Annotated in this window: 106 protein-coding genes (2 of these 106 cut by a window edge); 53 read left to right on the forward strand and 53 right to left on the reverse strand. The window is 67.0% G+C overall.

Translation table 11 applies throughout. From position 1 onward, the window contains the following. On the reverse strand, nt 1–652 hold the 5' portion of the coding sequence (locus tag IBX18_RS28425) for a YafY family protein (RefSeq protein WP_194836575.1). The gene continues 308 nt to the left of window position 1, outside the view; the window shows 652 of its 960 coding nt (coding positions 1–652); it begins with the start codon at nt 650–652; the stop codon falls past the left edge of the window. Nucleotides 653–856: 204 nt separating this feature from the next. Between IBX18_RS28425 and IBX18_RS28430 the strand changes: the two genes are divergently transcribed. The 3 genes from IBX18_RS28430 to IBX18_RS28440 are packed head-to-tail and all read left to right on the forward strand — an operon-like array spanning nt 857 to nt 4472. Then, a complete protein-coding gene (locus tag IBX18_RS28430) occupies nt 857–1378 on the forward strand; it encodes a 2Fe-2S iron-sulfur cluster-binding protein (RefSeq protein ID WP_194836576.1) in 522 nt (173 codons plus the stop codon). Then, complete coding sequence (locus IBX18_RS28435) at nt 1375–2382, forward strand: xanthine dehydrogenase family protein subunit M (protein ID WP_194836577.1); 1008 nt, start codon at nt 1375–1377, stop codon at nt 2380–2382. Before IBX18_RS28430 ends, IBX18_RS28435 begins: the two co-directional genes overlap by 4 nt. Further along, nucleotides 2382–4472, forward strand: a complete 2091-nt coding sequence (locus IBX18_RS28440) for a xanthine dehydrogenase family protein molybdopterin-binding subunit (RefSeq protein WP_194836578.1) — start codon at nt 2382–2384, stop codon at nt 4470–4472. Before IBX18_RS28435 ends, IBX18_RS28440 begins: the two co-directional genes overlap by 1 nt. A gap of 61 nt (nt 4473–4533) precedes the next feature. Here the strand turns inward: IBX18_RS28440 and IBX18_RS28445 are convergent, their stop codons facing one another. The 6 genes from IBX18_RS28445 to IBX18_RS28470 all read right to left on the reverse strand — a co-directional run bounded on the left by IBX18_RS28445 (nt 4534) and on the right by IBX18_RS28470 (nt 9121). Then, nucleotides 4534–4680: a hypothetical protein gene (locus tag IBX18_RS28445; protein WP_194836579.1), complete on the reverse strand. Its 147-nt coding sequence runs from the start codon at nt 4678–4680 to the stop codon at nt 4534–4536. Next, nucleotides 4677–5504, reverse strand: coding sequence for a hypothetical protein (locus IBX18_RS28450; protein ID WP_194836580.1), 828 nt, complete (start codon nt 5502–5504; stop codon nt 4677–4679). The genes IBX18_RS28445 and IBX18_RS28450 overlap by 4 nt, the downstream gene beginning before the upstream one ends. 65 nt (nt 5505–5569) lie before the next feature. Further along, nucleotides 5570–6184 (reverse strand): DNA-binding response regulator, encoded by a 615-nt coding sequence (locus tag IBX18_RS28455; RefSeq protein ID WP_194836581.1) that lies wholly within the window; start codon nt 6182–6184, stop codon nt 5570–5572. Continuing rightward, nucleotides 6181–7383 carry a sensor histidine kinase gene (locus IBX18_RS28460; protein ID WP_194836582.1) on the reverse strand — a complete coding sequence of 401 codons (1203 nt, stop codon included), beginning with the start codon at nt 7381–7383 and terminating at the stop codon, nt 6181–6183. The genes IBX18_RS28455 and IBX18_RS28460 overlap by 4 nt, the downstream gene beginning before the upstream one ends. Beyond that, a complete protein-coding gene (locus IBX18_RS28465; protein ID WP_194836583.1) occupies nt 7323–8138 on the reverse strand; it encodes an ABC transporter permease in 816 nt (271 codons plus the stop codon). The genes IBX18_RS28460 and IBX18_RS28465 overlap by 61 nt, the downstream gene beginning before the upstream one ends. Further along, on the reverse strand, nt 8135–9121 hold the full coding sequence (locus IBX18_RS28470; protein ID WP_194836584.1) for an ABC transporter ATP-binding protein: 987 nt from the start codon (nt 9119–9121) through the stop codon (nt 8135–8137). The genes IBX18_RS28465 and IBX18_RS28470 overlap by 4 nt, the downstream gene beginning before the upstream one ends. A gap of 259 nt (nt 9122–9380) precedes the next feature. On the opposite strand from IBX18_RS28470, the gene IBX18_RS28475 reads away from it, so the two are divergent. Continuing rightward, the gene (locus tag IBX18_RS28475) at nt 9381–9629 is read left to right on the forward strand and encodes a hypothetical protein (protein WP_194836585.1); all 249 of its coding nucleotides are present in this window, start codon (nt 9381–9383) and stop codon (nt 9627–9629) included. A gap of 153 nt (nt 9630–9782) precedes the next feature. Further along, on the forward strand, nt 9783–10967 hold the full coding sequence (locus IBX18_RS28480) for a serine hydrolase (RefSeq protein WP_194836586.1): 1185 nt from the start codon (nt 9783–9785) through the stop codon (nt 10965–10967). Nucleotides 10968–10989: 22 nt separating this feature from the next. On the opposite strand, the gene IBX18_RS28485 is transcribed toward IBX18_RS28480, so the two are convergent. From IBX18_RS28485 to IBX18_RS28500, 4 genes are all read right to left on the reverse strand, one after another. Beyond that, the gene (locus IBX18_RS28485; RefSeq protein WP_194836587.1) at nt 10990–11913 is read right to left on the reverse strand and encodes a helix-turn-helix transcriptional regulator; all 924 of its coding nucleotides are present in this window, start codon (nt 11911–11913) and stop codon (nt 10990–10992) included. 234 nt (nt 11914–12147) lie between these two features. Further along, complete coding sequence (locus IBX18_RS28490; protein ID WP_107655771.1) at nt 12148–12651, reverse strand: hypothetical protein; 504 nt, start codon at nt 12649–12651, stop codon at nt 12148–12150. Nucleotides 12652–12777: 126 nt separating this feature from the next. Then, nucleotides 12778–13158 (reverse strand): PLDc N-terminal domain-containing protein, encoded by a 381-nt coding sequence (locus IBX18_RS28495; protein ID WP_194836588.1) that lies wholly within the window; start codon nt 13156–13158, stop codon nt 12778–12780. A gap of 209 nt (nt 13159–13367) precedes the next feature. Beyond that, nucleotides 13368–14276 (reverse strand): hypothetical protein, encoded by a 909-nt coding sequence (locus tag IBX18_RS28500; RefSeq protein WP_194836589.1) that lies wholly within the window; start codon nt 14274–14276, stop codon nt 13368–13370. Nucleotides 14277–14449: 173 nt separating this feature from the next. On the opposite strand from IBX18_RS28500, the gene IBX18_RS28505 reads away from it, so the two are divergent. After that, a complete protein-coding gene (locus IBX18_RS28505) occupies nt 14450–16813 on the forward strand; it encodes a hypothetical protein (protein WP_194836590.1) in 2364 nt (787 codons plus the stop codon). A gap of 53 nt (nt 16814–16866) precedes the next feature. On the opposite strand, the gene IBX18_RS28510 is transcribed toward IBX18_RS28505, so the two are convergent. Further along, a complete protein-coding gene (locus IBX18_RS28510; protein WP_194836591.1) occupies nt 16867–17628 on the reverse strand; it encodes an SDR family NAD(P)-dependent oxidoreductase in 762 nt (253 codons plus the stop codon). A 370-nt stretch (nt 17629–17998) separates the two neighbouring features. On the opposite strand from IBX18_RS28510, the gene IBX18_RS28515 reads away from it, so the two are divergent. Continuing rightward, the gene (locus tag IBX18_RS28515) at nt 17999–18550 is read left to right on the forward strand and encodes a hypothetical protein (RefSeq protein ID WP_194836592.1); all 552 of its coding nucleotides are present in this window, start codon (nt 17999–18001) and stop codon (nt 18548–18550) included. A gap of 152 nt (nt 18551–18702) precedes the next feature. Further along, the gene (locus IBX18_RS28520) at nt 18703–18900 is read left to right on the forward strand and encodes a hypothetical protein (RefSeq protein WP_194836593.1); all 198 of its coding nucleotides are present in this window, start codon (nt 18703–18705) and stop codon (nt 18898–18900) included. Between the two features lie 22 nt (nt 18901–18922). Here the strand turns inward: IBX18_RS28520 and IBX18_RS28525 are convergent, their stop codons facing one another. Together IBX18_RS28525 and IBX18_RS28530 are read right to left on the reverse strand one after the other, a co-directional pair. Further along, nucleotides 18923–19633 (reverse strand): hypothetical protein, encoded by a 711-nt coding sequence (locus tag IBX18_RS28525; protein WP_194836594.1) that lies wholly within the window; start codon nt 19631–19633, stop codon nt 18923–18925. A gap of 183 nt (nt 19634–19816) precedes the next feature. After that, complete coding sequence (locus tag IBX18_RS28530; RefSeq protein WP_194836595.1) at nt 19817–20215, reverse strand: nuclear transport factor 2 family protein; 399 nt, start codon at nt 20213–20215, stop codon at nt 19817–19819. Nucleotides 20216–20305: 90 nt separating this feature from the next. On the opposite strand from IBX18_RS28530, the gene IBX18_RS28535 reads away from it, so the two are divergent. Next, entirely contained in the window at nt 20306–20752 is a 447-nt protein-coding gene (locus IBX18_RS28535) for a MarR family winged helix-turn-helix transcriptional regulator (RefSeq protein ID WP_194836596.1), read from the forward strand. A 138-nt stretch (nt 20753–20890) separates the two neighbouring features. Here IBX18_RS28535 and IBX18_RS28540 read toward each other — a convergent pair whose 3' ends face one another. Genes IBX18_RS28540 through IBX18_RS28550 form a run of 3 tightly spaced genes read right to left on the reverse strand, consistent with a single transcriptional unit; the run spans nt 20891 to nt 22813 of the window. After that, complete coding sequence (locus tag IBX18_RS28540) at nt 20891–21685, reverse strand: hypothetical protein (RefSeq protein ID WP_194836597.1); 795 nt, start codon at nt 21683–21685, stop codon at nt 20891–20893. A gap of 22 nt (nt 21686–21707) precedes the next feature. Then, nucleotides 21708–21908, reverse strand: a complete 201-nt coding sequence (locus IBX18_RS28545) for a hypothetical protein (protein WP_194836598.1) — start codon at nt 21906–21908, stop codon at nt 21708–21710. Beyond that, the gene (locus IBX18_RS28550; RefSeq protein WP_194836599.1) at nt 21905–22813 is read right to left on the reverse strand and encodes a helix-turn-helix transcriptional regulator; all 909 of its coding nucleotides are present in this window, start codon (nt 22811–22813) and stop codon (nt 21905–21907) included. Before IBX18_RS28550 ends, IBX18_RS28545 begins: the two co-directional genes overlap by 4 nt. Before the next feature lie 166 nt (nt 22814–22979). Here IBX18_RS28550 and IBX18_RS28555 point away from each other — a divergent pair, with 166 nt between their 5' ends. Further along, a complete protein-coding gene (locus IBX18_RS28555) occupies nt 22980–23204 on the forward strand; it encodes a hypothetical protein (protein WP_194836600.1) in 225 nt (74 codons plus the stop codon). A 20-nt stretch (nt 23205–23224) separates the two neighbouring features. Here IBX18_RS28555 and IBX18_RS28560 read toward each other — a convergent pair whose 3' ends face one another. The 3 genes from IBX18_RS28560 to IBX18_RS28570 all read right to left on the reverse strand — a co-directional run bounded on the left by IBX18_RS28560 (nt 23225) and on the right by IBX18_RS28570 (nt 24930). Further along, nucleotides 23225–23869, reverse strand: coding sequence for a TMEM175 family protein (locus tag IBX18_RS28560; protein ID WP_194836601.1), 645 nt, complete (start codon nt 23867–23869; stop codon nt 23225–23227). Between the two features lie 34 nt (nt 23870–23903). Continuing rightward, a complete protein-coding gene (locus tag IBX18_RS28565; protein ID WP_228542001.1) occupies nt 23904–24416 on the reverse strand; it encodes a DUF6790 family protein in 513 nt (170 codons plus the stop codon). A 91-nt stretch (nt 24417–24507) separates the two neighbouring features. Beyond that, the gene (locus IBX18_RS28570) at nt 24508–24930 is read right to left on the reverse strand and encodes a MarR family winged helix-turn-helix transcriptional regulator (protein ID WP_194836603.1); all 423 of its coding nucleotides are present in this window, start codon (nt 24928–24930) and stop codon (nt 24508–24510) included. Between the two features lie 60 nt (nt 24931–24990). Between IBX18_RS28570 and IBX18_RS28575 the strand changes: the two genes are divergently transcribed. After that, complete coding sequence (locus tag IBX18_RS28575) at nt 24991–26112, forward strand: epoxide hydrolase family protein (RefSeq protein ID WP_194836604.1); 1122 nt, start codon at nt 24991–24993, stop codon at nt 26110–26112. A 135-nt stretch (nt 26113–26247) separates the two neighbouring features. Continuing rightward, the gene (locus tag IBX18_RS28580) at nt 26248–26676 is read left to right on the forward strand and encodes a VOC family protein (RefSeq protein ID WP_194836605.1); all 429 of its coding nucleotides are present in this window, start codon (nt 26248–26250) and stop codon (nt 26674–26676) included. Nucleotides 26677–26707: 31 nt separating this feature from the next. Here IBX18_RS28580 and IBX18_RS28585 read toward each other — a convergent pair whose 3' ends face one another. Then, on the reverse strand, nt 26708–27235 hold the full coding sequence (locus IBX18_RS28585; RefSeq protein WP_228541960.1) for a GNAT family N-acetyltransferase: 528 nt from the start codon (nt 27233–27235) through the stop codon (nt 26708–26710). Nucleotides 27236–27767: 532 nt separating this feature from the next. Here IBX18_RS28585 and IBX18_RS42335 point away from each other — a divergent pair. Then, nucleotides 27768–28871, forward strand: a complete 1104-nt coding sequence (locus tag IBX18_RS42335) for a hypothetical protein (protein ID WP_228541961.1) — start codon at nt 27768–27770, stop codon at nt 28869–28871. Here the strand turns inward: IBX18_RS42335 and IBX18_RS28595 are convergent. Further along, on the reverse strand, nt 28864–29325 hold the full coding sequence (locus IBX18_RS28595; RefSeq protein ID WP_194836607.1) for a cystatin family protein: 462 nt from the start codon (nt 29323–29325) through the stop codon (nt 28864–28866). The genes IBX18_RS42335 and IBX18_RS28595 overlap by 8 nt on opposite strands. Before the next feature lie 285 nt (nt 29326–29610). Between IBX18_RS28595 and IBX18_RS28600 the strand changes: the two genes are divergently transcribed. From IBX18_RS28600 to IBX18_RS28630, 7 genes are all read left to right on the forward strand, one after another. Then, entirely contained in the window at nt 29611–29853 is a 243-nt protein-coding gene (locus IBX18_RS28600) for a hypothetical protein (RefSeq protein ID WP_194836608.1), read from the forward strand. Between the two features lie 31 nt (nt 29854–29884). Next, nucleotides 29885–30208, forward strand: a complete 324-nt coding sequence (locus IBX18_RS28605) for a hypothetical protein (protein WP_228541962.1) — start codon at nt 29885–29887, stop codon at nt 30206–30208. 130 nt (nt 30209–30338) lie between these two features. Continuing rightward, the gene (locus IBX18_RS28610) at nt 30339–31268 is read left to right on the forward strand and encodes a TauD/TfdA family dioxygenase (RefSeq protein ID WP_194836610.1); all 930 of its coding nucleotides are present in this window, start codon (nt 30339–30341) and stop codon (nt 31266–31268) included. 193 nt (nt 31269–31461) lie between these two features. Next, entirely contained in the window at nt 31462–32106 is a 645-nt protein-coding gene (locus IBX18_RS28615; RefSeq protein WP_107655737.1) for an ABC transporter permease, read from the forward strand. Then, the gene (locus IBX18_RS28620) at nt 32103–33368 is read left to right on the forward strand and encodes an ATP-binding cassette domain-containing protein (protein ID WP_194836611.1); all 1266 of its coding nucleotides are present in this window, start codon (nt 32103–32105) and stop codon (nt 33366–33368) included. Before IBX18_RS28615 ends, IBX18_RS28620 begins: the two co-directional genes overlap by 4 nt. After that, on the forward strand, nt 33365–34102 hold the full coding sequence (locus IBX18_RS28625; protein ID WP_194836612.1) for an ABC transporter permease: 738 nt from the start codon (nt 33365–33367) through the stop codon (nt 34100–34102). Before IBX18_RS28620 ends, IBX18_RS28625 begins: the two co-directional genes overlap by 4 nt. Next, nucleotides 34099–35085, forward strand: a complete 987-nt coding sequence (locus IBX18_RS28630; protein ID WP_194836613.1) for a glycine betaine ABC transporter substrate-binding protein — start codon at nt 34099–34101, stop codon at nt 35083–35085. Before IBX18_RS28625 ends, IBX18_RS28630 begins: the two co-directional genes overlap by 4 nt. 7 nt (nt 35086–35092) lie before the next feature. Here the strand turns inward: IBX18_RS28630 and rox (IBX18_RS28635) are convergent, their stop codons facing one another. Continuing rightward, nucleotides 35093–36517: a rifampin monooxygenase gene (gene rox, locus IBX18_RS28635; protein WP_194836614.1), complete on the reverse strand. Its 1425-nt coding sequence runs from the start codon at nt 36515–36517 to the stop codon at nt 35093–35095. Nucleotides 36518–36870: 353 nt separating this feature from the next. Here rox (IBX18_RS28635) and IBX18_RS28640 point away from each other — a divergent pair, with 353 nt between their 5' ends. From IBX18_RS28640 to IBX18_RS28650, 3 genes are all read left to right on the forward strand, one after another. Continuing rightward, nucleotides 36871–37311 carry a hypothetical protein gene (locus tag IBX18_RS28640; RefSeq protein ID WP_194836615.1) on the forward strand — a complete coding sequence of 147 codons (441 nt, stop codon included), beginning with the start codon at nt 36871–36873 and terminating at the stop codon, nt 37309–37311. A gap of 737 nt (nt 37312–38048) precedes the next feature. Next, nucleotides 38049–39485 (forward strand): NAD(P)/FAD-dependent oxidoreductase, encoded by a 1437-nt coding sequence (locus tag IBX18_RS28645; RefSeq protein WP_194836616.1) that lies wholly within the window; start codon nt 38049–38051, stop codon nt 39483–39485. A gap of 102 nt (nt 39486–39587) precedes the next feature. Then, nucleotides 39588–40322 (forward strand): response regulator transcription factor, encoded by a 735-nt coding sequence (locus IBX18_RS28650; RefSeq protein ID WP_228541963.1) that lies wholly within the window; start codon nt 39588–39590, stop codon nt 40320–40322. Between the two features lie 10 nt (nt 40323–40332). Here the strand turns inward: IBX18_RS28650 and IBX18_RS28655 are convergent, their stop codons facing one another. From IBX18_RS28655 to IBX18_RS28715, 13 genes are all read right to left on the reverse strand, one after another. After that, complete coding sequence (locus IBX18_RS28655) at nt 40333–41742, reverse strand: NAD(P)/FAD-dependent oxidoreductase (protein WP_194836617.1); 1410 nt, start codon at nt 41740–41742, stop codon at nt 40333–40335. Beyond that, nucleotides 41739–46076 (reverse strand): non-ribosomal peptide synthetase, encoded by a 4338-nt coding sequence (locus tag IBX18_RS28660; RefSeq protein WP_194836618.1) that lies wholly within the window; start codon nt 46074–46076, stop codon nt 41739–41741. The genes IBX18_RS28655 and IBX18_RS28660 overlap by 4 nt, the downstream gene beginning before the upstream one ends. 1 nt (nt 46077) lies before the next feature. Further along, nucleotides 46078–47898 (reverse strand): non-ribosomal peptide synthetase, encoded by a 1821-nt coding sequence (locus IBX18_RS28665; RefSeq protein ID WP_194836619.1) that lies wholly within the window; start codon nt 47896–47898, stop codon nt 46078–46080. After that, nucleotides 47895–48785, reverse strand: coding sequence for an alpha/beta hydrolase (locus IBX18_RS28670; RefSeq protein WP_194836620.1), 891 nt, complete (start codon nt 48783–48785; stop codon nt 47895–47897). The genes IBX18_RS28665 and IBX18_RS28670 overlap by 4 nt, the downstream gene beginning before the upstream one ends. Next, nucleotides 48778–49842 carry a methyltransferase gene (locus IBX18_RS28675; protein ID WP_194836621.1) on the reverse strand — a complete coding sequence of 355 codons (1065 nt, stop codon included), beginning with the start codon at nt 49840–49842 and terminating at the stop codon, nt 48778–48780. Before IBX18_RS28675 ends, IBX18_RS28670 begins: the two co-directional genes overlap by 8 nt. Nucleotides 49843–49888: 46 nt before the next feature. Continuing rightward, nucleotides 49889–50689 carry a tryptophan 2,3-dioxygenase gene (locus tag IBX18_RS28680; RefSeq protein ID WP_194836622.1) on the reverse strand — a complete coding sequence of 267 codons (801 nt, stop codon included), beginning with the start codon at nt 50687–50689 and terminating at the stop codon, nt 49889–49891. After that, complete coding sequence (locus IBX18_RS28685) at nt 50686–51921, reverse strand: aminotransferase class V-fold PLP-dependent enzyme (protein WP_228541964.1); 1236 nt, start codon at nt 51919–51921, stop codon at nt 50686–50688. The genes IBX18_RS28680 and IBX18_RS28685 overlap by 4 nt, the downstream gene beginning before the upstream one ends. Further along, nucleotides 51918–52742, reverse strand: coding sequence for a phenazine biosynthesis protein PhzF (locus tag IBX18_RS28690; RefSeq protein ID WP_228541965.1), 825 nt, complete (start codon nt 52740–52742; stop codon nt 51918–51920). Before IBX18_RS28690 ends, IBX18_RS28685 begins: the two co-directional genes overlap by 4 nt. Continuing rightward, a complete protein-coding gene (locus IBX18_RS28695) occupies nt 52742–53626 on the reverse strand; it encodes an LLM class flavin-dependent oxidoreductase (protein ID WP_194836624.1) in 885 nt (294 codons plus the stop codon). Before IBX18_RS28695 ends, IBX18_RS28690 begins: the two co-directional genes overlap by 1 nt. Next, nucleotides 53623–54531, reverse strand: a complete 909-nt coding sequence (locus IBX18_RS28700) for an L-tyrosine 3-hydroxylase (RefSeq protein WP_306796456.1) — start codon at nt 54529–54531, stop codon at nt 53623–53625. The genes IBX18_RS28695 and IBX18_RS28700 overlap by 4 nt, the downstream gene beginning before the upstream one ends. Further along, the gene (locus IBX18_RS28705; RefSeq protein WP_194836625.1) at nt 54528–54998 is read right to left on the reverse strand and encodes a VOC family protein; all 471 of its coding nucleotides are present in this window, start codon (nt 54996–54998) and stop codon (nt 54528–54530) included. Before IBX18_RS28705 ends, IBX18_RS28700 begins: the two co-directional genes overlap by 4 nt. 323 nt (nt 54999–55321) lie before the next feature. Beyond that, a complete protein-coding gene (locus IBX18_RS28710) occupies nt 55322–56518 on the reverse strand; it encodes an MFS transporter (RefSeq protein WP_194836626.1) in 1197 nt (398 codons plus the stop codon). Between the two features lie 30 nt (nt 56519–56548). Continuing rightward, on the reverse strand, nt 56549–57316 hold the full coding sequence (locus IBX18_RS28715; RefSeq protein ID WP_194836627.1) for a VOC family protein: 768 nt from the start codon (nt 57314–57316) through the stop codon (nt 56549–56551). A 123-nt stretch (nt 57317–57439) separates the two neighbouring features. Here IBX18_RS28715 and IBX18_RS28720 point away from each other — a divergent pair, with 123 nt between their 5' ends. The 10 genes from IBX18_RS28720 to IBX18_RS28765 all read left to right on the forward strand — a co-directional run bounded on the left by IBX18_RS28720 (nt 57440) and on the right by IBX18_RS28765 (nt 70548). Further along, a complete protein-coding gene (locus IBX18_RS28720) occupies nt 57440–57919 on the forward strand; it encodes a MarR family winged helix-turn-helix transcriptional regulator (protein ID WP_194836628.1) in 480 nt (159 codons plus the stop codon). 82 nt (nt 57920–58001) lie between these two features. Beyond that, nucleotides 58002–58175, forward strand: coding sequence for a hypothetical protein (locus tag IBX18_RS28725; protein ID WP_194836629.1), 174 nt, complete (start codon nt 58002–58004; stop codon nt 58173–58175). After that, entirely contained in the window at nt 58172–59632 is a 1461-nt protein-coding gene (locus IBX18_RS28730) for an FAD-binding protein (protein ID WP_194836630.1), read from the forward strand. The genes IBX18_RS28725 and IBX18_RS28730 overlap by 4 nt, the downstream gene beginning before the upstream one ends. 45 nt (nt 59633–59677) lie before the next feature. Continuing rightward, the gene (locus tag IBX18_RS28735; RefSeq protein WP_194836631.1) at nt 59678–61477 is read left to right on the forward strand and encodes a gamma-glutamyltransferase family protein; all 1800 of its coding nucleotides are present in this window, start codon (nt 59678–59680) and stop codon (nt 61475–61477) included. Between the two features lie 33 nt (nt 61478–61510). Next, complete coding sequence (locus IBX18_RS28740; RefSeq protein WP_194836632.1) at nt 61511–62572, forward strand: class I SAM-dependent methyltransferase; 1062 nt, start codon at nt 61511–61513, stop codon at nt 62570–62572. Beyond that, nucleotides 62569–63756 carry a cytochrome P450 gene (locus IBX18_RS28745; RefSeq protein ID WP_194836633.1) on the forward strand — a complete coding sequence of 396 codons (1188 nt, stop codon included), beginning with the start codon at nt 62569–62571 and terminating at the stop codon, nt 63754–63756. The genes IBX18_RS28740 and IBX18_RS28745 overlap by 4 nt, the downstream gene beginning before the upstream one ends. A gap of 12 nt (nt 63757–63768) precedes the next feature. After that, nucleotides 63769–64824: a zinc-dependent alcohol dehydrogenase family protein gene (locus tag IBX18_RS28750; RefSeq protein WP_194836634.1), complete on the forward strand. Its 1056-nt coding sequence runs from the start codon at nt 63769–63771 to the stop codon at nt 64822–64824. A gap of 18 nt (nt 64825–64842) precedes the next feature. Beyond that, nucleotides 64843–66330: an aldehyde dehydrogenase family protein gene (locus IBX18_RS28755; protein ID WP_194836635.1), complete on the forward strand. Its 1488-nt coding sequence runs from the start codon at nt 64843–64845 to the stop codon at nt 66328–66330. A 21-nt stretch (nt 66331–66351) separates the two neighbouring features. Then, nucleotides 66352–68214, forward strand: coding sequence for an asparagine synthase (glutamine-hydrolyzing) (gene asnB, locus IBX18_RS28760; protein WP_194836636.1), 1863 nt, complete (start codon nt 66352–66354; stop codon nt 68212–68214). A 42-nt stretch (nt 68215–68256) separates the two neighbouring features. Next, entirely contained in the window at nt 68257–70548 is a 2292-nt protein-coding gene (locus IBX18_RS28765; RefSeq protein ID WP_194836637.1) for an excinuclease ABC subunit UvrA, read from the forward strand. A 4-nt stretch (nt 70549–70552) separates the two neighbouring features. On the opposite strand, the gene IBX18_RS28770 is transcribed toward IBX18_RS28765, so the two are convergent. The 5 genes from IBX18_RS28770 to IBX18_RS28790 all read right to left on the reverse strand — a co-directional run bounded on the left by IBX18_RS28770 (nt 70553) and on the right by IBX18_RS28790 (nt 77244). Continuing rightward, nucleotides 70553–71542, reverse strand: coding sequence for an SCO2521 family protein (locus IBX18_RS28770; RefSeq protein WP_194836638.1), 990 nt, complete (start codon nt 71540–71542; stop codon nt 70553–70555). 1 nt (nt 71543) lies between these two features. Continuing rightward, nucleotides 71544–72515, reverse strand: coding sequence for an SCO2522 family protein (locus tag IBX18_RS28775; RefSeq protein ID WP_194836639.1), 972 nt, complete (start codon nt 72513–72515; stop codon nt 71544–71546). 40 nt (nt 72516–72555) lie between these two features. Beyond that, nucleotides 72556–73473 (reverse strand): SCO2523 family variant P-loop protein, encoded by a 918-nt coding sequence (locus IBX18_RS28780; RefSeq protein ID WP_194836640.1) that lies wholly within the window; start codon nt 73471–73473, stop codon nt 72556–72558. Nucleotides 73474–73476: 3 nt separating this feature from the next. Beyond that, on the reverse strand, nt 73477–74886 hold the full coding sequence (locus IBX18_RS28785; RefSeq protein ID WP_306796457.1) for an SCO2524 family protein: 1410 nt from the start codon (nt 74884–74886) through the stop codon (nt 73477–73479). A gap of 195 nt (nt 74887–75081) precedes the next feature. Then, nucleotides 75082–77244, reverse strand: coding sequence for an acyltransferase family protein (locus IBX18_RS28790; protein WP_194836641.1), 2163 nt, complete (start codon nt 77242–77244; stop codon nt 75082–75084). 165 nt (nt 77245–77409) lie between these two features. On the opposite strand from IBX18_RS28790, the gene IBX18_RS28795 reads away from it, so the two are divergent. Further along, a complete protein-coding gene (locus tag IBX18_RS28795) occupies nt 77410–78552 on the forward strand; it encodes a Fic family protein (RefSeq protein ID WP_194836642.1) in 1143 nt (380 codons plus the stop codon). A gap of 159 nt (nt 78553–78711) precedes the next feature. On the opposite strand, the gene IBX18_RS28800 is transcribed toward IBX18_RS28795, so the two are convergent. Beyond that, complete coding sequence (locus tag IBX18_RS28800) at nt 78712–80172, reverse strand: MDR family MFS transporter (RefSeq protein ID WP_194836643.1); 1461 nt, start codon at nt 80170–80172, stop codon at nt 78712–78714. Nucleotides 80173–80477: 305 nt separating this feature from the next. Here IBX18_RS28800 and IBX18_RS28805 point away from each other — a divergent pair, with 305 nt between their 5' ends. The 3 genes from IBX18_RS28805 (at nt 80478) to IBX18_RS28815 (ending at nt 86041) form a co-directional block, all read left to right on the forward strand. Beyond that, nucleotides 80478–81332, forward strand: coding sequence for an arylamine N-acetyltransferase (locus IBX18_RS28805; RefSeq protein WP_194836644.1), 855 nt, complete (start codon nt 80478–80480; stop codon nt 81330–81332). A gap of 87 nt (nt 81333–81419) precedes the next feature. After that, the gene (locus IBX18_RS28810; protein ID WP_194836645.1) at nt 81420–83216 is read left to right on the forward strand and encodes an HSP90 family protein; all 1797 of its coding nucleotides are present in this window, start codon (nt 81420–81422) and stop codon (nt 83214–83216) included. Then, nucleotides 83216–86041 carry a tetratricopeptide repeat protein gene (locus IBX18_RS28815; RefSeq protein WP_194836646.1) on the forward strand — a complete coding sequence of 942 codons (2826 nt, stop codon included), beginning with the start codon at nt 83216–83218 and terminating at the stop codon, nt 86039–86041. Before IBX18_RS28810 ends, IBX18_RS28815 begins: the two co-directional genes overlap by 1 nt. 41 nt (nt 86042–86082) lie before the next feature. On the opposite strand, the gene IBX18_RS28820 is transcribed toward IBX18_RS28815, so the two are convergent. From IBX18_RS28820 to IBX18_RS28840, 5 genes are all read right to left on the reverse strand, one after another. Continuing rightward, nucleotides 86083–87060 (reverse strand): hypothetical protein, encoded by a 978-nt coding sequence (locus IBX18_RS28820; RefSeq protein WP_228541967.1) that lies wholly within the window; start codon nt 87058–87060, stop codon nt 86083–86085. 284 nt (nt 87061–87344) lie between these two features. Next, nucleotides 87345–89957 (reverse strand): hypothetical protein, encoded by a 2613-nt coding sequence (locus IBX18_RS42340; protein WP_228541968.1) that lies wholly within the window; start codon nt 89955–89957, stop codon nt 87345–87347. Nucleotides 89958–89960: 3 nt separating this feature from the next. Then, nucleotides 89961–90275 (reverse strand): WXG100 family type VII secretion target, encoded by a 315-nt coding sequence (locus IBX18_RS28830; protein WP_194836648.1) that lies wholly within the window; start codon nt 90273–90275, stop codon nt 89961–89963. Nucleotides 90276–90496: 221 nt separating this feature from the next. Further along, entirely contained in the window at nt 90497–91288 is a 792-nt protein-coding gene (locus tag IBX18_RS28835) for a DUF6585 family protein (RefSeq protein ID WP_194836649.1), read from the reverse strand. Between the two features lie 76 nt (nt 91289–91364). Continuing rightward, on the reverse strand, nt 91365–92303 hold the full coding sequence (locus IBX18_RS28840; RefSeq protein WP_194836650.1) for an RNA polymerase sigma-70 factor: 939 nt from the start codon (nt 92301–92303) through the stop codon (nt 91365–91367). A 168-nt stretch (nt 92304–92471) separates the two neighbouring features. Between IBX18_RS28840 and IBX18_RS28845 the strand changes: the two genes are divergently transcribed. The 14 genes from IBX18_RS28845 to IBX18_RS28910 all read left to right on the forward strand — a co-directional run bounded on the left by IBX18_RS28845 (nt 92472) and on the right by IBX18_RS28910 (nt 107245). After that, on the forward strand, nt 92472–92957 hold the full coding sequence (locus IBX18_RS28845) for a carboxymuconolactone decarboxylase family protein (RefSeq protein ID WP_194836651.1): 486 nt from the start codon (nt 92472–92474) through the stop codon (nt 92955–92957). Nucleotides 92958–93137: 180 nt separating this feature from the next. Continuing rightward, nucleotides 93138–93770, forward strand: a complete 633-nt coding sequence (locus tag IBX18_RS28850; RefSeq protein ID WP_194836652.1) for a tetratricopeptide repeat protein — start codon at nt 93138–93140, stop codon at nt 93768–93770. A 25-nt stretch (nt 93771–93795) separates the two neighbouring features. Then, a complete protein-coding gene (locus IBX18_RS28855) occupies nt 93796–95322 on the forward strand; it encodes a phospholipid carrier-dependent glycosyltransferase (protein ID WP_194836653.1) in 1527 nt (508 codons plus the stop codon). Between the two features lie 166 nt (nt 95323–95488). After that, nucleotides 95489–96505: an ABC transporter substrate-binding protein gene (locus IBX18_RS28860; RefSeq protein ID WP_228541969.1), complete on the forward strand. Its 1017-nt coding sequence runs from the start codon at nt 95489–95491 to the stop codon at nt 96503–96505. Nucleotides 96506–96516: 11 nt separating this feature from the next. After that, nucleotides 96517–97329, forward strand: coding sequence for a siderophore-interacting protein (locus IBX18_RS28865; RefSeq protein WP_194836655.1), 813 nt, complete (start codon nt 96517–96519; stop codon nt 97327–97329). A 60-nt stretch (nt 97330–97389) separates the two neighbouring features. Next, nucleotides 97390–97752 (forward strand): DUF6221 family protein, encoded by a 363-nt coding sequence (locus IBX18_RS28870; RefSeq protein WP_194836656.1) that lies wholly within the window; start codon nt 97390–97392, stop codon nt 97750–97752. A gap of 120 nt (nt 97753–97872) precedes the next feature. Next, nucleotides 97873–100215, forward strand: a complete 2343-nt coding sequence (locus IBX18_RS28875; RefSeq protein ID WP_194836657.1) for a bifunctional salicylyl-CoA 5-hydroxylase/oxidoreductase — start codon at nt 97873–97875, stop codon at nt 100213–100215. A 5-nt stretch (nt 100216–100220) separates the two neighbouring features. Next, nucleotides 100221–101000 carry an SDR family NAD(P)-dependent oxidoreductase gene (locus IBX18_RS28880; RefSeq protein ID WP_194836658.1) on the forward strand — a complete coding sequence of 260 codons (780 nt, stop codon included), beginning with the start codon at nt 100221–100223 and terminating at the stop codon, nt 100998–101000. A 1-nt stretch (nt 101001) separates the two neighbouring features. Beyond that, nucleotides 101002–101544, forward strand: coding sequence for a MarR family transcriptional regulator (locus IBX18_RS28885; protein WP_306796458.1), 543 nt, complete (start codon nt 101002–101004; stop codon nt 101542–101544). Next, nucleotides 101544–102395, forward strand: a complete 852-nt coding sequence (locus IBX18_RS28890) for an enoyl-CoA hydratase family protein (protein ID WP_194836659.1) — start codon at nt 101544–101546, stop codon at nt 102393–102395. The genes IBX18_RS28885 and IBX18_RS28890 overlap by 1 nt, the downstream gene beginning before the upstream one ends. A 2-nt stretch (nt 102396–102397) precedes the next feature. After that, nucleotides 102398–103564 (forward strand): acyl-CoA dehydrogenase family protein, encoded by a 1167-nt coding sequence (locus IBX18_RS28895; RefSeq protein WP_194836660.1) that lies wholly within the window; start codon nt 102398–102400, stop codon nt 103562–103564. Between the two features lie 35 nt (nt 103565–103599). Further along, the gene (locus IBX18_RS28900) at nt 103600–105237 is read left to right on the forward strand and encodes an AMP-binding protein (RefSeq protein WP_194836661.1); all 1638 of its coding nucleotides are present in this window, start codon (nt 103600–103602) and stop codon (nt 105235–105237) included. Then, entirely contained in the window at nt 105234–105662 is a 429-nt protein-coding gene (locus tag IBX18_RS28905) for a RidA family protein (RefSeq protein ID WP_194836662.1), read from the forward strand. The genes IBX18_RS28900 and IBX18_RS28905 overlap by 4 nt, the downstream gene beginning before the upstream one ends. A gap of 5 nt (nt 105663–105667) precedes the next feature. Beyond that, nucleotides 105668–107245, forward strand: coding sequence for a carboxylesterase/lipase family protein (locus IBX18_RS28910; RefSeq protein ID WP_194836663.1), 1578 nt, complete (start codon nt 105668–105670; stop codon nt 107243–107245). A gap of 6 nt (nt 107246–107251) precedes the next feature. On the opposite strand, the gene IBX18_RS28915 is transcribed toward IBX18_RS28910, so the two are convergent. Both IBX18_RS28915 and rox (IBX18_RS28920) read right to left on the reverse strand, forming a co-directional pair. Then, entirely contained in the window at nt 107252–108238 is a 987-nt protein-coding gene (locus IBX18_RS28915) for an ABC transporter ATP-binding protein (protein ID WP_194836664.1), read from the reverse strand. Between the two features lie 190 nt (nt 108239–108428). Further along, nucleotides 108429–109853, reverse strand: a complete 1425-nt coding sequence (rox, locus tag IBX18_RS28920; RefSeq protein ID WP_228541970.1) for a rifampin monooxygenase — start codon at nt 109851–109853, stop codon at nt 108429–108431. Nucleotides 109854–110126: 273 nt separating this feature from the next. Here rox (IBX18_RS28920) and IBX18_RS28925 point away from each other — a divergent pair, with 273 nt between their 5' ends. Further along, the gene (locus tag IBX18_RS28925) at nt 110127–111134 is read left to right on the forward strand and encodes an alpha/beta hydrolase (protein WP_194836666.1); all 1008 of its coding nucleotides are present in this window, start codon (nt 110127–110129) and stop codon (nt 111132–111134) included. A 9-nt stretch (nt 111135–111143) separates the two neighbouring features. On the opposite strand, the gene IBX18_RS28930 is transcribed toward IBX18_RS28925, so the two are convergent. The 3 genes from IBX18_RS28930 to IBX18_RS28940 all read right to left on the reverse strand — a co-directional run bounded on the left by IBX18_RS28930 (nt 111144) and on the right by IBX18_RS28940 (nt 113793). Next, on the reverse strand, nt 111144–111470 hold the full coding sequence (locus IBX18_RS28930) for a hypothetical protein (RefSeq protein WP_373889238.1): 327 nt from the start codon (nt 111468–111470) through the stop codon (nt 111144–111146). Nucleotides 111471–111474: 4 nt separating this feature from the next. After that, nucleotides 111475–113142 (reverse strand): bifunctional 3'-5' exonuclease/DNA polymerase, encoded by a 1668-nt coding sequence (locus IBX18_RS28935; protein WP_194836667.1) that lies wholly within the window; start codon nt 113140–113142, stop codon nt 111475–111477. A 72-nt stretch (nt 113143–113214) separates the two neighbouring features. Then, a complete protein-coding gene (locus IBX18_RS28940) occupies nt 113215–113793 on the reverse strand; it encodes a TetR/AcrR family transcriptional regulator (RefSeq protein WP_194836668.1) in 579 nt (192 codons plus the stop codon). 45 nt (nt 113794–113838) lie between these two features. On the opposite strand from IBX18_RS28940, the gene IBX18_RS28945 reads away from it, so the two are divergent. Then, nucleotides 113839–114687, forward strand: coding sequence for a phytanoyl-CoA dioxygenase family protein (locus tag IBX18_RS28945; protein ID WP_194836669.1), 849 nt, complete (start codon nt 113839–113841; stop codon nt 114685–114687). A gap of 3 nt (nt 114688–114690) precedes the next feature. Here the strand turns inward: IBX18_RS28945 and hrpB are convergent, their stop codons facing one another. Next, nucleotides 114691–115343, reverse strand: the 3' end of a protein-coding gene (hrpB, locus tag IBX18_RS28950) for an ATP-dependent helicase HrpB (protein WP_194836670.1). 1789 nt of this gene lie beyond the right edge of the window; the window shows 653 of its 2442 coding nt (coding positions 1790–2442); its start codon lies beyond the right edge, outside the window; the stop codon is at nt 114691–114693.

Below are 115343 nucleotides of genomic sequence, written 5' to 3' on the forward strand. Positions count from 1 at the left end.
CCCGCTGCGGAACTCGCACGCCGGTCCGATGGATGTCGGCCAAGCGGTCGACGCGGAAGGTGCGCCAGTCGGCACGATCGTTGTCGAAGGCGATCAGGTACCAGCGACGACCGGCCGCGACGACCTGATGCGGTTCGACCAGACGTTTACTGGTCGCGCCCTCAGCTCGGCGGTACGCGAATCGGATCTTCTCCTGTGCGGCACAGCAACTCGCGAGCACCGCGAGAATCTCCGGGTCCGCCCACGGACCGTCCGCCGCCGACGCCACCACCGCGGTCTGCGACAGTGCGGTCAACCGCGCCCGCAACCGGGACGGCAGCACCTGCTCGAGTTTGGCGATGGCCCGCAGCGAGGCATCCTCGATACCGACGATCCCCGCCGTGGCGGCGGTGCGCAGTCCGATCGCGATGGCCAGGGCTTCCTCGTCGTCGAGGACCAGCGGCGGCATCGCCGTCCCCGCCGCGAGCCGGTAACCACCGACATTCCCCTGCGTAGCGTCCACCGGATAGCCCAGCTCACGCAGCCGTTCGATATCACGACGAATCGTGCGCGGACTCACCCCGAGGCGCTGCCCCAGCTCGACCCCGGTCCAGTCGCGCGGCGACTGGAGCAACGACAGCAGTCGCAACAACCGGCCAGAGGGATCGCGCATGAGCTTATCCTCCTCGATCAATAGGTCACGGGCTGTCCTATTACGGTACGACGTTCCCATCCGCCGTTGATCGACGCAGATCAGCGGGTCGCCGGGCCAGCCGCGGCGACGCACGACCGGCCTGCCCCGATGCAGGCCGGTGGGCAACCGAGTCCGACGCCCACCGAACTGATTAAGCGGTTCCCGCGGGGATATCCCGCGATCATGGAACCTGCCAGGAGCCATTCGGAGATCCACCTAGAAGTCGACGGTGTGCGCCACGCATTGGGGGTCGACAACCGCACCACCCTGCTGGATGCGTTGCGCGAGAATCTCGGCGTGACCGCACCGAAGAAGGGTTGTGATCACGGTCAGTGCGGGTCGTGCACGGTGCTGCTGGACGGTCGCCGCGCCACTACCTGCTTGACCTTCGCGGTCGCCCAGGACGGTGCTTCCGTCGTCACGGCGGCCGGACTCGCGACCGATGACGATCTGCACCCCGTCCAGCAGGCCTTCGTCGAGCAGGACGGCTTCCAGTGCGGGTATTGCACGCCCGGCCAAGTGTGTTCGGCGGTCGGCATGCTCGACGAGGTGGCGGCCGGGCAACCCAGTTTCGTCACCGAGGACCTCGACGCGGAGCCGGCCCTGACCGACACCGAGATCCGGGAACGGATGAGCGGGAATCTGTGCCGATGCGCCGCCTATCCGAACATTCTTGCGGCGATCCGGCAGGCGGCGTCCGCATGATCCCCTTCGAATATCGGCGGGCCGGCACCGTCGAGGACGCGGTCGCGGCGGTCGCGGACCGGCCCGAGGCGGTGTTTCTCGCGGGTGGCACGAATCTGGTCGACCACATGAAGCTCGGTGTGGCCGCGCCGTCGCTGCTGGTCGACATCGGGCACCTGCCGCTGAGCGAGATCACCGAACTGCCGGACGGCGGCCTGCGGATCGGGGCGGGTGTGCGCAACACCGATCTGGCGGTGCACCCGCTGGTTCGTTCTCGGTTCCCCGCGCTGTCGCGCGCCTTACTGTCGGGTGCGTCGGGGCAGCTGCGGAACCTGGCGACCACTGGCGGAAATCTGTTGCAGCGGACCAGATGCGTGTATTTCCAAGACGTCACTACGCCGTGCAACAAACGCGAACCGGGTTCCGGTTGCGCCGCGATCGGCGGCTATGTCCGCTACCACGCGATCCTGGGTGCGTCGGAACACTGTGTGGCCGTTCATCCTTCGGACATGGCGGTGGCGATGTCCGCGCTGGACGCGAAGGTGGTGGTGACGGGCGGCAACGGCGAATCACGGATACCGCTCACCGAATTCCATCGCCTGCCCGGCGATCGCCCCGAACTCGACACAGTCCTCACTCACGGCCAGCTCATCACCGCCGTCGAGTTACCCGCCCCACCCACCGGCGCACGTTCGACCTACCGGAAGGTACGCGACCGGGCCTCGTACGCCTTCGCCCTTGTATCGGTCGCCGCCGAGCTGACCCGCACCGATAACGGGGAAATCGCCTCTGCCCGTGTCGCATTCGGCGGTATCGCGCACAAGCCGTGGCGAGCCCGCGAGGCCGAGGCGGTTCTCCAGGGCTCCCCCGCGACCGAGGAAACCTTCGAGGCGGCCGCCGAGTCCGAACTAGCCCAGGCAAAACCATTGGAAGGCAACGAATTCAAGGTCGAGCTGGCCCGCCGCGCACTGGTCGCGACGCTGCGGTCACTCACCGAACCCACCACCGCAGAGCAGGTGCGCTGATGACTCTCATCGAAGCCGCCGCGATGGGCACCTCGCCCACTCGCCTCGACGGCCCCGCGAAAGTCACCGGCACCGCTCCGTATGCGTTCGAACATCAGGTGGACCAGCCGACGTATCTCCATCCGGTGCAAGCGACCATCGCGCGCGGGCAAGTGAGCGCCATGGATATCACCGCGGCCACCCGGCTCGACGGAGTCGTCGCCGTGCTCACCGTCTTCGACGCGCCGAAACTGGCGGACACCTCCGATGGCGAACTGACCATCCTGCAGGACAACGACGTTCACTTCCGCGGGCAGCTGATCGGCGCGGTGATCGCCGAGACGCCCGAAATCGCCAGGCACGCCGCAGCTTTGGTCGAGGTGACCTATCAGCGCCAGCAAGCCGAGGTCGAATTCCGCGGCGACCGCAAGGATCTGTACGCACCGGAGGAAGTCAGCTCGTCGTTTCCGACGGACACCGACGTCGGCGACCTCGATGCGGCACTGGCCGCCGCCGAGGTGACCATCGACCAGACCTACACCACCCCGATCGAACACAACAACCCGTTGGAACCGCATGCGTGCATCGCCATCTGGCAGGAAGGCGACGACGGACCTCAGGTCACCCTCTACGACTCCACCCAGGGCGTGCATACCGTCCGCACCACCCTCGCACCGCTGTTCGGACTGGAGCCGCAGCAACTGCGCGTGATCGCGCCACACGTCGGCGGTGGCTTCGGCTCCAAGGGCGCCCCGCATGCCCACAACGTCCTCGCACTGCTCGCCGCGCAACGCAGCGGCGGACGACCGGTCAAACTGGCGCTCACCCGCCAGCAGATGTTCGCGCTGGTCGGTTACCGAACCCCGACGATCCAGCGCATCCGGCTCGGCGCGGACAAGAACGGAAAACTGACCGCACTCGCGCACGACGTCATCGAACAGACCTCGCGCGTCAAGGAATTCGCCGAGCAAACCGCGGTGTCGTCGCGAATGATGTACCGAGTCTCGAACCGCCGCACCTCCCACCGGCTCGCCCCCCTCGACGTGGCCGTGCCGTTCTGGATGCGCGCGCCCGGTGAGGCGCCCGGCATGTTCGCCGCCGAGGTCGCGATGGACGAACTCGCCGTCGCCTGCGCGATCGACCCGATCGAACTGCGGATTCGCAACGAGCCCGATACCGACCCGGAGTCGGGCAAACCGTGGTCCGGCCGCCACCTGATCGAATGCCTGCGTCGCGGTGCCGCCGAGTTCGATTGGGCCGCACGCGATCCCGCACCGGGCGTCCGCCGCAGCGGCGAGTGGCTCATCGGCACCGGCGTCGCCGCGTCGACCTATCCCGCGACCGAATCACCGGGCAACGCGGCCCGCATCGAGTTCACCGCGGACGAGAGCTACCTCGTCCAGATCGGCGCCGCCGACATCGGCACCGGCACCTGGACCTCGCTCACCCAGATCGCCGCCGACGCCCTCGGCTGTGCCACCGACTCGATCCGGCTACAGATCGGCGACACCGACCTGCCCGCCGCGTCGGTCGCAGGCGGCTCCTCCGGCATCACCTCGTGGGGCACCGCGATCGTCACCGCCGCACGAGCTTTCCGCGCCAAACACGGCACCACCCCCGCCCCGGGTGCTGACGTCACCGTCGAGGCCGCCGAGAACCCCGACACCGACCGCTTCGCCACGCACTCCTTCGGCGCCCAATTCGCCGAAACCTGGGTGAACCGGGACACCGGCGAAATCCGCGTACCCAGAATGCTCGGCGTCTTCTCGATCGGCCGCGCCATCAACCCCCGCATGCTGCGCTCCCAACTCATCGGCGGCATGACCTGGGGCCTCTCCATGGCCCTGCACGAGGAAAGCGTCCGCGACCCCCGCTACGGCCACATAGTCACCCAAGACCTCGCCACCTACCACGTCAGCTCCCACGCCGACATTGGCAACATCGAAGCCCGCTGGCTCGACGAACCCGACCCCCACACCAACCCCATGGGCTCCCGCGGCGCAGGCGAAATCGGCATAGTAGGCGCCGCCGCCGCAATAGCCAACGCCATCCACCACGCCACCGGCACCCGCCCCCGCACCCTCCCCATCACCCCCGACCACCTGCTGTAGGAGTTCTGATAGCAGCCCAAACGAACCGGCACTACCCGACGGCGTCGCGGAAAACGCTGCGCTAGCGGTCTTTCTTGCTGGTCTTCGGCTGACTGGGAGTGACCTTCGGGCGGGCCGGCATCTGCTTGGTCTGCCCACCCGACTGAAAGACCGACTGCCGTCCCTCGGTGGCGGCGGCCTGCTCCTCGCCTCGCTTCAGACGGATCATGACGGCTCTCCTTGGTTGAGCTCAGCGGTGAAGTAGTGCTTGCGAGCGATCCACCGAAAACCTTCGTGCAAGTTGATGGAGGCTACCTCGACCGGTCCTCCCACTGTATCGGGCCCGAGCTTGAAACGACTGAAGCCGGCCGTGATTTGCACCATGAAACGCGCCAGCGCGATCGCGTCCGGCAACGGCATCCCCGCCGGCACCGGATCCATCGCCTGCGCGGACAGAATCTTGGCGATCTCGGGGTGCGAGGCCACGTCGATCTTGCTCTTCAGCGCAGCTTCGAGACGAGCGTCGTAACCGTTGAACAACCGCTCGACCGCGGCTGGTTTGGCATAGGCGCGGAACCCGGTCTCGTTCGTATCCAACTCGAGTACCGGTATCGGATGCATCGTCGTGTCGTGGAATTTCAGCAGCCACGCTTCGGCCTGGTCCGAGCCTGCGGAGTACCCGGCGATCAGGTATCCCATCTCTCCCGGTATCCGCGACAACGCAGCCTCACGAGCTGCGGTGGCGAACATTTCCGCTGCCCGGAGCGCGATCTGTTCGACCGTGTAACTGTCGACGTCGACCTGCCAATTGAGGTAGCCAGGGTCTCGCCCCATCAGCCGCAGCCGACGCGTTTTGGACAACGTCGAGATACTCGCCGGGCCGATATGACCCAGGCCCCACGTCATCGCTGCGACGGGTAGCGCCCGATGCAGATTGAAGATCTTGTCGGCGTTGTTGTAGACCTGCTCACCCACGGGGTGCGCCAAAGTGGTCGCCGAGTCGGTGGAGAGGACGATGCCATCGAAGACTTTGACCCACACTGCCACTGTCACCGCGACAGTCTAGGAGCTGCGGAGGCGCTATAAGCCGTTGCCATGCAGGGAGTTTCAGCCGCTGGCTAAATCCAGCCTTTCTCACGGGCTTTGAGGGCTGCTTCGTATCGGTTCGCGACACCCAGCTTCGCCATTGCCGAGGAGAGGTAGTTGCGGGTGGTGCCAGGTGAGAGGTGGGCGCGTCTGGCGATGTCTTCGACGGAGGCGCCGTCGATGGCGTATTCGAGGACGTCGGCTTCGCGGGCGGTGAGGACGGTGTCGCCTGCGCTGATGGCTTCGGCGGCCAGTTCGGGGTCGACGTAGCGGCCGCCGTTGTGGACGGTGCGGATCACTTCGGCGAGAGTGGCGGCCGAGGCGGTCTTGGGCAGGAAGCCGCGCACGCCTGCGGCGAGAGCGCGTTTGAGATAGCCGGGCCTGCCGTGGCTGGTGACGATCAAAGTGCCTGCGCCGGGGGTGAGTTGCTGGAGTGCCACGGCGGTTTCGATACCGTCCATGCCGGGCATCTGCAGGTCGATGACGGCGACTGCGAGCGGCTCGTCGACGCGGCGCCGCCACGCCGCGACGAGTTCCTCGCCGGAGCCGACGTGGTCGACCACCTCGATGTCGGCTTCGAGGCCGAGCATGGTCGCCATGGCGGCTCGGATGAGCGTTTCGTCATCGGCCAGGAACACGGGAATCATTTGTTCTCCCAGTGGATTTCGAGGATGAACTCGTCGGATGACGCGCGGGCGTCGAGGGACGCACCGAGGGGCGCGAGCCGCTCGGCGAGACCACGCAACCCGGACCGCTCGCCCGCCGGACCGTGCGGGCAGTCGTTGCGCAACGACATCCCCGCGTCACCGAGCGTGAGAACCGCCGAGGTCGCCGCCGAGTGTTCGACGATATTCGTCGTGCCCTCCCGCACCACCCACGCGGCGACCTCATGGAACCGCGCAGGCACCTTGGCCGGATCGCCCTCGACAACGAGCCGACACCCCACCGCCGACAGCAGCGAACGCGCCCCAGCGACCTCCGTCATCAGGTCGATCCCCCGGTAGCCGCGAACCAATTCGCGCATCTGCCCCATCGATTCGACGGCGAGCGTCTTGACCTCGTCCATCTCGACAGCCGCGCGGTCGGCGTCCCCGGACCGCGACAACACCGCTGCCAGTTCACTTTTCACCGCGATCGCCGAGAACCCGCGACCGACGATGTCGTGCAGGTCCCGCGCGAAACGCAGTCGCTCCTCGGCCACCTGTAATTCGGCTTCGACCCCTTTCGTACGGTCCAGCTCTTCGACGACCCGCAGACCCCACAGGGTGAGCAACGTCGTGCCCAGGACGAAGCCGCCGAAAACGAAGGTCACCGCAACCGTGCTCAGCACCGTCGACGGCGACGTACCGAACCCGAGCCCGGTGGCGATGCTGAGTCCGAGCATGGCCCAACCTTTGTGCCGGAAGAACGGCACGACGGCGAACATGGCGAGTATCACGGCATAAATGCCGGTCAGCCGCGCTTGGCCGACGGTCGACGCACTGGTGGCCGTCCTGGCGACCACGACACCGGCGAGCCACACCACCGCAAGTGTCACGACGGCGGCGGGCAGCGCCCATCGACGTAGCGCCGCTCCCGACGACGACCTGGCGAACTCGGGTTGCACCTCGACCGCGACGACGGCGGCGATCCCGCCGACCACGATCCCGACCGTCGACCACGACAAGCCCGCGGTGACCGCCATGACGACGATCACCGTGGCGAGTCCCAGTTGCAGCGCGACCCGGCTGTAGACCCGGAACTTGGCCGGGCCCGACAGCCGGTGCCACCAGGCGGTCAGGCCGCTCAACCGCGGTCGTCCCAGCGGAAGCTCTTGCGGGTCAGCGCGAACGCCAGGACGGTCCATAGCGCCAGTGTGGCAAACGGGCGGCCGAGTTCGGGGAAGGTGCCGGCGAAGTCGAGCGCCACGTCGGTGCCGGCGGCGGTGGCGTGCCGCCCGGACGCGCCCAGCGAGACGAGGTCGGAGATGGCCGCGAAGGGTGTCCAGTCGGCGAGGTCGCCCAAGCGGCCGGGTAGCACCTTCCGGATGGACGCGAGGCCGAGCATCGCGACCGTCATCACCGGTAGTGAGGTGATCTGGGCGGCCTCAGCGTTTTTGGTCACCGCACTGGTCGCGAGCGCGAGCAGGGAGAACAGCACGATTCCGCCGACCAGAGCAACCACTATCGCCAACGGGTTGACCGGGGCGGGCGCACCCGTGCCGTAAACCACCGCCGCGACCACGAGCACGGAGGCCACAGTCACCAGCGCACCGGGCACGGCGGGCGCGGTCTGGATCTGCCAGTCGGCGGCCTCGCCGGTGCGCAGCCGTTTCAGCACGCCCTCGCTGCGACGCGTGGTGACCATGGACAACACCGAGTAGTACTGCACGAACAGCAGCGCGACCAACGCGATCAGCTCGAACGTCATCGCCGCGGTGGCGGTCGTGGGTGCGGTGTCTTTGGTGGCGATGAAGTACATGGCCAGCGAGATGCCGATCGGAAAGAACAGCGCCATGTAGACCAGCGTCTTGTTCCGCCGGAACTGCAGGTACTCGGCCTTGGCGAGCGCGGCGAGCGGGCGGCGGCGAAAGGTGGTGGCAGGTTGCACGAGGGTGGTCATCGGGTGGCTCCGATCAATTCGGGGGTGGTCGTCGGCGCGGCGACCGGCTCGTTGGCGACATCGAGGAAGACCGACTCCAGGGAGGCGGCACGGGCTTCGAGCCCGCCCAGTTGCAGACCGTGCTCGCGCGCCCAGCCCAGCAGTTCGAACAAATGCCCTTGCAGGTCATAGGTGTCGACGGTGACGCGGGCCTGCGCGTCGATCCGCGCGTCCCGCAGCTGCGGCAGCGGCAGGCCGGGATGGTCGAACACGATCCGCGCCGGATGGCCGTCGACGATCTCGCGCAGCGTGCCGGTGCGCGCGACCTCGCCCTTGTGCATGATCATGATCCGGTCGGCCAGTGCTTCTGCCTCATCCAGGTAGTGCGTCGTGAGCACCATGGTCACGCCCGACGCCTTGAGGTCGGCGAGCAATCGCCAAGTGCCACGGCGACTTTCCGGATCGAGGCCGGTGGTCGGCTCGTCGAGGAAGAGCAGCCGAGGCTGACCGAGCAGGGCACACGCCATATCGACCCGGCGCTGCTCACCACCCGACAGCGAACCGACCCGAACGTCGGCCCGATCGGCTAGATCCACTTGTGCCAGAACGATATCGGCGGTCGTCGGGTCGGTACACGTCCCGCGCCACATCTCCAGCGTTTCGCGAACGGTCAGCTCGGCGGGCAGCCCACCGGACTGCAACATGATGCCGACCTGCGCGCGGACCTGTGCGCGGTCCCGGCGCGGGTCGAGGCCGAAAACCTCTACGGCACCGGCCGATGGCGCGGCAAGCCCTTCCAGCATGTCGAGCGTCGACGTCTTACCGGCACCGTTCGTGCCGAGCAATGCGAACACCTCCCCCTCGGCGACCCGCAGGTCTACCCCTTTGACCGCCTCGAAGGCGTCCTTGCCGTGCCCGTAGGTCCGGCGCAGGCCCTGTGCGGTGATGACGTCGTGAATCGGTTGACCGCCGCGGTTCAGCGGGTTGCGATGTGCACTGTTCATGCTTCTACGATCACGAACTTCGGTCTCGGTCAGTAGTAAGCGCAGTCATCGAATCCCGATGAGTTACCGCATGGATCGGCCATGACAAAAGTCATCACGGCGGGAGTCCGGTGTCCGCAGTCGCCGTGATGGATCCGGACAACTCGACGTGCGTACATCCACCCGAAACATATTGCGGCCGAACACTATTCGTCACGGTCTACGATGGATAAGGGCGGCCTCGCCGATCTGCCCCACGACCCGAACGGAGACCGGTCTCATGTCGGACACGAACAAGCGCAACCTCGTCTACTTCGAAAATCCGTCCATGCGCGGCCTGTACGACGCCATGGAAGAGTGGCAGGCGGCCACCGACCGCCGCCTACTGTCCATCAGCGTCCAGCAGGATCGCGACAACTACTGCGCCATCGCCCTCACCAACCCCACCGAGGTCGTGATCACCAGCGCCGACGGAAACAACCACGCGAACGTCAGCCGGTTCGGCACGCTAGCCGTGGACGGAGTCTGACCGGCACTCCGGCACTGGAACAACTACGTCGCCGCTGGTACCGCCCTCACCGGGGTGGTGCCAGCACTACCAGGAAGACGGGGGGCTGCCAGCTGACGATGACCTGCCTATCTCTCATAGCGTGACTGGAGTCCGCAGCAGAGAGGAAGCACCTTGCGCACCAAGGTAAGTCATCGTTCGTTCGGTACCGTGGCGGTAGCCGGGGCATTGGTCGCCCTCATGGCGACGTCGTGCGATGCCACGGAGACCGTTCGAGCCGAGCCCGCCGCCGAGGCCGGGCAGCGGGCACAGGTCACCGAGGCCTTGAACCAATTGATCACCGGCGACCGCCTGCCCGGGGCGCAGATCGTGGTCACCGATCGGAGCGGGGTCTGGACGGGGACGGCGGGAGCCGGCGATCTCGCACAGGGCACCCCCTTCCAGGACGACGCGCGAGTGCGGATCGGCAGCAACACCAAAACCTACGTGGCGACGGTCATGCTGCAATTGGTGGCCGAGGGCAAGGTCGAGTTGGACGCGCCGGTGGAACGGTATCTCCCGGGCGTCGTGCAGGGGCCGGGCATCGACGGGAATCGGATCACGGTCCGAAATCTGTTGCAGCACACCAGCGGACTGCCGGAATACGCGGCCGAGTTCGGGGCGCCGCTGAAGCCGGGGCAGATCGCCTCGCCCTCCGAGGATGTGCGTTGGGGGACAAAGGATATCGCCGAGATCGTGCGCAACGTGCTGACCGCGCCCGCCGATTTCGAACCCGGCGCCCAGTGGGCGTACTCCAACACCAACTACGCACTGGCGGGGATGATCATCGAGAAGATCACCGGAGAGTCGGTCGGCGCGGCGATCACCCATCGCATCATCGAGCCACTCGGCCTGCACGACACCTACTTTCCGGAACCCGACGAAACCGAGATCCGCGGTCCCCATCCCGTCGGCTACCTCCAGTCGGGCGGCGAGCTGGTCGATTACACCCGCCAGAACGTGTCGTACGCCGGTGCGGCGGGCGCGATGGTCGCGACCGGCGCGGACCTCAACCGGTTCTTCGTCGCACTGCTCGACGGCGAACTGCTGCCGCCTGCTCAGCTGGCCGAAATGAAACAGACTGTCCCCCTGCCGGTTCCGGGAAACCAAGGTTATGGACTCGGCCTCATGTATCGCCAGTTGCCCTGCGGCGCAGACAGTTGGGGCCACGGCGGCGACATCGACGGCTTCGAGACCCGCGGCGGTGTCACCGGCGATGGGCGCGCGGTCACGGTGACCGTCAACCAGGTGCCGGAGTCAGCGGAAGCCACGCGCAACGTCAATCGGGTTGTCGACACCGCGCTCTGCGCCACGCCGTGACATCCGACCGATCAGGCGGAGATTACAACCGCGCGGCCTCGGCGCTCATCAGCGCACGCGACTCTTCCGGCGTCTCCGCCTGCACGGCCAACCGGTCCATCACTTCGCGATAGAAGTGGAGATCCTCCCGGCGATCCAGGTAGAGCGCGGTCGTCAGCTGTTCCAGGTAGACGATGTCGGGCAGTTCGCGCTCGGCGAAGCGCAGCATCGTGAACGAGCTGCCCGCCGCCGCGTGCGCACCGGACCGGTAGGACAGCACCTGGATTGTCACACTGGGCCTGGTCGACATCTCCACGAGATGCTCGATCTGCTCGCGCTGCACCCTCGTCCCGCCGACCGGGCGGTGCAGCACGGCCTCGTCCAGTACCGCCCACAGCATCGGGCCGCTCTCCGAATCCAGGATTCGCTGGCGCTTGGTACGCAGTTCCACCCGTCGGGCGGAGTCGACGTCGATGTGCGAGCGCTGACTGCCCTGTGCGGCCTGGGCGTTCTCGTGGCCCACCGCGACGAGGGCGGTGGCGTAGTCCTCGGTCTGCAGCAACCCGGGAACGAGTTGGCCCTCGAACGTTCTGATCGTGCGCGCCGCGCCTTCCAGACCGATATAGGTCTCGAACCATTGCGGCAGCAGATCGTTGTATCGGTGCCACCAGCCCGGCTCGTTGGCCTTGCGCGCCAGATCCAAGAACGTCGCCCGCTTCTCGGGATCGGTGACCCCGTACAGGCTCAGCAGATCGACGATGTCGCGTTCCTTGAAGCCGGTCCGCCCGAGTTCGAGCCGGCTGATCTTGGCGTATGAGCCCCGGATGTGCTCGCCCGCGACCTGCGGCGTGATGCCGCAAGCCTCACGCAACTTGCGCAGCTGCCCGCCGACCGCGATCCGCAGTGCGGTCGGACCGCGGTCGGCGACACTTGGCTCGACGCCGACCCAGCCGGGCTGTCCGACCATAAGCTTCTACTCCGATACTGGGAGACCTTCGACGGGAACCATCCAACGTCGCATCGTTGACTTCACCGCGTCTGCTTTTGATGGTATCGCGCTGATACGACAGATTAATCTAACTTCTGACGGACCCGTCGGATATCGGGGTCGGCAACTGGCCCCAGGTCGGTGTTTTTGGCGCGTCGAGACCCCCGGCACGGCTCAGTGCTCGTGCGGCGCAATGATCGCGCAAGCCGCGCGCTAGGTGAATTGCGAGGTCGTGATCACGCCTTCGACACCCGCAGGCTGCGTCACCCTGGTCGGCAGCGACGGCACCGCATTGTTGCTGTAGCGGTGTTTCACGATCGCCGCCGCGGAATCCTCGCCCGGCTCGGGATGCCACGGCCGGGCGGACAGCTTTTCCAGCACACAGATCAGCAGCATCTGCCGGGTGCGGGTGACCGGATGGCAGTTCGTCGCCGGCTGGCCGTAGCCCTCACCGCCGCGATCTTCCGGCGAAACGGTCTCGGTGAGTACCCAGTACAGCTCCGGCCCGAGCAGGACCGACTCCCCCCTGCTGTCGTTGAACCAGCGGACCGAGTACTCGATCAGCAGGTCCGCGATCGGCCCGCTCTGCTGCAGGGCATCGACGAAGCGCGGCAATCCCCCACTACCTTCGGCGTTGCGCTGGATGAGCGTCGCGATCTTGTCGGCGACCTCGCGTAGCTGGGTGATGTCATGGTCCGGCCACTGCGGCAGGGTCATAATTCTCCTAAGACGTACGGCGGCGGTATTGCGAGTCCCGGTTCGACCCATGCCCCGTCAGGCGCCAAGAATTCAGCATTCATGCGCCGGTTGTCAATGGCGCATCAATAGCTGTTTGTCGGCCGCCTAGCGCTGTTCGCCCTGCTCACGCCGCCGATCCTCGTCGCTCTGCCGTTCGGCTTCCTGCCGACGGGCTTCGGCCCGCTGCTGTTCGGCCCGCTCCCGCAATTTCTGCAGAAACGCCTCGTCAGCCGCCGGATCCTGCGCGACATAACGGCCGGGCCGGTCGTACTCGGTGTAGCCGGTCGTCGAGCGCGGACGCGACTCGTGCAGCGGGCGACCCACGAACAACCAGAGCAGCGCGCCGACAGTGGGCAGCAGGATGACGACGATCAGCCAGCCCAGTTTGGGCAGGTGCCGAATGCCCGCGTCGGGGCAGGTGATGATGTCGATCAGACAGTAGATCCACAGCGCGAGCGTCAGCAGACCCAGAATCGCGTAGGGCATCGGTACCTCCTCGTACGCCAGCCGACGACCTGTCCGTGCGGTGATTCGCGGCGAATCTCCCCCAACCGGCCCGGGCACGCACTACCCGAAACTGGCACATCTCAATAGAACTCGGCGGCACGATCAAACCCCCGTGGCCGCGACATCGCACCCTATCGGACAACCGAACAGTTCTCCACCCGAGTTTCCAGCACACCGGCGGGCGTTGGTCAGGCTCCTTTGCGGAGGTGCGCGGTGATCAACTGGCCGGTCTCCGGCTGGACGGCACCTTCCCCTGCCGGGAGGCCGAGGGCGGCCGAGAGGTCTCGGCCGTAGAGGTCCACGGCGGACTCGGCCAGTGCGCAGAATCTGTCGATGGCGGCGCGGCCGCGGCGGCCACCTACCAGCGCGATGGTCGTCGCGAGCACGGCCGACGGCCACCACCACACGGCAAGCAGCAGGTACGGAATCGACCATGCCGCAAGGCGAGTGGCGGCGTCGTAGCGGGCCCGCGCGGAACGGAGCTCGCTTCGCGTCTCGCTCGGGACGATGAGCCACAGCCGTGGCCAGGCGGAGTCGAGGTCCAGGCCGTAGTGGTGCAGCACGCGGTTGTCGGTGGAGCGGATGCGATCGCCGATCCAGGTGGGGTGGCGCGGTTCGGTCAGCGATATCCGGTTCCGTACGGCGTTCAGGCGCGCGGTGTCCTCGGTGCCGAGGAAACCCGGCGGGCGTTGGCCTGCTTGACCGCGGGCGGTGTTGCGCCAGGCCAGGTCCAGGGCGCGGCCCGCGGCGATCCAGCGCCGCGCCCGCCAGCGGGTGAGCAGTCTGCCGAAGCCACGCAGCGGGGCGGGCCACAGCTGCGACCACAGTTGGTGGGTCACTCCGGCGAGCATCTGCACCACCAGACCGCATCCCATGGCGGCCACCAGCACGGCGATCGCGGTCAACAGTACGATCCCGGGTGTCTGCGCGCCGGGATGCCGGGCGAGCGTGTCCAGTTCGCGAACCAGTACGGGCAGTTCGTACCAACGGCGGTGGCCGAGCGCGGTGCCCGCTCCGGCCAGTGTCACGAAGAGCAGTCCGGTGGGCACCGTTGCGAGCAAAGCCTGAGTTTCCGGTCCGTCGCCGGTGCTCGACATGGCGCCTCCAAGAATCGCGTGTAGCCAATCGGCCTCGGCTACCTGCTGTCGCCAATTAGCCTCAACGACATCACGTTTGAAGGTACAGCCGAACCCGGGCCGCCGTCGCGGTTCGAACAGCACCTCTAGACAGTGGGTGAAAGACCTTGCGCGACAACGCGAACAGACCGGACATGGACAACTTACGCACCGCCATGGAACTCGCGCCCGGGCAACTCGGTGACGAACTGCGCACGATCGCGAACGGACCGCCCGGTCCCGACCTCGATGCGCTGCTGGCGATCTGGGATGGGCAGCCGCTGAATATCACCGGCACCGAGCACGGTCGGGCGTTGAGCGAGTTCAACGCACTCATCTGTGGCGACCCGCAGGTCCATCTGCATATCTGTGCGCCCATGCGCGATACGAGCGGGCATTCGGCGATCACCGAAGCGGCAAAGCTGTTCGCGCAATACGAACAGACCGGTCGGCTGAAGCTGCTCGAACGAGCCGCGGATGTGTTCGCCACACCGCTGTGTGCGACGGCGCAGCCCGAACTCCGTAGCGCGGCGGAAAACGGCTTAGGCCTCACCGAGTGGGCGCGATTCGAACGGTTCGGTGCCCGCGACGATATCGATCATGCGATCGAATTGTTCCGTCTGGCCTTGGATCACGCGCCGGCGGGCCATTCGATGCTGCCCGCGCTCTCGGCGAACTTGGCGGGTGCACTGTTGGCCCGGTGGCGCTGTGTCGGCGAGCCGGTCGACCTCGACGACGGCATCCACGCCGGCCGGGCCGCGCTGCAGGGCACGCCCGCCGACCACGAGCTCCGCGGGTCTCGGCTCAACTCGCTGGCCGGTGCGTTGCTCGGCAAAGCCGTCGCGACCGGTGATGTTTCGATACTGCGGGAATCGGTCGAGTTACTTCGAGCAGCCCGCGCGCACGGCGAACGTAGCGGGGCGCCCGTGCCGGGAGCCGCATCCGCCCTCGCCGATGCGCTACGGTTGCAACATATTTGGGGAGACGCCGACGCCGATGTATTGGACGAGGCGACCTTGCTGGCGAAGCAAGCGGTGGCGGAGCTGCCGCACGGTATCCGAGCCAGGTCTCATCCGCTGTGGGCGCGGTACCACATCAACCTGGCGTTAGTACTCCTGCAACGGTTTCGGGAGTGCTCCGATCCAACAGATCTCGCGGAGGCTGCCACCGCGATGCGGCGGGCCCGCATCACCTCGCGGGCGAATGCCCATCCGGCGGAGCGACGCCTCGTTCATGCCGAGGTCGAACGCGCCCGCTTCCTGCACCGCTGGGGTATTCCGGACAATCAACTGGAGCAACACCGGCCGGCCGATGATCTGCCCCGGCGCGCGCACCGAGAGTTGAAGCGGCTCAGGTATTTCGCCGAACGAGCCGCAGCAGCCGCACCGGCCGGTCACGTGCTGCATTCGCGTGCTCGGGCGACAGTCGCGGCGGCGTATTCGCTGCGGGCCGCGCTGACCGGTTCCGCCGCCGACGATGCCACGCGCCGATGGCAGCAGATCGCGGGCGATTCGACCGTCTCGGTGCCCGAACGGGTCGCTGCCGCACGACAATTGACCATCCCCGGCGCTACCGTCTCGGCTGCCACCAGCAGGCTCCTGCACCAAACATTCGACATGGCGGTAGACCTCTTACCTCAGTTCGCCTCACGCACTCTGCCGATGACTGACCGCGCGCGATTACTCGCCGACTTCACCGGCCTGACCCGTGACGCGGCCGCGTGCGCGCTCCGCGTCGGTCCACCCGACCCGAAGCATGCGCTGCGAATACTGGAGCACGGCCACGGCATACTGCACCGCCACGGCACTGAACTCGCGAAGCGCGAACCCCGGCTGGCCCAACGCTTCGACGAGCTCAGCCACGTGCTGAATCAACCTCAAACAGCGGGCTTTTCCGCGCCACAGCTCTTCATCAGGGCTTCGCCCGGAGCACCCACCGGCGAACAACGCCGGCACGCCGCACAGGAATGGCATCGACTGATCGACGAAATCCGCCAGGTACCGGGACTTCACACCTTCCTCGAACCCCCTGATGTCTCTGAATTGCTCTCCGCAGCACCACAAACGGGCTCCATCATTGTCGTGAACGTCAGCGGACTCGGCTCGGACGCCTTGATCATCGAGCACGCCGCCCTACGCACGATCGCACTCCCCGACTTATCGGAGACAGAACTGACCGCCCGCACCGCCCAATTTCGCACCGCCATAACCAATTCCACCGACCCCCGCCTGACAACCGCCGAACAATCAGCAGCGCAGCAATCGATCACCGAGACCCTCAGCTGGTTATGGACAGTGCTGTCCGAGCCCATCCTGCATGAGCTAGGCCTACTCGCCGCTCCCCCACCCGAGCCCCAACACCTCCCCCACCTGTGGTGGATCCCCACCGGCCCACTCACCCATCTCCCCCTCGATGCGGCAGGCCACCCCGGCGCCAACGTCCGCAGCCGAGCCGCCTCGTCCTACGCCACAACCGTCAGCGAGCTGATCCACCCCACGGGTGAAACCCGGACTGTCTGAACACCGGTCATGATCAGTCCGCCTCCCGTGCAGGTGCGGCGGTGCGGGATCGGCTACCACGGAACCGGGCCGTCTTCGCTGAAGAATCCACCGGTAGTTCCGTCCGCGCCGAGTGTGGCCATGCGCACCAGAATCGCGGCACCTTGCTGCACGGTGAGAAAGCCCGTGTGGTTGTTGCTGTCGGTGTCCACGTAACCGGGGGCCACGGCATTGACCAGGATGCCGTCCTTGCGCAGTTCGTTGGCGTAGTTGACGGTAAGCGAAAGCAGAGCGGACTTGGAGGGCGAGTACGCAGCCGACGGCAGCAGCGCCGCGAATGGCCCATCCGGGTCGCTGAACAACGTGAGCGACGCGGCGTGGCTCGCGACATTGACTATGCGCGGTGCCGATGACCGGCGGAGCAGCGGCAGCATGGCATTGGTCACCGCGATCACGCCGAAGACATTGGTTTCGAAGACCTTTCGCACCATACCGAGATCGACGGTGCTGGGAATCTGGTCGACGGCATCGGCAGGATCGACCTGGCCCGAACCGCTGATACCCGCGTTGTTGATCAGTACGTCGAGGTGCCCGAAACGCTCCGCTATCCACTGCGCCGCCGCGTGAACCGTCGCCGCATCGGTGACGTCCACGGTGAGCGCGTGCGCTGTGCCGCCCGCTGCGCGTATCGCCGCCGCGGCCTCCGCACCGCGTTGCGGATCCCTGGCACCGACCAGCACTGTCATTCCCAGCGTGGCAAGCTGCTGGGCCGCCGCTCGGCCGATCCCCTTGTTCGCCCCGGTAACCAATGCGATCGCGTGCTCTCGAGTATTCATGGTTTCGTCCTGACTCGTGTTGTGTGCTGAACAAACACAAGATGCCGACCCGAGCAGGTCTGTGACAGCGCAGCGGCGTGGCGCGGCTCACACTGGAATCGCCTGTGGCGCAAACTGCGCACCAAGCGATAATCGGCACCCGCAGCATGAGGTCCGCTGAGCTGATCACGAAACAGATGACAGCTCAACGAGATCGGGTATGGCGGACTACGCCGATAGGCTGGCGTTGCGTTCGGCTGCTGGAGCCGAATACGGAGTGCACGAGTTAGGCCGGCCGTTGGCGAAGCAGACGACTGACGCGACGATTCCTGAGCGGAGTCGGCGAGGGGGCGCGACGGACAGGGTGCCGCGCCGACGGCGGATCGTCTGGGTGCTCACGGTCGCCGCGCCGGCGACGACAGGCCTCGCGGCAGTGCCCGCGATCCACGTGTCGGACCGCTTCTATCGGTTTCAGGCAGTCCCGGTCTGGGTCCCGCTGGTGTGCTGGATCGCGACGGCGGCGCTGTTCGTCCGCGCACCGAGTATGGGTTGGCGCACGCGAACCTGGCTGGTGCCCGCCGCCGTCCTGGCGCTGGCGGCGGTGCCCCTATTACCACTGGCGATGTTGTACGTAGCCTTCGGTTCGGATGAAAAGAAGATCGTGGCCGTCGAGGTGAGCGCAGACGGTCGCCACGAAGCCGTCACCCACTACGTGAACGCCATGATCGACACCCTGTGCGCCGTCCGGCTGCGGGAGCGCGGCGGCCTCTTCAGCAGGCAGACCAGTGTGTGGACGGCGCCTGAAGGTCAGCGATGTCCGACGCGTGTGTCGTTCCCGGGAAACAACACGATCAGCATCATCGATGCGCGCGGCCGGGAAATCACGGCACACTTCGACGCCGACCGGATGCAGGTAGCGCAGCCGCTGCGACCGCCGTCGTGACTGATACTTGGTGGCCGGTTGCGTTGTGGCTCAGTCGATTCGGGTGTCGTGTGCCGCGCGGTTGGTGAGGACCTCGTCCATGTGCGTCTCGGCCCAGCCCTTGATCTCGCGGACTAATAATCCGCCGGAGCGACTGCCGTTAGGGTGGCGGAATGTCCGAGATCTACTTCGGCGGCGAGAGTGTCGCGTTCCTGACCGGGTTGACCGCGCTGCGGCGGGCCAAGGGCGTGCCGTTGGAGGAGGCGTTCGCGGACGCCGAATCGGCGTGGCGCGCGCTGGTTTCGAAGAACGGGTCCATGTCGATGGGGCGCGGTGAGTTGCTGGCGTTCTTGCGCGAGTTCGACAAATAGCTGACTCGCCCGCCCTGCGGCATTACGAAAGCTCTTGTCCCCCAGCGTCGAGCGGAGGACGTTTGTTGCGGGGAGGGGAGATCGGCTCCGAGCGATCTCCGAACAAGTAGTCGCGGAAGGCGCATAGATACTCGTCCAGTTCCTGTTGTTCGAGGAACCAGGCACCTGTCGGGTCGTACCACTCGCTGGGAGTCGGGCGCCGCGCGATCACATAGTCGAGAGCTTCGCGCACCATGGCCCCATGGGCCGGTTCCGCGGCCGATCTGTGGCGCTCCATCCAGGTAAGGCCTTGCCACTTCTGATCATCGAACTTGGGTTGGTGCATGTAGACCAGTGGCAGCAATAGGCTTTTGATATGCGGGATTTCGTCCCACCACGTGGGAGTTGTCCCGGTGACAGGCGTCGGAATGCCTGGGCGTTCGGCCGTCCGGTCGACCCCCCGAGGGCGCCATATCGGTCCGATCGAAAGGTTCCAGGGTGGGTACCAGACGCCGCGCCACACCGGAACTCCGAGATAGGGAGCGTGCACCGGAAGTGGCTCGGCCAGTGAGATGTCGGCCGTGACGCGGCGCACCGGGGGTAACTCCTTACCGGCGGGAAGGACATTTGCCAGCATCGACAAACAGTCCTGCACGTCGAAGCCGGTCACCCCGACGCCCTGGTCGAGCGCACTCCAGTAATCCGAGTCACGCTCCATGTCGAATTCGATCCAGAACCGCCGCACCGTGGACATCAACGATTCCTTCCCCCACGAACACCTACCGCCAACACTTGCTCAATAATGCCGACGCCGACCGGTTCCTACCACTCGATAATCGGATACCAGGGCCGACCCCGGCCAGTATCGGTCCAGGTGTGGAAAAAGCGGCTGCGGCGATCCTGGCCGATCGTCTCGCCGGCTGCGAGGTAGTTCCCATCACCGCGCGCTGCCGAGCCCACGATCCTCGGCTCCACCCGACAGCATCGTGGTGGTCTCGATGATCTGCCGGAAGCGGCCGTCGGCGGCGAGTTCGGCGAATACCAGCACCTCGAAGGCGACCTCGCTGCCATCGTTCTTCCGAAGATGGACCGAATGCCGGTCGGCGTAGCGGTCGCCGCAGATCAGTTCGTCGTGCACCTCGACGCGCCCCTCGGTGATCACACCGCGCAAATGGGTGATGTGCTCGACGAATTCGGCGTGGTCGCTCCAGACGCCGTCGGTGCGCTGGCGGTAGTCGCCGGTGAAGTGCCGCGCGAATGCGGTGTCGACATCGATCTGCCGATCGAACAGCAGGTCGTTGAGCGCGGTGGCGATGTCGGTGGTGGCGGCGGTCATGGTCGCTGTCTCCTTCAAGTATTTGCGTGCAGTGTGCACGCAGATTACGTTACCCGAGATACGTGCTCGATGCACGCTATTCTTGGTGACATGGCGGAACAGGGAACCGGCGCCCAGGTCGCCGCGGCGATCGCGGAATTGCTGCGCAGGCGAACCAGGGAAGGCATCTACGCCGAACTCACCGAGGGCTTGGACCCGGCGGTGGACACCACGACCTATCCGGTGCTCAGCGCGCTGGCCCGCTGGGGACCGCGCAGCGCGGCCGCGCTCGCCACCGAAATCGGACTGGATCGATCGGTGACCAGCCGCCATGCGACGCGCTTAGAGCAGGCCGAATTAGTCTGGCGCGCACCGGATCCCGACGATGCCCGCGCGACCCTGCTCGGCTTGACCGATCGCGGTGAACGGGCGGTCGAGGTGATGCGCGAGCGCCTTGCCGACCGCCTCGACCGGCACCTGGCCGACTGGCCCGAGGACCAGGCGCGTGCCTTCGCGGCCGCGCTGACCCGATTTGTCGGCGAAAAACCCTTCGGCTGATGCGAGTTCAACGCAGAGGGCTGATTGGGAGGACGGCGCCTGGAGCCGCACGAGCGGGTTTCTTCGCGCGCCAGCCCAGCTGAGCAGCCGTTGGTCGATCGATACGGGAAGTGCTGACTCGCTGATCGAATTGCCGCGTCAGCGCCACTGTTCGACGAAATAGTCGTCGTAGGGCCAGCAGTCGGTGCCGAGGTCGCGCAGCACACCATGGCGAAAACGCAAGAGGTCCAGTCGTTCTCGCGAGGTGAGGTCGTCGTCGGGAGGGCGGGGATCGTCTTTCCATTGGGCATCGGCGTTGTAGTGCAGTTCGCCGCCGACGTAGTAGTCACGGCGAAAGCTGGTGCGCCACTGGGAATTCGATCCCCAGTTGTGTGATAAGTCCTGCACGTCCCGGTAGCAGCGCCAGAAGGTGAAGTACATGCAGGATCGGGCGGCGGCTTGCTGGTCAAGGACTGCCGAGCCGGCCCGCACGGTGACGCCGGAACGGACCAGCAGCAAGTTTCCGACGAATGCGCCGGGCCAGTGTTGGTCGACGATCGTGGGTGGTTCGTGCGGGTCGTCGGACTCCACAACGTCGACGATTTCGTGGAAGAACGGGTGGAACTTCCCCTCGGTGATCGGGGTTGCTCCGGCCAATTCAGTGAACTCGGTCCAGGCGGACGGCGACGCCCCCGAGTACGCGGCCGCGAGATAGTGCGGTTGAAGCGGCACAAGAAGCATGTCCACCAAACGGTTCACCGCATACAGGCCCCAACGCTGTTCCGCGGGCAACTCCCGACGATGCCCGTCTCGCACACCGTATTCGTGGAGTTCGGCAATCATCCGCGGACGCTCGGCGAACCACGGCCCGAACTGCGCGGCACCCCAGCCCGCAGGCTCGTCCAGCAACGCCTCGAACAGCGCTCTCACTTCCCACAATTCGCTGTCGGACACCAGCCGAGCGTACAACTTGGCATCATTCGCGGTCCGCGCTCTGGCGTGCGCCGGTCAGCCCCGCGAAAACGGTGAGCAAGACCTGCACGGCTGTCGGCCAGTCGACCAGAAAGCCGACCGGCGCGGCGGTGGCCACGGCGGCGACGAGTTCCCGCCACGGCGGCATGGCCGGTGGCGGGCTCGGCTGTGGGTTGCGCTCTTCCTGCGGCGGGTGGGTGCTCACGCGGACTCCAGCAGCGTCTGAAGAAGTCGACCAGTCTCACTCTGTCTCGCGGAGTGCCGGGCGAGAGTTTCAGCGATATCGAGATAGCGGTCGATGTTATCCCGACCCTCCATGTACAGCGTGCTGCTCGGCTGCGAGATACACACGACATCCGGCAGCAGGGTCTCGGCGAAGCGCAGATAGACGAACGCGCTGTCCATGATCGCGGGCCCGAAGGCGGTCTCGTCCACGATCTGGATCACGATGTTCTCCTGCTGGATACACCGCGCCAGGTACTCCAGTTGGGCCCGCCAGACCGCGATACCGCCGATCTGCCTGCGTAATGCGCTCTCTTCGACCAGGATCCACAGGTAGGGCGGATGGTCGCGGTGCAGAATCTGCTGCCGCTGCAGGCGCACCTCCAACTGCTGGTCGATCTCGTGGACGGGGCGGGACGGATTCCGCAAACACAATGCTGCTCTTGCGTATTCGGGGGTTTGTAATAGGTCGGGGACGACCGCGGGTTCGTAGCAGCGGATCGTGCGCGCGGCCGCTTCGAGGCTGAGCAGTTCGAATCCCTTGGGGAGCGAGTCGCTGTCGCTGTGCCACCAGCCGGGGCGGTTGCCCAGTTGCACGAGCGACAGATACCGGTCGTGCTCCTCGGGGTCGGTGACGCCGTAGCAGTTCAACAATTCGACCACGTCGAGCCGGTTGAGGCCGACCATGCCGGATTCGATCCGACTGACCTTGGAGCCGTCCCGGTAGAGCTGCCTGCCGACCTCGTGCTGGGTGAGCCCCAATTCCTTACGCAACTGCTGGAGACGCAACCCCAACATCCGACGGAGCACCGTCGGCACATCGCTGATGTTGGTGCTCTCGCGGGTACTGATCGGCTCGATGTGTCCGACGCGCTGCTCTGCGTTCACGACATCGAGTCTGACATCAGAGGTATCAAAATGTGCTTGCAAATGTGCGTGCAAACGGTGGCGCGCGTGCGGGCGGCGGACCCGGTCGTCGACGCGGACAGCTCCGGTTCGACGGGTAGCGCAGAGGTTTTCGGTGCGGCGACGCTCGGCCGTAGGGTGAGGACTCGTGGAGTCAGACAGCAAGCTGGAGGACTTACGGTCAGTGCTCTCGTGCGTTTTCGAGAAGCTCGGTGCCGAAAGCCTCACCGAGCCCGATCGGGTCGAGTTGGTGACGCGCGCCGAGGTGGTTCAGGACCAGATCGACGCGATCGAGGACGTCGTGTGCGACGAGGAGCGCGTCCCCGTGCGGACTACGCATGAGCCGGAGCCTTCAGGTGATCGGTTGTTCTGAGGCGGCGCCGAGCCAGTGACTCAGTTGGCCGGGAAGGCCCCACGGACTCGGTCGATCAGGCGTCCGCCGAAAGCGGCCGACAATGGTGCGAGAAACCAGGCGTACCACACGTACGGAGTGAGCCAGGCGAGTGCGGCCGTGGCGAAGAAGACCGCGGCGACGGCGGCCGAAGCATCGGCGCTGGTGCGGAGGTCGGCAGCAACGATGTGTTCGGCCAGGGTGGATCGTCGTGCGGCCAGATCCCGCACCACACCCTCGCTGGCGAAGAGCAGCGCCGACGTCACAGCGAAGAGGCAGACGGCGAGCTTGTTGTCCGGAGCGTGCCCGAACACCGCCGTCGAATAGGGCAGGATCGCGACCAAAAGCAGCAGCGGCGCATGCCATGCGAGAGTGCGCCGATCCAGCAGCGCCACCCCCTCGATCAAGGTGTGATGGCGGCGCCACAGCGCCCACAGCAGGCAGAACGCGAGCAGGAACGCCACAAACGAAGCCCGTTCGTGCCAGAGGAATGCGGCCAGCGTGCCGGCATCGACGAGATCCTCGTCCTGCGGCCGCTTGATCTCGACGACGAGCAGGGTTATCGCGATGGCGAGCACAGCGTCGGCGAACGCGCCGATTCGGTGCGGTGAAAGGCCTGCACTCCGGCCGATGGCGTCATGATGCATGGGGGCCTCCTGGGTTGCGGCGCCGGTGGGTTTCTCAGGCGGGTGCGAACGTGGGCCGCCCGGTGATGGAGAGCTGTTGGGACCGGAGCGCGAGGACGATCATGACCGCGGGCAAGAGCAGGTCGTAGACCAGCACTCCCCCGGTATTGCCGGGAGCGTGGTTGCCGTGGGCGAACCATTGGTAGAGGTGGCCGATCGCCGCACCCCACAGGAATATTGCGGCGCCGAGGCCGATGGTGATGCGCTCGCGGGCGGTGGCCGAGGCGGCGCGGAATCCCATGACAGCGAGCCCGAGGTTGGCGAAGGCGATCTCGAACAGGAACGGGGTCCGGTCGAAGCCGATCGCGGTGGCCATCGCGTCCGGGATGGTCAGGAAGGCGATCGTCATCCACAGGCTGCCGCAGCCGAGTGCGGCGACAGCCCACCACCGCTGCCAGGTTTCGAGGGCGGCTGCCCGGGAGGGGCTGTGCCGGGTTCGAATCAATGCGCCGACAACCGCGATCACTATCCAGACCAGGGGGAAAGCCGACTGGGCGAAGTAGGACATCTCGTTCACGACTTGAGTGTTGCATGGTTAATATTAACCAGTCAAGACTCAAGGTTCTCGCGGTAGTACCGCCCCGAAGTACCGGATCGAGCTATCGGCGGGGCTCGAGCAGCTTGGCCAGCGTGGCAGTGTCGCGCAGGTAGCGTTCGTACGGGAAACCCGCTTCGAGCAGCGCGTCGCGCAGCTCGTTCTGGAGCGGCCGGTCACTGCCGTGGAAAGCGTTGCGGCCGGCTTCGGTGGTGCTGACCAGTCGTCGCCGTCCATGCTCGGGGTCGGGCTCGACCGCGACGAATCCGGCTGTTTCCAGCGGGCGCAGGGCTCGGCTGACCGCTGGGTCCGATACTGCCAGCGCCTGCGCCAGCTGATGCTGGGTCACCGGCTCGATTTCTTCCAACGTGCCCAGCAGGCGTATCTGGCTGTACGTCAGCGCATCCGAGTCGTCCACGCGGCGCCGCGCGGCCTCTCCGAGCAGGTACACGACGCGATGCAGCAGGTCCCCGAGTCCATCGTCCACACGCCGAACGTATCAGAGTCTTGCCCGGTTAACATTCATGGTGACGATAGGAGACTTGCCATGTCCGCCGAGCCATTCGAGGTCAGCATCACCGAAGCCGAGATCGCGGACCTGCGTGCACGATTGCGCCGGACACGGTGGCCCGAGCGCGAGCCGGTGGACGATTGGTCACAGGGTTTGCCGCTGGCGTATGCGCAGGAACTGTGCCGCAGCTGGGCCGAGGACTACGACTTCGGGTTCGCCGAGCGGTTGAACGCCTTCCCGCAGTACCGCGACACGATCGACGGGCTCGGCATCCACTTCCTGCACGTCCGCTCGCCGGAACCGGACGCGTTCCCGCTCGTGCTCACGCACGGATGGCCGGGTTCGGTGCTCGAGTTCCTGGAGGTCCTCGGCCCGCTGACCGACCCGCGCGCGCACGGCGGTGACCCGGCGGACGCGTTCCACGTGGTCGCGCCGTCGTTGCCCGGCTACGGCTGGAGTGACAAGCCGTCGACGACCGGGTGGGGCATCACTCGCACCGCGCGCTCCTGGGACACGTTGATGGTGTCGCTGGGTTACCAGCGGTACGGCGCGCAGGGCGGCGACTGGGGTTCGGCAGTGTCCGGCGCGCTGGGCGAGGTGGCGCCCGAGCGGGTCGCCGGCGTGCACCTGAACCTGGGATCCGTGGCGGCGGGCACGTTCGATGACCCGACGCCCGCGGAGCTCGCGAATCTTAAGGCTGAGAAGGAGTTCCAGCGCACCGGCCGGGGGTACTCGGCGATCCAGGCGACCCGGCCGCAGACGCTCGGCTACGGCCTCACCGACTCCCCGGCGGGGCAGGCCGCCTGGATCGCCGAGAAGTTCTGGGCCTGGACCGACAACAACGGCCATCCCGAAGACGCCCTGTCGCGGCAGACCATCCTCGACGAGATCTCGGTCTATTGGTTCACCGCGTCGGCCACCTCGTCGGCGCGCCTGTACTGGGAGAGCTTCGCCAGCTTCCGGGACAAGGTGACCGCACCATCCGGGTTGTCGGTCTACGCGCGCGACATAACCCGCCCGTCGCGGCGGGAAGCCGAGCTGCGGTTCACCAACCTGCGCTGGTTCGAGGAACTGCCGCATGGTGGTCACTTCGCCGCACTGGAGCAGCCGGAGTCGCTGGTCCAGCAGGTGCGCGGGTTCTTCCGCCTGTTCCGCTGACTGTCCGTGCCGAGGGGTCGTTGATCATCCGGCGAAGGTCGATGAGGACGTCTGTGATCCACGCAACGCTGGACCTCGAGTTGGCTCGAGGTTGCACGATGGTTCCGACAACGTATTCGAGGAAGGAAGCGAACTGTGCCGAAACTTGACCGGATCATCGAGTCCGCGTTGTATGTCGACGATCTCGATCGTGCCCGCAAGTTCTATACCGATGTGCTGCAACTGAAACCGATCCTCGAAGCGGATCCGTTGTGCGCGTTCGATATCGGGGGCGACAATGTGCTGCTGCTGTTCCGCCGCGGCGGATCGCTCGAACCGAAAGTGCTGCCGGAACCGGGTCTGCCGAACGGCGAGATCCCACCCCACGACGGCAGCGGCCGGCTCCATGTGTGCTTCGCGGTCTCCGAGGACCAACTGACCGAGTGGGAAACTCACCTGAACGCGCACGACATCCCGATCGAAGGCCGGACCAACTGGGCTCGTGGCGGACGCAGCATCTACTTCCGGGATCCCGACGAGCACCTCCTCGAACTCATGACACCGGGTAACTGGCCGACCTACTGAGGACAACTGGCCCCGCCGCCGACCAGAAGATTCATCTGCTCTGACCTTCTCCAGGTTGGGAATTCAGCCGAAAGCTCAGCTGCGCGCCGAGCTCGCGGAGGCCGAGGGCGGCGGCGACCCGCCTGGATTCGGTCGTGCGGGCACGCCACTGCGGGACCAAGCCCTGCCCGAGGGCGTGCTCTACGGCAGCCGAGGCAGCAACACGGGCCAAGCCTCGACCGCGCCGGTCCGACGCGGTCAACACCGAAACATGCGCTGTGCGGTTCGGCCAGACTCGATATCCCGCAGCCGAAGCAACCGCCCCGGCCGAACGCACGACGAACGCCGACGAGGTTATCTCGTCCAACCCGCTTTCGTCCCGGTCGGCTTCCCCAGCTGACGACAAGAACTCACCCAATGCCGCGTCCTCGGGCGGTAGCCGCTCGAATGCCTTCGCCCCCACCGTGACCGGTCGAAACAGTTCCACGCTGGAGTAGGCCAGAACCGCAGGACCCCGCACCTCGGCAACGGACAACACCGTGCGCAGCCGCTCGGCGTTGACGACCTCGGTAACCGGCATCTGCAATCCAGCGGCTCGAACCTTCGCTGCCGCAACGGCATCGGGTGCAGTCGCAATCGCCGAGCCCTGCAACACCACAGCACCGCCCCATCCCGCTGGACACATCAACGACCTCGGCGACACCACCACTTGCAGACGCCCGGGCGTGAAGGAAACCGGCGCGACCGCCAACTCCACCCATAACGCCTGAGCATGAGCCAACACAGCCGTCAACGACATGAATCCCCTCCCCGAGTCCAGCATCGAGAACAAGCTTGCACCACGAGAGGAGCCCGCACATCTGATTATGGTGCGTTGGAAAGACATGTCGGCCAACCACTCCGGCCGTTTGATCAAAAGTTCGGGAGCCCCGGTGTTGTCAGTGGGCTTCTCTACGCTGCCGTGCATGACCCGTTCCCGAACCCAACCGCACCACACTCCTGTCGCCCTCCAACTGGTCGGCACCGACCCTGGCGCGAGGAACGCCTCCTCGTCCTCTGGGTCCTCGCTGCCGGGCGATGGTGGGCTCTCGCCTGTCGGGATGGTGTGAGAAATGTTCAGACTCGATGGCGAAGTGGGCGTCTCCTACAGCCAGATCTATGTGCAAAGTGACCCCGGGGACTACAACCCGCGCATGCACGAGGCGTTCGCCGGACAGAATTCAGGACTGTGCGGCGCCGCGGTACCCGGCGCACTTTTTCTGAGCACCGGTTTGCACACCGGCGACGTCGGTTTCACCGTCGAAGTGCGCGGCCAGGCTCCCCCGCTGGATCCGGCATGGGAAGAGGTCGTTGAGGTCTCCTTCTACCCGCTCTCCGAGCAGAGTTTCCTGGTGCAGTGGGCTGGTCAGGATTCCTGGGAACTGGACTTGAAAGAAGGGCTCGACTACCGGGTGCGGTACTGCGCGCAAGGCATGGACCAGGCAAGCGAGAAGGACGTCAGACTCGACGACGAGCCATTACTGGATCGCTACCTCCTACAGTTCTGGCCCGCCCCACCCGAACCGGACCGCATCGTGCGCCAGACCTCGCAAGCCGCGGCCTACTCCCATGACTGGGCCCGCCGGCAACCCGATGCCGAGTTCCGCGCGCGGACCCTCATGGCCCAACGACGAGCACACCTCACCCCTGAGGGCCCCGAATCGTTTCGCGACGCCGAATCTCCCAGCGGGACCGCCGATATGGCGGTCATCTCCCGCGCGGCCGATCTCCAGTCCGTCCGCGAGCAGTTGACATCGCTGAGCTCCTATCCCGCAGCGCTGCCCTGGGATTGGGCCGACACCTTCGTCCTGCCGGCCGACTATCGCGTCGGTTACCTCGAAGCGTTCCTCGAACAGGTCGGTGAGCACGCCTTCGCCCTCGGTACTGTCCTGGCGTCGCTGGACTCGGGCCACGACTACTACCTGGCCTTCGTGACACCGACCGAGTTCGAACAGCTCTCGCGGCTGCTCACCGCACACAGGATGACCGCTGAAACCGTGCGGTTCGGCCGCTGGACGCCGCGGGTGAGCCAGGAAGACAGCGCCGCGAGCAGCGCGATCACAGCCTGGGCCATAGCCAACGGCCACAAGATCAGTGCAGCCCCCGGAGCCGCGATCACGTGGTCGCTCGAGAGCCCCGAGGCACCCGAGGAGGCCGGACCTGACCGGCTCACCTGACGTCTGCGGGCATGTCAGGGTCGGCCTCGCCGCAATTGAACTTCTGGAGTTCGGTGAAGTTTTCCCACGGTTTGGTAGCGACAATTGCTGTGCAGCGGTCTTGCCATCCGTGTGGCTTGACCGCACAGTTGGCGTTCACGGTTTCGGTTTTGCTGCAGAGTGTTTCGGCTATGTCCAACACGATCCGGTATACAACGCCCGCCTTGACTCGCTTCTGAGCGTCGACGATGCGGATCAACTTGTAGTAGTACAGCGCGTTGGACCGAGAGTTGATTTCGCCCACTGCGAACGCCGCCGCGTCCGCTACCTCTCGGCTCTTCGGGTCTGCGGCGGACCATCGTCCGTCGGAGGGTGGTTCAGCGTGCGCAGTGGCCGTGCAGACAGTGATCGCGACACCCGCCGCGGTCAACGGAATCGAAATCAGACGTAACAGAGGACCTGTCATGCCTGACATCCAACAATCACATCGGTACTTCGAATGCGCGACTCGCCGTGCCCGGATACGAGAGTCCCAACGTCGGTGACTCGTTGGTGGATACGACCCCGGTCTTTGGGGATTGACCATCGATATCGGTGGTCCGATCATTGGCGGTAGACCGGATGACGGTCGCTCGATCGGGGGACCTCCTTCCCGAAAGGAAGTCAAATCCTGTTCCTGAAGTACGCCGGCCTGACGGTCAACGGCGAGCTGCGCTTCCAGGAATCCGGACCGCAACCACCGTGCTCGGCCCAAACGGTCGTGCTCGAACTGCACGACCGCGACAAGCTCGATGACTACCTTCTCAGCGCAAACCTGACGGTCCGCGACTGCGACGGCCAGTGGGCGTTCGTCGCCTGGGACTCCCCCGGAAACAACGCGCGCCTCATCCGCCGCGCCGCCAACGGCTGGACCACCTACGTCCGCTTCCCACACGACGTGTGCTGGACCAAGGCCGCAGGCGACGGCGTCCCCGCGCGCATGAAAGAACACTTCCCCTGCTGAACCTGCCCGCAAGGCAACCAGGGCGCGCGGTTTGCTCGGTGCGGTCGGGTTCGGAATGATCTGGTCGACGGATGTCGCGATGTTCGTGGCACAGCGGGGAATTGGGGGAATTGTGACGGATACCGAGCAGCACACGCAGGGAACGCCGGAGTGGGTCGAGACGCGGGATGGGCGCCGTCTGTACGCGATGGTGTTGGCCGAGAAAACCGACATCGCTACGGCGACTGTCGTTTTCGAGGCTGCGCAATCCCCGCACGGCCGCCATGTCATCGCCGAGCAATCCAGTCATTACGTGGTGGCCACCGAGCCGGAGCTGATCGTCGCCGAAATCGAGCGGATGATGCCGCCGGTGTAGGACCGTGCTTTGCCGAAGCACCCTGTGCGGCACCGCAGCTTTCGAATCGGGGTGACCGTAATGCTTGTCGCACCAACCGCGGAATGGTTTCGTCTGAACCAACCGTCAGGTTGAAGCGAAAGGTCCCGATATGTCTGTCGATTACCCCGCGAGCGAAACCTCCGTGGTCAAGCTCGGTGCCCACATCGGCGCACAGCTCACCGGGATCAGGCTCGGCGGTGACCTGGACGCGGCGACCATCTCCACCATCCGCGCCGCACTGCACGAACACAAGGTGATCTTCTTCCGCGACCAGCAGCATCTGACGGAGGACGGACAGTACGAATTCGCCGAACTGCTCGGTAAACCCACCACTCCGCACCCGACGGTCACCTCGGCAGGCGTGAAGAGCCTGGCCATCGATTCGCGCCACGGCCGTTCCAACGCCTGGCACACCGATGTCACCTTCGTCGACCGCGTCCCGAAGGCGTCGATCCTGCGCGCGGTCGCGCTACCGAGCTACGGCGGCTCGACCACCTGGGCGTCCACCGTCGCCGCGTACAACTCGCTACCGGAACCGCTCAAGCGGCTGGCCGAGGGCCTGCGCGCCCGGCACACCAACCAGTACGACTACGCCGCCGACATCGAGGAACGCCAGGATGAAGGCACCAGGGCCTACCGGCGCGAGTTCGAATCCACCTACTTCGAGACCGAGCACCCGGTGGTGCATGTGCACCCGGAGACCGGCGAACGTGCGCTGCTGCTCGGCTGCTTCGTGAAACAGCTCGTCGGCCTGCCGAGCACCGAATCGCAGGCCTTGTTCCGGCTGTTCCAGGACCGGGTGACCCGTTTGGAGCACACCACCCGCTGGAACTGGTCGCTGGGCGACGTCGCCATCTGGGACAACCACGCCACCCAGCACTACGCCATCGACGATTACGACGGCAGCGAGCACCGCAGGCTGACCCGAATCACCTTGGCAGGCAACATTCCGGTCGGCGTCGACGGCACGCCGAGCACCGTGATCGCGGGCAACGCCGAGTACTACTCGACCGCCGATTCCCACACTCGGGCGGCCTGACTTACGCCCGATCAGTACCGAACACCGCGCGGGCCGAACGCCGAATTGCCATCCTGGCGGGAATAGCCGGATCGACAATCCGCCGCGCGCCATCCGAAGCCGAACGCACGGCATCGATTAACCTTTGACGGCCCGCGCCGGTGACTACACGCCTACAGGTACCGATTGATCTACGCCTGACGAGGGGAATCGCGTGAATTTATGGAACTACCTCCGAGGACGCGGAGATTTCCTGGCGTTCCTCACCTATCAGCATGCCTCCCTGGCGTTTCAGACGGTCCTGGTCGGCACGGTCGTCGCCGTTCTCATCGCGGTCGCGGTATATAGGCTCCCGCTGTTGTCTGCGCTCTCTCTGACGTCGAGCCGCGTCGCGCTGACAATTCCCTCGCTGGCGCTGCTCGCACTGCTGCTGGTCCCGTTCGGGCTCGGCGTCGTCCCGTCGTTCATCATGCTGGCGTTCTTCGCGGCCTTGCCGGTGATCGGCAATGCGATCGTCGGATTGCGCGCGGTGCCCGCCTCGGTGGTCGAATCCGCACGCGGCATCGGCTTTTCGCGCTGGCGCATTCTGCTGACGGTCGAATTGCCGATGGCCTGGCCGGTGATCCTGACCGGCATCCGGGTGTCCACCCAGATGATCGTCGGTGTCGCCGCCATCGTCGCCTATGTCCTCGGCCCCGGCCTCGGCTCGCTGATCTTCAACGGCCTCTCCCGGCTCGGCGGCGCGAACGCCCTCGAAATGGCGTTGACCGGCACCGTTCTCATCGTCCTCATCGCGTTGGTGTTCGACGCGCTCCTCGTCCTGCTCGGACGCCTCACGATCGCAAAGGGACTCTCATGACGGATGTGGTGACCAGTCAGGCTCCGGAACGCAAGGTGACCGGCGCGTCCATCCACCTGGAGTCGGTCGTCAAACGCTATCGCGGCCAGGACAAACCGGCGGTCGAGCGGCTCGACCTGGCGATCGACGCGGGCGACATCGTCGCCTTCGTCGGCCCGTCCGGCTGCGGCAAGACCACCACGCTGAAGATGATCAACCGGCTGATCGAGCCGACCGAAGGCCGGATCTTCATCGGCGACCGCGATGTCACCAAGGAGGATCCGGACAAGCTCCGGCAGTCGATCGGGTATGTGATCCAGTCCGGCGGCCTGTTCCCGCACTGGACGGTCGCCAAGAATGTCGGGGCGATCCCGCGGGTGCTCGGGTGGGACAAGAAGCGGATCGCCGAACGCACCGAATACCTGCTCGATCTGGTCGGTCTGGACCCTGCAACCTTCGCCGACCGGCTGCCCAAGGATATGTCCGGTGGCCAGCAGCAGCGGGTCGGTGTCGCCCGCGCGCTGGCGGCGGACCCGCCGGTGCTGCTGATGGACGAGCCGTTCGGCGCGGTCGACCCGATCACCCGGGTTCGCTTGCAGGACAGTCTGATCGGGATCCAGCACGAGCTCGGCAAGACCATCGTGATTGTCACGCACGACTTCGAGGAAGCCACCAAGCTCGGCGACAAGGTGCTCATTCTGTCCGAAGGCGGGCACGTCGAGCAATATGCGCGCCCGGAGGAGATCCTCACCGACCCGGCCACGCCGTTCGTGGAGGAGTTCGTCGGATCCGGCGCGAAACTGGCGTATCTGACGGTGTCGCGGGTGCGCGACGTCGCCTACGACGAGGTGATGACCGCCCGGGTCGGCGAGCCGGCGCAGAGCGTGATCAACCGCGCGAAGGCCGCCGGACACACCTGGGTGGTCGTGGTCGACGAGGCCGGACGGCCGCGGTCGTGGCCGTCCCTCACCGAGGTGGCCAGCAAACCGGAGGTCTCCGACTTCCTCGACCGGCGGCTGCCCGTCGTGGCCCGCTCCTCCACCCTCAACGACGCGCTGGACGCCATGCTCGCGGCCAGTCAGGGCGCCGCGCTGGTCACCGACGGCCGGGGCGCGGTCGTCGGCTCGCTCAGCATCAGCTCGGTGACGGAAACGATCCAGGCCAAGCTCGCCGACGTGCGCTCCGAAGAAGAGGACTACGAAACCTACGTCGACGGCACCGATCCGGCGCCCACCCCGGTGGTCGCCGCCGACGACGAACCCGGATCGGCCGAGCAGTCATGAATCGCCTGCGCCGCCTACCCATCGACGTGTGGTTCGAGCCGCTCATCATCTTGGTCATCGGAATCGGCTACGTGCTTTGGTATCGATCGACGACGTTCACCCCGACCGAGCAGGCGTCGCTGGCGTGGGCCAATCTGCAAACCACGATCCTCGAGCACGTCAAGCTGACCGTGGTGGCCACGCTGATCGTGGTGGTCGTCGCGATTCCGCTGGGCATCGCGCTCACCAGGCCCGCATTGCGTCGGCTCGAGCCGATCGCCGTCAATGTCGCCAATATCGGTCAGGCAGCGCCCGCGGTCGGGCTCCTCGTCTTGTTCACCTTCTGGCTGGGCACCGGATTCCGTACGGCGATAGTCGGTCTCGTGGTGTACGCGATTCTGCCGATCCTGCAGAACACCATCGTCGGACTGCGGCAGGTGGATCACCGCACGATCGAAGCGTCCCGCGGCATCGGCTATTCGGGCGCCCGGACGCTGTTGCAGGTCGAGCTGCCGCTCGCGGTGCCGGTGATCCTCAACGGCGTACGCACCGCACTGGTGATCCTGGTGGGCACCGCGACGCTGAGCACGTTCATCGGCGCGACCAGTCTCGGCACGCTGATCACCACCGGTGTCACGCTTTTCCTGCCCAAGCTGCTCATCTCCGGCGCGATCCTGGTCGGCCTACTGGCATTGATCATCGACTGGCTGGGCAGACTCGTCGAACTCGCCGCTACCCCGCGGGGTATCTCATGAAATCACCACGCACGCAGCTGGTTACGCTCCTTTCCGTGCTCGCCGTCGCGATGCCTGCGCTGGCCGGCTGCGGGCTGGTGAGCTCGTCCGGCACGTTTCATGACGCCGAATTGCCGGACGGCGCAACGCCGCTGGACGGCGCGGAGCTCGTGGTCACCTCGAAGAGCTTTACCGAGGGTGTCCTGCTCGGCAAGATCACCGCGACCTACCTGGCCGCGGCGGGCGCCGAAGTGAAAGACCTGACGGGGGCACCGGGTTCGGCATCGTCTCGGCAAGCCCAGCTGAACGGCGACGCCGACGTGCTGTGGGAGTACACCGGAACCGGCTGGGTCAACTACCACAACCAGACCGAAACGATCGCGGACCCGCAGCAACTCTGGCAACGAGTCCACGAGCTGGAGAAGCGCGACCACAACCTGGAGTGGTTGCCCCCGGCCAACTTCAACGACACCTACGCCTTCGGCGCATCCACACCGACCGCAGAGCGCCTGCAGGTGAAATCGCTGTCCGATGTCGCCGCACTCCCGATCCCCGATCGCACCTTCTGCGTTGACGACGAATTCTTCAGCCGCTCCGATGGTTTCATCCCGATGCTGGCCAAATACGGTATCCCGTACAACGATCCGAACGGCGTACCCTCCGGCAACGTCACCCGAATGGACGCCGGCATTGTCTACACGGCAACCTCCAAAAGCGCCCCGTGCAATTTCGGCATGATCTACACCACCGACGGCCGGGTCAAGAACCTGAATCTCGCTGTCCTGGAAGACGACCAGAAGTTCTTCCTGCCCTACAGCGGAACAGCGGTCGTCCGCGGCGCCGTCATCGACCGCTATCCCCCACTGCGGACCTTGATCGGGACGATCTCCGAACACCTCACCGACGAGCTCATGCAGGACCTCAACGGTCGCGTCGACATCGATGGCGAGGACCCCGCCGACGTCGCCTACGACTGGTTGAAGAGCGAGAAGCTGGTCGAGTAGGCGGTGCTCAGCCGACGGCGGCGCCGAACCACACGGGCAGCTGGTTGCGCAGATCCTGTTGATCGTCGCCGACCCATGCGACATGGCCGTCCGGCCGTAACAGCACTGCGGGCACGTCCAGTTCCGTGCTGACATCCACAACGTGGTCGACTCGATCCGCCCAGCCCGTGACCGAGAGCTTGCCGGTCTGGTCGAGCAATAGGCCACGGCCGCGGTGCATCTGCTCGTAGAGGCGTCCCCGCCGCAGTTCCATGTCCCGCAGCCGCCGGCCGAGCAGCGCATGGCCTGCGCCGAAGTCGTAGCGGATGCCGATCGCGATGATCTTCTCGATCAAATATCGGTTCACCTCGTCGAAGTCCATCAGTTCCGAGATCAGGCGGCGCACCGCCTGCGGGCCCGGTTCGAGGGAAATCAGCTCCATTTGCGCGCGCGTGTTGTTCAGCACGTCGGCGGCTACCGGGTGCCGTTCGGTCTGATAGCTGTCCAGCAGCCCCGTCGGTGCCCAGCCATTGATCTCGGCGGCCAGTTTCCAGCCGAGGTTGAACGCGTCCTGGAGACCGAGGTTGAGCCCCTGCCCGCCCATCGGCGGGTGGACGTGCGCCGCGTCGCCTGCCAGCAGGACCCGGCCGACCCGGTACCGCTCGGCCTGGCGCGTCGCGTTACCGAAACGGGACAGCCAGCGCGGCGAGTGCGCGCCGAAGTCGGTGCCCGCGGTCGCCCGCAGCTGCCGCTTCAGCTCGTCCAGGGTCGGCGGGACCGTGCGGTCCTCGGCCACACCGTCGGCAGGCGCGACGACGCGGTACACCCCGTCCCCCAGTGGTGCGGCGCCGAACCGCAACTGGGTCTTGCGGACTTCGACGTTCGCGGCGTTGATCGTCGCCGCGGATGCGGTCAGCTCCACCTCGCCCACCAGCGTCTCGACCGTCGTCGGCTCGCCGGGGAAGCCGACGCCGAGCAGTTTGCGCACCGTGCTGCGGCCGCCGTCGCAGGCCACGAGGTAGCGCGAGCGCAGCTGCGTGCCGTCGGCCAGCTCGACGGTCACCCCGTGTTCGTCCTGGCTGAGACCGACCACCGCGCAACCCCGGCGAATCTCGACGCCGAGTTCACCGGCGCGCTCGAGCAGCAGCCGCTCGGTGGTGGTCTGCGGAATGCTGAGGACGTACGGGTGCGCGGTATCCAGCTCGGGCGACGGCTTGGCGATGCCCGCGAAGAAGCCACCGACCGGGTGCTTGCGACCCAGCTCGAGAAACGGCGCGAGCGCACCACGCTGGTCGAGTATCTCGATGCTGCGCGCGTGCATGCCGAGCGCGCGAACCACCTCGGTCGGCTCGGTGTCCCTCTCCAGCACTACCGGCCGCACACCTTGTAACCGCAACTCACTGGCCAGCAGCACGCCGGTCGGCCCGGCACCCGCGATGATCACGTCGATCATGCAACCCCTTCATTCGAATGAGTGACGATCTTGCAGCATCACCGGGGTCTTGCCGCAAGCCCCTGGGTGCGCTATATATTGAAGTGGGCAAGGAGTGGATAACCACCTTGCCCTTATCTATTTCCCGGGTCGTACCGGGAAATTCTGGGCGAAATGTCCGGCCCGCGTAGCCGATGTCCGAGCGCTGGTAGTTCGGTGTAACAATCCGCCGAGTCGAATCGACATCGAAGACAAGCTCGGTTGCGCGATAATTGCGACTTAACATCCGTGAAGAAGAACTTACACTGGTAGCCGGAATTGGTTGCCCGCCTTAAACTTCCACACTCAGCAGGAATTTCGATGGGAAGAAGGCGATGGGTAAACACCGCGCACCACGTAAGCCCGACGTTCCGATGCGATTGGCGATGGTGTCCACGGCCGCGCTCCTCACGGCCCTCATCTCCGCCGACCGGGACGGCCCCGCCGGCGTCGGACCGACGGCGAACCGGGACATCAGCACCCCGGGACAATCCAGCAGCACCTTCGCGGCGCCACCGACCGACAAACCGGACCTCGCCCCGGATTCGATTGTGGACGAACCACTTCCAGAGTCGACCCCCCGCCCGAGGCCGAGAATCGCCACCAGGACACCCCCGCGGTCGGCGCCGCCCCGCGACGATTCCGAACCCCACGACCTCGCCACCGTCACGGCCGCATGGGTTTCGGGCACCCTGCAGGGCTACGAGTGGCTCGCCCACATCGAGCAGTGCATCCTGGCCCATATGAAGTCCACGCTGGCGCAGCGCAGCGTGTAGTCGGCGCGGGAAACCCGCTCGGGTGCGCACCGCACGGCGTGCCCGAGCAAGGCCCGCACTGTCGAAATGCCGCGCACCACAACTCGACTCGCGTCTACCGTGGTGGGCGGGTTCAAGTCGACCACCTCCGAAACACACCCTCCCGTCGCTACATTGGTCGCACGCCGGAGTTCGCGACAACCATGCCTCAGGCCGATCGTCAAATATTGCACGAACTCGCCCATTATCGGGATGCCATTGCCGAGCGGGCTGAATCCGCCGGGCGAGGCGACGAGCAACCGACGTCTCGGCGAACCGGTTGTGCGCGGCCGGAACCCGCGCCGAATAGCTTGCAGCGGAATAGCTGCAGCTGCTCGCGCGCGGGCTCAAACCACGGGCAGGCCGCCTCGGCTACAGCCCGCGACCAGGAAATAACCAGCCAAGGAAGGTCACCTCAGCACGAGTTCGCCTGGAGTTGGATGCGATTCAAACGAGGACCGAACTGTGACAACGGTCACACAGGCACAGGCAAACACCATCCAGGCAGAGAGGTGTGAAACGCGTATGTGCAGTTAAATTCGAGCAACTGAAACTTGTTTGCTCCCCTCTGCGGGGCTTGATACGATAATTTCATACAAAATGGTTGAAGATGAACGACGACTCCATTTTCCGTCAGCGTGATGATTTGTCAATGATTTCGGTTCAGAACAACTTCGACGAGCCGGGGAGATCAAGCGCAGTTCGCCGGAGGGAAAGCAGTGCAGGGGCTAACTCAACACGACGTCAGAAGTACTTTCGATGACGGTCTTCCGTCTCAGAATACCATCGACACCGCAATCATTGTCGGCGCCGGACTGGCGGGCCTCGCCGCCGCATACGAATTAGCGAAGCAAGGTACCCGCGTCACCGTTCTCGAAGCCGCCGATCGACCAGGCGGCCGCACCTGGACCTATCGTCACCCATTCGCCGACGGTCTGCGCACCGAAGCAGGCGCGATGACGGTGACCGCGCAGTGCCATTACATGATGCATTATCTGCGGGAAATGCAGCTGGAGACCGAGCCGAGCGATCTCGTCGACACCGACTTCAGCTATCTGCGCAACGGCATCCGGATCCGACCGGACAAGCTCGACGAGCACGCCGATAACTTGGGGCTGCCGCCACACGAGCGCCACCTCACCGTCGCGGACCTGAACGCGCAGTACGTCACGAAGTTCAATGAGAACATCGGCCCGGAACTCACCGCACCCACCTGGACCCCGACGCCGGACCTGCTCGCCCTCGACCAGATTTCGGTCCGCCGCACCCTCGAAGACCGAGGCGCCTCCGCGGCCGCGATCAGCCTGATCGAACCGCTCTTCCTGGAAATGCGCGGCGGCGAACTGGAGTCCGCCTCGACCATGGCGTGGGCTCGCTACGAGTCGGGCCACCGCGCCTTCTCCACCGCCGACGCCGCGTGGTTCAAGGTCAAAGGCGGCACCGACCTGCTCGCCCGAGCGCTGGCGGACAAGGTCAAAGACCTTGTCCTGTACCGGAAACCGGTCGTCCGCATCACCCAGACCGAGCAGGAAGCGCAGGTGACATTCCTCGATCGCGACCGGTTGCAGACACTGACCGCCGACCGGGTCATCGTCACCGCACCGTTCAGCAGCCTGCGCCGGATCAACCTGTCGATGGCCGGCCTGTCCGCCGCGAAGCACGCGACCATCCGCCGCCTCAGGTATTCGTCGGCCCTTCGCATCTTCCTGCAGATGCGCAAGAAGTTCTGGCCCGAAAGGCGGTTGATGCTGTCGACGGATACGCCGATCGGCACGGTCCGCGACGGCACGCCACGACTACCCGGCCCGCGCAAGATCCTGGAGTGCTGGCTGACCGGCTGGCCCGCCCAGGCGGCGGCCGACATGAGCGAGGAAGAGCGCATCAATTTCGCCCTGACCGAACTGGAACCGATCATGCCGGGGGCACGCGAGAATTTCGAGCTCGGCACGTCCATAGCCTGGGACAACGAGCCGTACATCGCCGGCGCGTACATTCTGCCGGAGCTGGGCCACCACGAGCTCATGGCGCACACCCGAACACCGGAGGGAAGAATACATTTCGCAGGCGAGCACACCGCATTCGAACCCAATGGCGGCTCGATGAACTATGCGCTGGAATCGTCGATTCGGGTCCTGCTCGAATTATCGTCCGTCTGATATTTCCGCCGCCTTCCGCTGCCTCGACCCGGTCGAGCTGATCGGCACTGTTACCGCGCAAGAAAAACAACTGAATCGCACTCGCTGGAAGGGAGGATCGCTTTGCTTCATCCACGTTTGTTGATCGTGGCGGATTGTGAGGGGATCGAGGATACGGTCAATGACCTCAAACGGCACGGTTTCGACCCCGAGCCGACCTCGACCGGGGCCGAAACCATGGCGGCTTACCCTGACTTCGACGTTGTACTCGTCGACCTCGACTTCACCGATTTCGACGGGTTGACCCTGTGTAGAGAAATCCGGCGGGCCAGCGACATACCGATCATCGCTTTCGCCTCCGCGTTCGAGCTGGACAAGGTCCTCGCCCTGGAAGCGGGGTGCGACGACTGCATCGTGAAGCCGTACCACAGCCGTGAGCTCATGGCCCGGCTACGCGGCTTGCTGCGCCGGGTGCACATGATGTCCCAGCCGGCACTCATCGTCGGCCAACTGGAGATCGACTCGGCGCTCCGGGAGGTCCGAGTGGGCAATCGGCTGGTGGAACTGACCCGCAAGGAATTCGAACTACTCCGCCTGCTCGCCACCGAGCCACAGCGGGTCTTCTCCAGAGCCGAACTGCTGCAACAGGTCTGGGGATACGACGACGTGGACGCCGAAGTGACCTCACTGGCCAGCCGGACCATCGACACGCACCTGAGCAGTGTCCGCAAGAAGCTCGGCTCCGCGGACTGGATCGTCACCGTGCACGGTGTCGGGTTCCGCTTCAATGATGAAGCGGGACGCGGCAAGTCGGCCCCGGCCGTCGCGGCGGCCCGCGCTAGCGGGACCGCCGGATAGCCTGCCCGCACTATCCCGTCCGTCTCCTCTGCGGCGTGAACTGCGGGGTGAACGCGCCACCGTACGCCTCGGCGAATTCGCCGATGATGGCGTCCTGTTCGGTTCGGGGGTCGCGCCCGCGGCACAACTCGTCCAGCACCGCGCTGGACTCGTCATGCACCCGCTGTGCGGCGTCGTAGGGCATGTGGGTGAACGCCACCAATTGGTACAGCGGCGTGTACAGCTCGGGACGCAACTCGTGCAGCCGGCGTTCCAGCGCGCGTCGCGCCAGGAACATCGGATCGTTCACGTGGTCGGACAACTCGGTGAGGTTGCGCAGCGACAGTTCCGCCAGCGCGTGCCCCGCCTTCACCCGCACGTCGCTGTACTCGTCGACGACCACCTCGGCGACGGTCGCGACGGTGCCGCCCTCGCAACGGACCGCAGCCTGGAACTTCTCCAGCAGCGCCGCCAGCGTGGCGGCATCCTCGAAGCTGCAGTTGATGCCCTGCCCGAAGAACGGGACGACCGCGTGCGCGGCATCACCGACCAGCACCGCGCGCCGATGGTGATACGGGGCGCAGTTGATGATCCTGAGGTGGCCGGGGCTCCGGCTCGCCAAGTCCGTGCCGACCGCCGCCATCCGTCCGAAGACGTCGGGAAACTCTGTCGCACAATAGGAGCTGATCGCTTCGGCCGAGGGTAGCCCCGAGAAGTGCCTACGCCGGTCCTCACCGGCCATCGGCTTGAACAGGCTGGTGGTGAAGGTCTGATCCCGGTTCGGTTGGGCCTGCAGAAAGTGGTCGCCGCGCGGCCACAGATGCATGCCCGTCGGATCGGCGTCCCCGTAGTCCATGGTGATCTCGGCGTAGCCGTGCTCGATGGTCTCGCGCGTCGCCCACATGTCCTGCGGGTGCGCGGCGACAATGGCTTCGCGCACAACACTATTGGCGCCGTCACAGCCGACCAGCAGATCGCCGGTGACCCAGGCCGAGGAGCCGTCCCGATCCCGCAGCAGCGCCGCCGGTCGCGCGGTGTCCACGTCGACACACTCTTGGCCGTAATGGATCCTGGCCCCCTCCCGCAGCGCCTGATCGCGCAGCAGATCCTGCATCACCCGGCGCGGAATGGACAGCAGATGGTGATGGGTCATCGTTCCGTACGGCTGCGTGGAGATGGCACCGTCACGATGGTGGATGATCCGCTTGGCCAGCACCGAGCCCTGTAGATAGAGGCGTCGCCGGACCGAGCGGGGCAGGCAGTCGAGTCCGCGCGAGGTGAGCGTCAGGTTGAACGAATGCCCGGACCCGGTGCCCGCCGACTCCGTGCCTCGCTCGAAGAGATCTACCTCCAGACCTTGGCGGCGCAGCAGTGTCGCCAAGGCGCAACCGACCGGGCCGGCCCCGATGATCACCACCGAGCGCAGTTCCAGATCAGTCATTGTGTTCCTCCCTGGTTCAGCCCGTCCGGCGGCGCGAGGGCGCCGACGGCGCGGAAGTACTCGAACATCCGGCGAATCCATCCCGTATCCACCTGCGGATACGGGCACCCGACGTCGGCAAGCGCACGCCTGGATTTCTCGTTGTCGAAGGTGTGCGCGCCGAGGCGCATCACGCCCTCCCGCATGAGCGGCACCAGCGGACCGAGTCCCCAGCGTTGGTCGTCGGTCTCCGCGGCCTGCCGTTCCAGCGCGGCCATCCAGGTGGATCCCGAAGTCGGTTCCGTCGCATAGCCTTCCGCGCGAATGGTGTCGATGATGGTGGGCCAGTCGAGTCCGTCGGCGTGGTAGAGATGCCAGTTCTCGTCGTCCGGCTTCTCCTCGGACAGCCGGATGATGGCGCGGGCCACATAGTCCACCGGCAACAGGTCGACCGGCGGTCCCTCGGCGATGTCCGCCGGGTAGCAGCCGAGCAACGCGAAACCCTTCATCTGCAACCAGAAGAAGTCGTCGTGGCGGCAGGCGCCGGTGCGGCGGTGTCCGGCGATACGGCCGACGCGGTGCACGGTGACCGGCAGCCCGGCCTCGCGCGCGGCCAGCGCGAGCCGTTCGGCGACCCACTTGCTCTGCGAGTACCCGATGCCCAGCGACGCGGGATCGCCCGGCACCCTGTCCTCGCCGACCAGGCCTGCGGTGGAGTCCGGCGGGAAGACGCCCATGGTGGAGATCAGGCGCAGCGGCGTGCGGTTGATCCCGCAGAAGTTGAGCAGGTGCCGCAGTCCGTCCACATTCGTGCGTTTAACCGTGTGATACGGCACGACGAAGTTGATGTGCGCGGCCGCGTGGTAGACGTCGGTTACCTCGCGGGCCAATGCCTCGTAGTCGTTGCCCAGCCCGAACTTCGGTTGGTCGAGATCGCCGAGGCAGATGCCGACCTCGTCGAGCCCGGACGGGTCGAGGGCGAATTTCCGGAAGGTCCGGCGCAGGCGTTCACGCCCGTCCGCGACGCTGTCGGCCCGGACCAGGCAGTGCACGCGATGCCCGGTTCGCTGTAGTTCGTCGAGCAGGTGACTGCCGAGGAATCCGGTTGCGCCGGTGAGCAATACCGTGCCGCCGGCCGGCTCTTGCCGCTCCCCCACCACGAGGTCGTGCAGGCGAGCCTCCGCGCCCAGATCCGGTGCGGCGGCGGCAGTTTCGTCGACGAGGCTCTGCACCATGCCGCGCGGTGTCGGCGTGCTCAGCAGCACCGACAGTGCGACGTCGGTGCGGAAGCGCTTTTTGACCAGCCGGTGCAGCCGGGCGGCCAGCAGCGAGTGACCGCCGACCGCGAAGAAGTCGACCTCCGGGGTCCTCGGCCGGTCGCCGAGCACCTCGGACCACAGCGCGGCCATCGTGCGCTCCGCGTCCGTCCAGGCGAAATCGGAGTGGTCGACCTCGTCGGTGGGCTCCGGTGGCATCGATTGTGCCACCAGAGCGCGACGGTCGGTCTTCCCGTTCGAGGTCACCGGGATGGCGTCGATGCGGGTGAGCTGCCGCGGGATCATGTAGCCGGGCAGCACGGCGCCGAGCCGGGTGCGCCAGTCCTTGGGTGGCGCCGCGGCGCTCTGTACGAAAGCGTGCAGCGCGCGGTCACCACCTTCGGACACCACGATCACGGCGGCCGCGTCCACCTCCAATTCCCGTTCCAGCGCGGCTTCTACCTCGCCCGGCTCGACGCGATAGCCGCGAATCTTGACCTGATCGTCTTTGCGGCCGCGGTAGTGCAGGGACCCGTCCGGGGCCAGCACCACTACATCGCCGGTGCGGTACATCAACTGGCCGGGGACGAACGGGTCGGCGACCATGGCCTCGCGCGTCTTGTCCGGCAGGCCGATATAGCCGGGCGATACGACCGGGCCCGCGACGCAGAGTTCGCCCTCGACGCCGAACGGCGCCCGCCGAGCAGTGCCGTCGGCGGCATTGAGTACATACGCGTCGACGCCCGCGACCACGCGGCCGATCGACGGAATGGTCGGCCAGGCGTCGGGATCGTCCGGGAGCGCGTCCCAACTGCACAGGTGTGCCTCGGACGGTCCGTAGGCATTGATCAACCGCGCGTTCGGGTTTCGCCGGAACATCACCCGCATATCGCCGGTGATCACCAGCCGCTCGCCGGTGACGTACACCTCGCGCAGGTCCGGCAGGTCCACCGGCGATGGTCGAAGCACGGCGGCCAGCTCGCGGAGCGTGACGTAGGGCAGGTAGGCCCGCTCGATCCGCTCGTCGGCCAGCAAAGCGGCCAAGGCCTCGAAATCGGTGCGGGCCTCCGCCGGTGGGATCACCAGAGTGCCACCGGCGCAAAGGGTTCCGAACACCTCGATGGCGAACACGTCGAAGGCGGGCGGCATGTACTGCAATGTGCGCGTCCGGCGGTCCCCGGAGAAGATGACCTGGTTGCGGGCCAGGTTCGCCAGCGTGACCTCCGGCAGCCGAACACCTTTGGGGCGTCCCGTGGAGCCCGACGTGTACACGATGTACGCCGTGTCCTCGGGCTTCTTCCGCGCGTCATCGAATGACGCTGCTCCACTGTCTGTTTCGGATACCTCGATGACTTCGAGGTCTGCGGGCAACGACACGCCCGCGAGATCGATCTCGGCACCGCGCAGCAGAATGGTTGCGCCGCAATCGTTCAGTACGAAGTTCAGCCGTTCCCGTGGTTCGGCATCCAAGGTGACGTAGCTGCCACCCGCGCGCAGGATGCCGATGACCGTCGCGATCAGCTCCAGGCCGGGCCGCATCAGCACGGCGACCGGCAGCCCGTCCCGGACTCCCCGAGCTACCAGCGTGGCCGCCACCGCCTCTGCGCGACTTGCCAATTCGGCATAGGTGGTCGCCGTCCCGTCGGCGATCACCGCCGGCTCCGCACTCGCCGCCGCGGCGCTCGCCGCGAACAGATCGGCGGTCAACTCGGTGCCGAGCTCGGGCGCGTCCTTCCGGCGGGCGCACAGCTCCGTGATCGCCTGCTCCTCCGCGTCACTCGTCCAGCGCAGTTCGTTGAGCTGCCCGTCCGGCTCGGTGAGCACGCTGCCGACCAAGGTGTGCAGCCGCTGCGCCAGGTAGTCCGTGAACATTTCGCCGTCGGCCGCGGCCGTGACGTGCTCGACGACCAGGGTGTACCGGTCGGCCGTCTCGTCCACCAGGATCGCCAGGTCGTACTTGGCGCCACCCGGTGCGTGCTCCCAGGTCTGCACGCCCCACTCGGGCAGGTCCAGGCGGCGGGCCGCGGCGGGCATCACGGTGACCATCGCGTTGAACAACGCCCCGTCCTGCGTGCCACCGGCCGCACGGACCTCGCCCAGCACCGCCTCCAGGGGCGCGTGCCGGTGCCGAAGCGCCTCCAGCACTTCGCGTTTCACTCTGCGCAACACGTCACGGGCGGTCGCGCCACGGTCGAGGTGGTGTTGCAGCACAACCGTATTGGTGAGATGGCCGATCACCTCGGCGTCGCCTGCCCCGCGCACCGACACCGGGATCCCCAGCAGCACTTCGTCCTGCCCGGTCTGCCGGTGCAGCAGCACGAAGCAGAGGGCAACGAAGAACATGCTGGTGGTGATGCCCTCCGCGGCACAGAACTCGCGCACCCGCGCCGCGAGCTCGTCGTCGAGCACCTGCTGCCGGGTCACGTGCCGCGGCGTCCCGGTGCCCGGCAGCCCGAACGGCACTGCCGCAGGGGCTTTCGCCAGCTTCTCCCGCCAGTAGTGCAGCGTGTCGGCATTGTCGGCCAGCCCGGCCCAGCGCTCGTACGCCTCGACGGCTTGGCGGTGCGGTCGTTGCTGCGGCTCGTCGCCGTGCACCAGCGCGGTGTAGGTCGCCTCCACCTGGCTGAGATACGGCTTGAACGACATGCCGTCGAACACCGTGTGGTGAATGTTGAACACCAGCAGGCTCCGGCCCTCGGCGAACCGGAGGTGCCGGACCCGGGCCAGCGGACCGCCACGCAGATCGAAGACGGCCCCCGCGACCTCGGCCAGCTGCTCGGCCACCCAGTCCTCGGGATCGCCGCCGTGATGATCACGCACGTCGACGATCGGCGCCAGTTCGCCGTGCACCACCTGCCGCAACTCGCCGTCGGCGGTCATCTCGAAGGTGGTGCGCAGCGCCGAATGGTCCCGATGCACGATCCGCAGCGCCGCCACGAGGGCTTGATGGTCGAGCAAGGTGTGCAGCCGCAGCACCAGTGGCTGGTTGTACGCCGTGGGATCGGCGCCGTAGATGCTGTCGAACCACATACCCGGCTGGGCCGGGGACGCGGGCAGGTGCTGCGCGCCGTTCGCTGTGTGTTGCTCGGTAGCCGTCATGTCAGCCTCGCGCCCGTTTGGTGCGGATCAGGTCTGCGACACCGCGCACGGTGCCGACGCCCACGATGTCGTCCGGTGCCAGCGCGACCCCCGACACCTCCTCCAGCCGAGCGCCGAGGTCGATCAATTGCAGTGAGGTGACACCGCTTTCGATGAGTCCGGCATCCAGATCGATGTCGGCCAGCCCGGTGGCGTTCAGCAGGGTCGTCCGGACGACATCGGCCAGCTGATCCTCTGTTCTGGTCTCCTCGACCGTCGACTCGTCGTCCTCGGCCGGCGCCAACCGCGACGAGAGCTCCTTGCGGTCGATCTTGCCGTTGGTATTTCGCGGAAACGCGTCGAGCAGCAACACGGTCGACGGAACCATGTAGTCGGGCAACGACTTCCGCAGATGCTCCGTCAGCTCGTCGGTGGACAGTTCGTGCCCCGTCGCCGGCACGCACCACAGCGCCAGCTGACCCGCCGCACCACCGCTCGGCACGGCCTGCGCCACCGCCTGCGCGACGCCGGGGAACGCCTCGGCCGTCACCTCGACATGCCGCGGCTCGACCCGGAACCCGCGCACCTTCACCATCTGGTCGGTGCGGCCCGCGAGCACGATCTCGCCGTCCTCGGTCAACTTGGCCAGGTCGCCGGTCCGCAACAGTCGCTGACCGTTGTGCCGGACGAACTTGCGCGCGGTGAGTTCCGGATCGTTGAGGTAGCCCGAGGCCACGCCGTCACCCGCGATGCACAGTTCGCCGATCCGGCCGGGCGGGCATTCGTCCAGCGCCTCGTCCCGCACCGTCAGCTCGACGGTGGGCATCGGCCGGCCGACCGGGATCTCGGCATCGCACAGGTCCGCCGCGGTGATCTTGTGAACGGCGGTGAGCGCCGAATTCTCCGTGCAGCCAAAGGCATTGAACACATCGCCGTCGACCACGGCCAGTGCGCGCTCCAGGTGCGATGCGGAGGGGAAGTCGCCGCTGACGATCACCGTCCGCACCTGCGCGAGGCTCTTCGAGTGGTGCTCGACCAGCAGATTGAACAAACCGACGGACAGGTTGAGCACCGTAATACCCTCGCGCTCGATAAGTCTCGCGAGATCGCCGAGCGGCGGCATCTCCTGCGGTGCGACGGTGAGCCGGCCACCCCGCAGCAGACAGGTCCAGATATCGGTGGTCGATGCGGCGAACGCGGGCTGCGCGAGTTGCAGGAACCGGTCCGCCGGTCCAGGAGTGAATCCGGTGAGATGCCGGGACACCCGCGCGATCCCACGATGCGCGATCACCACGCCCTTGGGCACGCCGGTCGAGCCCGAGGTGAACAGGATGAACGCGGGCGCGGCCGCGGTCACCGCGGACGGCCCCGATTCGGTGGACAACGACTTCGCTGCCGACAGCAACTCGGTGACCGGCAGGCAGGCCTCTGCGGGGAATCCGTCCGGCGTCTCGCCCGCGTCGATCACCGTGACGGCGGGCTCGGCGGCACGGAACATCCGCGACTTGTGTGCCGCCGGATGCACCGGATTGAACGGGACGACAACGAGACCGGCCTTGAGAATGCCGAGGAACACCTGATAGGTGGCGAGGCTGCGGTCCAGATGCACCCCGACGCGCGCTCCAGGCGGTAGGTCCCGGTCGCGCAGCGCTCGCGCGATCTGGCTGCTGATGGCGTCCAGCTCGGCGTAGGTCAGCGTCGTGCTGCCGTCGGATATCGCCTCGCGGTCCGCGTGCTCGCGTGCGGTGCGCACGAACGCGTCGGCGATCGTCTCGGTGGTGGCCGTCGCGGCCGGGCCCGTCGTGACGGACTCGATCGGGGCGGCGGTCAGTGAGTTCTTCATCGCGCTGATGTCACCGTTCCTTCCGGGGTGGCGGAGCCTCGGCGGCGCGGTGCCAAGCCGAGGTGCCGCAGGCTGGTCCGGCCGAACGGGGTCGACGGATCGACCAGGTCCAGCGGCAGGTCGAAGTGATCCCGCCCGGACACGATCCGCGCGTCCACCGGGATGTTCTGTGCGGCAAGATGTTCGGCGTACCGCTCGTGTTGCCGCAGATAGGTTCGCGTCTCGTGCTGCCCGGCGGCGAGCAGGATCGCATCGCACCGCGGCGCGGGCATCCGCAGCGGGCTACACGCGCGAGCGGTCTCGGGTGTCAACCGGACGGCCTCGTTGACGTAGGTCGCCGGAATCTCGGTGAGGTCATACAGGCCGCTCAGCAAGCACGCGCTGCGCACCCTGGGCGCGTCGGCGCCAGCGAGCGCCGCGGCCAGCAGATGCGCGCCCGCGCTGCTGCCTGCCACGTGCAATCGCTCCGGGTCGATCCCGAGCAGCGGCCCGGTGCCTGCGAGCCACTCCAGTGCCCGCGCCACCGAGGCAATCATGCCCGGCACTGTGCGGTCCGGGGCGAGCCCGTACCCCACGGCGACATACGCGCAGCCGTGCCGCACCGCCTGCCGGGCCGCGAAGCACGCGTCGTCGATGCCGGACTCTTGCCAGTGGCCGCCGTGCACGAAAACGAGGGCGGGCGTCTCCGGTCCCCGGATGCCTTGCGGCACAGCGGGAAACACATGACACCGCTCGCCGTGTCCCGCGCCGTAGGGCACCGCGATGTGCACGTCGAGCCGGGAACGGGCGGTGTCGCTGCGCCGCCGGTACCGCCGCAGCGTGCCGGCCGGGTCTCGGGCGGCCGAGCTGGGCGAATACTCGCGGTCCAACTGGGTGAGCTTACTCATCGGCCTTGCGCCCTTCGATGACACCGTGCGGCGTCCAACCATCACTACGAATGCGCAGGATGTCGGTGAAACCCGCTGTGACGAGCCACTCTTCGTGCTCACGCCACGGATAGATCGTCGACTCCTCGGACGGCAACGTGGTGAAGTACACGTTGTCCAGCGCGGTGTAGAGCGGCCCGCGGCCGTCGTCGTCGGCGAACGCGTTGAACACGATGACCCGACCGCCCAGCGGCAGTGCCGCGTAGGCCCGTTCGAGCAGCGCCACATTCTGTTCCGGCGACCAGATCACGAACTGGTGGGCAAACAGCGCGGCGTCGTAGCCGCCGGGCAGTGGGTCGCCGAACATGTCCCCAGCGACCACGTCGATGCGATCACCGAGCCCGGCGGCGGCGATATTGTCGCCGGCCACCTCGACGGCGCCCTCGAGATCGAACACCGTGATCTTCAAGTGCGGGTGGGCCTGTGCGAGCGCGATCGCGTTGACCGCGTCGCCGCCACCGACATCCAGGATCCTGGTCACGCCGCTGTAGTCCACCTGATGCAGCAGCACCGGATTGGACAGCTCCGACCAGGAATGCATGCCGCGGAAGAACAGATTCTCCAGCTCCGGCGTCTGTTCGAGCCTGGTGTAGAGGTCGTTTCCGGTGCCGGGCAGGTGTTTCAGCCCGAGGTTCTTGCCGGTGCGCAACGACTCGGCGTACTCCTTCGCGGGCAGGTAGGACAGTCGCTGCTGGAAGTCGATGATGTTGCGGATGAGCGGCCAGGTGCCGTCTTCCATTGCGGCACGCAACATCTCGCTCAGCGCGTACCGGTCGTCCGCCCGATCGGTGAGGCCGAGCGAGGTGGTGCCGAGCAGCAGCTTGCGTGCCGATTTGACGGGCAGGCCCAGCCCCGCGGCGGCCTGGTCGCTGGTGGCCGGGCCGTTCAGGTCGAGGTATTCGAACAGTTGCAGTTCCGAGGCGGCGCGCAATTGCTGAAAGGCAGCAAATCCGAACAGCACCGGGACGAGCGAGGTGAGGTCGACCGGTTTCGTCAGCTCGGTCTTCAGTTCCGTCATCGTGATCGTATTCCTCCAGCAGTCGGTGATTTCTCTGAGGCCGCTTCTACAGCCGGGTGCGGAATGTCCACAGCTCCGGGAAGAAACGGTGTTCGTTGATGGCGCGCAGCCACGGTGCACCGTCGGTGCCCGCCGTCCCGCTCTTGCCGCCGAGCATCCGTTCCACCACCAGCAGATGCGTTGCCCGCCAATGGGAGAACTGATAGGCGACCTCCAGCAGGCTCTCCGCGAGCCGGTGCGCGTCGGGATACCGGTCCGGCTGCCGGTAGATGTCGAGCCACACGTCCTCCATGAGCGGATTCGACTCGTGCTGCTCGGCAGGTGGTTTCGCCAGGCACTCGGCCGGAACCGAAAATCCCTGCCGGGCAAGGTGCTGCAATACCGTGTCGTACAACGACGGCTTGCCGAGCTCGGCCCGCAGCATGGGGTGGCCATCCCGGAAAGCCGCCGCCACTTGACCTTCCGGCCGGTTCCCCATCAGGAACTCCAGGGCACGGTAGGCGAAGGACTGGGTACCCGAGGCCTCGTTGAGCACGTGCCGGAAGGCCACGAACTCGTCGACCGACATGCCGTTCATCGATTCCCAGCAGGCCACCAGGACCCGCTGCGTGCGGACCGACCGGGACAGCGCCAGACAGGTATCGGGCACGTCGTCGCGCTCCAGCGCACGGCGAGCGGTGTCGAGATCATCGATCACCGCGCGGAACAACAGTTCTTTGACGTGGCTGATCAGGATGAAGTTCAGCTCGCCGCGAGCCTCACTACGCGGACGCTGCAACTCGTGCAGCTCGTCCATGTGCGCGTAGGTGACGTACTCGGGGGCGAGATACTCCGGGGCGCTGGTCATCGCACTCCTTCCACGGCGCGGCCGAGCGCGTCGACCGCGCGCCACACCTGCTCGTGCGTCACGTACAGCGGCGCGAAGGCGAAACGGATCAGATCGGGCGGCCGGGAGTCGACGTGCACGCCGCTCTCGGCGAGCGCCCGTTCGACGGCGTCGGCGTCGGGCACCCGGAGCGCGAGGTGGCCGCCGCGGCGGTCCGCGTCGCGCGGAGATGCGAGGCGGCGCAACAGTTCCGGGGCATGGTCCGCCAGGCACTCCAGGAAGTACTCGCTGAGCTCCCGAGTGCGCTGATGCAATGCGTGGATGCCCACCTCCACCAACGGGGCGAGGGCATGGTGCAGGGCGGCGAGGCTGAGCAGGGGCGGTGTGCCGGTGCGGGCCTGCTCGATATCGGTGGCCGGCTCGAAAGCCGGACCCATCTCGAACGGCCTGGCATGCCCGTGCCACCCGGTCAGCGGGAAGTCCACGGTCGATTGGAATCGAACGGGCAGGTAGAGGAAGGCAGGCGCGCCAGGGCCGCCGCCGAGGTACTTGTAGCCGCAGCCGACGGCGAGGTCGACCGCGTTCGCGTCGAGGTCCACCGGGAGTACCCCCGCCGCATGGCTGAGATCCCACACCGACAACGCGCCTGCCGCGTGACACAAGGCGGTGGTCGGCCGGATCTCCCGCCGCTCCCCCGTACGGAAATCCACGGGTGCGGCCAGCGCCGCGGCGACCTGCTGGCCGTGCTCGCGCAGGTAGGCGTCGAAGCCGATTCGCGACTCGGCTACGAGCTCACGGTCCAGCAGCCGGGCCACCGAGCTCGCGACGTACAGGTCGGTCGGGAACGACTCGGCCTCGATCAGCAGCACCGGGCGGTCCGGCCGCAGGCGGCATGCGGCGACCAGGGCGTTGAACAATGTTGTCGAGGTCGTCTCGCCGGCCACCATGATCTGCCCGGGACCCGCGCCCAGCAGCAGAGCCAGTTTGTCGCCGACGGTGCGCGGCAGCTCCAGCCAGCCGTCCTGGAACCAGGCCTGCACCTGGCGGGGCGCCCACTGCTCGGTCACCACGCGGTCGAGTTCGCCCGCAAGGGTTTCCCGCGGCGGGCCGAGGGAGTTTCCGTTGAGGTGGATGGCGCCGTCGGTGGCGAACCCGCGTACGTACTCGGTGAGTGGATCGAGATCGTCGCGACGCCGCGCCTCATCGAGCATCCCGGTGCTCGGCACGGTCAGTGACTCCGGCCGAATCGTCATGACTCACTCGCTTTCTCGGCATTCGCGGGGACCCACACCTGTCCGGTGATCCGCATGCTCGCGGTGGCGCCGCGGATCGAACCGGTGCAGCCGAAGACCGACTCGCTCCCGTGTCCCGTCACCTGCCGAACCGTCACGGGCGCCTCGTCTGCGGCCAAACCCAGAGCGGTGAGCCCGAGAGCGGCTGCGGCAGGCAGACATCCGGCGTCCTCCGGGATGCCGAACCCCGGAGCGAAGACGCGGGCGAGCACCTCGTGCCGATCCGGATCCCAGCGGAAGGCCGTGAGATCGGTGAGCCCCAGTTCGCGCATCCGCTCGAGATCCGGCACCGGCAACGCTCGCGGGTCCTCGGTGACACGCACGAAGTTGAAGGCTCGGCCGACGCCACCGGCGTGCGGCGTGCCGACGGGCCAGCCGAACTCTGCCGGGTCGTGCGGAATCTCCTCGCGCACAACGGGTCCGTCGAACGGCACGCGCACCTCGCTGCCGTCGGTCCACAGCCACTGGCAGCCGACCTCGGCCGTTCGTCCGACCTCACCGGGTTCGAGATGGCCGGCCCGGACGAGACACGCGGCCACACCGGCGAGCGAGTGTGTGCCGAACGGAGTCTCCCCTTCGGTGTTGAAGATTCGCGAGCCGAACGTCCGTTGCTCTCGGGAGCACTCGTCGACCAGGGCCGTCTCGGTCGAATTGCTGTGGCGCGCATGATCGGTGGCCGCCGCGACTACGTCCTCATCGGACCGGTCCGCCGGAATGAGCACGTCCAGGGTGCTGCCCCGGCCCGCCGCGGCGCCGAACATGTCCACTGTCGTCACTAACATCACTCGCCCCCCAGGTGCTTCTCGGCGAAATCGACGATGACCTGCTCGTCGCCCTGATACGGCTGGTCGGGCCGGGGCCAGTGCACGACGAGATCGGTGATGCCGACCTCGGCGAGCTCGCCCGCGGCGTCCTCGTAGGCGGCCAGCGAGCTGGTGATCCTGCCCGCCGCCGCGTCGGCGACGAACAGCTTGCCCAGGCCGGCCGGGTCCCGGCCGGCCCGCTCGCACGCGGCGTCGATGCCGCGCACCTGGTCTCGCAACAGGGGAACGACCTCGCGCAACGGCCGCATGCGAAAGTCGTTGGGCGGTCCGGACGTGATCCAATACCGCGCGTACCTGGCGGCCAGCGCCATACCCCTCGGCCCGGTCGCGGCCACGGCGAAGGGCAGGCGCGGCGCCTCGTCGGCGCGCGGGTGGAAGTTCACGCCCGATGCGGTGTACCAGCGTGACACCTTTGTCACGGAGCCGCGGGCAAGCACTGCGTCCAGCAGTTCGACGAACGCCTCGAATCGATCGGCGCGTTCGCGCGGGCCGAGGTCCGGCCCGCCGAGCACGCTCGCATCGAATCCCGGTGCGCCGGAACCGAGTCCGCAGATCAACCGTCCGCCCGCGATGTCGTCGACGCTGACGAGCTCCTTGGCGAGCGCGACGGGGTGCCGGAAGTTCGGGGTGGCCACGAGGACACCGAGGCCGATGGTGCTCGTGACGGTCGCGGCGGCCGTGAGGGTCGGGATCGAGCCGTACCACGGCCGGTCGGCGAGCCAGCGCCACATCAGGTGGTCGTAGGTCCAGGCGTGCTGGTAGCCGAGCTGCTCGGCGGCGCGCCACCGGTCGGCGGCGATCTTCCACTCGTGCTCGGGTAACAGGACGATGCCGTGCTTCATCGGCGCGCCTCCTCGAGTCGCATGTCCGATACCAGCCGGGCCGCCCGGTCCATCACCTCGAGGACGCCGGTGACCAGCGGTTTCATCACCCCGCCCGCCTGGTTGGCGACGACCGGGTGGTGGCGTCCGTCGACATTGGGATACAGCCCGTTGTACTCCAGATCCGCAGCGAGTTCCGCGATGCGGGAGTCGAGCTGCGCGACGAATTCGGCGTGGCTCACGGGGCGCCGGACGGTCAGGAAGAAGTTGTCGTAGAGATCTTCCTTCTCCCGCGACACGCTCACCCCCGGCGCGCCCGCGGACTTCTGCAACAGCGAGTGACCGTCCGGCACAAGATGATCGGCGATATGGCTGTGCGTGACCTCGTTGCGCGCGACCGCTTCGTCGAGCGCCGCGCACGCCGGGTCGTCCTGCCAGGGCATCTTGCCGCGGAAGAGGCGGCGGACCGGCCGGTAATCCGGCGCCCAGGTGCCGCTGAAAGCCGGGTGCTGCAACGCCATTCGCACTCGGGTGTAGGCGTGGTAGTGGTCTCGGGGAACGGTGGACGAGTAGAGCAGCATGGCGCTGTACCCGTCGACACAGGTGGTCAGGAGGTCGAGTTCGCGCTCGTCCGGCCCGTCGTCTTCGGGGTGGTGCCACACGACGTCGCACATCGCCCGCCACAGCAGGAAGGAGAGCTGGTGCCCGGCGATCCAGCGGTACCAGAACAGCCGCTCCTCCTCGACCGGCCGGGTACCGAAGAGGTCGTACTCCGGCAACTCCCGCTCGGCCACCTCGGCTTCGGCTGTGTCCGAGGATGTTTCGAAGGAATGCCCGAGCGGCGGCATGAACAGCAGCCGCGGCGTCAGCGCGGGCGGGCGATGCTTGCCCGACGCAGCAGAATCGTATCTATGGCCGATGCTCACGATCCCGCTCCCGGAAAATAGACGAACTCGAGCTCGAGGCCGTTGGGGTCCAGGACGTAGAGGCTCTGCATCCCGTCCGGGTCGGTCACGATGTCGGACGGCGGGTCGTCCCTGGTCCAGTGGATGTCGGTGGACTGCCGTGCCTTCAGCCACTGCTCCCGCAGCGCTACCAGGTCTTCTGCCCGGTCCACCGTGATCCCGACGTGCTGATACTGATAGCCGAGCGGGTCGGGCGTGTCTTTGCTGTGCCCGGCCCGGTCGAAGACGTGGAATCGGACGTCTCCCTTCTTCAGCTCGGCCAGCTTCTCGATTCCCGGCAGTCGCTCGAGGGTGAGTGGGGAGAAGCTGGCGAGCGACCATTCCACAGTGGCGCCGAGGAATTCCTGGTACCACCTGATCGTGGAGTCCACGTCGTCGGTCTGGATGGCGAGGTGGTGAAATCTCGGCGCGATGTCAAGCCCGTGCATCGGATGCCTTTCCGTCGCGAATGTGCTCGTGGTGGGCCCCTCACCGCAGGAGGCGGGAGGGATTCGTCCCAGCACTTTCCATACTCGGCCGACGGCGACGTCCGGGCAATCAAATGGGATTCAAGAAACTCTTAAATCGTTGTCAGACAACAATTATCGTTGTTTTCCGAAATCATGTGCTCACCTCGGGTTTAACGGGGGCCTGCCCGGTTACTCAGGCGCACAACGACATACGACAGCGCCAACGGGCACGCGTAGAGTGCGGGCTGTAGTGAACAGCCCGCTACGCGAAAAACGCGACGTGGCAACCCAATCGGCAACCGCTACGTACGCTTGCCGGCTTCCGCTGTCGGCCCCTTCTGCAGCACAACATCTTCCGAGCCGTGTGCACGCTGCATCAGGTCGGGTATCAGCGTGAGCAGACCGAGCAAGGCCATTCCCGCACCGATCCACAACGGTGCCGTGAGGCCGAGCCCGGCACTGATCCCGATGCCGCCCAGCCACGGACCGATCACCACGCCGACATTGATGGCGGAGCCGTTGACCGTGTTGACCAGCGCACCCTCGTTCGACACCGACATCACCCTGGCCGCCATCGCCGGGTTGAGCGGAAGGCCGATCAGGCCGAGCAGCACGGTGGCGACGAGCGTGGGCGCCTTGTACTCGACGCACAGCGCGAACGCGGCCAGCACCAGCGTCAAGGCAATGAGACCGCCGAACAGGATCGGCCGGGTGTAGCGGTCGGCGAACCGACCGACGACGGCGTTTCCGATCACCGTGGCGATGCCGTACACGCCGAACAGCACCGGCACCGTCGCGGGCGCGAAGTGCGTGGCATCGGTGAAAATCGGTGAGAGATAAGTGAATCCGGCCACGACCGACCCGATGACAAGCGCATTGGTGGCATACGCGCCCCACAGTCGCAGATTGCGGAAGTCCTGGATCTCGGCGCGGAAGTCCAGCGTTTGCGCGTTGCCGCCGGACGGCACCAGCAGCACGACCGCCGCGATACACGCGACCGCCAGCAGGTCGACCAGCCAGAAACTGGCCCGCCACCCGAAGTGCTGCTCGATGAAGGTGGCCAGCGGCAAGCCGACCACCTGGGCGACCATCATGCCGCCGTACAGCACCGACATCGCGCGCCCGCGCCGCTCGGCGCCGACGAGTCGCACGCAGACCGCGGCACCCACGCCGAAGAACGCCGAGGCGGCCAGCGCGGTGATCACCCTGGCCACCACCAGCACCCAATAGTCCTGTGCCAGTGCGCCGATCGTCTGTCCGACCACGAACACCACGAGCAGCCAGATGAGCGACTTCTTCTGCGCCACCTTCGAGAGGCCGACGATCAGGATCGGACCGCCGACGACCATGCCGAAGGCGAAGATCGAGACGAGATAACCCACGGCGGCGATGGACACGCCGAGGTCGCTCGAGATGCCGGGAATCAGTCCGGCAACCATGATTTCGGTGGTGTTGAGGCAGAAAACACCCAGGCCCAACACATAGACGGCGAAAGGCATGACTTCCCCTCCGGGCGGCTCGGTCGATCCTCAGTCGTCGGACGGCTGCGCGAAGGCGGTCCACCGGTTGCCGAACGGATCGGTGAACTGGCCGATGACCAGGCCCTTCGCATCGGAGAACGGATCCATTACCCGCTGGCCGCCGGCCTGTTCACAGCGCGCGAGCAGGTCGGGGACGTCGGTGACGAGCAGTCCGGGAATCGCGTAGTCGGTCGGGTTCGGCAGCGCCGACACATCCATCGTGCCGCCGATCGGCTCCTCGGCCCCGCCGGGCGTGACGCTGTAGTAGATCGCGCCTTCGGCCGCTTCGTCCAGCTCGTAGGTCCAGCCGAAGGCCTGTTCATAGAATTTACGCGTCGCGGCGAGATCCGTTGTCCCGATCTCGAACCAGGCCGTTCCGTTCGGCACCGGCGTGGGGCGAGAGTCCTTGCGCGCCACCGGTTCGAACAGACCCAGCTGATTTCCCTGCACGTCGGCGATCACCGCATGGATGTCGCCTGCGGGAGTACGCGCAGGAGGCTCGATAACCTTGGCGCCCAACGATTCCAGCCGTGGGACGGTCGCCGCGACATCCTCGCAGACCACGCTGATCCACAGCGCGTCGCGGCTGCCACGGCGCAACGCGCCCATGCTCGCCGCCGCACCGGGCGCGGTGATCGTGTAATAGTCGGGTTCGTCGCCGAAAGCTGTTAGCTGCCAGTCGAATATGTGCTGGTAGAACTGCTTACTCAGTGTCGGCTCGGTGGCGGTGATCTCGAACCACCCGACGGTCGAAGGACGCAAGCCGAGGGTGCCCATAACCACTCCTTCTGTGTGACAGAGTACGAGTTGGTGTCACTACCGTAAACTAGTTTCCAGCCGGAAATCAAGCCAACTAGTTTCCTATCAGAAATCAAATCCGTGCCCGGTGAGGAGAGACCAGTGCCCCCTGACGAAGACCAGCACAGCGAAGTACTCGACTGGCAGGCCGGGGTCGAGAACGCGCTGGCCCACCTGACCTGCGTCCTCGTCGCGCGCCGTACCAGAACCACGCCCGAGCGGGTGACCTGGCAGCAGTACGACGTGCTGGAAATGCTGCGGCTGCGCGGCCCGATGACGCCATCGGCCCTGAGCGATTCGTTGAGCGTCTCGCGCCCGACGATGTCCAAAGCCCTTCGCGTACTGAAGGATCAGGATCTGGTGGAGCAGGCGGCGCTCGGCACCGACCGGCGCGAACAGACGACCTCACTCACCGCGGCCGGGCTCGAATTCCTCGACCGCGCCGCCGAATGCCGGCGGGACAACGCCAGGATCGCCGAGTCCGTGCTCACGCCGGACGAGCAGGCCGTGTTCGCCGAACTCTGCGGCAAGGTGGCCGAGGCCATCCACGCGGCCGGACAGCCCGCGCCGATCTCCTCGTGAACCCGCGAGTTATGTACGGCTTCAAGAGGTTTTGACGGTAATTTGAAAGTTCCATGAATGTGCCGGACCCTGCGGTCCGGTTATGTTCGACGTATTGGAATGGGCCGCAGCCGGCGTGCTGGCATACCGCCCACCACCATTGCGTCGAAAGGAGTTCGCCGTGCCTGATATCAGCGCCGGCACAATACGTTCGCTGACGAGCGTCGATTTTCTCGATCGCCGAGCCGATCATGCCGGACGGGAGCCGAAGCGGTGAGCCGCGCGGATCTGTCCGAGAAATCGGCGGTCATCGGTTTCGATCCGATCGAGCGCAACTGGGTCACCGGCACCGCGGCCAGCGCGTCGTTCGCCGACGCGCCCGCGCTGGCGGGTGAGCTGCTCGTCGATGACGAGTCCCGCACGGCGGTCGCCACCGACCTCGGAAACATCACCAACCACAAGCCCGCTGCGGTACTGCGGCCGCGGACCGCGGACGACATCGCCGCGATGGTCCGCTTCTGCCGCGCCCACGACATCAGCGTGTCGGTGCGCGGCCAGGCGCACACCACCCTCGGCCAGGGCCTGTCCGACGGACTGGTCATCGAGAACCGGTATCTCAACCGAATCCACGCCATCGGCCAGGATGTCGCCGAGGTCGACGCGGGCATCCTGTGGAAGGACCTCGTCGACGCCGCCTACGAGCGAACACCGAAACTCACCCCGCCCGCCGTCACCGGATACACCTCGCTGACCGTCGGCGGCACCCTCTCGGTGGGCGGCCTCGGCGGCTTGGTCGGCGCGCTGAACACCGGACTCCAGGTCGATCACGTGCGCGAACTCGAGGTCGTCACCGGGACCGGCGCCATCGAACGCTGCTCGGCCGAGCGGAAACCCGACCTGTTCGAGGCGGTGCTCGGCGGACTCGGCCAGTGCGGCATCATCACCAAGGCCGTGCTCGATCTGGTGCCCGCGACCGAACGTGCCCGCACCTACGTGCTGGAGTACACCGACAACGCCGATTTCTTCCGCGACGTGCGAACGCTCATCGAGCGACCGGTCATCGACCACGTCTATGCCGAGCTGTACTCGCCGGAATCCGCGCCGACCCACCGGCTCTACGCGACAGTGCTTTACGACCCGGCCACCCCGCCCGACGATCAGGTCGCCGCCGAGGGGCTGACCATCGCGCCGCTCATCGACGACACCAGCTACCTGGACTACGTCTACAAGATCGACACACTGGTCGACGGCATGCGCGAGACGGTGAACTGGGACCGGCTCGTCAAGCCCTGGTACGACGTGTGGCTGTCCGGCGCCGTGGTCGAGGACTATGTCGCCGAGGTGCAGTCGCAGCTCACCGCCCGCGATATCGGCCCGTTCGGGATCAGTTTGCTCTACCCGCAACGGCGTTCGCACATGACCAGGCCCTATCCGCCGGTGCCCGAGGCGAACGGATCCGACTGGGTATTCGTCCTCGACATCAACACGGTAGCCGAGACCCCCGGCATCGATCCGGCGTTCATCGAGGAAATGCTCGACCGCAACGACCGAATGTTCGCGCACGCGCGGGCGGAATACGGTGCCGTGCTTTATCCGATCGGCTCGCTGCGCTTCACCGCGCAGGACTGGCGTGCCCATTACGGCGACAAATGGACGGCGTTCCGGGCCGCGAAAACCCGCTACGACCCGAGCGGCCTCCTCGCGCGCGGTCTGCACATATTCGACGACGAATAACCACATTTCAGTCGATCGAACTTCGAAATCGTAGGGAGTACCCCCATGCCTCCATCCAAGCCCGAGCTGACCGGGACCACCGGTGCCGTGGCCAGCACCCACTGGCTTGCCTCCGCGGCGGGCATGCGCATTCTGGCCAACGGCGGCAACGCATTCGACGCCGCGGCCGCCGCCGGATTCGTGCTCCAGGTGGTGGAACCACACTTCAACGGCCTCGGCGGCGACCTGTCCGTGGTGGCGCACCAGGCCGGACGCGATGACGTGCAAGCGATCTGCGGCCAGGGGCCGATGCCCCGCGCGATCGGCATCGACACCTTCGCCGAGCTCGGGCTGAGCAGCATCCCCGGCTCCGGCCTGCTGCCCGCCTGCGTGCCCGGCGCGTTCGGCGGCTGGATGCGGCTGCTCGCCGAGTTCGGCACCATGCACCTGGCCGACGTGTTGCAACCCGCGATCGGCTACGCGGACAACGGTTTTCCGCTGCTGCCCGAGAGCGCGCGGGCCATCGATGTGCTCGCTCCGCTGTTCCGCGACGAGTGGACCGGATCGGGCCAGACGTATCTGAAGGGCGGCGTGGCCCCCGCCGCGGGCAGCCGCTTCCGTAATCCGGCGCTCGCCAACACCTATCAGCGTCTGATCAAGGTGGCGGAGTCCGCGTCGGCCGACCGCGAAGCCCAGTACCAGGCCGCGCACGATGCCTTCTACAAAGGCTTTGTGGCAGAGCAGATCTCCGAGTTCCTGGCCGGCGGGCCGATGCTGGACGCCACCGGCCGACGGCACCGCGGGCTGCTGACCGCGGACGACCTCGCCGACTGGCAGCCGACCGTGGAGACGGCGCCGAGCCACGGTTACGGTCCGTACCAGGTCTTCAAGCCGGGGCCATGGTCACAGGGACCGGTGTTCCTGCAGCAGATCGCGCTGCTCGACGGATTCGATCTGGCGAAGATGGGTCCCGGCAGTGCCGACTACATACACACCGTGATCGAGTGTACGAAGCTGGCGATGGCCGATCGCGAGGCCTGGTACGGCGATCCGGCCTTCAGCGAGGTACCGCTGGCCGGGTTGCTCGACGAGGACTACACCAAGCAGCGGCGCGAACTGGTCGGGCCGCGGGCCGCACTCGATCTTCGGCCCGGTTCGCCCGGCGGGCGCACCTCGTTCATTCCCGAACGGGCCGCGCTGGAGTATCCGGAAGCGGACTCCGAGTGGATGTCGCAGCTGCGCAACGGATTACCGACGATCCTGCAGGAAACCACGACGAAGGGCGACACCGTCACCGTCACCGCCGTCGACCGGCACGGCAACATGGTCGCCGCCACCCCGAGCGGCGGCTGGCTGAAGAGTTCACCCGCGATCGCGAGCCTCGGCTTCCCGCTCGGCACCCGCGGCCAGTGCGGCTACCTCGCCGAGGGCCACCCGAACTCGCTGGCGCCCGGCAAACGACCGCGCACCACCCTCAGTCCGAGCGTGGTGCTGCGCGACGGCCGCCCGTTCGTCGCCTTCGGCACCCCCGGCGGTGACCGGCAGGATCAGTGGACGTTGCAGTTCTTCCTCAATGTCGCCGACTTCGGACTCGACTTCCAGAGCGCGACCGAAACCCCCGCCTTCCACACCGATCAGGTGCCTGCGTCGTTCACCCCGCACGCGCACCGGCCCGGTGTGCTGGTGGCCGAGGAGACCTGCGATCCGGCCGTCGTCCAGCAGCTGGCACAGCGTGGCCACGAGGTGGAACTCGTGCCCGCGTACTCGCTGGGCCGGGTCTGCGCGGCCGGGTTCACCGCGGACCAGGAGTTCGTCCGAGCGGCCGCCAGCCCGCGCGCCCGGCACGCCTACGCGGTTGCCGAATAGCGCTCGGCCACAACTTCTTCGAAAGGAACAACGATGACGATCACCGACCACCGACCGGAGATCATCGAACTCACCGACGAGCAACAGCGCAGGGAGTGGCAGGCCTTCACCCTGTCCGACCTGCCCGAGATGATCAGCGCGATGCACGTCTGTCACGCGGTACGAGCCATCGCCGACACCCCGCTGCTGGAACGCCTCCGCTCCGGCCCACGCAACCCCGCCGACGGCCTGCTCGCCGGCATCGACCCCGACATGGGACCCGGCTTCCTGCGCTATCTGGTCAATCGAGGCATCCTCGAAACCCGGGGCGAGGAGTACTTTCTCACCCGGCTCGGCGAGTTCCTCACCACCGATGTCTCCCTGGCCCGCCTCGGCGTCTACGTCGACGCGTACGGCATGGTGACCAGCCGGACCGGCGACCTGCTCACCGGTAAAGCGGTCTACGGCAAGGACGTGGTCCGCGACGGCGGAAAGCTCGGCGCGCACTGCGACACCCTGTTCTCCGCCTTCCACACACCGACCCTGCTCACCGCGATGCGCGGCCGCAACGTCCAGCGCATCCTCGACATCGGTTGCGGTGGCGGACAATTGGTGGTGGACGCCTGCCTGCGTGACCCCTCGCTCACCGGCATCGGCTTGGACATCGACGCCGACGCCGTGGCAGTGGCCAACGAGCACGCCCGCACCTCCGGTGTGGCGGACCGGGTCCAGTTCGTCGTCGGCGACGCCTTCGCCCCGAAGACCTGGCCGAAGGAGTGCTTCGAGGCCGACGGGCTGTGCATGATGAGCGCGCTGCACGAGCACTTCCGACACGGCGAGCAGGCGGTCATCGACCTGTTGAACGAGATCGGGGCCACGTTCCCCGATTTGAAGATCCTGCTGATCGGTGAGCCCGAAATCCGTTACGACAGCAGGGAAAACGACGACGACTTCTTCCTCATCCACGTGCTGACCGGGCAGGGCCTCCCCCGCGGCCGGGCCGCCTGGTTCGACGTGTTCGCCAAGTCCGAGCTGACCTGTCGCCGGATGTACACGCGGCCCGAAGCCGGTCCCCGGCTGTGCTTCTACGATCTGGCCGGAAAGGACCAGCCGTGACCACCACCGAAACCGCCGCGGCCCAGACCGATCTGGATCTCTTCTCGACCGAAGCACTGCTCGATCCGGCCCCCTGCTACCGGACATTGCGCGACCTGGGTCCCGTCGTCCACATGACCGAACACGACCTGTACGGCCTGTTCCGCTACGACCAGGTGCGGGCGGCGCTCGTCGACTGGGAGGGCTTCAGCTCCGCCCAGGGCATCGCGATGAACCCCACCGCCAACGAACTCTCCGACGGCTCACTGCTTTCCATGGACCCGCCGCGACACCGCGCGGTGCGCAAGGTGCTCGACGACGCCCTGCGCCCGAAGTACGTGCGCAAGGTCGCGGGCAATATCGAGCACCTGGCCGACCAGCTGGTCGATGACCTGATGCAGCGCGAAACCTTCGACGGCGTCACCGATTTCGCGGCCAAGCTGCCGGTCGACATCGTGATGGATCTCATCGGCTTCCCCCGTGACGAGAACCGGGACAAGATTCTGGTCTGGGCGCTCGGCGCCTTCAACTACTTCGGGCCGCCCGGCGAACGTCAGCTGTCCACCTTCCCCGATGTGCAGGCGCTGATGCAGTATCTCGTCACCGACGCGACACCGGACAAACTGCTGCCGGACAGCTTCGGCCAAATCGTCTGGGAGGCAGCCGATCGCGGCGAGATCAGCGAGAACGAAGCCCTGATGACCATGAGTGCGTACGCCTGCGCCGGGTTGGACACCACCATCGCCGGGGTGGCCAGCACCCTCTGGCTGCTGGCTCAGCACCCGGACCAGTGGGCGGCCGTGCGGCAGGACCCGAAGCTCGTCCCCGGCGCGTTCCTGGAAGGCGTCCGGCTCGAGACGCCGATCCAGCACTTCTCCCGGGTCACCACCGCGGACCGGGAGATCGAGGGCGTGACGATTCCCGAAGGCGCCCGGGTCCTCGTCTCCTACGCCGCCGCGAATCGGGACGAACGCCACTACCCCGACCCGGACCGCTTTCAGGCGGACCGCAATCCGGCCGACACCGTCGGTTTCGGCTTCGGCGTGCACAACTGCCCGGGCCGCACCCTCGCCTCGATGGAGGCGCACGCACTGTTCGTAGCGCTCGCCAAGCGAGCGACCACGGTCGAACTCGCCGGCGACCCCATCCGGACGCCGAACAACATCACCCGGGGACTGGACACGCTCCCCGTCCGCATCTCCTGAAAGGGGGCGGCCATGAAAGCGGCACAGATCGTCGAGTACGGTGCCCCACTCGAACTACGCGAAATCCCCGATCCCACACCGGAACTGGACGGTGTGGTGCTCGAAGTCCTCGCCACCGGCATCTGCCGCAGCGACTGGCACGCCTGGATGGGTGACTGGGGGTGGATGGGCGGACAGGTCGCGTTGCCGCGCACGCTGGGACACGAGATCGTCGGCACGGTGCGCGCCGTCGGCCCCGACGTCCGTGGTGTGCGGGTCGGCGACCGGGTCACCACGCCGTTCCACTTGGCTTGCGGCACTTGCGCGTACTGCCGTTCAGGGCACGCCAATGTGTGCGACAACATGCAGGTGCTGGGCTTCTGGTGCGACGGCGGTTACGCCGAGTATGTGCGAATCCCCAACGCCGACTTCAACTGTGTGCACATACCGGACGAGCTCCCCTCCGTCGCGGCCAGCGCTATCGGCTGCCGCTTCATGACGGCCTTCCACGCGGTCACCGAACAGGGGCAGGTCCGTCCCGGCGAGTGGGTCGCGGTGCACGGTGTCGGCGGCGTCGGCTTGGCGGCCGTGCAGATCGCCGGTGCCGCAGGGGCTTCCGTGGTCGCGGTGGACATCGACGCCGGCAAGCTCGCGCTCGCCAAGGAGCAGGGCGCGGTGCACACCATCGACGCGAGCGTCGAGCAGGACGTGTCGGCAGCGGTACAGGATCGCACCGGCGGCGGTGCGCACGTCTCGTTCGACGCACTCGGCACCCGCGCGACGGTGGTGAATTCCGTACGCTCGCTGCGCAAACGAGGTCGCCACGTCCAGGTCGGCCTGACCAGCGCGGCGGATGCCGGTGAGATCGCGCTCCCCGTGGACGCGATCACCATCGGCGAGCTGACCATCGTCGGCTCGCACGGAAATCCGCATTCCAGTTACCCGCAGCTGCTCTCGCTCGTCGCGTCCGGCAAGCTCGCGCCGCAGACCCTGGTGCAGCGCCACGTTTCCCTCGACCAGGCCGGGGAAGTCCTCGCCGCAATGAGCGATTTCACCACCAACGGCATCACCGTCATCGACCGCTTCTGACGCGGACCGGGAGGACTCGTGAATACCTCAGGTAACACCGTGGGCGACGCCGCCCGCGACTTCCTGTCCCGTACACAGCTGCTGTACATCGACGGTGCCTTCGTCGCCGCGGCGACCGGGCGGACGTTCAGCACGATCGATCCGTCCACCGGCGAGCACATCACGGAGATCGCGCATGCGGGATCTGCCGATGTCACGGCCGCTGTGACCGCGGCCCGTGCCGCACTCGACGGGCCGTGGAGCCGGCTGTCGGCGGCCGATCGCGGCCTGCTGCTGTCCCGGCTCGCCGACCTCATCGAGAACAATGGCGACGAGCTCGCCGAGCTCGAATCCCTCGATGCGGGCAAGCCGATCACGATGACCCGTGCGCTGGATGTGCCTGCGGCGGCAGCGCAGTTCCGCTACTTCAGCGGCTGGCCCGCGCGCATCGAGGGCGAGACGATCCCCGTCGCGATACCGAATACGTTGTGCTACACCAGGAAAGAGCCGGTCGGGGTGTGCGCCCAGATCATTCCGTGGAACTTCTCGCTGTTGATGACCGCGTGGAAGCTCGGGGCAGCGCTGGCCGCCGGCTGCACGGTGGTGCTCAAACCCGCCGAGCAGACGCCATTGACGGCGCTGCGCCTGGCCGAGCTGATCGAGGCCGCCGGTTTCCCGGCGGGCACGGTCAATGTGCTCACCGGCGACGGCGAAACCGGTGCGGCACTGGTCGATCACCCGGGCGTCGACAAGATCGTGTTCACCGGGTCCACCGCGGTGGGGCGCGAGATCGGCGCGAAGGCCGGGGCGCAACTGAAGCGGGTGACACTGGAGCTCGGCGGGAAGAGCCCGAACATCATCCTTCCCGACGCTGATCTCGCGGCCGCGATTGCCGGGAGCTACAACGGGATCTACTTCAATACCGGCCAGGCCTGCAACGCCGCGTCCAGGCTGTACGTGCACCGGAGTGTGTTCGACGAGGTGATCGAAGGGCTGTCGGCGCGGGCGAAGACCGCGCAGGTCGGTCCGGCGCTGGATCCGGCCACCGAGTGCGGGCCGGTCGTTTCGGCCGAGCAGTACCGCCGGGTGCGCGGCTACCTCCGCGACGGGGTCACCGAGGGGGCGACATTGGCGTTCGGTGAAGTTCCCGTAGCCGAACCGGAGGGCGGATACTTCGTTCGCCCAACGCTTTTCACCGATGTGACGTCGGACATGCGGATCTGCCGCGAGGAGATCTTCGGGCCGGTGCTGGTGGCAGCCCCCTTCGACAGCATCGACGAAGCCGTGCACCTGGCCGATGCCACCGACTACGGTCTCGCGGCCGGAGTCTGGACCCAAAACCTCAGCGACGCACACACTCTCGCCGCTCGCCTGCACGCGGGCTCGGTCTATCTGAATACGTGGGCACCCGGTGATCCGGCCGCGCCCTTCGGCGGCGTCAAAGCCTCCGGTGTCGGCCGGGAAATGGGCCGGGCCGGGCTCGACGCGTATCTCGAACCGAAGACCGTGTGGGCGACCCTCGCGTGACGACAGCGAAAGGATAAGACGATGTGTGGAATCGCCGGTTGGGCCGATTTCGATCGTGATCTCACTGCCGAGCACCCAGTTCTGCAGAAAATGGTGGACACCATGGCTTTCCGCGGTCCCGATGACGAGGGACTGTGGCTACATACGCATTGCGCGCTAGGGCATCGGCGGCTCTCGGTGATCGACCTCGAGGGCGGCGGACAGCCGATGGTCACGCCGGAAACGCTGCCCGACGGCACGCCGCTGGCCGCGATCAGTTACAGCGGTGAGGTCTACAACTTCACCGAACTTCGCGACGAACTCACGGCGCTCAGTCACCGCTTCAGGACGCGAAGCGACACCGAGGTCGTCCTGCGCGCCTATCTGGAGTGGGGCGCGGATTTCGTGCGACGACTGAACGGCATGTTCGCCTTCGCGATCTGGGACAGCCGCGTCGAGGAATTACTGCTGTATCGGGACCGATTGGGCGTCAAGCCGCTGTTCTACTATCCGACCCACGCCGGTGTGCTCTTCGGGTCCGAACCGAAAGCGATTCTCGCCCATCCGGAAAGCCGGGCGGCGCTCACCCTCGACGGGCTGCGCGACGTGCTGTCCTTTGTCCGGGTTCCCGGGCAGACACCGCTGGACGGCATGTACGAGGTGCGTCCCGGACATATTGTCCGGGCTCGCAACGGCCGGCGGACCGAGGAGAAGTATTGGGAACTGGAATCCCGGCCGCACACCGACGACATCCCCGCGACCGTCGGCGCGGTGCGCGGGTTGTTGGAAGACATTGTTTCTCGTCAACTGGTCGCCGACGTTCCGCTGTGCACGCTGCTGTCCGGCGGTTTGGATTCCAGTGCATTGACCGCCCTGGCACAGCGCAGGCTCGATGCCGACGGCGGCGGGCGGATCCGCAGCTTCTCGGTGGATTTCGAAGGACAGGTGGAGAACTTCGCGCCGGAGCCGCTACGCGAAGCGCCGGATCAGCCCTTCGCGGCGGAGTTGGTGCGGCACGTCGGCACCGACCATCAGACGATCCTGCTGAACAACGCGGATCTGGTGGCTCCGCACATCCGGTCGGCGGTCTCCCGCGCCTGGGATCTGCCCTTCGGTGACGGCGATCTCGGTCCGTCGCTCTACCTGCTGTTCCGTGCGGTGCGGGAGCAATCCACCGTCGCCCTCTCCGGCGAATCCGCGGACGAGGTCTTCGGCGGTTACCTGTGGTTCCACGACGAGAAGGCCGTACAGGCCGATACTTTCCCCTGGCACGCGCTCGGCGAGCGATCGATCACCGAGCAATCCACGGCATTCCTGAATCCGGATCTGACGGCGCGGCTGAATCTTCCGGAATACATCGCCGACCAGTACCAGACGGCCCTTCGAGAAGTGCCGCAGCTGACCGGCGAAACCGGGCACGACCGGCGAATGCGGACCGCGAGTTACCTGAATCTCACGAGATGGCTGCCGGTAATGCTGGATCGCAAGGACCGCTTGAGCATGGCCAGCGGTATCGAGGTGCGTGTCCCGTTCTGCGACCATCGCCTGGTCGAGTATGTCTTCAATGTGCCGTGGTCGATGAAGACGTTCGACGGGCGGGAGAAGAGCCTGCTGCGCGCCGCCACCGCGGATCTGCTGCCGGAGTCCATTGTGCAGCGGCGCAAAGCTCCCTATCCCTCCACTCAGGATCCCGGCTACGACCGGGCGATCAAGCAGATACTCGGCAAGATCGTCGCGGAGCCGAGTTCACCGGCCTTGCCGCTGTTCGATCTCGACGCGCTGGACCAGCATCTCAACGCGCCGATCGAGGCTGCCTCGTCCATGCAGGAAAGGGGGCTATACAACGAGACGCCGATTCGCCTCGCGGAATGGGTAGCCGACTATGAGGTCGAGGTCCTGGTATAGTTTCCATTTGGAAACTACTTGCCTACGCTGAGGGGAGTGGAGATGTCGGATCGAGCCGGACGGCAAGCGAACGACAGCATTACGCTGCAAGGCGTCCGAGAGAACAACCTGAAGAATGTGTCGCTGGAGATCGCGAAGGGGCGGCTGACCGTCTTCACCGGTGTATCGGGTTCCGGGAAATCGTCGCTGGTGTTCGGCACGATCGCGGTCGAGTCGCAGCGCCAACTCAACGAGACGTTCCCCTGGTTCATCCGCAACCGGCTACCGAAGTACGAGCGGCCGCACGCCGAGGGCATGTCGCATCTGTCCACCGCGATCGTGGTCGACCAGCGCCGGATCGGCGGCAGTTCCCGCTCGACCGTCGGCACCATGACGGAGATCAATCCCATTCTGCGCGTGCTGTTCTCGCGGCACGGCAAGCCCAGCGCGGGCGAGTCGACCATGTACTCGTTCAATGTCCCGCAGGGCATGTGCTCCGAGTGCGAAGGCCTCGGCCGCACCGCCCGACTCGACCTCGATCTGCTGCTCGACAAGTCGAAGTCGTTGAACGAGGGCGCCATCCAGTCACCGCTGTTCGCGGTCGGCGGCTATCCGTGGATCACCTACGCGGAATCCGGACTGTTCGATCCCGACAAGCCGTTGCGGAAGTTCACCGCGGCGGAATGGGACAAGCTGCTGCACGGCGGGGGTTTCAAGGTCCGGCGCCCCGGCAAGGACGTGACGCACTCCAACGAATACGAGGGCATCGTCGTCCGGTTCAATCGCCGCTATCTCAAGAACGGCCTGGATGTGCTGAAAGACAAGGAGCGCAAGGACGTCGAGCAGGTGGTGCGAACCAGTACCTGTGAGGTCTGCGGCGGCGGCAGGCTCAACAAGGCCGCGCTCGCCTCCAAGATCAACGGCAAGAATAGCGCCGACTACGCGGACATGGAGGTGAGCGAACTGATCGTCGAGCTGGGGAAGATCGACGATCGAGTCGCCAAACCCGTTGTGCAGGCGGCTATCACGGCACTGTCCCGGCTGGAATCGATCGGACTGGGCTACCTCAGCCTCGGCCGCGAGACTTCCACCCTGTCCGGCGGCGAGGGCCAGCGGCTCAAGACGGTCCGTCATCTCGGCAGCAGCCTGAGCGACCTGACCTTCATCTTCGACGAGCCGAGCGTCGGCCTGCATCCGCGAGATGTGCACCGGCTCAACGAGCTTCTGGCGCAGCTGCGCGACAACGGCAACACCGTGCTGGTGGTGGAGCATAATCCGGACGTCATGGCCGTCGCCGACCGCATCGTCGACATGGGGCCCGGGGCCGGGTCGCACGGCGGTGAGATCGTGTTCGAGGGGACCTACCGGCAACTCCTGAAAGCCAAGACCCTCACCGGCCGACGGCTGCGTGAGCACACTGGTTTGAAAGACAAGGTCCGGGAACCGACCGGCTCGCTGGAGATCAGCAAGGCCTCGTTGAACAACCTGCAGAACGTCTCCGTGCGCATCCCCACCGGGGTGCTCACCGCGGTGACCGGCGTGGCGGGTTCCGGTAAGAGTTCGCTCATCTCAGGAGCTTTCGCCGCCCAGCACCCGGACGCGGTCATGGTCGATCAGTCGGGCATCGGCATCTCCTCGCGGTCGACACCGGCGACCTATGTCGACATCATGGACACCGTTCGAAACCTGTTCGCCAAGGCCAACGATGCCGACCCCGGCCTGTTCAGCTTCAACTCGACCGGCGCCTGCCCGGCGTGCAAGGGGCGCGGCGTGATCGAGACAGACCTCGCCTACATGGATCCGGTCACGGTGACCTGCGAAGTGTGTGAGGGCAGCCGGTATCGGGACGAGGCGCTCGAAAAGACGCTGCGCGGCAAGAACATCGCCGAGGTACTCGGACTCACCGTCGAGGAAAGCCTGTCCTACTTCACCGAAGACAAGGTGACCGCCAAGCTCGCGATGCTCCAAGAAGTTGGACTGGCGTATCTGACACTCGGGCAACCACTCTCGACCCTGTCGGGCGGTGAACGCCAACGGCTCAAGCTGGCGCACCGTCTCCAGGACACGGGCACCGTGTTCGTCTTCGACGAGCCGACGACCGGCCTGCACATGGCCGACGTCGACCGGCTGCTGACTCTCTTCGATCGCCTGGTCGACGAAGGAAATACGGTCATCGTGGTGGAACACGATCTCGAGGTCGTCAAGTACGCCGACTGGGTCATCGATCTCGGGCCGGACGCGGGCCGTCACGGCGGCAAGGTGCTCTTCGAAGGCACCCCGGAGCAACTGAGCGCGGACAAGAAGTCCGTCACCGCCGAGTATCTACGCAAGGATCTCGAACGGGCGGACCGCTGAGTGGTCAGAGTTCTGTGCCGATCGTTGTCTGCCGCTTCGCGTCCAAGGCGCCTACCAGTACGCGGTTGCGGAGCTCGTCGACCAGGATTTGCCGGTCGACGGTGAAGCCGGGGTCGGCTTCCAGTGGAGCCCACAAGGCGCGTAGCGGGGCGGGGGTGTGCGCTCCGGGAGCCCAGAGGTGGGCGAGGTGGTGCAGTGCCGGAGCCAGTAGGGCGCTCGATTCGGGTGTCCCAGGGTCGAAGAGATCGGACTTTTCCATGGTTGCCCGGAGGGCCGTCAGCAGCCAGTCGTGCGCCGCGAGGTCTTCGCAGAACTGCCGCGCGGCGGCCAGTTCGTCCGCGTCGCGCACGGTGATCTCGGCGGCGCGGTCCGTGTCGTTGAGCACGCGAAAGGCGACTTGGGCCTGCTCGACGTCACCTCTGCGCGCTGCCCATCTCAGGTGAGTGGTGCTGGACCGCACCGGGACTCGCTGATCCAGGTGTGGATCCATGGTGATTTGCCGGAGTAGTCGATGGGCGATCGACGCGAGATCGAGGACGCCCGGGATCGGTGGTCCACCGGCCAGGAGGCCATTCGCCAGGCGGCTGCTCGTCTCGGCGGTGACCTTGGTGAGTACCTCCAGCTCGCCGGCCCGGCTGAGGTAATGCGACCACACCTGCCGCACCGGCCATTCTGCGGCAACGACTTTCGCCTGCGCCGAGCTCTGGAGCACTCGGCCACCGAGTACGACGGCATGGCCGGCCACCGTGCCGACCGCCCGCACCGCGACATGTCCGGGGGCGGCCAGCTCACAGTCCACGCCCGTCACGATGTCCGGCGAGACCGCGCGGGACATCGGGCGTTCCCGCCAGTGCACGGGGTGGCCCGGCATCAGGTCCAGCAGCTGTTCCAGATCGCTGCGCCGCAAGGGTTTTGCCGTCGGCAGCAGGCACGTGTGCGTCTCCCCCAGCACGACGGGTAGCCGATGGTCCGCCGGACCGTTCGATTGATGCACGTCAGTGTCCGTCCACCAGGTGGTAATTCAGGCGTTCGGCGCTGCTGCGCGGCAACGCAACCTGCTCCTGGGCCGCGCGGTTGACGAGCTGTTCGACCACCTCGTCGTCGAGCCGGATGTGCTCGAGTATCAGTCGCACGGCATGCTCGACCTCCAGGTACCGCACCGGAAGAACGGACAGTGAGCGGTATGCGGCAAACGGTTTCGCACGAGGGTTCAGTTTGAGCACGGCGGGCAATTCCGGCCAGCTGGCCGGCCAAGGCTGCTGACGGTCCCACAGCTGCGGTTCGACCACCGGCCTGCCGTGGAAGCGCAGCAGACCCAGTCGCAGTAGCTGCCAGATCGATGTGAGGAACGGCAACGACCAAGTGAGTGGTTCCGCGCGCCACAGCTCGACATCGAGAAAGATCGAATGCGCGGGGCTGCCGAATTCTTCGGGCGGCTGATACGGGTCGTTGTGCATCGCCTGCGTGGGTTCGTCGGAGGCGCGGGTGCCGTTGCACAACCAGCCGGATTGATCGGTCGGTGGCCTGCGGCCCGTCGTGCCCCGGTCCGGCTCGGCCACGATGCGAGCCCGAACCGACTGCGCCAGTTCGATTCCGGGGGTTTCCCCCGTAGCCGGGACGGCCGCGCAGCCTGCCTCTCGCCCCAGATAGTCGATGGTGAGGCCCTTGTCCTCGGCACACCCGAGCAGTCGGCCGAGAACGTCGCGGGGATCGGTGTCGGCGCGGAAATAGTCATCGACCAGCAGGCAGGTACTCACCCGGGCGTGCGGTCCGAATTCGACCTTCGCCGCGTCGGTGAACCAGGTGACCAGCGGGACGACCTTGCGGAATTGCTCGCGAATCCAGTCGTCCCCGTTGCCCAAGTCTTCCATCCGGAGATGTCCCACCTCGATGGAGACATGGGACAGCGGCACCCCGGCGATCCGCGGCGGCTCGGTCCCCTCGCTGTATCCGGCGGCGTATTCCACTGTGCTCCAACCTTTCACGATGATCTCGGCGAGCCCGCGGCTACTGCAGCGGCTGCCAAATCGATTCGGAGAGTACGCGGTTCGCCAGGCTGCCGAACGCCTCCACGGTGTCCTCCTTGGCGATGCCCTGCATCACGTCGATATCCAGGATCAGTTGCTCACGCCACTGCAAGACCGGATCGATCGGTGTCTCACCGAGCAGAACGCCGGCGCCGATCCGGTACTCGGCCGCGAGGCGCTTCAGTCGCGCGTTCTGTTCGTGCAGCCACGCGGCCTGCAAACCGGAGACGTCGGTCGCCTCGTTCACTCGCGGCACCACGGTGCGCACAAATCGAATGTTCTCCAGCAATACGCGGGGATCGTGGCCGGCGACCGCCCCGGACTCCACCACGCCGTGCGGGCCATGGACCAAACCGGCCGCCGCGACGATGTGCTGCCGAGTCCAACGGTGAAAGACCAACCAGCGCACCGTTTTCGCGGTGAACGGCCGCAACCCGGTGGCCCGCACCGCGATCTCCAATGCCATCGACCGACCGGCGCTGACGTCGACGAGGCAGACATCGAAGTCCTGCTCGATCGTGAGCAGCAGCTCCGCGCAGCGCCGGACCACCTCCTGGTCCACCTTCGCGAACTCCGCGCCACCCAGGTCACCGGGCAACAAGGCGAGCTTGCCGGTACGCGTCCGCATCCGCTGCAACTCGCGGCGATCGGTCTTGTGCCGCACGTCGATTCGGGCGGGCACGCCGACCTGGCCCGTCAGATAGGAATGCAATCCGGTACCGCCGACGACCCCGCTCTCCACACTGTCGATCTCGAACAGCGCCCCCGCCGTCGGCGACCCGAAGTCGAAGTCGAGGTAGGCGACGCTCTTCCCCCGCACACACATCCGGTACCCGATATTGGCGCTGGTCACCGAACGCCCGGTACCACCCTTGTCAGAAATCGCGAAGACGATCACGGGTCAGTTGCCCCTGCTCGCGTCGCGGCGGGCGATCGACAGCTGCTCGAGGTCGCGCAACGCGTCGAGCGCGTGCACGAATGTGGTTGCGGGATTGCGGTGTAGCTGCTGCCTTGCCGCATCGATGCGTGCTTCCACATGGTCGAGCGTGCTGAGACTGGCCGATCGGTCGCCCAGATCGACCCCCAGCTTGGTTTGATCGTAGCTATGCTCGGCGATGGTCAGCAGGTTTCGTGCCATCCGCTGTAGTTCCGGCCACTGCGGTGGCGGTTCCCGGTAGAGGCGCTCGGCGGCGATCAGACATTCGACCACGCGCTCGGTGATCGACCAGGAAGGCTTGGTCGCGACGGGGGCACCGTCGTCGCCGAAGACGCCCGCCGGGTCGTCCCAGAGTCCGTCGGCGCCCGACCGGAGCATCCGCCGATCCAGGTGGTCCATCACCGATTTAGCCAGCTCTATCAGTGTGTCTCTGGTATCGATATTGCTGGACAATCCGGCTGCTCGGAGTACCTGTTGCAAGAGCGTCGGGGCGAAGTCCGACACCTCCCAATGCAGCACCGGGCCATCCTCGACCGACTCGCTGCCGCACAGGGTCAGCCGTAGGCCCGGCGTGTGCAGTCCCACTGCAGGATCGTCGCGTGTTGCCTTGCGAGTGATCCGTCCACGCGCTGCGAACTCCTCGAAAACCTTTACGGCCCTTGTCAAGTCGTCGTCAGAAGCGGTGCCTACGGTCAGATCCTGGACCAGTACCGCCGACACGAGGAGACTGAAGTAGTCCGACTCCGAGCCGTCCGAGGTGCGCCACGGGATGTCTTCCAGTGGCCATCTGCCGGAACCGAATCGGGCGAGTGCCGACCAATACCGCTGGGCCAGCTCCCATCTGAGGCGCAAAGCTTGGGCCAGCTGGATTTGCCGCTCATCGAGCAAGCGGAGCTCGCCGATCCGGTCGGTCAGCTCGCCGTACCGCGTCTCGGCGCGGCAGGCCTGTAGGAAACGCAGACCGCTCAGGCAGACGGTCAGTGACATCGAATACGAAGTGACGACCTCGATTCGCCGCTGTCCGTCGGTGGGTTCGCCGCGCAGGTAATTGCCCGCGGCGAAGGACGGCTCGCCGTGCTCGTCGGTGTTGCGCTCGAGGTACTGCTCAAGCAACGAGACGACGAAGCCGCCTAGCCGGCCCCTTTTCCCGATCGGCTCCAGCACGCCCGCGACGTCGCCCTGGATGCGGTCCGGGTGTGCCAGCGCGAAGATGTCGATCTCGGTGGCGGGGCAGAGCAGGCACAGCAGCTGTTCCGAGTCGCTGATCGAGTTGGTGTCCGCCTGCTCGCCCCAGCGCCAGTGCTGACCATCCCAGCATGCGGCGAGCAGGGCTCGCCACACGTCCAGAAGCTGTTCTCTCGGTTGAATTCGCACCCGCCGTCCTCCTCCCCCACGTCGCAGGCGGCCCGCATGCGCACGCCGGGCTGGAAGGTACTCCGCGGATGGAGAATATCGCTCCGCCGAGCGCCGCGTCCCAGGAATGCTGGTCTCCTGCGCAGTAGCTTCGCCGGCGCTGGGGTTCCGGTCGGCTCGGGGCCTGGTGCCCGGTTTCGTTCCTGCCCAGCGGGTTCAGCCGCGGGCCAGCGCGCCGTCGGCCAGTGCGGCGACGACCGGGGCGAGCGCTTTGGCGTAGGCGACGGTCAGGTGGTTGTCGTCGCGGTAGATGAGGGTGTTGCCGGTGATGAGCGGGCAGCGGTCGGCGGTGCAGAACAGCGCAGTGAGGTCGGCGTATCGGCCGTCGCCCGCCGTTGTCGCGGCTCGTTCGGCGGCGATGCCCGCGTCGTTGACGGCGACCGGACGGGTCGGCGCGCAGGCCAGTGCGTCGTCGAGGTGGCCGGACAGGCAGGTGGGCACGGTGCTGTGCGGGTCTGGAATCGGGCCGAGGACAAGGACATTCGCGCCTGTTGCGCGCAGCTGCGTGGTCAGGCGGGACAAGCTGTCGATCCAGGCCTGGTCGTAGGTAGTGAAACCGAAGTCGCCGCCGTAGCGCCGGGACATGCTCAGCACGATCAGCCGTGGATGCTCGGCCTGCAGCCGGGCCAGCACCTGGTGCCGCCATTGCACGCATTCGGTGTATTCCCGGCCGAGGTAGGGACTGGTGATGGGCAGTTCCATCAGCGGGCAGGTCACCTTGCTCATCGTTTCCAAGCGCCAATGGCGTTGCTCGGCAATCTGTTCGAACGCCGGGCTCCACATCGCCGCATGCGAATCACCGACCAATGCCACCGTGTTCGCCGAGCTGATGTCGCCCGCAGCGCATTCGGGCTGCCCGACATCGAGCCAGGAACGCACGCAACCGTTTCCGAATACGGCGGCCTTATCGGCGGGCGCATCAGCCAGCGACGGGGAGAGATTCGACGGGACCGACGGTGATTCGGCCGACGCCGCGACGGCGGTCTGCACCTGCGCGGTCAGCTGTTGCACCGCCGCATCATGCGGATCGATGGATTGCGACGGCGGCGCCTGCGGTGCCGCGACGACGGTCAACGCCTCGGCCGCCGCCCCACGCCCGACCGGCACCGGCACGAGCACCAGCAGCACCACTCCAACGCAGACGGCGACCGCGGTGACGACACCACCACCGGCCAAACTCAGTGCGGCCGAACGCCGTAGCGGCGCCGCGAAGCGTGCGGGGTCCTCGACGAACCACAGTGTCAACATGGCCAGGCCCGCCGCCGTGGCGACCGCACCCAGCGAACCGACCAGATCGAGCGGGTGACCGCTGAGCTTCGGCGCGAGCAGCAGCACCGGCCAGTGCCACAGATACCAGGAGTACGACAGCCGCCCGATCGACCGCAAGGGTGCCGTCGACAACACTCGTCCGACCCCCAGCCGGGGCGCGGCACAGCCCGCCGCCACGATCAAGGCCGCACCCAGCACGGGCAGCAGCGCAGCGGTCCCGGGATACGGCGTCCGCCCATCCAACTGCGTACAACTCACGACGATCGCCGCCAGCCCCAGCCACCCGGCGACGGCGGCCGCCCACGCCGGGATTCGACGCCAGACCGGAACCGACAGCGCCACCATGCCACCGACCGCCAGCTCCCACGCCCGAGCCGGTAGCGCGAAGAACGCCCACGACGGCAACGTGCGGGTCCAGTCCAGCGACACCGCGAACGACAGCGCGGCGACCACCCCGAGAACAACCAGATACGGAGTCGGCGAAGCACTCTCGGTCCTCCGCCGCCGATGCACGAACCAGGCAACCCCGATAATCAACGCCGGCCACAACAAATAGAACTGCTCCTCCACCCCCAGCGACCAGTAGTGCTGAAACGGCGAAGGCGGCGCATCCGCAGCGAGATAGTCGGTGCCGTGCAACGCAAGCCGATAATTACCCACATACAACGCACTGGCAATCCCATCCCCCAACACTTCACGCGCCTGCAACGGCGGCAACAACGCCGCCGCCCCTCCCGCCGTCGCAACCAACACAATCCCCGCCGCAGGCAACAACCGCCGCGCCCGCGCCCCATAGAACCGCGCCAACCGAATCGTCCCGCTACCCGCCACCTCCCGCCACAACATCCCCGTAATCAAAAACCCGGAGATAACAAAGAAAACATCCACCCCCGCAAACCCACCCCCCACCCCGGGCACCCCCGCATGAAAAACAACCACAGCCAGCACCGCAACCGCCCGCAACCCCTCCACATCCCCCCGAAACCCCATCCGCGCAGCCCCCACCCCACCCTGCCGCACCAACAATTCCCTCGAGGCCGTCCCTACCATGGAACGCATTCTTACCAACGATCACCAGCAATGTCGCAGCGACATTTACTTTTTAAGCCGTACTGAATGACTGTTTAAGTCATCCTTGATTGCTTATCCTGGCAAATCGAATTGATTTCAGGTTGGACCTGACCCGACCGAGGCGTGCCTCACTAGAGTTGGCACGTGCTGTTTCCGACTCCCGCGTTGAGCAACGCCGACGAGCGTGTGCTGACCGAGGTGGATCGCATGCGTCAAGCGCTGCATCGCCAACTACAGAGCACGCCGGTAGCGCAGACCGCACGCCTGCGGAAGTTCCTCACCGCGGACGCAGTCGCCGCGTCGAACTCCATCGAAGGATTCAAGGTCGCCACAGTTGACGTGGAAGATCTGATGGCCGGCGAGCGCGACGTCGATATCTCGGAGGAGAACCGGGCGGAGACACTGGCTTACGAGCGAATGATGACCTACATCCAGACGTTGCACGACGCCCAGGACTTCTCGTACAGCAAGGGTCTGCTCAACGCGTTGCACTGGATGCTGCAGGGACACCGGCATGCGGCGCGCCGACCAGCCGGGCAGTGGCGGCGCGGCCCCGTCTACGTCACCGACGTGCGCGATCCGAGCATTGCCGCCTACACCGCGCCGGAGGCCGCGGCGGTGCCGACGTTGATGGCGGAGCTGGTGGATTGGCTTGCCGACACCGACGAATCCCATCCCCTGGTTCGTGCCGCGATGGCGCACCTGCATCTGGTATCGATTCATCCCTGGGCCGACGGCAACGGCCGGATGTCACGCTCGCTGCAAACGTTGATGATCGCGCGCGAAGGCGTGCTGGCGCCGGAGTTCTCCTCGATCGAGGCGTGGTTGGGCCGCCCGGGTAACACCTGGGAGTACTACCAGGTGTTGGGACGTCGCGGCAGCGAGTATCACCCGGATCAGGATGTCTCGGAGTGGATCCGGTTCAACCTGATCGCCTATCACCAGCAAGCGCAGACCGTTCACGCGCGGTTCGTGCGTTCCGGCCGAGTATGGGAGACACTGACCGAATTCGCGACCACCACCGGTTTGGACGAGCGGCTCATCACCGCGCTGCACGACGTCGCGATGTCGGGTCGGGTACGCCGCACCCGCTACGAGCAGAACGAGGGACTGAATCTGCAACAGGCGCAACGCGATCTACGCGATCTCGTACGCAGGCAGATCCTCGAACCCGTAGGCCGCACCCGCGCAAGGTTCTACGTCGCAGGTCCCAATTTTCCCGAGACCGCCTCAGAAATCGCACGCACTCCGACGACGTTGGTGGATCCTTACGCCGCCACCCGGTAGAGAAACGCTACACCGCGAGATCCGTTGCTGGACAACCGATCATGTGGAACTGGTGGTGTAGTCCTCTCGGCCGACGCCTACATCAGTTCCTCATGAGCAGTCGACCAAAACACGAAACCCCCGGCGCGCGGGGGCGGCCGGGGGTTCGGGGGTGAAAGGTCAGCCCTTGACCAATTCGGGTGCCGCTGTTTCGGACTCGTCGGATTCTGCCGGGGCGGCGGCCCGGTTGGGCAGTAGGACTGCCATGACGATGACGACGAGGGCCAGGACGGCGGAGACCAGGAAGGCCAGGCGCATGCCGTCGAGGTGGGCGGTGATGGCGTCGGTGCCGTCTTCGACGAGCTGGGTGCTGCGGGCCGACATGACGGTGACCACCATGGCGGTGCCGAAGGCGGCGGCGACCTGTTGCAGGGTGCCGAGCATGGAGCTGCCGTGCGAGTACAGCTGGTGCGGGAGCGCGCCGAGGCCGAGGGTGAAGACGGGGGTGAAGGTCGCGGCCAGCGACACCATCAGCACCACGTGCAGCGCGATCAGCTGCCAGTACGGCATGGTCATCGAGATCTGGGTGAAGCCGGCCAGTGCCACGGCGATGCCGATCGATCCGGGAATCACCAGGCAGCGGCCGCCGAACTTGTCGAACAGGCGGCCGACGGTCGGTCCGAGCAGACCCATCGCCAGCCCACCCGGCATCACCAGCAGGCCGGTCGCCAACGGGCTCAGACCGCGCAGGTTCTGCAGGTACAGCGGCAGCAGGATCATCGACCCGAGCATCGCCATGAACGCAACCGACATCAGCACCAGCGCCTTGGTGTAGGTGCCCGCCAGCAGCACCCGCAGGTCGAGCAGCGGGACACCGGTGCGCTGCAGCCGCAGCTGCCGGAACACGAACGTGGCGATCAGCGCCACACCCGCGGCGACCATCAGGGCAGGGCTGGCCAGGTTGTCGGCCTCGAACTTGCTGAGCCCGTACACCAGACCACCGAAGCCGAGCGCGGCGAGCAGCACGCTGGACCAGTCGATCGCACCGGGCTGCGGCTCGCCGACGTTCTCCAGCTGCCGCAAACCGAGCCAGGTGACCACGCCGGTGATCGGCAGCACCAGCACGAAAAGCCAACGCCAGGAACCGACCTGGAGCACCAGCCCGGAAATGACCGGCCCCATCGCGGGCGCCACCGAGATGGCGAGGGTGACGTTACCCATCACCCGGCCACGATCCTTCTCAGCCACCACGGTCATCAGCGTGGTCATCAGCAGCGGCATCATCACCGCGGTGCCACCGGCCTGGATGATCCGCCCGATCAGCAGCACCACGAACGACGGCGCCACGGCCGACAGCGCGGTACCGGCCAGGAAGACACCCATCGCCACGGCGTAGGCCTGCCGGGTGGTGACCCGCTGCAGGAACCAGCCGGTGGTCGGGATGATGGCCGCCATGGTGAGCATGAACGCGGTGGACACCCACTGCGCCGCCCGCTCGGTGACCCCGAGGTCTTCCATCAGCCGCGGGATCGCGTTGATCATGATGGTCTCGTTCAGGATCACCACGAAGGTCGCGAGTACCAGCACCCGGATGACGGTCGGTGTCCGTCCTCCCGAGACGGGAGCGGATGGTTCGGGCATCGGATACCTCCGGGGGCATAGAGATCAGCAGGGCAACGTGTGGCCTTGGAGCTTCGAACCCCCGACGCCACAATGATTGAGACGGACTCGGGTGCTCGAACTCATCGGCGCGCATCAGTAAACCGGTCGATACCGACAAGTTTCATCGGATTTTCCGGCCGGGCGACCATGGCGCTGCCCCGAATCAGCTGGTCAGACACTCTTATGAAGCCGATCCATCTTCAATCGTGACCCTGGTCACTCCCGGCCGATGCGGCAAACCGAGACCAGACCGCACACCGTCGGCAACACACTAGGGTTCGGACATGCGCGAGATCGATGCGTCCGAGTTCCTCCGGCGTTTGGCCCTACCCGGCGCGGAACCACCGAGCGTGGCCGCCCTGACCCGACTGCACGAGGCCTTCGTCCAGCAGGTCCCCTACGAGGCGCTGGAGATTCAACTCGGCCGCAGCACCACCCTCGACCCGCTCGACTCCGCCGACCGCATCATCCGGCAGCGCCGCGGCGGATACTGCTACCACCTCAACGGCGCCTTCTCCGCGCTACTGCGGGCCCTCGGCTATCAGGTCACCCTGCACCGGGCCGGCGTGCAGAATTCCGGCGGACCCGCCGAGATCAGCCGAAACCATCTGGCGCTCACCGTCTCCGGACTACCGGACGACCCGGAGACGACCTGGCTGGTCGATGCCGGCCTGGGTGACGCCCTGTTCTCCCCACTACCGCTGCGCGCGGGCGACTATCCGCAGGGCCCGTTCACCTTCGGCCTGCGCCCGTCCACCGCGGTCGCCGGCGGCTGGCGCTTCGACCACGATCCGCGCGGCAGCTTCGTCGGCATGGACTTCGATCCGGCCCCCGCGACCATGTCCGACTTCGCCGAACGCCACCAATACCTGTCCACCGCACCGGAATCCGGCTTCGTCCGGGTATGCGTGGTGCAGCGCCGGCTTGCGAGCGGCGGCGACACCCTGCGCGCCCGCACGCTCACCAGAATCGATGACTCCCACACCAGCACAATGGTTTTGGATACACAGGAGGACTGGTTCACCGTTCTGCACGAGGTATTCGGCATCTCCCCCGCCGTCTTCGACCGCGCCGCACGCCACCGGCTGTGGCACCAGGTGACCGCGCAACACGAGGCCCATCTGTCCCGGCAGACCTGAGCCCGCCCCCAGAATCGAGGGGGAAGCATCGGCCTGTCCTATGGCTAGAGTGATTCCGTTAGCTGGTGGGTTTGTCGGAGGGCAGCGGTGGAGCAAGCGTTCAGGGTCGATTTACGTGGCGTTGTCGACCTACTAAGTCACCACCTCTACGGCAGCCCGCGGGTCTACATCCGCGAGTTGCTGCAGAACGCGGTCGACGCCGTCACCGCGCGGCAAGCCATCGACGCGGACGCGCCCGCCGAGGTGCGCATCGAGACCCCCGACAGCACGGGTGACGGCAGTATCCGCGTGTACGACAACGGCATCGGGCTGACCGAGCCCGAGGTGCACGAGTTCCTGGCCACCATCGGCCACAGCGGCAAGCGCGACGGCCTCGGCTTCGCCAGGCACGAATTCCTCGGTCAGTTCGGCATCGGCCTGCTCTCCTGTTTCCTCGTCGCCGACGAGGCGCGGATCCTGACCCGTTCGGCCCGCGGCGGCCCGTCGGTGGCTTGGACCGGTTACGCCGATGGCCGCTACCGCGTCGAGATCGCGGCCGAGCAGCGGCCCGAGCCGGGCACCACCGTGACGCTCACGCCACGCCAGGGCATGGAGCCGTGGCTGACCAGCACCACCGTCGTCGAGTTGGCCACGCTCTTCGGCGGCCTGCTGCCGTTCCGGGTCACCGTCGACGGGCAAACCATCAACGCGGCCGATCTGCCTTGGCGGGCAACGCATCCCACGCCGAGCGACCGGCAAGCAGCGCTGGCCACCTACGCCGAGGACACCTTCGGTTTCACCCCGTTCGCCAGTTTCGACCTGTCCAGCGCCGAGGCCGGGCTCACCGGCGTGGCGTTCGTGCTGCCGCAAGCGGCCAATCCGGCGGCCAAGACCGGGCATCGGGCCTACCTCAAGCGCATGCTGATCGCCGAGAACGTCACCGGGCTGCTGCCCGACTGGGCGTTCTTCGTCCGCTGCGTGGTCGATACGAGCGAGCTTCGCCCGACCGCCAGCCGGGAAGCCCTGTACGAAGACGACCTGCTGGAGTCGACCAGGGAAGCACTCGGCGATCAGGTCAGGGACTGGCTGATCGAGCTGTCCGCGTCGGACCCGGCCAGACTCGCGCAGTTCCTGCAGATCCACGATCTCGGCGTGAAAGCCCTTGCGCTGCACGACGACGACATGCTGCGCCTGGTGGACCGCTGGCTCGCGGTGGAGACCAACGCGGGCCGGATTCCGCTGGCCGAGTTCCGGCGCCGCTTCGGCGCCATCCGCTTCACGCCCTCGGTGGAGGAGTTCCGGCAGCTCTCCGCCGTGGCCAACGCCCAGGGCATCGGCCTGGTGAACGGCGGCTACGCCTACCTCACCGAGATCCTCGAACGACTACCGGCGATCGATCCCGAGATCCGCGTCTCGCGCCTCGAAACCAGTGAGCTGGCAACTCATTTCGACCTGATCGATCCGGCGACCGAGTTGGCGCTGCGCCCCTTCCTGGTGACGGCCCAGCGCGCACTGGACCGGTTGGACTGCGAGGTCACGCTGCGCACATTCGACCCGCCCTCGCTCGCCGCGCTGTATCTGCTGGATCGGGAAACCCAGCATCGGGCCGAGCTGCGCGCGACCAGGGCGATCGCCGACGACCTCTGGTCGGATGTGCTCGGCGCCTTCGACACCGGGCTCGGGCCGGATCGGCCGCAACTGGTCCTCAATCATCGAAACCCTTTGGTGCGCAAGATATCTGCGCTATCCGATCCGCGACTGGCCACCATGGCGGTCGAGGCGCTCTACAGTCAGGCACTACTGCTCGGCCAGCACCCGCTCCGTCCCGTGGACACGGCCTTGCTCAACAGATCTTTCGTCGGCCTGCTCGATTGGGCGGTACACGACGAGCGGGGAGAATCGTAATGGCAAAGTCGGCAGACAGCCTGTACCAGTTGATCGAACAAGCCGATCAACTCCCCTTCGGCGACGGCAAAGACGCACTGCTGGAAGAGGTTCTGCGGCACGCGGAGGCCGGGGAACATACCGAAGTCGCCTTCTACGCGCGGCTGCGGTTGATCGACGCGTACACCCAGGGGATGCAGCCTGCCAAGCTGTTCGTTCCGTTCGCCCGCTGCCTGGCCGATTACGACCGTAACCCGGCGGCGCACGAGCCGTGGGTGGCGGCGACGCTGCGCTGGGATTTCAAGCACGCCATCACGGCGATGACGAAATTCCCTGAGGTGCCCAAGGATCGGGCGCTGGCCGTGCTCGACCAGATGGAACGCCGCTACCGCACCGAGAGCCAGAGCTTGCACGCGGTGTACGCCTACCGCTACCGGGTGGCCGCGCACGTCGGCGACCGCGCGGCCGCCGACGAATGGTACGCGAAATGGTGTGCGACGCCGCGGGATGAGAACTCCGACTGCGCGGGCTGCGATCCGACCAACAAGGCCGACTACCTGGTCGATCGGCGCCGGGACGCCGAGGCCATCGCGGTCGCCGGGCCGGTGCTGGACGGCGAGCTCAACTGTGAACAGCAACCGCAGCGGATCCTCACCACCCTGCTGCTGCCGTATGTGCGCACCGGACAACTCGAGCAGGCGCGCAACGCACACCGCCGGGCCTATCGCATCCTGCGCACTAGACCGCAGGATGTGGCCGAGATCGGTGACCACCTGCAGTTCTGTGCCCTGACCGGTAACCAGTCCCGCGGCCTCGAACTCCTCGACCGGCATCTCGGCTGGCTGGATCGCGCGCCGAGCCCCAAGGACGCCATGTGGTTCGCCGCGTCGGCGGCCTTGTTGCTGCGCACGGTGATCGACGCCGGACACGGCGAAGCGATCGTCCGGCGCCCGGCGCACGCGGAGCGGCCCGCCACCGAGCTCACCGCACAGGTGCTGCATGACGAGCTGGCGCGGCACGCGTTCGACATCGCCGCCCGGTTCGATCAGCGCAACGGTACCGACCATCAAACATCAACCGTGCGAAGGCTTCTGGCGAGCGAGCCGCTGGTGGAACAGCTGCCCTTGTCCGCGGCGGCCGACCACCGGGTACCGGCGCCTCCACCGCAGGTGGCCGCTCCGGTGGACGTCACCGCGCTGACCGCCGACGAGCTCGTCGAACGGGCCGAGCACCTGCTGCGCCGATACGACGCCGACGCCGCAGAACCGCTTGTGCAGCAACTCATCTCGCTTAGCGATGATGCGGCCGCCGACTCGATGCTCACCGCGCGTACAGCAGTCCTGCGCGCGCGACTGGCGTCGTGGGACGACCACAACGCGGCGACCGAATCGCTACTGTGGCAAGCCATCGAACAGTACGAGGCCGCGGGTGATGAAGACGGTCGCCAGGTCGCACTCGGCTGCCTCGGCAAGTACCTGTGCACGCATGATCGAGTCGAGGAGGGATCGGCGCTGCTGCGTGCTTCGCATGCCTATCTGATCCAGCGCCCCGACATCGGTGGGCAGGTCTGGTCCGCTATCCGATTGGCCAGCGGCCTATTACAGGCCGAGGAGCCCGCGGTCGAGCACCTGGCCGAGGCCGAGTCCCTGCTCGCGCAGGCCGCCGCCACCGCGGCCGAATCCGGTGACCCGGTGCTGATCGGCGACGTCGCGGTGCACCGAATGCATCGGCACATCCACAGCGCCGAAGAACTCGACGACGCGATCGACGCCGCGCGCACCGCGGTGGCTGCCTTCAAGGAGGCAGGCATCCCCCGGATGGTCGCGCCGTCGGCCTTCCGCCTCGGCGTGCTGCTGCGCAGCCGCGATGAGGCCGAGGCCGCGCTGGCCGCCGCCGACGAGGCGTTGGCCAGCGTGGCCGCCGACGCACCCGCCGACTTTCGGGTCGTGCTGCACGGCCTGCGCGGTGCCGTGCTCAACGACCTGGACCGGCCGGGCGAGGCCATCAACGATCTGCTCACCGCGGTTGCTATCGGCCGGACGGAGGGTCTGCCCCAGGTCGCTCGTTGCCTGTGGGATCTGGCCATCGCCTACCGGGCGACCGGGCAACTGCTCGACGCCGCCGACCTCGCCGAGGAGGCCGTCGCGAGCTGGACGGGGCTCGGCCAGGACGAGTCGGCTCATCAGTGCCGCTATCTGCTCGCGGGCCTGCATCTCCAGCTCGGCGAGCCGGACCAAGCGCTGGCCCTGTACGAGGAGATCGTCGAATTCCACCGTGCCAGAGACGAACACGGCGCCGTGGCGGAGATTCTCGCCGAAACCGCCGATCTACTCGACAATCTCGATCGCGACGCCCTCGCCGCCGAACACTACCGGCAGGCCGCTGACGCGGCGGTGCTCGACAACGACCCGCTGCGAGTTGCCTACTGCCGCTACAGCGCTGCGCTGTCGCTGCACTGGAGTGGTGAGACGGCCACCGCGCTGGCCGCGCTCGAGGTAGCCGATCAGGCTATGCGCGATTTCGCCGGCACCGAGCCCGATCCGAGCCTGCTCACCTGGCATCGAGCCCGGCTGGACTACAACGCCGCGCGAATCCTGTTCGCCGATGACCGCCTGGATGATGCCGTGCTGCGTGCCGCGGCCGCCGCCACCAACTTCCGCACTATCGACGCCACCGAGCCCGCGCTACGCGCCGATCTGGTGCACGGCCGGATCCTGCTCGAAATGGGCCGCGCAGATGATGCCGCAGCAATCCTCGGCAAGGCGCTCACCGAAGTCGAGGAAGACAATCCGCTGCACGAGGTCCTGTCCGGCGCCCTCGCCGCCGCGCGTGCAGACAACGAGTGAGCTAGCCGAGCGTGTGGCACAGCACCACCGCGCTGACCGCCTCAGCGACCGAAAGCTGTGGCGGCCAACGGATCTACGTCGATCATGTCGTCGATCGCCCGACGCGGCGTGGCGGGCAGCGGCGCGGAATCGGTCGGCACCCAGCCGATGCGGATCATGGTTTGCGGAAAGGCGCAGTCGTAGAGCACTTGCGATCGGATGTCGTCGCGCAGTTCGGGGAGGCCGAGCGGCTCGGTCTGCAGACAGCTGGACAGACCGAGACGGGTGGCTTCCAGCAGCAGGGCGCTGGTGGTCTCGCCGGCGCGCAGTTGGGACGGACGGTCGTCGTGCGGGGTGCAGACCACCAACCATTCCGCCGCATCGGGCTCGGTGAGGCCGTCGATCAGATCGGCGTCGGCGAACGCGCGGGCGGGAATCTGGTCGCACTGGTGCGGGCGCGGCACATTCGCACCGGGCACGCCGTCCTCGGTCCGGTGCCCGCCGCTCCACTCGGCGAGTTCGAGCTGATAGTCCAGGTCCGCCGCGTGCCGGGCCACGGCATTGCGGAACGGCTGCACCAGCCGGAGCCGAAGGCCGTCCGGGACGTGGCGCACCACAGCACCGAACTTCGCCGCCCTGGTCGAGATGGTCCGGAGGTGGCCGGCCGGGATTTCCCACGAGCGGTAGCCGCGGCGGTCGGTGTGCCGCTGTAGTACCGCGGCACCGAGCTCGATGTCGGCCTGGGTGGGTTGGTGCGGTGCGAGCTCGATGGTCGCCAGATGGTCCGGTTCCGCCGGGTCGGGCAGCTGCGTAACCTCGGCGGACCAGCCCACAACCGCGAGGGCGACGCGCAGATGATGCAGCACCGCGCCGCAGCTCACCACCAGCTTGCCCCGCCGGGGATCACTGGCCACCAGATGGCGCTTCGGATCGGCCCACAGCTCGATCACCCGATCACGGATCCGCCACCGCCACGGTTGCGTGTTGTGGATCGACGGTGCGCGTACCGCCATCTCCAGCGCGATCTTGACCGTGTCCATGGTTGGCCCCGACGGTGCCATGAGTTCGAGCTACCCTTCCAGATCGAAATATTCGGTAGGCGTCACACCGCGGTGACCAGGCCATTCGTGATCGACGCCGTTATCCAGTGTCCCCATGAGGCATCGTCCTGTCATCGAGGTGAATGTCACTTCAGCTCCCGATTCGGGCCATCCGGCGCATAGCCGCCCGGCCAGCCCGCCAGCCGACGGAGGTCGTCAGGTGCTCACGTTGGTCCGAGCGGGATCCTCGGGTCGGAGCTCCTGAACATCGCCGCCGACTGGGCTCATGTTCGGTCCTCGGCCTCGTTTTCTGCCTGGGGTTCCGGGTCCGGCTCAGGTTCAGGCTCCGGCTCCGGCTCCGGCTCCGGCTCCGGCTCGGGTTCGGGTTCCGGCTCGGGCTCCGGCTCCGGCTCCGGCTCCGGCTCGGGCTCCGGCTCGGGCTCCGGCTCGGGCTCCGGCTCGGGCTCCGGCTCGGGCTCCGGCTCGGGCTCCGGCTCGGGCTCCGGCTCGGGCTCCGGCTCCGGCTCGGGTTCAGGTTCGGGCTCGGGCTCGGGTTCGGGTTTCGGCTCCGGCTCCGGCTCGGGTACAGGTTCGGGCTCGGGCTCGGGCTCCGGCTCAGGTTCCGGCCGCCGCTCGGGCTCCGGCTCCGGCTCCGGCTCGGGTTCAGGTTCCGGCTCGGGCTCGGGCTCCGGCACAGGTTCGGGTTCCGGCTCCGACTCGTGTCTCGGCTTCCATACGAAGTCGGGCGGAGGCGCTGGCGCCTCATACAGCGGGATCGGCGGAACTCCGAAATACCTTGGGGTGTAAGGGATCTTGGAGGTCGTGTCCGGAACCTCGTCGGGTGCGCGCTCGCCGACGGGTGTCGGCTGCCGGTTCGGGGAGGATGCCGGTTGGGGTGGTTGTTCGGTCGTGGACAACTGATCGTCCGACGACTGTTCGCGGACAACCGGGCGAGGTGCCGGCGCCGGACGCTGGGCGGCAGAGACATTCGCTTCCGTCTGCGCAGGCTTCGGATGCTGGTCGTAGCTGGCGCGGAATTCGCTGCGCTGCGTGAGGAATTCGTTGATTTGATGTTGCAGCGCCATCCGCTGGGCGAGTAGCTCGTTCGGGCGCAATCCCGCGCCTTCGAGAGCGGCGGTGCGCTCGGCGAATTCGTGTGCTCGGCGGGCGAATGCCTCCTCGCCTGCGCGCCGTGTCTGGTCGTCTCGAGAGGCTGCCGATTCGGGGCGTAGCGGGTCCGGTGCCTTGGTCAGCGGTTTCAGCGGATCACTGTGCGTTCCGGAGGACGGTTTCGCATGGGTGTTGTCGCCACCGGTCGACGGCTGCCCGGATGCTGCCGGGTGCGCTTGCCTGCCCTCGGCTGTTTGATTCGACGAATCCGCGACGTGCGGCTGTTGCTGTGCACCATGCGGCTCTCCAGCGCTCGGCGGCGTGTCAGCGCCGACAATGTTCTCGGCACCTGTGCCCGGTAAACTGCCGAATTCGGTTCTAGGGACCTGCATCTCGCTACGGACAGCAGCAGGCTGTTCCGGCGTAGCCGCTTTCATATCGCCGGTCTGCGACTCCCCGGGCGGCACCGCTGACGGCTGGGCGGTGTGGTGTGCCGGATCCGGCCGCGTGGCGACCTCGTGTGGCGCAGCAGGATTCGTGCCGTCGCCGCCCGATTGCACCGGCTGATGTGCCTCGGCGACCTGCGGTGTGCCGCGCTCTGGCAACGGCCGATCCGATGCGACATCGCGGCTCTGCCCGTCAGCGGGGGTGGCCTGCGTTTCCTTGGGCCCGGCGACGATTTCGGACTCTCCGGCACGCGCTGGCGCCGCCTCGTTCGCAGCCTGATGTGCGGCGCCCTCCGGCAAACCGGCCCGGCTTCCTCTGTCGCGTCCACCGGCCGCCGAGTTGTCGGTCCGGACCGGCGGCGAACTGCCGTCCCCACCAAATCTTCCTGGCTCCGCCGCATGGAAACCCCGTGCCCCGGGCCCACGCCCGAACGAAGAATGGCGAAACCCCTTGCTACCGCCGGTCAACACCCCATAGGACGCGCCACTGGTCAGCAGTCGAGGATCCCAGGTCCAGCCATTGGCGATACCGCCGACTCCCCACGCCCCCACTGCCCCGACCATTCCCGACCCCGCGCCGACGACCGCACCTTTGAACGCACCGCCCCAACGTCCACCGGGCAGTAGAACCTTCGCGGCCGCTTTGCCGAGCAATCCCCCGGCGGGTCCGCCGACCGCACCGGCCGCGGCGGCGGTGTAGGCGGTCGTGCCGACCCGGTTCCAGTCCATCCCGTCGCGATGTCCGGCGCCGACCTGGTACGCCTGGATCGCGATGTCCTGCCCAGCACCGAGCACGGTGCTGAAGACAACATGCTTGGCGGTGAACTTGGCGAGCGCGGCGATCCCGGTCTTCGCGGCGAACCGCGCGATCGCACTGACCGCCCGCCGGCCGAGCAGCCGCACCGCCACGCGGGTCGCCGCGAGGGCCGCCGCTTCGACGAGTGGCGCGGTCGGCGGAAAGAACCATGCGGCAGCGATTTCGACGGCGAGCATGGCGAGCGCACTGATGACGAGGATCTTGGTGTACTCGATCTCGGTGGCCAGTGCGTCCGCCGATTCCGCGACGTAGTCCAGGGTTTCGGCCAGCTGCTCCAGCGATTCCGGACCGCGGTCCAGCTTGTTCAATGCGATGGTCATCGCCTCGATGCCGTCGCCCCAGGGGTACGCCTCGATGGTCGCCTGCTTGGCGGCGGCCAGATCCGGTAGCAGGTCACGGATTTCGGCGGCGGCCTTGCGCCAGTCGTCGGCGATGGCCCACATCTTGTCTTCGTCGCCGTCGGGCCAATCCGAGCCTGCGATCCAGCCGAGCCACGCCAGCTCGCCGGGAATGGTGATGGACACGCGTTACCGGAACGACCCGGCCGACCGCTGCTCGGTCCGAGCCAGCAGCTCCGCGGCCTTGTACTGTCCGGCGGAATACGAGCGGAAGGTCTCGGCGGTATTGCCGATCCCCGCCGTCAGGTTCTTATACGCCGCCACATAGCCTTGCGGCCCGTCGGCGAAGGTGCTGCCATAACCGTCACCACCCCAAGCCGCGCCCTTGGCCGCCAGTGCGGACTCCAAAGTATGGAGAATGCCATCCATCCGATCACCCAGCATGCCCATTTTTCCTGCCGCACCGCGCAATTGCTCCGGGCCGACCCCGACCTTCGACGCCACACCTGATCCCTTCACCGTCGAACCGGATTCAGACGATGTCAGCCATGGACAGCGCTGGAAAAGATCCCCGAGACGGATTTGACGGTTCCCTGACATGCGCTGCGGTGCAACAGATCTCATCCGAGCCTCGAATCCACCGTCGCGCCGCCGGTCGCACCGCCGACGCACCGCCAACTGCCCGGCTACCGATCCCTGCGATTTTGACGCTTCATTGACACGAACTACGACGAGCGCACATGCTCCGCGCGCATCCGCTCTGCCAACGTCCGGAAGACCGTGAAGTTCGGAATCAAGCTCACCGGAAGGGATTCCAGCGGTTTCCCGCCACGCGCTACTTCGACGCTGACCCATCCGTGCCGCACATCGATGCCGGACACCAGCGACCACGGCTCCGACCGCTCCCCCGCACCGATCTCGGCCTCCGTCATCCAGAAGTATTCGAAATCGAGGCACCCACCGGCCGCCAGCACCGCACAGGCCCGCGGCAACTGCGCGGCGGTGATCGCCCGATCGATCTCCGGACCCCACTGCTCCGGCTGAGCGATCCCGTGCCGCAACACGATCGGAGCACCGGTGGTGTCAACCAAGGTATAGGCGTACGAGACCTGCCCCGGGACAGGAGAATCCGCGTGTTCGATGATGGTGCGCCGGAGCGTAGTGGTGTCGTACCGAACACACCGAGCCGCACCACCGACCGTCACGACCAGTCCACGCTCGTACAAATCCAGCCGCACATGGCGATTCCGCCCGTGCACATACGCCAACCACAGCAGGTCCCACAGCAGCCGACCACCGACCATCAGCACACCCGTAACCCCGACGATGACCACGACCGCCACACCGGTCACCCCACCGATCGCCGCCAGTAATCCGGCGCAGAGCGTGCCGGCACCCTCGATGACATATCGCCGCGCAACGGGTTGCGCTGCCGCATAACTGCTTCGGTGCGCACCGAGATCTTCCCGCGCAGCGACGCGATCGATATCAACGCGGAGTTCGGCGGCATCCGTCACGACGGCTGACTATGCCCGAGCGCCGAACCTCGGCCACCGCCGTTGACGAAACCCTTACACCGCACCGACATCCGGCTCAGCGTCGCAACGCCGTCTCCCGCTCCATGTGCGAGAACTTCTCCGGATTACGCACGGAGTAGAGCCCGGTGACGAGCCCGTCGTCGATGCGCACCGCGATGACGCTGTCGACCGCGCCGTCGAGCCGGAGCAGCAGCGCCGGGGACCCGTTGACCTGCACCGGCTCGATCGTCATCATGGCCCGGACCCGCGGCAGGCCGATCGACAGGAAGCGGGCGACCCGGGCGGCCCCGATGACCGGTTGCAGCGCGGCCTGCTTGATCCCGCCACCGTCGCCCAAGAAGACGACATCCGGCGCGAGAATATCGAGCAGACCCTGCATATCGCCGGTTTCGACGGCCCGGTGAAAAGCATCGAGCGCGCCTTTGGTCTCGGCCTGGGAGACCACCCCGCGCGGTCGGCGCGCGCTGACGTGGGCGCGAGCCCGGTGGATGATCTGGCGCACCGCGGCCGGGGTCTTGTCGACGGCCTCGGCGATCTCCTCGTACGGCAGATCGAACACTTCACGCAGCACGAACACCGCCCGCTCGGTCGGGGCGAGCGTCTCCAGCACCAGCATCATCGCCATCGATACGCTCTCGGCCAACTCGATGTCCTCGGCCACGTCGGGCGCGGTCAGCAGCGGTTCGGGCAGCCATTGCCCGACGTAGGACTCCTTGCGACGGCCGAGGGTGCGCAGCCGGACCAGCGCCTGGCGGGTGGCGATCCGGACCAGGTAGGCGCGCTGATCCCGCACCGTGTCGAGATCGACCCCGGCCCACCGCAACCAGGTCTCCTGCAGCACGTCTTCGGCGTCGGCGGCCGAACCGAGCATCTCGTAGGCGACGGTGAACAGCAGATTGCGATGGGCGACGAAGGTGGCGGTGGCGTCCGGGCGATCGCCCTGGGTGCCGGTCTCGCGGCGGTCTACGGGCGGGTGCTGCGACGTGCCTGCCATGGATGACTCCTCTTCGCTCTCAACTGTGTCGCGCATCAGACACCGGTTCCGACGGTTTTGTGACACCTGGAGCTTGTGTCACACGTCACGGCACCGCGCCTGTCACACGAACGGTCCCCCCGGCATCTCATGGTCGTTCAGTTCAACACCACCAGTGAGGACCCCGTTATGGAACCCCGTATCAACCTGTTCAGCACCGAGATCGGCGGCAAGATCGCCAAGCGGTTCGCCAACGTCGGGCTGACGATCCAGCAGTCGACGCTGCCGAAGGCCACCCAGGAACTGGTGTCGCTGCGCGCGAGCCAGCTCAACGGGTGCGGCTGGTGCATCGACGCCCACACCAAGGACGCCGCCGCGGCCGGGGAAACCTCGGTCCGGCTGCATCTGGTGGCCGCCTGGCGCGAGTCCACCGTGTTCACCGAGGCCGAGCAGGCCGCACTCGCCCTGGTCGAGGAGGGCACCCGTCTCGCCGACGCCCACCAGGGTGTATCCGACGAGACCTGGGCCCAGGTGCGCAAGCACTACGACGACGAGCAGACCGTTGCGCTGGTCGCGCTGGTGGCCATGATCAACGCGGCCAACCGGCTCGCGGTGATCGTGCACCAGCAGGGCGGTTCCTACGAGCCGGGCATGTTCGCCACCATGGCCAACTGACCCGGGCGGATTGCGGCCCGGCTCGGGATCATTCGATCCGGGCCGGGCGCGCGCCGTAGGCAGGTGATCGGCGGATGATCGAAAACTTATGGGTGCGGGTGGGGGCTCGCGCGATGCTCTAGCGGAGCTCCGCGATCCGAATGAGCGGTGCGCACCCGTCTTTGATCAGGTAAGGCCGAGATGACAGAGCAACCGACCACCCAATCCGCGTCCGACGACCAGCCGAAGCCGAAGCAGCACAACGCCGTCCGGTCACTACGGCCACGGACGGTCGCCGGGCTCGTGGTGACGGCGCTGGCCGCGGCAGTGGTGGCCGGAGCCGTCGCGACCTTGCCGTCACTGCCCGGCATCGCGACCGCGGAGGCGCCCGGAACCACCTCCGACAGGTTCTACCTACTGCCGGATCTGGCCAAAGACAGTTTCACCGCCGGGGACATCGAGGCGGCCCGCGAATACGCGCAGGAGCTGCTGGCGATAGCGCCCGGGTTCCGCGACAACTGGAATTACGGCAACGCCATCCACGACGCCAACATGGTGCTCGGCCGAATCGCCCTGCGCGAGCGGCGCGTCGACGACGCCAAGGGTCACCTGCTCGCGGCAGGCAACAGTCCCGGTTCGCCGCAGATGGACACCTTCGGTCCGAACATGAGCTTGGCCAAAGACCTGCTGGAGCGCGGTGAGCGCCTGGTTGTCCTGGAGTATTTCGGGTTGTGCCGCAGGTTCTGGGAGATGCACAACGGCCGTTTGGACCGGTGGAGTCAGCTGGTCGTGATCGGGCTCGTCCCTGATTTCGGCGCGAATTTGGTCTACTGAAATCACCCTTGCGTAGGGTCGTGTGGTGGTCGGTTCGGTGCGCGAGCGGTGGTCGGCTCGTCCGATAGTCGGTCCGTCGGCACCGAAGCTGGCCGCCAATTCGGCTGATACCGCACGCGGTTGGTGGGTCACCGCGGTGCTGACGCTGCTCGCGGCGGTGACACGTTTCGCCGGGCTCGGCTCGACGACCGACGCCGGGGTGCCGGTCTTCGACGAGAAGTACTACGCGTTGCAGGCCTGGGAGATGCTGCACAACGGGATGGGCGTCGAAGACAATCCCGGGTACGTGGTCGTGGTCCACCCGCCGGTCGGGAAACTGCTGATCGCCGGCGGCGAGGCGCTGTTCGGTTACACACCGCTGGGGTGGCGGTTCTCGGCGGCGGTGGCCGGAACTGTGCTGGTGCTGTTGGTGATTCGCATCGTCCGGCGGCTGACGCACTCGACCCTGATCGGTGCCATCGCCGGAATCCTGATGATCGCCGACGGCGTCACGTTCGTCTCGTCGCGGATCGGCATGCTCGATATCTTCCTGGCGGTGCTGGTCACCGGAGCGTTCGGCTGCTTGATCGTCGATCGCGACGAGGTCCGAGCACGGCTGGCGCAGGCCGAGGGCCGAATCGCGTTGTCCGCGTTCGGGCCTCACCTCGGCGTGCGTTGGTGGCGGTTCGGCGCGGGCGTGCTGCTCGGGTTGGCCTGTGGCACAAAGTGGTCCGGCGCGTATTTCCTGGCCTTCTTCGTCATCCTGTGTCTGGGTTTCGATGCCGCCGCGCGAAGGCACTACGGGGTGCGGCGCCCGTTCCTCGGCACGATGGTGCGGGACGCGGCACCCGCGGCGTTCGCGCTGGTCGTAGTCGCACTGGGCGTGTATCTCGGGTCCTACGCGGGATGGTTCGGCAGCGAGACCGGGGTGAACCGCCATGCCGTCGCGGGCGGTGGGTTCTTCTCCTTCGTCCCAGAGGCGTTGCGGTCCTTATGGTTCCACCACGCCGCAGTGCTGGACGTGCACACCCACCTCACCAACTCCGCCGGGTACCACCACCCGTGGGAGTCGAAGCCGTGGACGTGGCCGATGGGCTTGCGGCCGATGCTCTACCACTTTCCCGAGCCCGAACTGACCACCGGATGCGGGCAGTCGCAGTGTGTGCGCGCGATCATGCTGATCGGCACGCCCGCGATCTGGTGGCTGGCGGTGCCCGCACTGGGCTGGGCGCTATGGCAGTCCATCACCCGCCGCGACTGGCGCTACCTCTCGGTCCTCACCGGCTACGCGGCGGCCTGGCTGCCCTGGTTCGCCGTGCTCGACCGGCAGATGTACTACTTCTACGCCACCGCCATGGCCCCCTTCCTGATCATGCTGGCGGCCTTGGCGCTCGGGCAGATCCTCGGCCGCGTGACCGATCACCGCGAACGCCGCGACACCGGCCTGCTGCTGGTCTGCCTGTATCTGGGCTTGGTGGTCGCGAACTTCGCCTGGAACTACCCGATCCTCACCGGGCTGCCGATCACCTTGTCGAGTTGGCAGCAGCACCTGTGGCTGCCGAGCTGGCGCTGAGGTCTGCACCACAGCTGTGCCGTCCTCCAGGCCGGGATGGCGCGGTCCGGTCGTCTTCCGCAGCAACAGCATTGGCCCGACATCGGCCCATCACATTACTCCGCCGTGATCAACCTCATTCAGGTAAGGCTTGCCTAACCGTCGTTGGGTCGTTCTAATGGCCGCCATGGACACAATCCATATTTCCCGCCGCCGCCTGCTCACGACCGCCTGCGCAGTAGGGCTCGGCGCCGCTCTCACCGCGTGCACCGGCCGGTCCGCCGACGAGCAGTACACCGGACCGGGCGGCTGGTCGTTCACAGATGATCGGAACAACACCATCCACACCAAGGAGGTCCCGTCCCGCATCGTCGCGTTCGCCGGTTCCGCCGCGCTGCTGGCGGACTACGGCCTACAGGACCGCATCGTCGGAGTCTTCGGTGAAACCCGCACGACAGCAGGCGAACCGGCACCCCTGGCGGGCGATCTCGATCTCGGCAAGCTGACGGTGCTCGGCAACAACTGGGGCGAGTTCAACGTCGAGAAGTACGCGGCGCTCGAACCGGACCTCCTCGTCACCGATATGTATGTGCCCGACCGGCTCTGGTACATCCCGGACGAGAGCAAGGAAAAGATTCTGGCGATCAATCCGAACGTCGCCACGGTACGCATCGCACACCGGACACTGCCGGAGATCATCGCGCGCTACGCCGAGCTCGCGCGCACACTCGGCGCGGACCTGAACGCGCCCAAGGCAACCCAGGCCAAATCCCGATTCGACGCCGCGTCCCGGGCGATCCGCGAGGCCGTCGCGCAGCGACCCGGCCTGCGCGTGATGGCGGCCTCGGCCGCGCAGGGGATCTTCTACGTCTCCGACCCGCGAATGTCCACCGACCTGCGCTATTTCGCGGAGTTGGGCGTCGACATGGTCACCCCGGACAACGTCACCCCGGACGGCTTCTTCGAGGAGCTCAGCTGGGAGCACACCGACAAGTACCGGGCCGACCTGATCCTGCTCGACCGCCGTTCCGGCACGTTGTCGCCGGAAGCTCTTGCCGCCAACCCGGTCTGGCGCGGACTGCCCGCGGTGCGGGCCGATCAGGTCGTCGGCTGGCAACCGATCTTCCGGTTCTCGCACGCCGGTACCGCACCGTTGCTCGAGGATCTGGCCGCCGCCGTCCGCCGCTCCGGCACAGTGACCTGACAAGGATCCCCATGCGCGCCCAGCCTTTTCGCTTCTTCGAGAACGTGCCGGTCCTGCGGACCGAACTGCTCAGCCCGTCCCAGCTCCGCATCGTGTTCGGCGGTGCGCCGTTGGCAGGATTCGCCAGCGGCGGCCGCGATCAGAGCCTGTCGCTGTTCCTGCCGCACCCCGGCCAGCAAAAGCCCTGGGTGCCGGTCGACGCCGGGGAGAACTGGTTCGCCGAATGGCGGGCCGCCGACCCGGCCGTTCGCGCGGTGATGCGTGCCTACACCGCGCGGGAACATCGGCCCGACACTAGCGAATTGGATATCGACTTCGTCCCGCACGCCGACGGTGGACCGGCCGCACGCTGGGCGGCGCGGGCGCAGCCGGGCGATCGGGTCACCATCCTCGGACCGTGCGACAGCGACAACCGCAGCGTCGCCTTCCGCCCGCCCGGCGAGGCCGGCTGGGTCCTGCTCGCCGCGGACGAGACCGCGTTGCCCGCGACGGCGAGCATCCTCGAATCATTGCCCGCCGGCACCGTCGCCAAGGTCTGGATCGAGGTCCCGCACCAGGCCGATCGCCGCGAACTGCCCACCGAGGCAGACGCCGAGATCACCTGGCTGGTGCACGAGGACCGCGACCGTGGCCACATCGTGCACGCGGTCCGCGCGGCCGCACTCCCGGACCGGCGGCCCTACGCGTGGATCGCCGGCGAATCCGGCGTCGTCCGCGCCCTGCGCCGCCACCTCGTCACCGAGCGACGGATCCCCAAGGCGGATGTCACCTTTCGCGGCTACTGGCGCCTCGGCGCCACGGAGGACGACCTGCGCAACGAATGACGCCGCCGGTCCTCCTTTCGACCGACGCCTACCCGGCGCACCCGCATCTACCGTGAATCCATGAAATCCCTGGTGCATTTCGTACGAGCCCGCATTCTGGACGACGAAGCGGAGGCACGCGCCGCTGAGCACCGAGGCGTGCAGGGCCCTTGGTCGAGTCGGCGCATCCTCGCCGAGTGTGCCGCCAAACGCGCGGTATTGGCGGCGCTGGAACGCGACCACAAGAAGAAGGCCGAGGAAGACGACTGGTCCTGGCTGGACGAAGAAGCCGCGTTCTCCTGGTTGTTCGGTGATTCGAAAGCCGACGAGTCCAAGAAGCTGGCCAGGGAAATCCTGCGGGCCTTGGCGCAGCCGTACGCCGATCACCCCGACTACCAGCAGGATTGGTCGGCGAGCCCGCGGCGGATCCGCAGACCCTGGTAAGTGCCGTGACGGGACACCCGCCGCACGCAGCGATCGACAGCTCCCCGATCCGGTGAAAATGCTTTATGCCTAAAGCTTTAGTTGTAAAGTACTGGCTACCGCGACTTCTGAGGAGAGCGCATGAAGGTCGTGTGCATCGGCGGCGGACCCGCCGGCCTGTACTTCGGGTTGCTGATGAAGCAGCTCAACGCCGATCACGAGGTCACCGTGGTCGAACGCAACCGCCCCTACGACACCTTCGGCTGGGGCGTGGTCTTCTCCGACGCCACGATGGAGAACATGCGGGTGTGGGATCGGGCCACCGCGGACCGGATCCAATCGGCGTTCAACCACTGGGACGACATCGAACTACGGTTCAAGGACCGCGTGCTGCGCTCGGGCGGGCACGGCTTCGTCGGCATCGGCCGCAAGAAACTGCTGAACATCCTGCAGGCGCGGTGCGAGGAGGTCGGGGTAAAGCTCGAGTTCGACCGAGAGGTCGACTCCGCCAGCGAGTTCCCCGACGCCGACCTGATCGTCGCCGCCGACGGCATCTCCTCCAAGATCCGCGGCGAGCACCCGGGCGTCTTCGGGCCCGACCTCGTGACGCGCCCGAACCGCTACATCTGGCTCGGCACCGAGAAGCTTTACGACGCTTTCACTTTCGACTTCGTCCAGACCGAACACGGCTGGATACAGGCTCACATCTACAAGTTCGACGAAAACACCAGCACCTTCATCGTCGAGGCACCGGAGCACGTGTGGCGAGCGCACGGGCTGGACCGGGCCCACCCGGACGAGTCGGTGGCATTCTGCGAACGGATGTTCGCCGACAACCTGCAGGGCGAGAAGCTGATGACGAACTCGCGCCACCTGCCGGGCTCGGGGTGGCAGAACTTCCAGCGGGTCAAATGCGAGAAATGGTGGCTGCACAACGGCAACAGCCACGTCGTACTGATGGGCGACGCCGTACACACCGCCCACTTCGCCATCGGCTCCGGCACCAAGCTGGCGCTCGAGGATGCCATCGAACTGGTCCGCCAACTCGGCGAACACGGCGACACCCCGGCGGACCTGCCCGAGGTGCTCGAGCACTACCAGCAGATCCGCTCGATCGACGCGCTACGGCTCCAGAACGCGGCCTGGAACGCCATGGAGTGGTTCGAGGTGTGCGGCGAACGCTATTGCGATCAACTCGAACCCGAGCAATTCATGTACTCGATGCTCACCCGCAGCCAGCGCATCAGTCACGAGAATCTGCGGCTGCGTGACAAGGGCTGGCTGGAGAACTACGAACGCTGGTTCGACGCACGGGCGGGAATCTCGCGCACCGCCGAAGAGCCTTCCGTCCCACCGATGTTCACGCCGTACACGGCCCGGTCGGTGACGCTGAAGAATCGGGTGATCGTCTCGCCGATGGCCCAGTACTCCGCTGTCGACGGCGTCCCCAGCGACTTCCACCTGGTGCACCTCGGTGCCCGCGCGCAAGGCGGTGCCGGGCTGGTCTTCGTCGAGATGACCTGTGTAAGCCCGACCGGCCGGATCACGCCCGGCTGCCCAGGCCTGTACACCGACGAGCAGCAACAAGCATGGCAGCGCATCGTCGACTGGGTACACGACAACTCCGACGCGAAAATCGGCCTGCAGATAGGTCATTCGGGTGCCAAGGGCTCCACCCGCCGCATGTGGGACGGCATCGATCAACCGCTCACCCCCGACGACGACGAGCCGAACTGGCCGTTGATCTCGGCCTCGCCGCAGCAATACCTGCCCGGCATCAGCCAGTGGTCACGGGCGATGACCCGGGCCGACATGAACGAGGTGACAACACAATTCATCGACGCCACCCGCCGCGGCGCCGCGGCGGGCTTCGACTGGCTCGAGTTGCATTGCGCGCACGGCTATCTGCTGTCGAGTTTCATCTCACCGCTCACCAACCAGCGCACCGATTCCTACGGCGGGTCGGTGGCGAACCGGCTGCGCTATCCGCTGGAAGTATTCCAGGCAGTGCGGGAAGCCTGGCCGACCGAACTGCCTATGTCGGTGCGTATTTCGGCCCACGACTGGGCCGAGGGCGGCATCACCCCGGCCGACGCCGTCGAGATCGCACGGTGCTTCAAGCAGGCGGGTGCCGACCTGATCGACTGTTCCTCCGGCCAGGTGACCAAGCAGGAGCAGCCGACCTTCGGGCGGATGTGGCAGACACCGTTCGCCGACCGGGTGCGCCAGGAGGCGGGCATCCCCACCATTGCCGTCGGCGCGATCTCCGAGGCCGACCACGTGAACAGCATCGTGGCCGCCGGCCGCGCCGACCTGTGCGCCATCGCCCGCCCGCACCTGGCCAACCCGGCCTGGACCCTCACCGAGGCGGCCAGGATCGGTTTCACCGAGCTCGCCTGGCCCAAGCAGTACGGCGCCGCCAAGCGGCAATTCGAGGCGAACATCCAGCGCCAGCAGGCCGCCGCGGCGGCCGGGAAAGGATGACCGGCATGGCCGAGCCCGGTCTCGCCGATCGGCACGCGTTCGTCACCGGGGGCTCCCGCGGCATCGGCGCCGCCATCGCGCGCAGGCTCGCGCACGACGGCGCCCGCCTCACCCTGGTGGCGCGGGATCTGGCGCGAGCCACCGAAACCGTTGCCGGACTGCCGAAGTCGGCACAAGCGCTCGCCATCGCGTGCGACGTCACCGATCCGGCCGCCGTCACCGCCGCCTTCGACCAAGCCCGCGAACTACACGGCGCGGTCGACATCCTGATCAACAACGCCGGACAGGCGGCAAGCGCACCGTTGGCGCGCACCAGCGACGAACTGTGGCAGCGCATGCTCGCCGTCAACCTCACCGGCACCTTCCTCTGCACCAGGAACGCGGTGGCCGACATGCGCGCGACCGGGCGGGGCCGGGTGGTCAACATCGCCAGCACCGCGGGCCTGCGCGGCTACCCGTACGTGACCGCGTACGCGGCGGCCAAGCACGGCGTGATCGGGCTGACCCGCGCACTGGCACTGGAACTCGCGGGCACGCCGATCACGGTGAACGCGGTCTGCCCCGGCTTCACCGACACCGACCTGTTGCAGGAGAGCGTGACCCACGTGATCGAAACCACCGGCCGCAGTGCCGAAGCGGCGCGCGCCGCCTTCACCCGGCACAACCCGCAGGGCAGGCTGATCGAGCCGGACGAGGTCGCCGACACCGTCGCGTGGCTGTGCTCGGACGGTGCGGCTTCGCTGACCGGACAGTCGATTTCGGTCAGCGGCGGGGAGGTGATGTGAGGTGACCACCCACCCGGAGCTCGGCGACGAACGCATCGGCATGGAGGCCCGCACCGTATCCGGCGACCACCTCGATGTGCGGCTGTGGCTGCGTCTACTGGCCACCACCAACGAGATCGAGCAGGAGATCCGTACCCGGCTGCGGACGCGGTTCGCCACCACGCTCCCCCGTTTCGACTACCTGGCCCAGCTCGACCGGCACCACGACGGCCTGCGGATGAGCGCGCTGTCCCGCTATCTGATGGTGACCGGCGGCAATGTCACCGGCCTGACCGATCAGCTGGTCGCCGAGGGCTGGGTCGACCGGATTCCGGACCCGATCGACAAGCGCGCGACGCTGGTGCGGCTCACCGACCTCGGCCGCGCACGCTTCGAGGAGATGGCCGCCGAACACGAACGCTGGCTCACCGAGATGTTCGCCGGGTTCGGCCGCGGCGACGAGCAGGCACTGTTCGACCTGCTCGGCAGGCTGCGCGTGCACCTCGCCGCGACGGCCGACCACGCCGACAACCACGCCCCACTACCGAACCATCGGGAACGCTGATGACCCAGAACCTCGACCCCGCCCTGCGCGCGGCCAACCGCACGACGCTCGCCGACTACGCGAGCACCCACTTCCGCTGGCAGGTGCACGAGGGTGTCGGCACGATCGTGCTCGACCGCCCGGAGCGCAAGAACCCACTGACCTTCGACTCCTACGCGGAACTGCGAGATCTGTTCCGCCGCTTGGCCTATGCCGACGACGTCACGGTGATCGTGCTGCACGGCGCCGGGGCGAACTTCTGCTCCGGTGGCGATGTGCACGACATCATCGGTCCGCTGATCGCGCTGCCCGCGCCGGAGCTGCTGAGGTTCACCAGGATGACCGGCGATCTGGTCAAAGCGATGCGGGCCTGCCCGCAACCGATCGTGGCCGCCGTCGACGGTGTCTGCGCGGGTGCGGGCGCGATCCTGGCGATGGCGTCCGACCTGCGCGTCGGCACCGCCCGCAGCACCACGGCGTTCCTGTTCACCCGGGTCGGGCTCGCCGGGTGCGACATGGGGGCCTGCGCGATGCTGCCGCGGATCATCGGGCAGGGCCGCGCCTCCGAGCTGCTCTACACCGGCCGCGCGATGACCGGCGACGAGGCGTACGCGTGGGGGTTCTTCAACCAGCTGGCCGAACCGGACGAGGTGCTCGACGCCGCCGGGCAGCTCGCGCGCCGGCTGGCCGAGGGGCCGACCTTCGCCCAGGGCATCACCAAAACCATGCTGCACCAGGAGTGGTCGATGACGGTGGATCAGGCCATCGAAGCCGAGGCGCAGGCGCAGGCCCTGTGCATGCTCACCGAGGATTTCACGCGCGCTTATCACGCGTTCCGGGCCAAGCAGCGCCCGAAGTTCGAAGGGAACTAGCGATGCCCGAAGAACACTGGGACTGGCCCTTTTTCGAGGACGAGCACCGGAAAATGGCCGCCACACTGCGTGCTTGGGCCGCCGATCAGCCGGCCGAGGAGAGTGGCGTCACTCTCGACGACCGCTGCCGTCAGCTGGTTCGGGCGCTCGGTGCTGCGGGCTGGCTGCGACACTCCGTCGCCGGAACCGAGTTCGGCGGAAGTCACGACCGGATCGACACGCGCACAGTGTGTCTGGCTCGCGAGATCCTGGCCGAGCACGACGCGCTCGCCGACTTCGCGTTCGCCATGCAGGGACTCGGCTCCGGCGCGATCAGCCTCGCGGGCACCGAGGAGCAGAAGCGCCATTACCTGCCGCGGGTGGCCGCCGGTACGGCGATCGCGGCGTTCGCGCTCTCGGAGATCGGCGCGGGCTCCGATGCCGCCGCGCTGTCGTGCGCGGCACGCGCCGACGGCGACGAGTTCGTCATCGACGGGGAGAAGACGTGGATCTCCAACGGCGGTATCGCGGACTTCTACGTGGTCTTCGCCCGGACGGGGGAAGGCGAAGGCGCACGGGGCATCTCGGCCTTCCTGGTCGACGCGGACAACCCCGGCCTGCACATCGCCGAACGGATCGATGTGATCGCCCCGCATCCGCTGGCCCGGCTCCGTTTCGACGGCTGCCGAGTACCCGCTACGAGACTGTTGGGCGAAGCGGGTGCGGGATTCGGCCTCGCGATGCGCACCCTCGACATCTTCCGGACCTCGGTGGCGGCCGCCGCCGTCGGCTTCGCCAGGCACGCCATGGCCGAGGCACTCGCCAGGGTGACCTCGCGGCAGATGTTCGGCGGCGTACTGGCCGACTTGCAGCTGACCCGGGCCGAACTCGCGCAGATGGCCACCACGATCGACGCGACCGCCCTGCTCACCTATCGCGCCGCCTGGCAGCGCGACCAAGGACGATCCGTCACCCGCGAGGCCGCCATGGCGAAGATGGCCGCGACCGAAGGCGCCCAACGGGTTATCGACGCCGCCGTCCAGATGTGGGGCGCCCTCGGGGTGGTCCGCGACCGCCCGGTCGAGCACCTCTACCGCGACATCCGCGCCCTGCGCATCTACGAGGGCGCCACCGAGGTGCAGCAGCTGATCATCGCCCGTGAACTCCTGCGGGGCACCGCGAACACCTGACCCACGATTTTCCTTCTCTCCCACAAGGTTCGACCATGACAAGCGCGCACCTCGATACCTTCGCCCGTGACAACCTGCCCCCGCTCGACCAGTGGCCGGACCTCGTGTTCGACCTGCCCGAACTCCAGTTCCCGGCCCAACTCAATTGCGCGAGTGAACTACTCGAACGCCACCTGTCCGACGGCGGCGGCGACCGCCTGTGCGTGCAGGCGCCGGGTGGACCGCGGTGGACCTACGCCGACCTGAACGACCGGGCCAACCGCATCGCGGCGGTGCTGGTGCACGATATGGGGCTGGTGCCGGGCAACCGGGTGCTGCTGGATGCCCCGAACACGCCCATGCTCGCGGCCTGCTGGTTCGCCGTCATGAAGGCGGGTGGCATCGCCGTGACGGCCATGCCGCTGCTGCGGGTCAAGGAGCTCACCCAGATCGTCGAGAAGGCGCGAATCACGCACGCGCTCTGCGATGTCGCGCTGTCCGCCCGGGTCGAGGCGGTAGCGGCAACGTGCCCGACGCTCGACCGGATCCGCTACTTCCACAGCACCTCCGACGAGGGGCTCGAAGCCCTGATGGCGCGCCACGACGGCCGGTTCGACACGGTGGCGACCGCCGCCGACGACGTCTGCCTCATCGCCTTCACCTCCGGCACCACCGGAGTTCCCAAGGCCACCATGCACTTCCACCGCGATGTCATGGCGATCTGCCACTGCTTCCCGCAGCACATCCTGCGCCCGGCACCCGACGATGTGTTCATCGGCAGCCCGCCGCTGGCCTTCACCTTCGGCCTGGGCGGACTGCTGCTGTTTCCGATGTCGGTGGGCGCCTCGGCGGTGCTGCTGCAACAGGCCACTCCCCCACTGCTGCTCGACGCGATCACCGAGTTCGGCGCGACCGTGCTGTTCACCGCGCCCACCTCCTACCGGATCCTCGCCCGCTACGACCTGCGCGGCACCTCGCTGCGCAAATGCGTCTCGGCGGGCGAACCGCTGCCACCGAGCACCCGGGCCCGCTGGCGCACCGCCACCGGCCTCGAGCTGATCGACGGCATCGGCGCCACCGAGATGCTGCACATCTTCGTCGCCGCCGACGAGGCGCATGCCCGGCCCGGCGCGACCGGTCTCCCGGTACCCGGATATCAGGCGCGCGTCGTGGACGAGGCGGGAAACCCGTTGGGCCCCGGCGAGATCGGCCTGCTCGCGGTGCGCGGGCCGACCGGCTGTCGCTACCTCGCCGACGACCGGCAGACGGTGTATGTGCGCGACGGCTGGAACTACACCGGTGACGCCTACTCGGTCGACGTCGACGGCTACTTCCACTATCAGGCACGCTCCGACGACATGATCGTGTCGTCGGGCTACAACATCGCCGCACCCGAGGTGGAGGACGCGCTGGCGGGGCATGCCGCGGTGGTCGATTGCGCGGTGGTCGGTGTGCCCGACGAAGATCGCGGTCAGATCGTCAAGGCGTACGTGGTGTTGCGCGCGGAGGTCGAGGCGAACGACGGGATGGTGGCGGAGTTGCAGGATTTCGTGAAACAGGCGGTGGCCCCGTACAAGTATCCGAGGGCCATCGCGTTCGTCGATGCCCTGCCGCGCACACCTACCGGCAAGCTACAGCGCTTCCGGCTGCGGGAACCCGCTGCGGTGCAGAGTGATTCGGGAGCCGACGAATGAGGGTCTTGCAGCCGCCTGGATGGCAACGTCCGCGCGGGTACGCCAACGGCATTGCCGCGCGCGGGGAATTGGTGTTCGTGGCCGGCATGATCGGCTGGGACGCCGACGGTGTGATCCGGTCGCCCGATATCGCTGACCAGGCGCGCCAGGCGCTGCGCAATGTCGTGGCGGTGCTCGCCGAGGCGGGCGCCGAACCTGCGCACATCGTGCGAATGACCTGGTACGTCACCGATGTCGACGCCTACGTGCAAGCGTATCGGGAGATCGGGTTGGCCTTCCGGGAGATCATCGGCAGCTTCCAGGCGGCGATGACCGCCGTGGAGGTGAGTCGCCTGGTCGAAAAGGACGCCAAGGTCGAGATCGAGGTCACCGCGGTGATTCCGGACCCGCCGGACGCCGATGCTGTTCCAGCAGAGCAGGAGTGAGTTCCGTGGGAGTTGTCGTTACCACCACCGCGGGTGCCGTCGAAGGTCGCCGTGACGGCGAACTCTCGGTGTTCAAGGGCATCCCGTACGCGGCGGCACCGGAAGGGCCGCTGCGCATGCGCGCCCCGGCCCCGCCCGAAAGCTGGGACGGCATCCGACCCGCCCTCCAGTACAGCGTCGCGCCGCCGCAGTTGCCGCTGACGCCCGGCACACCTCCGTTGTGGCGGCCCGCCGACGGACTCGACTGCCTCAGCGTGAATGTCTGGACGCCGGGCGGCACCGGGGACCGGCTGCCGGTGATGGTGTGGATCCACGGCGGCGGCTGGAAGGCGGGCTCGTCCAGCGACCCGGCGCACGACGGCGCGACGCTGGCCCGCGGCGGCGTCGTCCTGGTGACGTTCAACTATCGGGTCGGCTTCGAGGGCTTCGGCTTCGTCCCCGGCCATCCCGCCAATCGCGGCTTCCTCGACCAGACCGCCGCACTGCGCTGGGTGCACGACAATATCGCCGCCTTCGGTGGCGACCCGGACAACGTGACCCTGTTCGGCGAATCCGGTGGCGGACTGTCCATCGCCGCACTGCTTTCCGCACCGGCCGCCCGCGGGCTGTTCCGGCGTGCCATCGTGCAGAGCCCGGCGGCCCGCCTGCTGCCCGAGCACGAGGCGCAGCGGATCGCCGAGCTCACCGCCGCCGCGCTCGGGGTCGCGCCGGCCGAGCTGGCGACGCAGCCACCGCTGGCACTGCTGTCCGTGCAGGACGAGCCGCTGGCCGCGATGGAGGCCGACCCCGGTGGGTGGACCACGCCGGAAGCGATCACCGCCTTCACTCCCGTGATCGACGGCGTCACCGTGGTGGACAAACCCTGGCTCGCGCTCGGCTCGGGCGTCGCCCGGGACATCGACCTGATCACCGGGTCGACCCGCGACGAGTTCACCCTGTTCGCGTTGAGTCGCGGGCTGATCAAACCCAGTGCGTCGGCGATGATCAAGGCGCTGCCGACCTTCGCGCGTATCACCGCCCACGGCATGCGCAGCCACGGACTGCCGAAGGCGCGCCGCCCGACACCGCTGCGTACGGTCGACTTGTCCACCACCGCAGCACATCTCGGCCTGCCCGCCTCGGCACCGGCCGCCTATCGGGCGGCGTACCCTGGCTCGACAGACGCCGAGCTCTACGTGGTCATGTATTCCGACGCCATGTTCCGGATGCCCGCGATCTGGCTCGCGGAGGCGCACACGGCCGCGGGCGGGCGCAGCCATGTCTACGACTTCGCCTGGGCCAGCCCGGCTTTGGGCGGCGCGCTCGGTGCCTGTCATGTGGCGGATATTCCGGTGACCTTCGGCAATACCGACAGTCCGCTCGCCTCGTTCGTGCTCGGCGGCGCCCGGCCGTCGGAGAGCCTGCTGCGACTATCCGAGCAGCTGCGGTCCTCGTGGATCTCCTTCGCCACCAGCGGCGATCCCGGGTGGCCCGTGTTCACCACCGACGGGGCCCTGACGCGCATTTGGGACACCCCGCCCATGGTGGCGGCAGACCCACTGGCGGCGTCCCGGCAGATCTGGCAAGGACTTTCGGGCCGCTGACCTCGGTCAGTTGTCGTTGCGGTCCAGTGATTCGCGGATCGCTGCTTGGGCGGTGTGCGGCAGGGTGTGCATGATCTCGCGAACCCGCTCCTTGCGGCGCAGGACCGCTTGGCGCACCGGCATGCCCGGTTGCGCCTGCATCTGCGGAATGATGCCCTCGACCTCCTGGGCGCCGCCGTCGTGGTGGCCGGCGTCGAACATCGCCTGCTCGCGCGCCATCTGGGCTTCGTCCTTCTCCTCGGACATGCCGATCGGGCCCTGCATGCGGCCGTTGAGGAACTGCTTGACCACCGGCTCTTCGGAAGTCAGCAGCACCTCGCGCGGACCGAACATGACCAGCTGACGGCGAAAGAGCATGCCGATGTTGTCCGGCACGGTGCGAGCCAGGTTGATGTTGTGCGTGACGATCAGGATCGTCGCGTCGATCTGCGCGTTGATATCGATCAGTAGTTGGCTCAGATACGAAGTGCGCACCGGGTCCAGCCCGGAATCCGGTTCGTCGACCAGGATGATCTGCGGGTCGAGCACCAGGGCACGGGCCAGGCCCGCGCGTTTGCGCATACCGCCGGAGATCTCGCCGGGCAGCTTGTTCTCATCACCCAGCAGACCGGTCAGCTCCAGTTTCTCCATGACGATGTTCTTGATCTGCGACTCCGACTTCTTCGTGTGCTCACGAAGCGGGAACGCGACATTGTCGAAGAGGGTCATGGAGCCGAACAGCGCGCCGTCCTGGAACAGCACGCCGAAGAGTTTACGAATCTCGTAGAGCTCCTTGGTGGTACAGCGCATGATATCGGTGTCGCCGATAAAGATCGCGCCGCGCTCCGGGCGCAGCAAGCCGATCAGTGATTTCAGGAAGACGGACTTACCGGTGCCCGACGGGCCCAGTAGCGCGCTCACCTCGCCGTACGGCAGCGTCAGTGAAACATCCTGCCAAATGCGCTGCGCACCGAATGATTTCGTACAACCTTCAGCCCTGACGGCGACGCCCATGCTAGACCTCCATCGAATTCCGACGAGAATCCACCGGCGTTACCTGACGCACCCGACATCTCGTACTGGACCGTCGATCTACTGTAAACCGGCGTTGCGGCGGGCAAGAGCCGATTCCGGCAACCGGTGCGCTGCGCAAAGGCAGCGACGGGTGTGGCAACTTATGGCGGCGGCCGGGCGCCCCGTGAAATCAGTTGGCGGTCTTGCCGAACCAGCGGGCGAGGTGGTCGTCCAGGTCCTGCTGGTGCTCGCCGATCCAGGCGACGTGGCCGTCGGGCCGGAGCAGGATAGCCGGAACATCCAGTGCCGCAGTGGGATCCGCGATCAGATCGACGCGGTCCGACCAGCCGTTGACGGTCAGCCGCTGGGTGCGGTCGAGCACCAGGCCACGGCCCTGATGTAGTTGGTCGTAGAGGCGGCCCGCTTTCAGGTCGATATCGCGCAGCCGCCTGCCGAGCAGGTCGGGGCCCGCGCCGAAGTCGTAGCGGATGCCGATCGCGGTGATCTTCTCGATCAGATAGCGGTTCACCTCGTCGAAGTCCATCAGTTCGGTGAGCAGCCTGCGCACGGCCTGCGGGCCCGGTTCGGTGGACAGCAGTTGCGTCTGGGCGCGAGTGTTGTCCAAAACGTCTGCGGCGACCGGATGACGTTCGTCCTGGTAGGTGTCCAGCAGTGTTTCCGGTGCCCAGCCGCGGATCTGTGTGGCCAGTTTCCAGCCGAGATTGACCGCGTCCTGCAGACCCAGATTGAGGCCCTGGCCACCGATGGGTGGGTGAATGTGCGCCGCGTCGCCGGCCAGCAGCACCCGGCCGATCCGATAACGCTCGGCCAGGCGAGTGGCATCGCCGAAGCGGGACAACCAGCGCGGGGAGTGCACGCCGAAATCGGTTCCGGCGATGGCACACAGCTGTTGTTTGAAATCTTCGAGGGTGGGTGGTTCCGCACGATCGCTGACTTCCCCGGCGGGGACGACGACGCTATAGACCCCTTCGCCGAAGGGCCGCATCATGAATCGCCTATCGGTCTTGTGGATTTCGGCCATCTTGGCGGCGATTTCCTCCTGCGGCACACCGACTTTCATCTCACCCATCAGCGTCTCGGTCCGTGCCGGTTCGCCAGGGAAGCCGACGCCGAGCAGTTTGCGCACCGTACTGCGGGCGCCGTCGCAACCGACGAGGTAACGCGCCCGGAGGCGCTCACCGTCGGCCAGTTCGACAGTCACTCCCTGCTCGTCCTGCTCGAAAGCGACCACCGCACCACCGCGCCGGACCTGCGCACCCAGTGCGGTCGCATGTGCTTCGAGTTGGTGTTCGATGACCGGCTGCGGGATGCCCAGCAGATAGGCGTACGCGGAATCCAAGCCCTCGGGCGCGGGTTTGCTGATGGCGGCGAAGATTCCGCCGACCGAGCGCTGCCTTCCGCGCGCGAGTAGGCGATCCAGCAGTCCGCGCATCGCCATCAGTTCGAGACTGCGCATGTGCAGGCTGACTATTCGGACAAACGCCGTCGGCTCTGTTTCCTTCTCCACAACAAGTACCCGTGCATCGTGCAGCCGCAGTTCAGCGGCCAGCATCGCACCGGTCGGCCCGCACCCGGCAATGATCACATCGAACATGAACCACCCAATTCTCGTTCCGGCGTACGCGTCGCACTGATTCCGGATTTCCGCAGGTCCTGGCATTGGCCGCCCATTCTGCGGCACCTCGCACGCTTGCCACAAGCGATATATGCCGACGGGCATTGCCGGCCGCGAACTCGAGTTCTTGCCGCATTCACCGATTCGATGTACTCAAGAAACTGGACGGTTGGCCTAGTTCGGTTCACTGCTCGCTTGATCGACCGTCAGCCGTCAGGGCCAGCCCACTGTGCGGCCTACGAAGGGTGGCGTATGTCTCGGTTCGCAATTCGGCGCGGTGTCGCCGCGCTCTTCTCGGCAGCGGCGTTACTCGCCGGGGCGCCGTTCGGTGCGTCCGCTTCCGCTGATGCCTTCGATCCCGGCGCCGTCCCGCTGAGCCGATACGCGCCCGCCGGTGCGCACGAGGCGGTGAGCACCGCGGCGGTGTATCCGTGCCAGGCCCTGTACGCCGCATACAACGCCGTCGGCCATGCGCTCGGCAACCATTCGGACATGACCTGCACGCGTGAATTCCCCGGCGGCCTGGACTCGCCGGTCGGCGTGGACTTCTACTACCCGAAGGACATCGCCACGATGACCCGGGTGCCGACGGTGGTCTGGATTCCCGGATTCACTTCCGAGCCAGGCAATTACGACGCCAGCGCCCGACTTTGGGCGAGCAACGGTTTCGTCGTCGCGATGCCGCACGACCTGATCAACTCGCTGGACGAACTGCCCCTCGCCGCCGCCGCGGCCCTGTCGGCAGCCAACCGCGATCCGCGAAACGTGTTGCACGGCAAGCTCGATCTCGGCCGCACCGTGATCGGCGGTCACTCCGGTGGTGGTGGCGCCGCGATCAACGGCGCGGGCATTCCGCCGAACATCTACCAGCTGATCGATCCGGACTTCCGGATCATCGGCGCGGTGCCCACCGAGCCGGGACCGGTCGCGGCGTCGTTCCTCGTCAAAGTCCCGACGCTGTACCTCACCGGCTCGGCGGATTTCGTTGTCCCGCACTTCCTCCCGCGCCTGGTCGAGTACGAGCTCGAGTTCGACGCCCCCGCGATCCTGGTGTGCCTGAAAGGTGTCACCCACTGGACACCGTTCGACGACGCGGCACACAACCCGACGGCGAGCATCACGCTGGCGTGGCTGCGCTACCTGGTCGACGGCGACAAGACCGCGGCGAGCTACTTCACCGGGCCCGGCTGGAAGCTCCGCGCCGACCCGGCGGTCGACTACGCGCTCCGCAATGCGCGCGCCGACCACCTTCCCTCCTGAGAAGCCGGATCAGCCAAGGGCGAGTGGGAGTTTCGCGGCCAGTGCACCGAGGTCGGCTTGCTCGGCGCCGGTGGGAGTCCGGCGACCGGTGCCGATCAGCAGAGCGTCCTTGTCGGACCACAACGCGGGAAACGGTGCGCCGGCGATCTTTTCGAGCATTTCGCGGGCGCGCGCCAGGCTTTCGGTGGGTGGTTCGGCGGCGTCGGGGATGTGCGCGATCAGGTCGAGGTGATGCAGCGTCCACTCGTTCGAAGTCCTGATCCGAGAGTTCGGCGACGGCCTTGCGCAACGCCGCCCAAGAAAGCGCGAAGAGTTCCACGGTGGCCAAGTTAGCAACCGTTCACTTGGCGTCCCAATAGCACTCCACCACCGCCGTCGTGAACGGGAACCGCACCGGCGTCGGCCCGAAGACGATCCGGCCCGCGTTCTCCGCCGCCGTCGCGATCGCTGCCGCGACCGTCGCGGCCTCCTCCGTCGGGCAATGCACGATGACCTCGTCGTGCTGGAAGAAGACCAGTTCGGCGCGGAGCCCGGCGTGGGTCATCGCCTGCCGCAGGCCCGCCAGCACCAGCAGGGCCCAGTCGGCGGCGCTGCCCTGCACCACGAAGTTGCGGGTGAAGCGGCCACGAGCGCGCGCCGCGGAGGTGCTGCCGTAGCCCCTGACCTCCTCCTGCGGCAGGTCCGCTTGGTCGGTGGCGGAAACCGGCGGGCAGGTGCGACCCAGCCACGTGCGCACCAGCCGCCCCTCCTCACCGGCCCGCGCCGCCTCGTCGACATAGGCCACCGCCGCCGGATAGCGGCGCCGGAGTTCGGCCATGTGGGTGAGCGCGTCACCGGAGGTCTGGCCGTAAATGGCGCCCAGCAGAGCGATTTTGGCGAGGGCGCGGTCGCCGCCGAAGGCCCGGGCCGCCAGGTCGGCGTAGAGGTCTTCGCCGCGACCGGCGACCTCCATCAGTCCCGGGTCGCGCGAGATCGCGGCGAGGACGCGCGGCTCCATCTGGTCGGCATCGGCGACCACCAGCGTCCAGCCCGGGTCCGCGCGGATCGCCTGCCGGATCACCTTCGGGATCTGGAGCGCGCCACCACCATTGGTGGTCCAGCGGCCGGAAACCGTGCCGCCGGGTTGATATTCGGGCCGGAAGCGGCCGTCGTGCACCCACTGCTCGAGCCAGGACCAGCCGTTGGCGGTGTGCAGCCGATAGAGCGACTTGTAGGCCAGCAGCGGCGCCACCGCAGGGTGATCGATCTGCTGGAGCTCCCATTTCCGGGTGGAGGACAAGAAGATTCCGGCGCGGGCGAAGGCTTTGATGATGTCGTTGGGCAGGTCCGGCCGGACCCGCACGCCCGTCCCGAAGGCCCGCGACACCTCGTCGGCCAGCTCCGCCATCCGGCGCGGTTCCAGCCCACCGGGAAAGCGCTCACCCAACAGCTTGTCCAGCAATTCGCGGTGCACGTCGGCGCGCCAAGGAATCCCGGCGCGCGACATCTCCGCAGCCACCAGCATGCCCGCCGACTCGGCGGCAACGAGCAGCCGCAGCCGCTCCGGATGCTCAGTCTTCGCCGTCCGAACGAGTTGCCCCTGATACACCTCGAGCAACGCCGTGAACTCGTCCGTACCCGGCGGCAGCGGAACCGGACCCGACTCGAACAACGACGGCTGAGTCTCGGCTGCCCGCGCAGGCGCGTCCGCCGGAACCGGCAGCCGGTGCAGCCGCGCCCAAGCGGCAGCCAGCGACCGCGCCTGACCCGACTGCCCCTCCTCATGCCCGATCAGCAGCGCCTCCGCAGCCTGCACGTCATAGCACCGCTCGACCCGCACCCCGGCCGCCAGCAACGACCGATAGATCTCCGCCGTCGACCGCCACACCCACCGCTCGACCTCCGGCCGCGCCCGCACCGCCTCAACCAGCGACGGCTCACACACCACCGGCCCCGCAGCCCGCCCCTCCTGATCGAGCGGACACAGCCGAGCGCCCCCGTCACCCGTTTCCGCCACCGCCCATCGCACGTCCAGAGTCTCGCACCGAGGTCCGACACGAATCCCGAGGGCGGACCCGAGCCGCGTGTCCGCTCCTGTTATTCAGCCGATTCCGAGGGCCGCGGCGGTCAGGCGCCAGAGTCGTTCGGTGGTCTGATCAGCGTCGGAGGGTGGGGTCGTGCGGAGTTGCTGGGCGATCCCGTGCCGAAGTCCGCCGATGACGAAGGCGCCCGCGCTGTCGGGGTCGAGGTCGGCGGGCAGCTGGCCGCGAGCTTGGCCGCTGCGGATGTTGTCGGCCGCGTTGTCGCTCATGCGCTGGATGTAGACCGATTCGAGTTCGGTGAGCTGTGGGTCCAGGGCGGTGCGATCGAGCAGGACCGGAGCCAGCGGGTCGGCGAAGTGATAAGCGACGAAGCGGTGCGTACGGGTGCGTTCGCGGGTGGCCCAGTCCGCCTCGGCGGGCAGTTGGGCATCGGCGATGGCGTGACCGAGTCCCTCGTAGAACGCATCGTAAATCGCCGCCAGCAAACCACTTTTGGAGCCGAAGTGGTGGTAGAGCGCGCCGGTGCTCAGTCCGGCCCGGCGAGTGAGCGCGCTGAGTTCCAGCACACCGTTGCCGCAGACCAGTTCGTCGCGGGCGGCGTCGAGTAATTGTTGACGTCCGATCGGTGCGCGTGCCACAGTCGAATCATAACCGAACTCAGTTATGTTTCCCGAGGAGCCGCTATGAACAGCGAAGTGTCGTCATTGGCAGACCTGGGCGGCGATCTGGCGGGAACCTATCGGCGGACCGCGAGCAGCGGCGAACACATCGACGCGGCGGTCGTCGCGGCGGATCTGGCCGCGGTCGAGCGCGACGGCTACGTGATTCTGCCCGATCTGCTCACGCCGCCCGAGCTCGACGACATCCGCGAAGCGGTAGCGCCGCTGCTGGATCGGCGCGGCCGGAACCGGTTCGAGGGACCGACCACCCAGCGGGTGTACAGCGTGTTGAACAAGACCCGCACCTGCGATCGCATCGCGGACCATCCCCGAATCCTGGCGTTGCTCGATCGGCTGCTGCTGCCGAACTACCTGTTGTCGATGCTGCAGGTGATCAACATCCTCCCCGGCGAACAGGCGCAGCTGCTGCACACCGACGACGGCTTCTACCCGCTGCCCCGCCCGCGCGCCGCACTGGGCGCGGCGACGATCTGGGCAATCGACGATTTCACCGCCGACAACGGCGCCACCGACATCGTTGCGGGCAGCCACCGCTGGGGTCATCGCATGCCCGAGGAGTCGGAGCGCGAACCCGTGGTGATGCGGGCCGGCTCGTGCGTGTTCTTTCTCGGCACCCTGTGGCACGGCGGCGGCGCCAATCGCACACAGCAGCCACGCTTGGCGGTCACCGCCCAGTACTGCGAACCGTGGTTACGCCCCCAAGAGGCCTTCACGCTGTCGATCACCCGCGACACCGTGCGCGCTGTGTCGGAGGACATCCGCCGCATGCTCGGCTACAGCATCCATCCACCATTCATCGGCCAGGTCGACGGCATGCACCCCAAACGCCTCTTGGAATCCGATGACCGGTGACCATCAACTTCGGGGTCGGCCGGTCGCGTTGCGGGCGGTGCCGCGGTGGGCGGGGACGGTGGTGGGGTCTTCGGGCCAGGCGTGTTTGGGGTAGCGGCCGCGGAGGTCGGCGCGGACCTGGGGCCAGCCGGTGTGCCAGAACGAGGCCAGGTCGGCGGTGACCGCGACCGGGCGTTGGGCGGGTGAGAGCAGGTGCAGCACGATCGGGACGCGGCCGTCGGCCAGGCGGGGTGCTTCGGTCCAGCCGAAGACTTCCTGCACCTTGACCGCGAGGACCGGCGGGTCGGTGGAGTAGTCGAGGCGCGGGCGGCTGCCGGAGGGGACGGCGAGGCGTTCGGGTGCCAGATCGTCCATGCGGGTGGCGTCCGGCCAGGGTAGTAGGCGGCGCAGGGCTTGACCGGCGTCGATGCGTGCGAGGTCGGCGCGGCTGCGGGCGGTGGCGAGTTCGGGGCCGAGCCAGGTGTCAGCGGTGGCGAGCAGCGACTCGTCGTCGACGGCGGGCCAGGGGGAACCGAGGGTGCGGTGCAGGAATTCGAGGCGCTGTCGGAGGGCGATGGCGTCGGCATCCCAGCGCAGCAGGCCCAGTCCGGTGGAGCTCAGCCCGCGATGCACCGCAGCACTGAGCAATTGGCGGTCGGGATTATGGATCCGCTTCT

Source organism: Nocardia sp. XZ_19_369 (assembly GCF_015355715.1).
Lineage (GTDB): Bacteria > Actinomycetota > Actinomycetes > Mycobacteriales > Mycobacteriaceae > Nocardia.

Coding starts and splice junctions, on each gene's coding strand:
- IBX18_RS28430 (WP_194836576.1), top strand. CDS start 857: ATGGAACCTGCCAGGAGCCATTCGGAGATCCACCTAGAAGTCGACGGT.
- IBX18_RS28435 (WP_194836577.1), top strand. CDS start 1,375: ATGATCCCCTTCGAATATCGGCGGGCCGGCACCGTCGAGGACGCGGTC.
- IBX18_RS28440 (WP_194836578.1), top strand. CDS start 2,382: ATGACTCTCATCGAAGCCGCCGCGATGGGCACCTCGCCCACTCGCCTC.
- IBX18_RS28445 (WP_194836579.1), bottom strand. CDS start 4,680: ATGATCCGTCTGAAGCGAGGCGAGGAGCAGGCCGCCGCCACCGAGGGA.
- IBX18_RS28455 (WP_194836581.1), bottom strand. CDS start 6,184: ATGATTCCCGTGTTCCTGGCCGATGACGAAACGCTCATCCGAGCCGCC.
- IBX18_RS28460 (WP_194836582.1), bottom strand. CDS start 7,383: ATGGACCGTCCTGGCGTTCGCGCTGACCCGCAAGAGCTTCCGCTGGGA.
- IBX18_RS28465 (WP_194836583.1), bottom strand. CDS start 8,138: ATGACCACCCTCGTGCAACCTGCCACCACCTTTCGCCGCCGCCCGCTC.
- IBX18_RS28470 (WP_194836584.1), bottom strand. CDS start 9,121: ATGAACAGTGCACATCGCAACCCGCTGAACCGCGGCGGTCAACCGATT.
- IBX18_RS28475 (WP_194836585.1), top strand. CDS start 9,381: ATGTCGGACACGAACAAGCGCAACCTCGTCTACTTCGAAAATCCGTCC.
- IBX18_RS28485 (WP_194836587.1), bottom strand. CDS start 11,913: ATGGTCGGACAGCCCGGCTGGGTCGGCGTCGAGCCAAGTGTCGCCGAC.
- IBX18_RS28490 (WP_107655771.1), bottom strand. CDS start 12,651: ATGACCCTGCCGCAGTGGCCGGACCATGACATCACCCAGCTACGCGAG.
- IBX18_RS28495 (WP_194836588.1), bottom strand. CDS start 13,158: ATGCCCTACGCGATTCTGGGTCTGCTGACGCTCGCGCTGTGGATCTAC.
- IBX18_RS28500 (WP_194836589.1), bottom strand. CDS start 14,276: ATGTCGAGCACCGGCGACGGACCGGAAACTCAGGCTTTGCTCGCAACG.
- IBX18_RS28505 (WP_194836590.1), top strand. CDS start 14,450: ATGGACAACTTACGCACCGCCATGGAACTCGCGCCCGGGCAACTCGGT.
- IBX18_RS28510 (WP_194836591.1), bottom strand. CDS start 17,628: ATGAATACTCGAGAGCACGCGATCGCATTGGTTACCGGGGCGAACAAG.
- IBX18_RS28520 (WP_194836593.1), top strand. CDS start 18,703: ATGTCCGAGATCTACTTCGGCGGCGAGAGTGTCGCGTTCCTGACCGGG.
- IBX18_RS28525 (WP_194836594.1), bottom strand. CDS start 19,633: ATGTCCACGGTGCGGCGGTTCTGGATCGAATTCGACATGGAGCGTGAC.
- IBX18_RS28530 (WP_194836595.1), bottom strand. CDS start 20,215: ATGACCGCCGCCACCACCGACATCGCCACCGCGCTCAACGACCTGCTG.
- IBX18_RS28535 (WP_194836596.1), top strand. CDS start 20,306: ATGGCGGAACAGGGAACCGGCGCCCAGGTCGCCGCGGCGATCGCGGAA.
- IBX18_RS28560 (WP_194836601.1), bottom strand. CDS start 23,869: ATGCATCATGACGCCATCGGCCGGAGTGCAGGCCTTTCACCGCACCGA.
- IBX18_RS28565 (WP_228542001.1), bottom strand. CDS start 24,416: ATGTCCTACTTCGCCCAGTCGGCTTTCCCCCTGGTCTGGATAGTGATC.
- IBX18_RS28575 (WP_194836604.1), top strand. CDS start 24,991: ATGTCCGCCGAGCCATTCGAGGTCAGCATCACCGAAGCCGAGATCGCG.
- IBX18_RS28585 (WP_228541960.1), bottom strand. CDS start 27,235: ATGCCGGTTACCGAGGTCGTCAACGCCGAGCGGCTGCGCACGGTGTTG.
- IBX18_RS42335 (WP_228541961.1), top strand. CDS start 27,768: ATGTTCAGACTCGATGGCGAAGTGGGCGTCTCCTACAGCCAGATCTAT.
- IBX18_RS28595 (WP_194836607.1), bottom strand. CDS start 29,325: ATGTCAGGCATGACAGGTCCTCTGTTACGTCTGATTTCGATTCCGTTG.
- IBX18_RS28610 (WP_194836610.1), top strand. CDS start 30,339: ATGTCTGTCGATTACCCCGCGAGCGAAACCTCCGTGGTCAAGCTCGGT.
- IBX18_RS28620 (WP_194836611.1), top strand. CDS start 32,103: ATGACGGATGTGGTGACCAGTCAGGCTCCGGAACGCAAGGTGACCGGC.
- IBX18_RS28625 (WP_194836612.1), top strand. CDS start 33,365: ATGAATCGCCTGCGCCGCCTACCCATCGACGTGTGGTTCGAGCCGCTC.
- IBX18_RS28630 (WP_194836613.1), top strand. CDS start 34,099: ATGAAATCACCACGCACGCAGCTGGTTACGCTCCTTTCCGTGCTCGCC.
- rox (WP_194836614.1), bottom strand. CDS start 36,517: ATGATCGACGTGATCATCGCGGGTGCCGGGCCGACCGGCGTGCTGCTG.
- IBX18_RS28640 (WP_194836615.1), top strand. CDS start 36,871: ATGGGTAAACACCGCGCACCACGTAAGCCCGACGTTCCGATGCGATTG.
- IBX18_RS28655 (WP_194836617.1), bottom strand. CDS start 41,742: ATGACTGATCTGGAACTGCGCTCGGTGGTGATCATCGGGGCCGGCCCG.
- IBX18_RS28660 (WP_194836618.1), bottom strand. CDS start 46,076: ATGACGGCTACCGAGCAACACACAGCGAACGGCGCGCAGCACCTGCCC.
- IBX18_RS28665 (WP_194836619.1), bottom strand. CDS start 47,898: ATGAAGAACTCACTGACCGCCGCCCCGATCGAGTCCGTCACGACGGGC.
- IBX18_RS28670 (WP_194836620.1), bottom strand. CDS start 48,785: ATGAGTAAGCTCACCCAGTTGGACCGCGAGTATTCGCCCAGCTCGGCC.
- IBX18_RS28675 (WP_194836621.1), bottom strand. CDS start 49,842: ATGACGGAACTGAAGACCGAGCTGACGAAACCGGTCGACCTCACCTCG.
- IBX18_RS28680 (WP_194836622.1), bottom strand. CDS start 50,689: ATGACCAGCGCCCCGGAGTATCTCGCCCCCGAGTACGTCACCTACGCG.
- IBX18_RS28685 (WP_228541964.1), bottom strand. CDS start 51,921: ATGACGATTCGGCCGGAGTCACTGACCGTGCCGAGCACCGGGATGCTC.
- IBX18_RS28690 (WP_228541965.1), bottom strand. CDS start 52,742: ATGTTAGTGACGACAGTGGACATGTTCGGCGCCGCGGCGGGCCGGGGC.
- IBX18_RS28695 (WP_194836624.1), bottom strand. CDS start 53,626: ATGAAGCACGGCATCGTCCTGTTACCCGAGCACGAGTGGAAGATCGCC.
- IBX18_RS28705 (WP_194836625.1), bottom strand. CDS start 54,998: ATGCACGGGCTTGACATCGCGCCGAGATTTCACCACCTCGCCATCCAG.
- IBX18_RS28710 (WP_194836626.1), bottom strand. CDS start 56,518: ATGCCTTTCGCCGTCTATGTGTTGGGCCTGGGTGTTTTCTGCCTCAAC.
- IBX18_RS28715 (WP_194836627.1), bottom strand. CDS start 57,316: ATGGGCACCCTCGGCTTGCGTCCTTCGACCGTCGGGTGGTTCGAGATC.
- IBX18_RS28725 (WP_194836629.1), top strand. CDS start 58,002: ATGTTCGACGTATTGGAATGGGCCGCAGCCGGCGTGCTGGCATACCGC.
- IBX18_RS28735 (WP_194836631.1), top strand. CDS start 59,678: ATGCCTCCATCCAAGCCCGAGCTGACCGGGACCACCGGTGCCGTGGCC.
- IBX18_RS28740 (WP_194836632.1), top strand. CDS start 61,511: ATGACGATCACCGACCACCGACCGGAGATCATCGAACTCACCGACGAG.
- IBX18_RS28750 (WP_194836634.1), top strand. CDS start 63,769: ATGAAAGCGGCACAGATCGTCGAGTACGGTGCCCCACTCGAACTACGC.
- asnB (WP_194836636.1), top strand. CDS start 66,352: ATGTGTGGAATCGCCGGTTGGGCCGATTTCGATCGTGATCTCACTGCC.
- IBX18_RS28765 (WP_194836637.1), top strand. CDS start 68,257: ATGTCGGATCGAGCCGGACGGCAAGCGAACGACAGCATTACGCTGCAA.
- IBX18_RS28790 (WP_194836641.1), bottom strand. CDS start 77,244: ATGGTAGGGACGGCCTCGAGGGAATTGTTGGTGCGGCAGGGTGGGGTG.
- IBX18_RS28800 (WP_194836643.1), bottom strand. CDS start 80,172: ATGCCCGAACCATCCGCTCCCGTCTCGGGAGGACGGACACCGACCGTC.
- IBX18_RS28805 (WP_194836644.1), top strand. CDS start 80,478: ATGCGCGAGATCGATGCGTCCGAGTTCCTCCGGCGTTTGGCCCTACCC.
- IBX18_RS28815 (WP_194836646.1), top strand. CDS start 83,216: ATGGCAAAGTCGGCAGACAGCCTGTACCAGTTGATCGAACAAGCCGAT.
- IBX18_RS28820 (WP_228541967.1), bottom strand. CDS start 87,060: ATGGACACGGTCAAGATCGCGCTGGAGATGGCGGTACGCGCACCGTCG.
- IBX18_RS28840 (WP_194836650.1), bottom strand. CDS start 92,303: ATGGCAGGCACGTCGCAGCACCCGCCCGTAGACCGCCGCGAGACCGGC.
- IBX18_RS28845 (WP_194836651.1), top strand. CDS start 92,472: ATGGAACCCCGTATCAACCTGTTCAGCACCGAGATCGGCGGCAAGATC.
- IBX18_RS28850 (WP_194836652.1), top strand. CDS start 93,138: ATGACAGAGCAACCGACCACCCAATCCGCGTCCGACGACCAGCCGAAG.
- IBX18_RS28860 (WP_228541969.1), top strand. CDS start 95,489: ATGGACACAATCCATATTTCCCGCCGCCGCCTGCTCACGACCGCCTGC.
- IBX18_RS28865 (WP_194836655.1), top strand. CDS start 96,517: ATGCGCGCCCAGCCTTTTCGCTTCTTCGAGAACGTGCCGGTCCTGCGG.
- IBX18_RS28870 (WP_194836656.1), top strand. CDS start 97,390: ATGAAATCCCTGGTGCATTTCGTACGAGCCCGCATTCTGGACGACGAA.
- IBX18_RS28875 (WP_194836657.1), top strand. CDS start 97,873: ATGAAGGTCGTGTGCATCGGCGGCGGACCCGCCGGCCTGTACTTCGGG.
- IBX18_RS28880 (WP_194836658.1), top strand. CDS start 100,221: ATGGCCGAGCCCGGTCTCGCCGATCGGCACGCGTTCGTCACCGGGGGC.
- IBX18_RS28890 (WP_194836659.1), top strand. CDS start 101,544: ATGACCCAGAACCTCGACCCCGCCCTGCGCGCGGCCAACCGCACGACG.
- IBX18_RS28895 (WP_194836660.1), top strand. CDS start 102,398: ATGCCCGAAGAACACTGGGACTGGCCCTTTTTCGAGGACGAGCACCGG.
- IBX18_RS28900 (WP_194836661.1), top strand. CDS start 103,600: ATGACAAGCGCGCACCTCGATACCTTCGCCCGTGACAACCTGCCCCCG.
- IBX18_RS28905 (WP_194836662.1), top strand. CDS start 105,234: ATGAGGGTCTTGCAGCCGCCTGGATGGCAACGTCCGCGCGGGTACGCC.
- IBX18_RS28915 (WP_194836664.1), bottom strand. CDS start 108,238: ATGGGCGTCGCCGTCAGGGCTGAAGGTTGTACGAAATCATTCGGTGCG.
- rox (WP_228541970.1), bottom strand. CDS start 109,853: ATGTTCGATGTGATCATTGCCGGGTGCGGGCCGACCGGTGCGATGCTG.
- IBX18_RS28925 (WP_194836666.1), top strand. CDS start 110,127: ATGTCTCGGTTCGCAATTCGGCGCGGTGTCGCCGCGCTCTTCTCGGCA.
- IBX18_RS28945 (WP_194836669.1), top strand. CDS start 113,839: ATGAACAGCGAAGTGTCGTCATTGGCAGACCTGGGCGGCGATCTGGCG.